Annotated in this window: 104 protein-coding genes (2 of these 104 running past the window's edge); 49 read left to right on the top strand and 55 right to left on the bottom strand. The window is 64.2% G+C overall.

The window, feature by feature from the left end; all coding sequences use genetic code 11:
• Positions 1-448, bottom strand: partial view of a glucose-6-phosphate dehydrogenase gene (gene zwf, locus R5C80_RS03285; RefSeq protein WP_038706735.1) — the start only. It extends 1,022 nt beyond the left edge of the window; only the first 448 of its 1,470 coding nucleotides appear in the window; the start codon lies at positions 446-448; its stop codon lies beyond the left edge, outside the window.
• A 191-nt stretch (positions 449-639) separates the two neighbouring features.
• On the opposite strand from zwf, the gene hexR reads away from it, so the two are divergent.
• Positions 640-1,503: a DNA-binding transcriptional regulator HexR gene (gene hexR / locus R5C80_RS03280; protein WP_172670918.1), complete on the top strand. Its 864-nt coding sequence runs from the start codon at positions 640-642 to the stop codon at positions 1,501-1,503.
• Here the strand turns inward: hexR and R5C80_RS03275 are convergent.
• The 11 genes from R5C80_RS03275 to edd all read right to left on the bottom strand — a co-directional run bounded on the left by R5C80_RS03275 (position 1,496) and on the right by edd (position 14,646).
• On the bottom strand, positions 1,496-2,350 hold the full coding sequence (locus R5C80_RS03275; RefSeq protein ID WP_110604792.1) for a D-hexose-6-phosphate mutarotase: 855 nt from the start codon (positions 2,348-2,350) through the stop codon (positions 1,496-1,498). The genes hexR and R5C80_RS03275 overlap by 8 nt on opposite strands.
• A gap of 119 nt (positions 2,351-2,469) precedes the next feature.
• Entirely contained in the window at positions 2,470-3,843 is a 1,374-nt protein-coding gene (locus tag R5C80_RS03270; RefSeq protein WP_371041597.1) for a carbohydrate porin, read from the bottom strand.
• Positions 3,844-3,856: 13 nt separating this feature from the next.
• Positions 3,857-5,011: an ABC transporter ATP-binding protein gene (locus R5C80_RS03265; RefSeq protein ID WP_094011687.1), complete on the bottom strand. Its 1,155-nt coding sequence runs from the start codon at positions 5,009-5,011 to the stop codon at positions 3,857-3,859.
• Positions 5,012-5,014: 3 nt separating this feature from the next.
• Positions 5,015-5,860 (bottom strand): carbohydrate ABC transporter permease, encoded by an 846-nt coding sequence (locus tag R5C80_RS03260; RefSeq protein ID WP_023630394.1) that lies wholly within the window; start codon positions 5,858-5,860, stop codon positions 5,015-5,017.
• The gene (locus R5C80_RS03255; RefSeq protein WP_023630395.1) at positions 5,853-6,761 is read right to left on the bottom strand and encodes a carbohydrate ABC transporter permease; all 909 of its coding nucleotides are present in this window, start codon (positions 6,759-6,761) and stop codon (positions 5,853-5,855) included. The genes R5C80_RS03260 and R5C80_RS03255 overlap by 8 nt, the downstream gene beginning before the upstream one ends.
• 134 nt (positions 6,762-6,895) lie before the next feature.
• Positions 6,896-8,182: an ABC transporter substrate-binding protein gene (locus tag R5C80_RS03250; RefSeq protein ID WP_094011688.1), complete on the bottom strand. Its 1,287-nt coding sequence runs from the start codon at positions 8,180-8,182 to the stop codon at positions 6,896-6,898.
• Between the two features lie 115 nt (positions 8,183-8,297).
• Complete coding sequence (locus R5C80_RS03245; RefSeq protein ID WP_263160181.1) at positions 8,298-9,515, bottom strand: AGE family epimerase/isomerase; 1,218 nt, start codon at positions 9,513-9,515, stop codon at positions 8,298-8,300.
• Between the two features lie 121 nt (positions 9,516-9,636).
• Complete coding sequence (locus R5C80_RS03240) at positions 9,637-11,091, bottom strand: ATP-binding protein (protein WP_038706740.1); 1,455 nt, start codon at positions 11,089-11,091, stop codon at positions 9,637-9,639.
• Positions 11,075-11,770, bottom strand: a complete 696-nt coding sequence (locus tag R5C80_RS03235; RefSeq protein ID WP_201754994.1) for a response regulator — start codon at positions 11,768-11,770, stop codon at positions 11,075-11,077. Before R5C80_RS03235 ends, R5C80_RS03240 begins: the two co-directional genes overlap by 17 nt.
• Positions 11,771-11,866: 96 nt before the next feature.
• Complete coding sequence (locus R5C80_RS03230; RefSeq protein ID WP_110604794.1) at positions 11,867-12,823, bottom strand: glucokinase; 957 nt, start codon at positions 12,821-12,823, stop codon at positions 11,867-11,869.
• Positions 12,820-14,646 carry a phosphogluconate dehydratase gene (gene edd, locus R5C80_RS03225; protein ID WP_038706742.1) on the bottom strand — a complete coding sequence of 609 codons (1,827 nt, stop codon included), beginning with the start codon at positions 14,644-14,646 and terminating at the stop codon, positions 12,820-12,822. Before edd ends, R5C80_RS03230 begins: the two co-directional genes overlap by 4 nt.
• Positions 14,647-14,912: 266 nt before the next feature.
• Between edd and gap the strand changes: the two genes are divergently transcribed.
• From gap to R5C80_RS03195, 6 genes are all read left to right on the top strand, one after another.
• Complete coding sequence (gene gap / locus R5C80_RS03220) at positions 14,913-15,914, top strand: type I glyceraldehyde-3-phosphate dehydrogenase (protein WP_038706743.1); 1,002 nt, start codon at positions 14,913-14,915, stop codon at positions 15,912-15,914.
• 140 nt (positions 15,915-16,054) lie between these two features.
• Positions 16,055-16,567: an RNA polymerase sigma factor gene (locus tag R5C80_RS03215; protein WP_023632569.1), complete on the top strand. Its 513-nt coding sequence runs from the start codon at positions 16,055-16,057 to the stop codon at positions 16,565-16,567.
• A gap of 93 nt (positions 16,568-16,660) precedes the next feature.
• A complete protein-coding gene (locus R5C80_RS03210; protein WP_104444954.1) occupies positions 16,661-17,623 on the top strand; it encodes a FecR family protein in 963 nt (320 codons plus the stop codon).
• Positions 17,624-17,748: 125 nt separating this feature from the next.
• Complete coding sequence (locus R5C80_RS03205; RefSeq protein ID WP_319049785.1) at positions 17,749-20,337, top strand: TonB-dependent receptor; 2,589 nt, start codon at positions 17,749-17,751, stop codon at positions 20,335-20,337.
• 181 nt (positions 20,338-20,518) lie between these two features.
• The gene (locus tag R5C80_RS03200) at positions 20,519-21,124 is read left to right on the top strand and encodes a biliverdin-producing heme oxygenase (protein ID WP_038706745.1); all 606 of its coding nucleotides are present in this window, start codon (positions 20,519-20,521) and stop codon (positions 21,122-21,124) included.
• A gap of 49 nt (positions 21,125-21,173) precedes the next feature.
• Positions 21,174-21,587 (top strand): YbaN family protein, encoded by a 414-nt coding sequence (locus tag R5C80_RS03195; protein WP_031315060.1) that lies wholly within the window; start codon positions 21,174-21,176, stop codon positions 21,585-21,587.
• Positions 21,588-21,611: 24 nt separating this feature from the next.
• Here the strand turns inward: R5C80_RS03195 and arcD (R5C80_RS03190) are convergent, their stop codons facing one another.
• Positions 21,612-23,039 (bottom strand): arginine-ornithine antiporter, encoded by a 1,428-nt coding sequence (gene arcD / locus R5C80_RS03190; protein WP_023630516.1) that lies wholly within the window; start codon positions 23,037-23,039, stop codon positions 21,612-21,614.
• 425 nt (positions 23,040-23,464) lie between these two features.
• Between arcD (R5C80_RS03190) and arcD (R5C80_RS03185) the strand changes: the two genes are divergently transcribed.
• From arcD (R5C80_RS03185) to R5C80_RS03130, 12 genes are all read left to right on the top strand, one after another.
• The gene (gene arcD / locus R5C80_RS03185) at positions 23,465-24,892 is read left to right on the top strand and encodes an arginine-ornithine antiporter (protein WP_319049784.1); all 1,428 of its coding nucleotides are present in this window, start codon (positions 23,465-23,467) and stop codon (positions 24,890-24,892) included.
• 32 nt (positions 24,893-24,924) lie between these two features.
• Complete coding sequence (gene arcA / locus R5C80_RS03180; RefSeq protein WP_038706746.1) at positions 24,925-26,178, top strand: arginine deiminase; 1,254 nt, start codon at positions 24,925-24,927, stop codon at positions 26,176-26,178.
• Between the two features lie 68 nt (positions 26,179-26,246).
• Positions 26,247-27,257, top strand: a complete 1,011-nt coding sequence (locus tag R5C80_RS03175; RefSeq protein WP_094011694.1) for an ornithine carbamoyltransferase — start codon at positions 26,247-26,249, stop codon at positions 27,255-27,257.
• A 143-nt stretch (positions 27,258-27,400) separates the two neighbouring features.
• Positions 27,401-28,330 (top strand): carbamate kinase, encoded by a 930-nt coding sequence (gene arcC / locus R5C80_RS03170; RefSeq protein WP_023630520.1) that lies wholly within the window; start codon positions 27,401-27,403, stop codon positions 28,328-28,330.
• A gap of 56 nt (positions 28,331-28,386) precedes the next feature.
• The gene (locus R5C80_RS03165) at positions 28,387-28,755 is read left to right on the top strand and encodes a DUF5064 family protein (protein WP_031315061.1); all 369 of its coding nucleotides are present in this window, start codon (positions 28,387-28,389) and stop codon (positions 28,753-28,755) included.
• A 105-nt stretch (positions 28,756-28,860) separates the two neighbouring features.
• Positions 28,861-30,369, top strand: coding sequence for a sigma-54-dependent transcriptional regulator (locus R5C80_RS03160; protein ID WP_263160179.1), 1,509 nt, complete (start codon positions 28,861-28,863; stop codon positions 30,367-30,369).
• Positions 30,370-30,671: 302 nt separating this feature from the next.
• On the top strand, positions 30,672-31,055 hold the full coding sequence (gcvH, locus tag R5C80_RS03155) for a glycine cleavage system protein GcvH (RefSeq protein ID WP_094011696.1): 384 nt from the start codon (positions 30,672-30,674) through the stop codon (positions 31,053-31,055).
• A 9-nt stretch (positions 31,056-31,064) separates the two neighbouring features.
• Positions 31,065-33,920 (top strand): aminomethyl-transferring glycine dehydrogenase, encoded by a 2,856-nt coding sequence (gene gcvP, locus R5C80_RS03150; protein WP_319049783.1) that lies wholly within the window; start codon positions 31,065-31,067, stop codon positions 33,918-33,920.
• Between the two features lie 141 nt (positions 33,921-34,061).
• On the top strand, positions 34,062-35,438 hold the full coding sequence (locus R5C80_RS03145) for an L-serine ammonia-lyase (protein WP_038706749.1): 1,377 nt from the start codon (positions 34,062-34,064) through the stop codon (positions 35,436-35,438).
• A gap of 26 nt (positions 35,439-35,464) precedes the next feature.
• On the top strand, positions 35,465-36,586 hold the full coding sequence (gene gcvT / locus R5C80_RS03140; RefSeq protein ID WP_263160177.1) for a glycine cleavage system aminomethyltransferase GcvT: 1,122 nt from the start codon (positions 35,465-35,467) through the stop codon (positions 36,584-36,586).
• A gap of 348 nt (positions 36,587-36,934) precedes the next feature.
• Positions 36,935-37,147: a cold-shock protein gene (locus R5C80_RS03135; protein WP_046854299.1), complete on the top strand. Its 213-nt coding sequence runs from the start codon at positions 36,935-36,937 to the stop codon at positions 37,145-37,147.
• Between the two features lie 93 nt (positions 37,148-37,240).
• Complete coding sequence (locus R5C80_RS03130) at positions 37,241-37,729, top strand: RDD family protein (RefSeq protein ID WP_046854298.1); 489 nt, start codon at positions 37,241-37,243, stop codon at positions 37,727-37,729.
• Between the two features lie 80 nt (positions 37,730-37,809).
• On the opposite strand, the gene lptG is transcribed toward R5C80_RS03130, so the two are convergent.
• Both lptG and lptF read right to left on the bottom strand, forming a co-directional pair.
• Complete coding sequence (gene lptG / locus R5C80_RS03125) at positions 37,810-38,871, bottom strand: LPS export ABC transporter permease LptG (RefSeq protein ID WP_023632477.1); 1,062 nt, start codon at positions 38,869-38,871, stop codon at positions 37,810-37,812.
• Positions 38,864-39,979, bottom strand: a complete 1,116-nt coding sequence (lptF, locus tag R5C80_RS03120) for an LPS export ABC transporter permease LptF (RefSeq protein WP_023632478.1) — start codon at positions 39,977-39,979, stop codon at positions 38,864-38,866. The genes lptG and lptF overlap by 8 nt, the downstream gene beginning before the upstream one ends.
• A 290-nt stretch (positions 39,980-40,269) precedes the next feature.
• Between lptF and R5C80_RS03115 the strand changes: the two genes are divergently transcribed.
• From R5C80_RS03115 to rlmF, 5 genes are all read left to right on the top strand, one after another.
• Positions 40,270-41,763, top strand: coding sequence for a leucyl aminopeptidase (locus R5C80_RS03115; protein ID WP_038706751.1), 1,494 nt, complete (start codon positions 40,270-40,272; stop codon positions 41,761-41,763).
• A 50-nt stretch (positions 41,764-41,813) separates the two neighbouring features.
• Positions 41,814-42,242, top strand: coding sequence for a DNA polymerase III subunit chi (locus R5C80_RS03110; protein ID WP_023629112.1), 429 nt, complete (start codon positions 41,814-41,816; stop codon positions 42,240-42,242).
• Between the two features lie 5 nt (positions 42,243-42,247).
• On the top strand, positions 42,248-42,619 hold the full coding sequence (locus R5C80_RS03105; RefSeq protein WP_046854295.1) for a hypothetical protein: 372 nt from the start codon (positions 42,248-42,250) through the stop codon (positions 42,617-42,619).
• Between the two features lie 128 nt (positions 42,620-42,747).
• A complete protein-coding gene (locus R5C80_RS03100) occupies positions 42,748-45,594 on the top strand; it encodes a valine--tRNA ligase (RefSeq protein ID WP_023629114.1) in 2,847 nt (948 codons plus the stop codon).
• A gap of 119 nt (positions 45,595-45,713) precedes the next feature.
• A complete protein-coding gene (gene rlmF, locus R5C80_RS03095; protein WP_023629115.1) occupies positions 45,714-46,664 on the top strand; it encodes a 23S rRNA (adenine(1618)-N(6))-methyltransferase RlmF in 951 nt (316 codons plus the stop codon).
• 47 nt (positions 46,665-46,711) lie between these two features.
• Here rlmF and R5C80_RS03090 read toward each other — a convergent pair whose 3' ends face one another.
• Positions 46,712-46,993, bottom strand: a complete 282-nt coding sequence (locus R5C80_RS03090; RefSeq protein WP_008098055.1) for an HU family DNA-binding protein — start codon at positions 46,991-46,993, stop codon at positions 46,712-46,714.
• 390 nt (positions 46,994-47,383) lie between these two features.
• Here R5C80_RS03090 and yejK point away from each other — a divergent pair, with 390 nt between their 5' ends.
• Together yejK and R5C80_RS03080 are read left to right on the top strand one after the other, a co-directional pair.
• Positions 47,384-48,391, top strand: a complete 1,008-nt coding sequence (yejK, locus tag R5C80_RS03085) for a nucleoid-associated protein YejK (protein ID WP_094011701.1) — start codon at positions 47,384-47,386, stop codon at positions 48,389-48,391.
• Positions 48,392-48,735: 344 nt separating this feature from the next.
• Positions 48,736-48,978 (top strand): hypothetical protein, encoded by a 243-nt coding sequence (locus R5C80_RS03080; RefSeq protein ID WP_023629128.1) that lies wholly within the window; start codon positions 48,736-48,738, stop codon positions 48,976-48,978.
• Between the two features lie 115 nt (positions 48,979-49,093).
• On the opposite strand, the gene R5C80_RS03075 is transcribed toward R5C80_RS03080, so the two are convergent.
• The 6 genes from R5C80_RS03075 to R5C80_RS03050 all read right to left on the bottom strand — a co-directional run bounded on the left by R5C80_RS03075 (position 49,094) and on the right by R5C80_RS03050 (position 54,800).
• Positions 49,094-49,390, bottom strand: a complete 297-nt coding sequence (locus R5C80_RS03075) for a GIY-YIG nuclease family protein (protein WP_023629129.1) — start codon at positions 49,388-49,390, stop codon at positions 49,094-49,096.
• A gap of 43 nt (positions 49,391-49,433) precedes the next feature.
• The gene (locus R5C80_RS03070) at positions 49,434-49,904 is read right to left on the bottom strand and encodes a nuclear transport factor 2 family protein (RefSeq protein WP_319049782.1); all 471 of its coding nucleotides are present in this window, start codon (positions 49,902-49,904) and stop codon (positions 49,434-49,436) included.
• A gap of 115 nt (positions 49,905-50,019) precedes the next feature.
• On the bottom strand, positions 50,020-51,300 hold the full coding sequence (locus R5C80_RS03065; protein WP_110604801.1) for a CynX/NimT family MFS transporter: 1,281 nt from the start codon (positions 51,298-51,300) through the stop codon (positions 50,020-50,022).
• Between the two features lie 13 nt (positions 51,301-51,313).
• On the bottom strand, positions 51,314-51,982 hold the full coding sequence (locus tag R5C80_RS03060) for a FadR/GntR family transcriptional regulator (protein WP_319049781.1): 669 nt from the start codon (positions 51,980-51,982) through the stop codon (positions 51,314-51,316).
• A gap of 471 nt (positions 51,983-52,453) precedes the next feature.
• A complete protein-coding gene (locus R5C80_RS03055; protein WP_313047890.1) occupies positions 52,454-53,809 on the bottom strand; it encodes an amino acid permease in 1,356 nt (451 codons plus the stop codon).
• A gap of 49 nt (positions 53,810-53,858) precedes the next feature.
• Positions 53,859-54,800, bottom strand: coding sequence for an AEC family transporter (locus tag R5C80_RS03050; protein ID WP_023631898.1), 942 nt, complete (start codon positions 54,798-54,800; stop codon positions 53,859-53,861).
• Between the two features lie 189 nt (positions 54,801-54,989).
• On the opposite strand from R5C80_RS03050, the gene R5C80_RS03045 reads away from it, so the two are divergent.
• Together R5C80_RS03045 and R5C80_RS03040 are read left to right on the top strand one after the other, a co-directional pair.
• Positions 54,990-56,624, top strand: coding sequence for a phospholipase (locus R5C80_RS03045; RefSeq protein WP_110604805.1), 1,635 nt, complete (start codon positions 54,990-54,992; stop codon positions 56,622-56,624).
• 14 nt (positions 56,625-56,638) lie between these two features.
• On the top strand, positions 56,639-56,827 hold the full coding sequence (locus tag R5C80_RS03040) for a hypothetical protein (RefSeq protein ID WP_023632666.1): 189 nt from the start codon (positions 56,639-56,641) through the stop codon (positions 56,825-56,827).
• A gap of 92 nt (positions 56,828-56,919) precedes the next feature.
• On the opposite strand, the gene R5C80_RS03035 is transcribed toward R5C80_RS03040, so the two are convergent.
• Together R5C80_RS03035 and R5C80_RS03030 are read right to left on the bottom strand one after the other, a co-directional pair.
• A complete protein-coding gene (locus tag R5C80_RS03035; protein WP_094011708.1) occupies positions 56,920-57,480 on the bottom strand; it encodes a response regulator transcription factor in 561 nt (186 codons plus the stop codon).
• On the bottom strand, positions 57,480-58,736 hold the full coding sequence (locus R5C80_RS03030) for an ATP-binding protein (protein ID WP_038706754.1): 1,257 nt from the start codon (positions 58,734-58,736) through the stop codon (positions 57,480-57,482). Before R5C80_RS03030 ends, R5C80_RS03035 begins: the two co-directional genes overlap by 1 nt.
• Before the next feature lie 201 nt (positions 58,737-58,937).
• Between R5C80_RS03030 and R5C80_RS03025 the strand changes: the two genes are divergently transcribed.
• The 9 genes from R5C80_RS03025 (at position 58,938) to R5C80_RS02985 (ending at position 70,579) form a co-directional block, all read left to right on the top strand.
• Positions 58,938-59,660, top strand: coding sequence for an SIMPL domain-containing protein (locus tag R5C80_RS03025; protein WP_102684911.1), 723 nt, complete (start codon positions 58,938-58,940; stop codon positions 59,658-59,660).
• 312 nt (positions 59,661-59,972) lie between these two features.
• Positions 59,973-61,598 carry an ABC transporter substrate-binding protein gene (locus R5C80_RS03020; protein WP_023630505.1) on the top strand — a complete coding sequence of 542 codons (1,626 nt, stop codon included), beginning with the start codon at positions 59,973-59,975 and terminating at the stop codon, positions 61,596-61,598.
• A gap of 212 nt (positions 61,599-61,810) precedes the next feature.
• A complete protein-coding gene (locus tag R5C80_RS03015) occupies positions 61,811-63,403 on the top strand; it encodes an ABC transporter substrate-binding protein (RefSeq protein WP_023630504.1) in 1,593 nt (530 codons plus the stop codon).
• Positions 63,404-63,560: 157 nt separating this feature from the next.
• Positions 63,561-64,940: an OprD family porin gene (locus R5C80_RS03010; protein WP_371041586.1), complete on the top strand. Its 1,380-nt coding sequence runs from the start codon at positions 63,561-63,563 to the stop codon at positions 64,938-64,940.
• 72 nt (positions 64,941-65,012) lie between these two features.
• Complete coding sequence (locus R5C80_RS03005; RefSeq protein ID WP_313047896.1) at positions 65,013-66,608, top strand: ABC transporter substrate-binding protein; 1,596 nt, start codon at positions 65,013-65,015, stop codon at positions 66,606-66,608.
• Between the two features lie 76 nt (positions 66,609-66,684).
• On the top strand, positions 66,685-67,695 hold the full coding sequence (locus R5C80_RS03000; protein ID WP_023630501.1) for an ABC transporter permease subunit: 1,011 nt from the start codon (positions 66,685-66,687) through the stop codon (positions 67,693-67,695).
• A gap of 10 nt (positions 67,696-67,705) precedes the next feature.
• Positions 67,706-68,632, top strand: a complete 927-nt coding sequence (locus R5C80_RS02995) for an ABC transporter permease subunit (protein WP_263160173.1) — start codon at positions 67,706-67,708, stop codon at positions 68,630-68,632.
• Between the two features lie 10 nt (positions 68,633-68,642).
• Complete coding sequence (locus tag R5C80_RS02990; protein ID WP_023632049.1) at positions 68,643-69,611, top strand: ABC transporter ATP-binding protein; 969 nt, start codon at positions 68,643-68,645, stop codon at positions 69,609-69,611.
• Positions 69,611-70,579 (top strand): peptide ABC transporter ATP-binding protein, encoded by a 969-nt coding sequence (locus tag R5C80_RS02985; protein WP_023632048.1) that lies wholly within the window; start codon positions 69,611-69,613, stop codon positions 70,577-70,579. Before R5C80_RS02990 ends, R5C80_RS02985 begins: the two co-directional genes overlap by 1 nt.
• 151 nt (positions 70,580-70,730) lie before the next feature.
• On the opposite strand, the gene R5C80_RS02980 is transcribed toward R5C80_RS02985, so the two are convergent.
• Complete coding sequence (locus R5C80_RS02980; protein WP_038706757.1) at positions 70,731-71,639, bottom strand: hypothetical protein; 909 nt, start codon at positions 71,637-71,639, stop codon at positions 70,731-70,733.
• A 244-nt stretch (positions 71,640-71,883) separates the two neighbouring features.
• Between R5C80_RS02980 and R5C80_RS02975 the strand changes: the two genes are divergently transcribed.
• From R5C80_RS02975 to R5C80_RS02960, 4 genes are all read left to right on the top strand, one after another.
• Positions 71,884-72,693, top strand: a complete 810-nt coding sequence (locus R5C80_RS02975; RefSeq protein ID WP_094011712.1) for a helix-turn-helix domain-containing protein — start codon at positions 71,884-71,886, stop codon at positions 72,691-72,693.
• A gap of 65 nt (positions 72,694-72,758) precedes the next feature.
• On the top strand, positions 72,759-74,165 hold the full coding sequence (locus tag R5C80_RS02970) for an FAD-dependent oxidoreductase (protein WP_313047901.1): 1,407 nt from the start codon (positions 72,759-72,761) through the stop codon (positions 74,163-74,165).
• A 33-nt stretch (positions 74,166-74,198) separates the two neighbouring features.
• Complete coding sequence (locus R5C80_RS02965; protein WP_023629781.1) at positions 74,199-74,540, top strand: cupin domain-containing protein; 342 nt, start codon at positions 74,199-74,201, stop codon at positions 74,538-74,540.
• A gap of 52 nt (positions 74,541-74,592) precedes the next feature.
• Entirely contained in the window at positions 74,593-75,672 is a 1,080-nt protein-coding gene (locus R5C80_RS02960) for a polyamine ABC transporter substrate-binding protein (protein ID WP_313047902.1), read from the top strand.
• Between the two features lie 103 nt (positions 75,673-75,775).
• Here the strand turns inward: R5C80_RS02960 and R5C80_RS02955 are convergent, their stop codons facing one another.
• A complete protein-coding gene (locus R5C80_RS02955) occupies positions 75,776-77,359 on the bottom strand; it encodes a peptide chain release factor 3 (RefSeq protein WP_023629783.1) in 1,584 nt (527 codons plus the stop codon).
• Between the two features lie 481 nt (positions 77,360-77,840).
• On the opposite strand from R5C80_RS02955, the gene R5C80_RS02950 reads away from it, so the two are divergent.
• Genes R5C80_RS02950 through R5C80_RS02935 form a run of 4 tightly spaced genes read left to right on the top strand, consistent with a single transcriptional unit; the run spans position 77,841 to position 81,283 of the window.
• Positions 77,841-78,554, top strand: a complete 714-nt coding sequence (locus R5C80_RS02950) for an ABC transporter permease (RefSeq protein ID WP_110699920.1) — start codon at positions 77,841-77,843, stop codon at positions 78,552-78,554.
• Between the two features lie 13 nt (positions 78,555-78,567).
• Positions 78,568-79,479 (top strand): glycine betaine ABC transporter substrate-binding protein, encoded by a 912-nt coding sequence (locus R5C80_RS02945; RefSeq protein ID WP_313047906.1) that lies wholly within the window; start codon positions 78,568-78,570, stop codon positions 79,477-79,479.
• On the top strand, positions 79,476-80,129 hold the full coding sequence (locus R5C80_RS02940) for an ABC transporter permease (protein WP_023630617.1): 654 nt from the start codon (positions 79,476-79,478) through the stop codon (positions 80,127-80,129). The genes R5C80_RS02945 and R5C80_RS02940 overlap by 4 nt, the downstream gene beginning before the upstream one ends.
• Positions 80,126-81,283: a betaine/proline/choline family ABC transporter ATP-binding protein gene (locus R5C80_RS02935; protein WP_023630616.1), complete on the top strand. Its 1,158-nt coding sequence runs from the start codon at positions 80,126-80,128 to the stop codon at positions 81,281-81,283. The genes R5C80_RS02940 and R5C80_RS02935 overlap by 4 nt, the downstream gene beginning before the upstream one ends.
• A 40-nt stretch (positions 81,284-81,323) precedes the next feature.
• On the opposite strand, the gene R5C80_RS02930 is transcribed toward R5C80_RS02935, so the two are convergent.
• The 3 genes from R5C80_RS02930 to R5C80_RS02920 all read right to left on the bottom strand — a co-directional run bounded on the left by R5C80_RS02930 (position 81,324) and on the right by R5C80_RS02920 (position 85,318).
• Positions 81,324-83,741: a TonB-dependent siderophore receptor gene (locus tag R5C80_RS02930; RefSeq protein ID WP_160290935.1), complete on the bottom strand. Its 2,418-nt coding sequence runs from the start codon at positions 83,739-83,741 to the stop codon at positions 81,324-81,326.
• A gap of 108 nt (positions 83,742-83,849) precedes the next feature.
• Positions 83,850-84,812 carry a FecR family protein gene (locus R5C80_RS02925; RefSeq protein WP_313047909.1) on the bottom strand — a complete coding sequence of 321 codons (963 nt, stop codon included), beginning with the start codon at positions 84,810-84,812 and terminating at the stop codon, positions 83,850-83,852.
• A 17-nt stretch (positions 84,813-84,829) separates the two neighbouring features.
• On the bottom strand, positions 84,830-85,318 hold the full coding sequence (locus R5C80_RS02920) for an RNA polymerase sigma factor (RefSeq protein WP_038706762.1): 489 nt from the start codon (positions 85,316-85,318) through the stop codon (positions 84,830-84,832).
• A 653-nt stretch (positions 85,319-85,971) separates the two neighbouring features.
• On the opposite strand from R5C80_RS02920, the gene R5C80_RS02915 reads away from it, so the two are divergent.
• Complete coding sequence (locus tag R5C80_RS02915; protein WP_025337787.1) at positions 85,972-87,135, top strand: type III PLP-dependent enzyme; 1,164 nt, start codon at positions 85,972-85,974, stop codon at positions 87,133-87,135.
• A gap of 114 nt (positions 87,136-87,249) precedes the next feature.
• On the opposite strand, the gene R5C80_RS02910 is transcribed toward R5C80_RS02915, so the two are convergent.
• Entirely contained in the window at positions 87,250-87,999 is a 750-nt protein-coding gene (locus R5C80_RS02910; RefSeq protein WP_038706763.1) for a tetratricopeptide repeat protein, read from the bottom strand.
• Positions 88,000-88,002: 3 nt separating this feature from the next.
• The gene (locus R5C80_RS02905; protein ID WP_023632550.1) at positions 88,003-88,683 is read right to left on the bottom strand and encodes a Fe2+-dependent dioxygenase; all 681 of its coding nucleotides are present in this window, start codon (positions 88,681-88,683) and stop codon (positions 88,003-88,005) included.
• 231 nt (positions 88,684-88,914) lie between these two features.
• Here R5C80_RS02905 and R5C80_RS02900 point away from each other — a divergent pair, with 231 nt between their 5' ends.
• Positions 88,915-91,194 (top strand): TonB-dependent receptor, encoded by a 2,280-nt coding sequence (locus tag R5C80_RS02900; RefSeq protein WP_104444935.1) that lies wholly within the window; start codon positions 88,915-88,917, stop codon positions 91,192-91,194.
• 103 nt (positions 91,195-91,297) lie between these two features.
• Positions 91,298-93,853, top strand: coding sequence for a sulfite reductase flavoprotein subunit alpha (locus tag R5C80_RS02895; protein ID WP_319049780.1), 2,556 nt, complete (start codon positions 91,298-91,300; stop codon positions 93,851-93,853).
• A 56-nt stretch (positions 93,854-93,909) separates the two neighbouring features.
• Here the strand turns inward: R5C80_RS02895 and R5C80_RS02890 are convergent, their stop codons facing one another.
• The 21 genes from R5C80_RS02890 to trmJ all read right to left on the bottom strand — a co-directional run bounded on the left by R5C80_RS02890 (position 93,910) and on the right by trmJ (position 112,588).
• Positions 93,910-94,701, bottom strand: coding sequence for an amidohydrolase (locus R5C80_RS02890; protein WP_263160164.1), 792 nt, complete (start codon positions 94,699-94,701; stop codon positions 93,910-93,912).
• Complete coding sequence (locus tag R5C80_RS02885; RefSeq protein ID WP_023630728.1) at positions 94,689-95,837, bottom strand: pyridoxal phosphate-dependent aminotransferase; 1,149 nt, start codon at positions 95,835-95,837, stop codon at positions 94,689-94,691. Before R5C80_RS02885 ends, R5C80_RS02890 begins: the two co-directional genes overlap by 13 nt.
• A gap of 200 nt (positions 95,838-96,037) precedes the next feature.
• Positions 96,038-97,501 (bottom strand): ribosome biogenesis GTPase Der, encoded by a 1,464-nt coding sequence (der, locus tag R5C80_RS02880; RefSeq protein ID WP_023630727.1) that lies wholly within the window; start codon positions 97,499-97,501, stop codon positions 96,038-96,040.
• Positions 97,502-97,618: 117 nt separating this feature from the next.
• Positions 97,619-98,788, bottom strand: coding sequence for an outer membrane protein assembly factor BamB (bamB, locus tag R5C80_RS02875; protein ID WP_094011722.1), 1,170 nt, complete (start codon positions 98,786-98,788; stop codon positions 97,619-97,621).
• On the bottom strand, positions 98,763-99,404 hold the full coding sequence (locus R5C80_RS02870) for a tetratricopeptide repeat protein (protein WP_038706767.1): 642 nt from the start codon (positions 99,402-99,404) through the stop codon (positions 98,763-98,765). Before R5C80_RS02870 ends, bamB begins: the two co-directional genes overlap by 26 nt.
• Before the next feature lie 38 nt (positions 99,405-99,442).
• Positions 99,443-100,729 carry a histidine--tRNA ligase gene (gene hisS / locus R5C80_RS02865; protein ID WP_038706768.1) on the bottom strand — a complete coding sequence of 429 codons (1,287 nt, stop codon included), beginning with the start codon at positions 100,727-100,729 and terminating at the stop codon, positions 99,443-99,445.
• A 24-nt stretch (positions 100,730-100,753) separates the two neighbouring features.
• Entirely contained in the window at positions 100,754-101,863 is a 1,110-nt protein-coding gene (gene ispG, locus R5C80_RS02860; protein WP_023630055.1) for a flavodoxin-dependent (E)-4-hydroxy-3-methylbut-2-enyl-diphosphate synthase, read from the bottom strand.
• A gap of 3 nt (positions 101,864-101,866) precedes the next feature.
• Positions 101,867-102,889, bottom strand: a complete 1,023-nt coding sequence (locus R5C80_RS02855; protein ID WP_094011723.1) for a helix-turn-helix domain-containing protein — start codon at positions 102,887-102,889, stop codon at positions 101,867-101,869.
• Complete coding sequence (gene pilW, locus R5C80_RS02850; protein ID WP_110604812.1) at positions 102,886-103,647, bottom strand: type IV pilus biogenesis/stability protein PilW; 762 nt, start codon at positions 103,645-103,647, stop codon at positions 102,886-102,888. Before pilW ends, R5C80_RS02855 begins: the two co-directional genes overlap by 4 nt.
• 14 nt (positions 103,648-103,661) lie before the next feature.
• Positions 103,662-104,804 carry a 23S rRNA (adenine(2503)-C(2))-methyltransferase RlmN gene (gene rlmN, locus R5C80_RS02845; protein ID WP_110604813.1) on the bottom strand — a complete coding sequence of 381 codons (1,143 nt, stop codon included), beginning with the start codon at positions 104,802-104,804 and terminating at the stop codon, positions 103,662-103,664.
• A 28-nt stretch (positions 104,805-104,832) separates the two neighbouring features.
• A complete protein-coding gene (gene ndk, locus R5C80_RS02840) occupies positions 104,833-105,258 on the bottom strand; it encodes a nucleoside-diphosphate kinase (RefSeq protein ID WP_319049779.1) in 426 nt (141 codons plus the stop codon).
• An 89-nt stretch (positions 105,259-105,347) separates the two neighbouring features.
• Positions 105,348-105,548, bottom strand: coding sequence for a Fe-S cluster assembly protein IscX (gene iscX, locus R5C80_RS02835; protein WP_263160163.1), 201 nt, complete (start codon positions 105,546-105,548; stop codon positions 105,348-105,350).
• A 10-nt stretch (positions 105,549-105,558) separates the two neighbouring features.
• Positions 105,559-105,900 (bottom strand): ISC system 2Fe-2S type ferredoxin, encoded by a 342-nt coding sequence (gene fdx, locus R5C80_RS02830; protein WP_094011725.1) that lies wholly within the window; start codon positions 105,898-105,900, stop codon positions 105,559-105,561.
• Positions 105,901-105,903: 3 nt separating this feature from the next.
• Positions 105,904-107,766 (bottom strand): Fe-S protein assembly chaperone HscA, encoded by a 1,863-nt coding sequence (gene hscA / locus R5C80_RS02825; RefSeq protein WP_263160162.1) that lies wholly within the window; start codon positions 107,764-107,766, stop codon positions 105,904-105,906.
• Positions 107,767-107,809: 43 nt separating this feature from the next.
• Entirely contained in the window at positions 107,810-108,331 is a 522-nt protein-coding gene (hscB, locus tag R5C80_RS02820) for a co-chaperone HscB (protein ID WP_263160161.1), read from the bottom strand.
• A gap of 8 nt (positions 108,332-108,339) precedes the next feature.
• Complete coding sequence (iscA, locus tag R5C80_RS02815) at positions 108,340-108,663, bottom strand: iron-sulfur cluster assembly protein IscA (protein ID WP_023630636.1); 324 nt, start codon at positions 108,661-108,663, stop codon at positions 108,340-108,342.
• A gap of 25 nt (positions 108,664-108,688) precedes the next feature.
• Entirely contained in the window at positions 108,689-109,075 is a 387-nt protein-coding gene (gene iscU, locus R5C80_RS02810) for a Fe-S cluster assembly scaffold IscU (protein ID WP_023630637.1), read from the bottom strand.
• 46 nt (positions 109,076-109,121) lie between these two features.
• Positions 109,122-110,336 (bottom strand): IscS subfamily cysteine desulfurase, encoded by a 1,215-nt coding sequence (locus R5C80_RS02805; protein WP_023630638.1) that lies wholly within the window; start codon positions 110,334-110,336, stop codon positions 109,122-109,124.
• Between the two features lie 44 nt (positions 110,337-110,380).
• The gene (gene iscR / locus R5C80_RS02800; RefSeq protein ID WP_023630639.1) at positions 110,381-110,872 is read right to left on the bottom strand and encodes a Fe-S cluster assembly transcriptional regulator IscR; all 492 of its coding nucleotides are present in this window, start codon (positions 110,870-110,872) and stop codon (positions 110,381-110,383) included.
• A gap of 168 nt (positions 110,873-111,040) precedes the next feature.
• The gene (gene cysE / locus R5C80_RS02795) at positions 111,041-111,829 is read right to left on the bottom strand and encodes a serine O-acetyltransferase (protein ID WP_023630640.1); all 789 of its coding nucleotides are present in this window, start codon (positions 111,827-111,829) and stop codon (positions 111,041-111,043) included.
• A gap of 3 nt (positions 111,830-111,832) precedes the next feature.
• Positions 111,833-112,588, bottom strand: a complete 756-nt coding sequence (trmJ, locus tag R5C80_RS02790) for a tRNA (cytosine(32)/uridine(32)-2'-O)-methyltransferase TrmJ (RefSeq protein ID WP_046854249.1) — start codon at positions 112,586-112,588, stop codon at positions 111,833-111,835.
• A 151-nt stretch (positions 112,589-112,739) separates the two neighbouring features.
• On the opposite strand from trmJ, the gene suhB reads away from it, so the two are divergent.
• Positions 112,740-113,558 carry an inositol-phosphate phosphatase gene (gene suhB, locus R5C80_RS02785; RefSeq protein WP_038706773.1) on the top strand — a complete coding sequence of 273 codons (819 nt, stop codon included), beginning with the start codon at positions 112,740-112,742 and terminating at the stop codon, positions 113,556-113,558.
• A gap of 67 nt (positions 113,559-113,625) precedes the next feature.
• Here the strand turns inward: suhB and R5C80_RS02780 are convergent, their stop codons facing one another.
• The 3 genes from R5C80_RS02780 to secD form a co-directional block, all read right to left on the bottom strand.
• Positions 113,626-114,174: a glycine zipper 2TM domain-containing protein gene (locus R5C80_RS02780; RefSeq protein WP_023629277.1), complete on the bottom strand. Its 549-nt coding sequence runs from the start codon at positions 114,172-114,174 to the stop codon at positions 113,626-113,628.
• A gap of 121 nt (positions 114,175-114,295) precedes the next feature.
• Complete coding sequence (gene secF / locus R5C80_RS02775; RefSeq protein ID WP_023629278.1) at positions 114,296-115,204, bottom strand: protein translocase subunit SecF; 909 nt, start codon at positions 115,202-115,204, stop codon at positions 114,296-114,298.
• Between the two features lie 10 nt (positions 115,205-115,214).
• On the bottom strand, positions 115,215-115,343 hold the end of the coding sequence (secD, locus tag R5C80_RS02770; protein WP_263160160.1) for a protein translocase subunit SecD. It continues 1,734 nt past the right edge of the window; 129 of the gene's 1,863 nt are visible here — the last part of the coding sequence; its start codon lies off the right edge, out of view; the stop codon is at positions 115,215-115,217.

Genomic DNA, 115,343 nt, shown 5'->3' with positions numbered 1-115,343 from the left:
CGTGGCCGATGGGCTTTTCCAGCACCACCCGGGTACGCGATGCCAGGCCGGCCTTGTCGAGGTTCTCGCAGATCGCGCCGTAGACCGCCGCCGCCGTGGCGAAGTAGGCGATAAGCGGCTGCCCGCTCGGTGCCTGTTCGGCCAAGGCCTGGTAGCCCTCGGGCTCGACGAAGTCCAGGTGCAGGTAATTCAAGCGCGCGAGGAAGCGCCCCAGGGAAGCGGCATCGATCTCGGCCTCCGGCACGTGGCGGCGCAGATGGGCTTCGATGTTGTTCATGTGTTCCTGCACACTGCCCGGCTCGCGGGCCAGGGCCAGCAGGCGGGTGTCGGGGTGCAGGAGGTCGGCGCGGTCGAGCTGGTAGAGCGCGGGGAACAGCTTGCGCAATGCCAGGTCGCCTAGGGCGCCAAAGAGGGCGAAGGTGCAGGGTTCGACACTGATCGCGGCCATGATGTTGGTTCTTTTATAAATGTTGGACTAGGAATACCGGTTTCAACCCTGCTTTTCAAGGGCTAATGTAGTAAAAACCACAACATCCAATACAGCCATTACAGACAAGTGGTGTGACAATCTTACCGACAGTAGGATACACACCAGCGCAAAAAGCCTGCTTCCCGACCCAAGGACACACCATGGACCGCGTGCGAAACCTCCTGGAACAGATCCAGGGCCGCCTCGACGAGTTGAACAAGGCCGAACGCAAGGTCGCCGAAGTCATCCTGCTCAACCCGCAACAAGCCACCCGCTTCAGCATCGCCGCCCTGGCCCAGGCAGCCAGTGTCAGCGAACCGACGGTCAACCGCTTCTGCCGCTCGTTCGGCGTCAGCGGCTACCCCGAACTCAAGCTGCAACTGGCGCAGAGCCTGGCCAGCGGCGCCGCCTATGTCAGCCGTGCAGTGGAGGCCGACGACGATCCGGCCGCCTACACCCAGAAGATCTTCGGCAGTGCCATTGCCTCGCTCGACAGCGCCTGCCAGGCGCTCGACCCGCAGCAGGTCAGCCGCGCCGTGGACATGATGATCCAGGCCCGGCAGATCCACTTCTTCGGCCTCGGCGCCTCGGCCCCGGTGGCCCTCGATGCGCAGCACAAGTTCTTCCGTTTCAACCTCGCCGTGTCGGCCCACGCCGATGTGCTGATGCAGCGCATGCTGGCTTCGGTGGCCCACACCGGCGACCTGTTCGTGATCATTTCCTACACCGGGCGCACCCGCGAACTGGTCGAAGTGGCGCGCCTGGCGCGGGAAAACGGCGCCTCGGTGCTCGGCCTCACCGCCGCCGGCTCGCCCCTGGCCCAGGCTTGCAGCCTGAGCCTGCATATCCCGCTGCCGGAAGACACCGACATCTACATGCCGATGACCTCGCGGATCATCCAGCTCACCGTGCTCGACGTGCTCGCCACCGGCATGACCTTGCGCCGCGGCGTGGACTTCCAGCCACACCTGCGCAAGATCAAGGAAAGCCTCAATGCCAGCCGCTACCCGATCGAGGACGACGACCTCAACTGAGCCGGTGCGCCTGCAAACGCAGGTGCGCCCGCTCGCCCGGCGCCAGGCTCAGGCCCTCGTCACTGCCGCTGGCCGCCTCCACGCAGACGAAGCCTTGGCACTCCCGCCCGCTCACGCCCATCAAGGGCCGATTGCCAGGGTGCCAGACCACGGTGTCGTCACTGTCGCCGGTATCGATGCACAGTTCGCGCTGCCAAGCCGGGTCCTGCAGCTGCACCCGCGGCGTGCCGGGATAGACCCGCTGGCAACCGCCCTTGAGGGTCAGCGCGCCATCTTCGCGGCAGGCCTGGCGATTGAGGCGGTCGTAGCCGTCGATGTCCTCCAGCCCGGATAGCGCTATCTTCGACACGTCGCTGATCCGCCAGTAGGCCAGCAGCGCATGGCTCAGCTGGCACGGTTCGCTGTCCTGGTGCTCGGTGCTCAGGCTCAGCTCCATGCTCGCCCCGAGCCGGGCATGCAGGTCGACCTGCCAGTCGCACAGGTCCAGGCGCCATTTCAGGGTCACCCCTTCCTCGTCCTCGCGGCTGTCCACCAGCTTCCAGTCCAGCAGGCGCGCCCAGCCATGGGTCGGCCACAGGTCCTCGCTGGGATGGCGGCCATACCAGGGCCAGCACACCGGCACGCCACCACGGATGGCCCCCACCTGCGGCCACTGCTCGGCGCACCACAACCAGGGTTTCTCACCGGCGGGTTGAAAGTGCAGGAGCTGCCCGCCCTGGCGGCTGAACACCGCCTGGCAGCGAGGGTGGTCGATGATCAGCACATCGCGCTGCTGGTAACGCTCCCACTCGAAGGTCGGCCTCGGCCGTTGCGAGGTGAAGAAGCGATGTAGCGGATGTTCAGGCATGGTTTCCAAGCTCTTTTGTTGTTCGAGATAGCGCTGTCTCAGCCTGTGCCCGTTAACCACTGCAGACCAGTGGTTAGCGGGAGGCCGAAATGGATGGCGTAAATTTACAACAATTTTTCTCAGAATGACGACTGAATCTTCAATCCCGCGACCAGCGCGTTGTCCACTTCATCCACACCGCCCGGGCTCTTGATGTACTGCAGGTTCGGGCGCACGGTCAGCCAGTTGGTGACGTGGAAGCCATAGTAGAGCTCGGCGTTGTATTCGGTGCGCTGCAGCGGTGCAAAGCCTGGGTTGTCGTAGTCATTGATGCCGGACTGGGCATTGAGCAGCTCGGCGCGCTTTTTCACATCGTCGTTGACGTGGATACGGGCGATGCCAAAGCCGATATCGTCCTTGGGCCGGGCGTCAAAGGCGCCTTTATAGACCATGCCGACCTGCTGGTAGTTGTCGACCACGTTGGTGGCCTTGTCATGCACGGTGAAGTTGGCGAACAGGCTCAGGCCGCGGTTGACGTCGCCAGCATGGGCGGTGACCTGCTGCTGCGCCACCACCCACCAGCCGTGCTTGCTGGAGTGCGACTTGAACGCCGCGCCGGTCAGCGCCTGCGGGTTGCCGTTGATGTCGTCGTACACGTCGTCGGCCTTGGCAGTGCTGTAGTAGTAGCCCAGGCGGTACTCGCCCGGCAGGCCGTTGACCTTCGGCGACCACACCGCCTCCACCGGCAGGATCGCGCCCTTGGTGCCACTGCCGCTGAGCTTGAAGCCGTTGCCAGTCTCCAGGTTCGACGGGTTCTGCTCGTAGGCACCGACCTGGACGAAGAATTCCGGGGTGATGTTGTACTTGACCCGCAGCGCCCACTGGCTGACCGGCCAGTTGTACCAGATGCCGCCGACCCAGTTGCCCACCTGCGAGCCGCAGAAAGCCAGGTTCTGGAAGTCGCAGGGGAAGCTGTTGAAGTCCTCGCCCTCGCCGAAGCGGCCGAATTTCACGTCCAGCGCGCCGTCGAAGTACTTCTGCTTGACCCACATCTGCGTCAGGCGCCAGGTCTGGCCGCGCCCCCAGACCTCCTGCACCGAGCTGAACTGCCCGGCACGCGGGTCGCTGATGCGGTCGTTGGACAGGTTGCGGCCGCTGCGCTCGGTGATCGCCAGCTTGAACTCGGTGTCCTTCCAGCCGAAGATCTTCTCCAGGTCCAGGTGCGCGCCCAAGGCGAACTGGTCGCTGTAGCGCGCGGTCTTGTCGTCGTTGTAGCCACCGTGCAGGTTGCCGGCCACTTCGCCAACGTAGTCGAGGGTGAAGTCGTAGCCCTTCTCCAGCAGCTCGGTGCGGGTGCCGCCCCAGTCGCCGGTCATCCATTTCGATTCCGACGAGAAAGCCTCGGCGGCCTGGGCCCCGCTGCTGCCGACCACCGCCAGCAAGGCGAGCGATCCCAAGGTCTTGATGCGATTGCGATGTTCCATCCCTTTGCGTCCTCTTTTCTTGTTATGCATTGTTCTAGACGATTCAACGGCCTTTGAAGCGAGTCACGTTGTCCTTGATGGCAGTACCACTGGCGGCGAGGTCGAGGCGCTCGCCGCTGCCGGCGTCGAACAGCAACACCCGCGCCGGGTCGAACTGCAGGTTGAGGCTGTCGCCCACCCGGCACGCCACATCCGGCGCCAGGCGGCAGCAGACCTTGGTCTGGTTGAGGGTGACGAACACCAGCAGATCCGGGCCAGTGGGCTCGGTGACCTGTACTTCGGCGCGGATCGCGGGCATGCCGTTGCCCTCCGCGGCGCCCAGCGAGATTTGTTCAGGGCGCACGCCGAGAATGATCTCGCGCCCCTCCAGCTCGTCCGCCGCCACGCCCAGCGGCAGCTCGCAGCGCGCCTGGCCGCTGTCGAGCAGTGCCAGCACCCGGCCGTCCTGCTTCATCAGGCGCACAGGGATGAAGTTCATCGGCGGCGAGCCGATGAAGCTGGCGACGAACAGGTTGGCCGGGTCGTTGTAGATCTGCTGCGGGGTGCCGAACTGCTGGATGATGCCGTCCTTCATCACCGCCACCTTGTCGCCCAGGGTCATGGCCTCGATCTGGTCATGGGTGACATACACCGTGGTGGTCTTCAGGCGCTGGTGCATCAGCTTGATCTCGGTGCGCATCTCTACCCGCAGCTTGGCGTCGAGATTCGACAGCGGTTCGTCGAACAGGTAGATCTTCGGCCGCCGCGCCAGCGCCCGGCCCATGGCCACGCGCTGCTGCTGGCCGCCGGACAACTGCCCGGGCTTGCGCCCCAGCAGGTGCTCGATCTGCAGCAGCTTGGCGACCCGCGCCACCTCCTCGTCGATGGCGGTCTGGGACATCTTGCGGATCTTCAGGCCAAAGGCGATGTTGTCGCGCACGTTCATGGTCGGGTACAGCGCGTAGGACTGGAACACCATGGCGATGTCGCGATCCTTGGGGCTCATGCCGCTGACATCCTCGTCGTCGATGAGGATCGCCCCGCCGCTGATGCTTTCCAGGCCGGCGATGCAGTTCATCAGCGTCGACTTGCCGCAGCCCGAGGGCCCGACCAGGATCAGGAACTCGCCGTCCTTGATCGCCAGCTGGATATCCTTGAGCGTGTCCGGCAGGCCAGCGCCATAGGTCTTGTGCACATTGCGAAGTTCGAGTGTTGCCATGACTTACCCCTTGACCGCGCCGGCGGTCAGCCCGCGCACGAAATACTTGCCCGCAATCACGTAGACCAGCAGCGTCGGCAGCCCGGCGATCATCGCCGCGGCCATGTCGACGTTGTATTCCTTGGCCCCGGTGCTGGTATTGACCAGGTTGTTCAGGGCCACGGTGATCGGTTGCGAATCGCCGCTGGAGAACACCACGCCGAACAGGAAGTCGTTCCAGATCTGGGTAAACTGCCAGATCAGGCAGACCATGATGATCGGCGTCGACATCGGCAGGATGATCCGCCCGAAGATGGTGAAGAACCCGGCGCCGTCCAGGCGTGCGGCCTTGACCAGCGCCTCGGGGATGCTCACGTAGTAGTTGCGGAAGAACAATGTGGTGAAGGCCAGGCCGTACACCACATGCACCAGCACCAGGCCGCTGGTGGTGCTGGCCAGGCCCAGCTTGCCGAGGGTGAACGAGGCCGGCAGCAGCACGGTCTGGAACGGCAGGAAGCAGCCGAACAGCAGCAGGCCGAAGAACAGCTGCGAGCCACGGAAGCGCCACATCGACAGCACATAGCCGTTGAGCGCGCCGATCGCCGTGGAGATCAGCACCGCCGGCACGGTGATCAGGATCGAGTTGAGGAAGTAGCCGTTGACCGTGGCCCAGGCCTTGGCCCAGCCGATGCCGGTGAACGCCGCCGGCCAGCTCAGCAGGTTGCCGCTGCCGATGTCCTCGGGGGTCTTGAAGCTGGTCAGCAGCATGACCACCAGCGGCACCAGGTACAGCAGCACCGCCAGCAGCAGCACCGCATGGATGGCGATGCGGCTGAGGTTCAGCGCGGGTTTGTCGACAGGACTAGTCATGGCGTTTGCCCCGTAGTTCGGAGTACAGGTAGGGGACGATGATCGCCAGGATCGCGCCCAGCATGAGGATGGCGCTGGCCGAGCCCATGCCCATCTGCCCACGGCTGAAGGTGAACGAGTACATGAACATCGCTGGCAGGTCCGAGGAGTAGCCCGGCCCGCCCGCAGTCATCGCCGCCACCAGGTCGAAGCTCTTGATCGCGATGTGCGCGAGGATCATCAGCGAACTGAAGAACACCGGGCGCAGGCTGGGCAGGACCACGGTCCAGTAGATGCGCGGCAGGCTGGCGCCATCGAGCTGCGCGGCGCGGATGATCGACTGGTCGACGCCGCGCAGGCCAGCGAGGAACATCGCCATGATGAAGCCCGAGGCTTGCCACACGGCAGCGATCACCAGGCAATAGACCACCCGGTCGGGGTCGATCAGCCAGTCCAGGCGAAAGCCTTCCCAGCCCCAGTCACGCAGCAGCTTGTCCAGGCCCATGCCGGGGTTGAGCAGCCACTTCCAGGCGGTACCGGTGACGATCATCGACAGCGCCATGGGGTACAGGTAGATGGTGCGGATGAAGCCTTCGCGGCGGATGCGCTGGTCGAGCAGCACCGCAAGGAACACGCCGATGGCCAGGGTGATACCGATGAACAACCCGCCGAACAGCAGCAGGTTCTTGCTCGCCACCCACCAGCGGTCGTTGTCGAACAGCCGGGCGTACTGCGCCAGGCCCGCCCACTTGTAGGTGGGCAGGAAGGTCGAGGTGGTGAACGAGAGGACGAAGGTCCACAGAATGTAGCCGTAGAAGCCCACCAGGACGATGAACATGCTCGGCGCCAGCACCAGTTTCGGCAGCCAACGCTGCAGCGCGTCCAGGGGTGAGGCCCGCAGGCGGGCGGTTGCTGTAGTCATGATCTGGGTTCCCGATGCGAGATTGCCTGCGCGGGCCTCATCGCTGGCAAGCCAGCTCCCACAGGTACAGGTGTGCTCAGGCTGATCGCTGTACCTGTGGGAGCCGGCTTGCCGGCGATAGGGCCGTCAGATCCTTACTTGGCGGCGTTGACGGCTGCGGCCAGCTTCTTCGCCGCGTCGGCCGGATCGGCCTTGGGATCGTTGATGTAGTTGGTCACCACATCGAAGAATGCCCCTTGTACCGCCAGGGTGGTGGCCATGTTGTGCGCCATGCTCGGTTGCAGGCCGCCGGACTTGGCGTCGGCCAGGAAGTCCTTGGCCGCCGTCTGGGCACAGCTGTCGAAGCCGTACTTGCCCATGTCGGCGAGCATGTCGTTACGCACCGGGATCGAGCCCTTGTTGATGCTGAAGACCTTCTGGAAGTCCTCGCCCAGGACCTTGCGGGCGATGTCCTGCTGGCCTGCAGCGGTACCCTTGTCCTTCTGCTTGAATACCACCAGCGAGTCGATGTTGTAGAGGAAGGCCTTGTCGGTGCCCGGGAAGGCCACGCACTGGTAGTCCTTGCCGGCGGTCTTCTTCGCCAGGGTCCATTCGCTCTTGGCCCAGTCGCCCATGATCTGCATGCCGGCCTTGCCGTTGATGACCTTGGCCGCTTCAAGGTTCCAGTCCTGGCCCTTGCCGTCCGGGTCCATGTAGGTGGCGACCTTCTTGAGCTCGGTGAGCGCCTTGACCATCTCGGGGCCGGTCAGGGCCTTTTCATCCAGCTCGACCAAGGCCTTCTTGTAGCCCTCGACGCCCATCACCGAGAGCACCACGCTCTCGAATACGGTGCTGTCCTGCCAGGGTTGGCCACCATGAGCCAGCGGGATGAAGCCGGCGGCCTTGAGTTTGTCACCGGCGGCGTAGAACTCCTCAAGGGTGGTCGGGGCCTTGTCGATACCGGCCTTCTTGAACACTTCCGGATTGATCCACAGCCAGTTGATGCGGTGGATGTTCACCGGCACGGCCACGTAGTCGCCGTCGTACTTGACGGTGTCGGCGACTTTCTTGTCGAGCAGGCCGTCCCACTTCTCGTCCTTGGCCACGTCCTTGAGCACGTCGGGATCAAGCAACCCGGTGGCGGCCCAATCCTGAATATCCGGGCCCTTGATCTGCGCGACCCCGGGCGGGTTGCCAGCCACGGCGCGGCTCTTGAGCACGGTCATGGCGGTGGCGCCACCGCCGCCAGCCACGGCGCCGTCCTTCCAGGTGAAGCCGTCCTTCTCGACCTGCGCCTTGAGCACGTCGACTGCGGCCTTCTCGCCGCCGGAGGTCCACCAATGGACGACTTCCACGCTGCCTTTGGAGTCGGCGGCCTGGGCACTGAGGGAGAACAGGGAGGCGAAGGAGATCGCGGCGGCGAGACGAAGCGTCGGATGCATGGGATTACCTTTCTTGTTGTTATGCGAGGCAAGACTGTCGCTTGCATGGCATGGAGTGTAGGGAGGTCGCGCCCGGCGCCAGGTAACGAACGGATGCGCGAATGTCATCGTCTGGTTACAAAGCCAGCGCCGTGGCCAGGCTCGGCGCCAGCGGCAGGCGTGGCAGCAGCAAGGCCTGGTAGGCGTGGTAGAGGTCGGGCTTGCCGCCCCAGATGCGCGCACTGGGCAGCAGCGCCGGGTCGAGTTCGTGGTGCCAGCTGCCGTGGGCGCAGTCGATGAAGTGACTGGCGATGAAGTCCCAGAAGCAGCGGTACCAGTGTTCGTACTGGGCTTCACCGGTACGTCGCAACAGCGCCGCGGCAGTGGCACAGGCCTCGGCATGCACCCAGTGCAGGCGCTCGCGCACCACCGGGCGGTTGTGCCAGTCCAGGGTGTAGACCAGCCCCGGCGCGCCATCTGCCTGCCAGGCGTGGCGACAGGCGCTGTCGAACAGGCCCCGGGCGGCGGGCAGCAAGGACTCGGGCGCAGGCAGTTGCGCCGTTTGCAGGGCCGCCTCCAGGTGCAGTACCAGGCGCGCCCATTCGAAGGCGTGGCCGGGCGTGGTCCCGTAAGGACGGAAGCCATCGGCGGGGTTTTCGCGGTTGTAGTCGGGGAGCGCCTGCCACTGCGCATCGAAATGTTCCGTGACGCGCATGCCGTCGGCAGCGGCGCGGGTCAGGATCAAGCGCTCGACGATCCGTTGGGCGCGCAGCAACCACTGCGTGTCGCCGGTCACGTCGGCCAGGGCGAGGAAGGCTTCGACGCCGTGCATGTTGCTGTTGGCGCCCCGGTAGGCCTCCGCGTGCAGCCAGTCGCGGGAGAACGACTCGCGCAGGGCTCCCTCCTCTTCGCACCAGAAGCGCTGCTCGATGACCTGGGTCACCGCCTCCAGCAACGCCGACGCCTGGCTGATGCCCGCCACCACCGCCGAGCTGGCGGCGAGGGCGACGAAGGCGTGCAGGTAGGCGGCCTTGCCGGTGTCGCCATGACCTTCAGGCTGCGCGTACCAACCGTCATGCTCCTTGTCGCGCAACGGGCCTTGCAGGGCCTCGACACCATGCCCGACCAGTTCGCGGCAACCCGGAACGCCCTGGATATGCGCCAGGGCAAAGCTGTGGGTCATGCGCGCGGTGTTCATGGTCTCGGCCAGGGCGCAACGGGGCAGGCGGCCTTCGTCATCGAGGTTGCCGAACCCCTGGGGCAGGCGCGAAGTCCTGGCGAAGGCGAGCAGGCGCAGGGCCTCGGCGTCGAGCCAGGCATGGTGTGTCGGGGAGTCGAGCCAGCTGATGGCCATGGGTGCACCTTCCTTGTTGTTGTCAGCCGATTCTAGCCAGCGGTCCTGGCTGGCATGTCACGAAGCCCGGCTCTATTGTCACCACATCGTTACATCGAAGCGCTTATCGCGTAGCAAGGGCTCATTCGGCTGAACGCGGCAGGTACAAGGTCACCCGCAACCCACCTTCGCGCAGGTTCAACAGGCTCACCTCGCCGCCATGGCTATGGGCGATGTTGCGCGCGATGCCCAGCCCCAGCCCATACCCCTGCTGCTGCCCGGCGAGGCGGAAGTGCGGCTCGAACACTTGCTCCAGGCGCTGTTCCGGCACCCCCGGCCCCTGATCGTCCACCTGCAGCACGAAGCTCTCGGCGGTATCGATGATGCGCAGCTGCGCGCGCTCGCCGTACTTGATGGCGTTGTCGATCAGGTTGCCGATGCAGCGGCGCAAGGCCAGCGATTTTCCGGGGTACGGTGCCAATGCCTGCCCCTCCACGGTGATGCGCCCATCGCCGAGATAAGGCTCGGCCAGCATCTCCAGTACCTGGTTGAGATCGATCGGCTCGATGTTCTCGTGGATATCGGTGTCCTTCACGCATTGCAGCGCGCCCTTGACCAGCAGCTCCAGCTCATCGAGGTCGCGGCTGAACTTGGCCTGCAGCTTCTCGTCCTCGAGCAGCTCCACCCGCAGGCGCAGGCGCGTGATCGGTGTGCGCAGGTCGTGGGAAATGGCGCTGAACAGCTGGGAACGCTCGGTCAGGTAGCGGCTGATCCGTTCACGCATGTTGTTGAACGCCCGCCCCACCTCGACCACCTCGCTGCCGCCGCCTTCGGCCACCGGGGCCACGTCGGCGCCCAGCGACATTTCCCGTGCCGCCCGTGCCAGGCGCTTGAGCGGCCGACTCTGCCAGTGCACCAGCAGGCCGATGAACAGCAGCAACAGCACGGTAGTCAGGGCAATGAAACCGATCTGCTGACGCGGCAGGCGTTCGGCCTCGAGGCTGGTGTAGGGCTCGGGCAGCAGCGAGGCGATGTACAGCCACTCGCCCTCGCCGAGGCGGATCTGGGTCACCAGCACCGGCGGGTTGAGCGGCTCGAGGGTGAGCGAATAGTGCGCCCAGGAGCGGGGCAGCTCATCGAGTTTCAGGCCGCTGTTGAAGATGCGCAGATCGTCGGGGCTGACGAACTCCACGGAGATCTCCATCTGCTGGCCAAGGCGCTCGTGCAGCACCTCCTGAAATACGTCGATCACTGCCTGCTTGCGCGGGGTGATCGGCAACACCGGCATTTCCAGCGGCTTGACGTTGAGCGAGACGAAGAAACGCGTGCCGCCCATGCTGCGCAACTGGTCCAGCACCATGGGCCGGTAGGCCACCGGCAACGAGCGAAAGTAACTGACACTGGCACTCATCGAATGCGCGAGGCTGCTGGCGCTGGCGCGCAGGCCCTGCAGCTGGCTGGCGCGCAGCTGCGCGACCCAGATCACGCTGGACAGGCCCTGGGCCAGCAACACCACCAGCAAGGTAAGCAGCAGCATGCGCCCCAGCAGCGACCGCGGCAGCAGGCGCCAGCGACGCTCGTCAGGCCGGGCAGACATTGGCCGCCAGCAGGTAGCCGCTACCGCGCACGGTACGGATCAGCCGGGGTGGTTTTTCCGTGTCGCGCAGGCGCTGGCGCAGGCGGCTGACCGCCATGTCGACGATACGGTCCAGCGGCATCGGCTCGCGACCACGGGTGGCGTTGCCGATGGTGTCGCGGTCGAGGATCTGCTGCGGGTGATCGAGAAACAGCTTGAGCAGGGCGAAGTCGGCGCCGGAGAGGATCACCTCTTCGCCGTCGCGGTGGAACAGACGGTGGCTGATCGTGTCGAGGCGCCAGTCATCGAAGGCCAGCACCGCACTGGCCGGCGCCGCCTGGCCGAAATCGGCACGACGCAACAAGGCCTTGATCCGCGCCTGCAACTCACGCGGGCTGAAGGGTTTGCCGAGGTAGTCATCGGCGCCCAGCTCCAGGCCGATGACCCGGTCGGCTTCATCGGAACTGGCGGTAAGCATGATGATCGGCACCCGCGCCTGGCGCGGGTGCTGGCGAACCCAGCGACACAGGCTGAAGCCGTCTTCGTCGGGCAGCATCACGTCGAGGATCACCAGGTCGTAGGAGTTGGCGTCCAGGGCGCGGCGAAAGCCCTGGCCGTCAGGTTCGGCGTGCACCTGCAGGCCGCAGCGGGCGAGGTAGGTCTGCAGCAGTTCGCGGATGTCCTGGTCGTCGTCGACCATCAGGATCGATTTGCCGGCAGTGGTCACAATGGTCAGTCCTTTTGTAAACGCAGATCTTGATGCCTGCTGTGGGGGGCCGCAGTGCGGCTCCGTCGGTTAGAGGTCCAGCGCTTGCTGCAAAGCCACTCCGGCCCCCAGCAACCCGGAAAACTCCGCCGTCACCAGCCACACCGGCACCCCGGCGAAATACCCGCTCATGCAGCCCTTGTCGGCGAAGCTCGCGGCAAAGCCGCTGCGCAGGAACAATTCGGCGAAACGGGGAATCACGCCACCGACAATGTAGACGCCACCCCGCGCCCCGAGGGTGAGCACATTGTTGCCCGCCACCCGGCCGAGGAACCGGCAGAACTGCTCGACCACCGCCAGCGCCCGTGGCTCGTTGGCCAGCGCCGCGTCGGTGATCTGCGCCGGGGTCTTGTGCGTCGGCGCAGCACCATCGAGCGCACAAATGGCCTGGTACAGGCGCACCAGCCCACCGCCACTGAGCACGGTCTCGGCACTGACATGGCCGATCTGCCGATGGACTTCCTGGTGGATCGCCGCCTCACGGGCATTGCCCACCGGCAGGTCGACATGCCCGCCCTCCCCCGGCAGTGCCAGCCAATGCTCACCGTGGCGCAGCAGGCTGCCCACGCCCAGGCCGGTGCCGGGGCCGATCACCAGCGCCGGGCGCGATGGATCGGCGAGACCTGCGCAGACTTCACGAAATTCGCCTGCGCGCAGGCGGGTCATGCCCAGCGCCATCGCGGAAAAGTCGTTGATCAACAACAGGCGATCGACCTGCAGCGTCTGGCAGAACGCACTGCGGCTCAGGCGCCAGTGGTTGTTGGTAAAGCGGAACTCGTCGCCGTCCACGGGGCCTGCCACCGCCAGGCACACCGCCGCCAGGCCGCCACGGGCGATACCCTGGTCGGCCAGGTAGGCCTCGATGGCCTGTTCGGGGCTGGTGTAGTCGGCGGTGGCCAGCACCTGGACCGCCTGCAGTTCTTCGTCGCGCCACACGGCGAAACGCGCGTTGGTGCCACCGATGTCGCCGACCAGCAAGGCCTTCATTCGAGGTTCTCCAGAGCCGAGGTGAAGGCGCTCGCGCCTTGCTCGGCGGAACTGAACGCCACACGCATGAAGCCGAACAGCTCACGCCCGCAGCCCAGGTCGTTACCCTTGGGTGGCGCTGGCAGTTCACGGCCGGCCAGTTCCTCGGCCGAGACCATGATCCGCAGCGTGCCTTCGGCACCATCGACGCGCACGATATCACCATCGCGCACCCGCGCCAGCGGGCCACCATCAAAAGCCTCCGGGCAGACGTGGATGGCCGCCGGGATCTTGCCCGAAGCACCGGACATGCGCCCGTCGGTAACCAGCGCCACCTTGAAGCCGCGATCCTGCAGCACGCCGAGGAAAGGCGTCAGCTTGTGCAGCTCGGGCATGCCGTTGCAGCGCGGCCCCTGGAAACGCACCACGGCGACGAAGTCCCGCTCCAGCTCGCCTGCCTTGAACGCATCGGCCAGCGACTGCTGGTCATGGAACACCCGGGCAGGCGCCTCGACCACCCGGTGCTCGGGCGCCACGGCGGAAACCTTCATCACGCCACGGCCAAGGTTGCCTTCCATCACCCGCAACCCGCCCTCGGCGGAGAACGGCCGCGCCACCGGGCGCAGGATGCTTTCGTCGAGGCTGTGCCGCGGCCCCTCGCGCCAGACCAGGCGGCCATCCTCGAGGAACGGCTCCTGGGTGTAGCGGCGCAGGCCGTGCCCGGCCACGGTGTTGACGTCCTCGTGCAGCAGGCCCGCGTCGAGCAGCTCGCGAATGAGGAAGGCCATGCCGCCGGAGGCCTGGAAGTGGTTGATGTCGGCCTTGCCGTTGGGATAGACGTGGGACAGCGTCGGCACCACATCGGACAGGTCGGCCATGTCCTGCCAGGTCAGCTGGATGCCGGCGGCCTGGGCGATGGCCGGGATATGCAGGGTGTGGTTGGTCGAGCCGCCGGTGGCGTGCAGGGCGACGATCGAGTTGACCAGGGCCTTTTCGTCGACGATCTCGCCAATGGGCATGAAGCTGCCACTGGCCTTGGTCATGCGCGTGACCTGGCGCGCAGCCTCGGCGGTAAGGGCATCGCGCAGCGGCGTGTAGGGGTTGACGAACGAGGCGCCCGGAAGGTGCAGGCCCATGACCTCCATCACCAGTTGGTTGGTGTTGGCGGTGCCGTAGAAAGTGCAGGTACCGGGGCCGTGGTAGCTCTTCATTTCCGATTCGAGCAGTTGCTCGCGGGTGGCCTTGCCCTCGGCGTAGCGCTGGCGCACATCGGCCTTTTCCTTGTTGGAAATGCCCGAGACCATCGGCCCGCCCGGCACGAAGACCGTCGGCAGGTGGCCGAAACGCAAGGCGCCCATCATCAGCCCGGGGACGATCTTGTCGCAGATGCCCAGCATCAGCGCGCCATCGAACATGTTGTGCGAGAGGGCGATGGCGGTGGACATGGCGATCACCTCGCGGCTGGCGATGGCCAGCTCCATGCCCGGCTCGCCCTGGGTGACGCCGTCGCACATGGCCGGCACGCCGCCGGCGAACTGGCCGACCGAACCGACTTCACGCAGCGCCTGTTTGATCTGTTCGGGGAAGTGCTGGTACGGCTGGTGCGCCGAGAGCATGTCGTTGTAGGCCGAGACGATGGCCACGTTGGCCGCGTTCATCAGGCGCAGGGTCTGCTTGTCGTCCCCGCCGCAGCCGGCCACGCCATGGGCGAAGTTGGCGCACTGCAACTGGGCGCGCATGGGTCCGTCACTGGCCGCCCCACGGATCAGCTCAAGGTAGCGTTCACGGGTACGGCGGCTGCGGGCGATCAGCCGTTCGGTGACCTCAAGGATGCGCGGATGCATGTACTGGACTCCAGGCTAACTGTGGGGCGGCTTTACTGGGGCATTTTCCCTCCAAACGATTGCGACCTAGTCTCTAGGAAAAGGCGCCAGCACCGCTCGACAAGGGGACAACCCAACCACTCGTTGTATGTTTAAACAAAATACTGCCAGCAAAAAGGCTTGTTTTCTATCTCTCGGTGAATAATCTTGTAATTCCAACAACAAAACCGTTTCAGTGAAGCTGTCCTTTGTGCCACAGGCTTCACCCGACTGCCAGAGGTAATACCATGACCCTACGCATCGCCATCAACGGATTCGGCCGCATCGGACGCAACGTCCTGCGCGCACTGTACACGCAGGGCTACCGCCAGGACCTGCAGGTCGTCGCCATCAACGACCTGGGCGACAGCGCAATGAATGCCCACCTGCTCAAGTACGACAGCGTCCACGGCACCTTCGATGCCACTGTCGAGGCCGACCACGAAAGCCTCACCGTCAATGGCGACCGTATCGCCGTCAGCGCCATCCGCAACCCTGCCGAGCTGCCCTGGAAAACCTTGGCCATCGATGTGGTGTTCGAATGCACCGGGCTGTTCACCGAACGCGCCAAGGCCGCGGCGCACTTGAGCGCCGGGGCCGGCAAGGTGATCGTCAGCGCCCCGGCCAAGGGTGTCGACGCCACCGTGGTCTACGGGGTCAACCACGATGTGCTGCGCGCCTCGCACCAGATCATCTCCAACGCCTCGTGCACCACCAACTGCCTGGCGCCGATTGCCCAGGTGCTGCACCGCGAGTTCGGCATCGAGCAAGGCCTGATGACCACCATTCACGCCTATACCAACGATCAGGTCCTCACCGACGTCTACCACAGCGATCCGTATCGCGCCCGCTCGGCCACCCAATCGATGATCCCGAGCAAGACCGGCGCTGCCGAAGCCGTGGGCCTGGTGCTGCCGGAACTGGCCGGCAAGCTCACCGGAATGGCCGTACGGGTGCCGGTGATCAACGTGTCGCTGGTCGACCTCACCGTCAACCTGCAGCGCGAAACCAGCGCCGAAGAAGTCAACCAGCTGTTCCTCGAGGCCAGCCGTCATTCCCGGGTATTGGGCTACAACGCCCTGCCACTGGTGTCGTGCGACTTCAACCACAACCCGCTGTCGTCGATCTTCGACGCCAACCACACCCGCGCCAACGGGCGGATGCTCAAGGTGCTGGCCTGGTACGACAACGAGTGGGGCTTCTCCAACCGCATGCTGGACAATTGCCTGGCATTGTTCAACGCGCGTTAAGGCAGGGTCAGGTCTTCAGAGTAAAGTCTTGTGGGAGTGGGCTGCAGCCACAAGCTTTACTCATTCGTGACATTTCCATGCTTGACCTTGGTCGGTGATGATAAGCATTATCATTAATCCCAAAACGCCCAGGTTCCCCCGTGAGTCAGTCCCGGTTCAACTCAGTGTTCCTCACCCAGCGTCTCACCCTGCTGCGCACGCTGCAGCGCATGGTGGGCAACCCCAGCACTGCCGAGGACCTGCTGCAGGAAACCTATCTGCGGGTCACCCGCGCCCTGGGCGAGCGCCCGATCGAGCACCTGGAACCCTTCGTGTTCCAGACCGCCCGCAACCTTGCCCTGGACCACCTGCGCACGCGCCGGGTGCAAGCGCGCACCTTGGTGGACGACGTGCCCGAACAGGTCCTGCATAACGTCGCAGCCCCTGCCGCGAGCAGCGAGGATGCCGCCCACGCCGAGCAACTGCTCAAGCACCTGAGCGTCAGCCTCGGCCAGTTGAGCGAACGCCAGCAGCGCATCTTCATCCTCAGCCGCCTGCACGGCGCCAGCTACCTGGAAATCGCCGAGCAGTTGAGCGTCTCGGCCAGCACCGTGCAGAAGGAGCTGAAACTGATCATGGCCATCTGCATGGGCGTGGCCGATCGTCACCAGTGACGTGACCGCTCGCCGCTGGTCAGCGCAAAGCCCTTGCCATGGGCAAGGTCTGCACTGATCATGCGCAAAAAATGCCCAATGCAAGGATCCGTCGTGACCGACCACCCCACCCCTCGCCCGTCACCCGCCGAGCCTGATGCCCGCGCCCGTGCCCGCGAAGAGGCGCTGGACTGGTTGATCCGCCTGCAATGCGCCAGCGAAGACGACACCCGCGCTTTCGAGCACTGGCTGGGCGCCGAGCCGGAAAACGCCGAGGCCTATGTCGAAGCCGAGGCGATGTGGAACGGCGCATCGCTGCGCCAGGTGGCCGGGCAGTTGCAGCAAAGGCGCAAGCGCTCGCTTGCCGGGCGCCTGCGCAGCCACTGGAAACCTTTGGCCACCGCCGCGGTGCTGCTGGTCGGGCTGTTCACGTTCGGCAACCTGCCGGTGCGCCTGCAGGCCGACCATCTGACCGTGGTCGGCGAGCGCCAGCGCCTGGAGCTGGACCACGGCGCCAAGGTGCTGCTCAACACCAATTCGGCCTTTGCCAGCGACGAGCGCGAAGGCCGCAAGGTCGCCCGGCTGTTGCAGGGCGAGGCGTATTTCCAGGTGTCCAACGCCAGCCAGCCGCCGCTGGAAGTCCAGGCCGGCCCACTGCGCGCCAGCGTGCGCGACACCGATTTCGCCGTACGCTACCTCGATGGCGAGGCCCAGGTGCGGGTACAACGCGGCGATGTCGACCTGCAGGCCGCGAGCGACCAACGCATCCGCCTGAGCGCCGGCGACAGCATCAGCGTCGGCCCCAAGGGCTTCGGCCAGCGCCAGCGCCCCGACATGAGCAAGGACCTGGCCTGGATCGAAGGCCGCCTGGTGTTCGAGAACTGCCCGCTGAGCCAGGTGCTCGCGGAGGTCCGCCGCTACTACCCGGGCTGGATCATCAACCGCAACGCGCACCTGGAGCAGGTCGCGGTCACCGGCAACTACCGCCTCGACCAGCCGCTGGAAACGCTGCGTGCCCTGGCCCACATCACCTCGGCGCAACTGCATGAATACCCAGCCGTGGTAATTCTTAACTGACGTTGCAAGTTTTTTTACGCGATCGCCACACCTCGCCCGTCTCGTTATAGCCAATACGATTGATTCTCGTTCGAAAAAGAGAACAAGCACTGTCTATGACTCACGCGCGACAGGGAGCGCTTTCGATGCCCACAGGTCAAACCCGCCCGTCCTCTTCTTCCCGCCGTCGCGGGCAATTGTCCCTGTTGACCTTGGCTTTGCTCGCCAGCGGCGCCTGCAGCCTGCCCGCGCTGGCCGTGGAACCGGCCCAGGCGAGTAGCCCGCGCATGGGCGATTACCGCTTCGCCATCGCCCAGCAACCGCTGGTCGAAGCCATCAATGCCTTCAGCCAGGTCACCGGCTGGCAGGTCGGCTTCAGTGCCGAGCTGGCCGACGGTGTGGCCTCGCCGGGCGTACAGGGATCGCTGGCCCCGGAAGCAGCGCTGCAGCGCCTGCTGCGCGGCACCGGCCTGGGCTACCGCAAGATCAGCAATGGCAACGTGGTGCTGGAACGCCAGGCCGCCGGCAACGCCATCGCCCTGCAGCAGGTGACCGTCAGCGCCACCCGCAGCGCCCAGGACGTCAGCCAGGTGCCGAGCACCGTCAGCGTGAAGACCCGCGAGCAACTGGACCGGCAGAACGTCAACGACATCAAGGAACTGGTGCGCTATGAGCCGGGTGTTTCCGTCGGTGGCGTCGGCCAGCGCAGCGGCCTGAATGGCTACAACATTCGCGGCATCGACGGTGAACGTATCCTGACCCAGGTCGACGGCGTGTCGATCCCCGACAGTTTCTTCTATGGCCCCTACGCCCAGACCCAGCGCAACTATGTCGACCCGGAAATCATCAAGCGCGTCGAGATCCTCCGCGGCCCGGCCTCGGTGCTGTACGGCAGCAACGCCATCGGCGGCGCGGTGAGTTACTACACCCTCGATCCCGAGGACATCATCAAGCCGGGCAAGGATGTCGGCGCCCGTCTGAAGACCGGCTACAGCTCGGCCGACGAAAGCTGGCTGACCTCGGCTACCGTCGCCGGTCGCCAGGGCGATTTCGATGGCCTGCTGCACCTGAGCCAACGTAACGGCCATGAAACCGAATCGTATGGCGAACACGGCGGCACCGGCCTGAACCGCAGCAAGGCCAACCCGGAGGACGTGCGCACCACCAACGTCCTGGCCAAGCTTGGCTGGAACTACGCCGACGATGCCCGCTTCGGCTTCACCTACGAGCACTACAAGGACGACCGCGACCAGAATATCCTCAGCGCCGTCGGAGGCCCCTTCATTCCGGGCCGCGGCGCCTCGAACATGTATCGGATGCGCCAGGGCGACGACACCGTTACCCGCGAGCGCTTTGGCATCAACCATGAGTTCGGCCTTGAAAGCCTGGTCGCCGACCACGTGAAATGGAGCCTGAACTACCAGATCGCCAAGACCGACCAACGCACCGACGAGCTGTATTTCGCCAGTGGCCGCCAGGTGTTCCGCGATCGCCAGACCACCTACAAGGACCGCCAGTGGGTATTCGACGCCCAGCTGGACAAGGCTTTCAGCCTGGGTGCCACCGACCACCTGCTGACCTACGGCACGACCCTCAAGCATGAAAAGATCACCGGTTCACGCAGCGGTACCGGCACCTGCCTCAACGTCGGCGGCAGCTGTACGGCGATCGGCCAGAATAGCCCCGGCGACGGCCAGGTACGGGTCAGCGACTTCCCCGACCCGACGGTCAACACCTACAGCCTGTTCGCCCAGGACGAAATCCGCTGGAACAACTGGACCTTCCTGCCCGGCGCTCGGTACGACTACACCCGTATGGAACCGCAGATGACCAGCGAGTTCCTGCGCGGGGTCCAGGGTAACGGTGCAGCGCCTGGGGCCATCGACGACGCAGACAAGAAATGGCACCGCGTTTCGCCGAAATTCGGCGTGACCTATGCCTTCAACGACAACTACACCTGGTACGGCCAATACGCCGAGGGCTTCCGTACCCCGACCGCCAAGGCCATGTTCGGCCGCTTCGACAACCCGACCCTGGGCTACAGCGTCCAACCCAACCCGGACCTCGAGCCAGAGAAGAGCAAGAGCTACGAAACCGGCCTGCGCGGTAACTTCGAGGCCGGCAACTTCGATATCGCGGTGTTCTACAACAAGTACCGCGACTTCATCAACGAAGACGCCGTGCAGTCGGCCAACCTGGGTTCGACCTTCCAGGCCAACAACATCAAGCACGCCACCATCAAGGGCGCGGAGTTCAAGGGCCGCCTCAACCTCGACCACTTCGGCGCTGCCCAGGGCCTGTACACCCAAGGCTCGCTGGCCTATGCCCGCGGCCGCAACGATGACAACGGTCAGCCACTGAACAGCGTCAACCCGCTGACCGCGGTCCTCGGCCTGGGCTACGAGCAACAGAACTATGGGGGGCTGCTGAGCTGGACTCTGGTCAAGCGCAAGGACCGCGTCGACGACTCCACCTTCTTCGCCCCCGATGGCGCCAGCAAGCAGTTCCGCACGCCTGGCTACGGCGTGCTGGACCTGACCGGCTACTACAAAGTGACCGACGACATCACCGTCAACGCAGGCCTCTACAACCTGACCGACAAGAAGTACTGGCAGTGGGATGACGTACGTGGCTACGACGCGCTTGGCGAAGCGGGAGTGACCCAGCCGGCCAATCTCGATCGCCTGACCATGCCGGGCCGCAACTTTGCCATCAACCTGGTGTGGGACATCTGACGGGTTGAGATCGCCATCGCCGGACAAGCTCGTTCCCCCAGTTCCCGCGTGGGAGCGGGCTTGCCCGGCGCTGCATCGAGCCCTGTGCGAATGATTTCACTTCGCAGGTGAGGTTTTTTTACTGTTCAGCGTCTTCTGTTTCGTCTTGTCACTAGACGCCCCATTTTCCAAGGATGCCCCCATGACCGCCCCTTCCACCGAACGCGCCAACCTGCGCTCCCAGCGCCTGAACCAGGTCACCCATGCCCCGCACACCGAGCTGGACGCCCTGGTCAAGTCGCACAAGCCGTTCGACAGCCGCGAGAGCTTCGCCCGCTTCGTGGTCGCCCAGTACCTGTTCCAGTCCGAGTTGCAGGCGCTGTACACCGACCCGCAACTGATCGCCATCGTCCCCGACCTGGCCGAGCGCTGCCGCGCCGAGCAGGCCCGCCTCGACCTGGCCGACCTCGACACCGAAGTGCCCGCGCCCTTCGCCGGCGCCCTGGGCAAGCCAAGCCTGGGCGAAGCCCTGGGCTGGATCTTCGTCTCCGAAGGCTCCAAACTGGGCGCCGCATTCCTGATCAAGCGCGCCGTGGCCCTGGAACTGTCCGAAACCTTCGGTGCCCGTCACCTGGGCGAACCGGCCGGCGGTCGCGCCGAAGGCTGGAAACAGTTCACCCGCATCCTCGACAGCCTGGACCTGTCGCCCGAGGAAGACGCCGCCGCCGAACGTGGCGCGGTCGCCGCCTTCGAGCGCTTCACCGAGCTGCTCAAGCATGCCTATGCCGCCGACGCGGCGCTGGCCTGACACGCTTTACCCGGCCGTCTGCGGGCGGCCGCACCGTTGCAGTGAGACCATGACCCGAATCGCCCGCTCCAAAGTATCCCGCCTGCTGTATGCGATCCTGGCCTATGTGAGCCTGGGCATTGGCCTGGTCGCCATCGTCATTCCCGGGCTGCCCACCACCGAGTTCATCCTCCTCGCCGCCTGGGCCGCTACCCGCAGCTCGCCGCGGCTGTCCGCGTGGCTTGAGAACCACCGACTGTTCGGCCCGATCCTCTTCAATTGGCGCAACGGCAAGGTGATCCAGCGGCGCGCCAAGATCAGCGCCACTATCAGCATGTTGCTATGCGCAAGCCTCATGCTGATCGTCCTCGAGCACCACTGGCCCGTATTCCTTGCCATCGGCGGCATGGCGCTCGGCAACCTATGGATCTGGTCACGCCCGGAACGGCCTGTTCCGCAAGGCAGCGTCGAACTGCAAAATTGATTCAATCGCGCCTGACATGAGCAGTCAGAGGCTAAGCAAGCCCGAATACAGCGCATACGCCGCCAACCCGGCGCCCACCAGCACCGCCGCGAAAATCAGCTTCTCCCATGCGGTGAACAGCACCTGCCCCTGCTCGCGCTTGGCCCGGGCGAACAGGATCACCCCCGGGGCATAGAGCAACGCCGACAGCAGGATGTACTTGAGCCCACCGGCATACAGCAACCACACCGCATATGACAGCGCGATCACGGCAACCAGCATGTCCTTGCGCCGCAACCCCGCCTGCCCCTGGTAGCTCTCGCCTCGCACGGTCAGCAACACCGCATAGGCCGCCGACCAGAAGTAAGGAACCAGGATCATCGACGACGCCAGGTAGATCAGGCTGGTGTAGGTACCGGCGGAGAACAGTGTGATCAACAAAAAGCCCTGAATCATCACGTTGGTCAGCCACAAGGCGTTGGCCGGCACATGGTTGGCGTTTTCTCGCGCCAGGAACCGCGGCATGGTCTTGTCACGGGCAGTGGCGAAGAGGATCTCGGCACACAACAGCGCCCACGACAGCAGCGCCCCGAGCAACGACACCGCCAGGCCGAGGCTGATCAGTAATGCGCCCCAGGGCCCGACGATGTGCTCCAGCACCGACGCCAACGATGGATTCTGCAACCCGGCAAGTTCCGGCTGGGTCATGACCCCCAGCGACAACACGTTGACCAGCACCAGCAGCGCCAGCACGCCGAGAAAGCCGATCACCGTGGCCTTGCCCACATCAGTGCGACGCAGCGCTCGCCCCGAATAGACACTCGCACCTTCGATGCCGATGAACACGAACACCGTCACCAGCATCATGTTGCGGACCTGCTCGAGGACGCTGCCGAACTGCGGATTGCTCATCCCCCAGATGTCGCGGGTGAAAATATCGGCGCGAAAGGCGACAGCCGCGATGACGATGAATATCAGCAACGGCACGACCTTGGCCACAGTGGTCACCTGGTTGATGAAGGCCGCCTCCTTGATGCCACGCAGCACCAGGAAGTGCACCGCCCACAGCAGCAATGAAGCACAGCCGATGGCCATCGGCGTATTACCTTGGCCGAACACCGGGAAGTAGAAACCGAGGGTGCTGAACAGCAGCACGAAATAGCCAACGTTGCCCAACCAGGCACTGATCCAGTAGCCCCAGGCCGAAGAAAAGCCCATGTAGTCGCCAAAACCGGCCTTGGCATAGGCGTACACCCCGGAGTCCAACTCAGGTTTGTGGTTGGCCAGGGTCTGGAACACAAAGGCCAATGCCAGCATGCCCACCGCGGTGATGCCCCAACCGATCAGCACTGCGCCGACATCGGCGCGCGCCGCCATGTTTTGCGGCAACGAGAAGATCCCACCGCCGATCATCGAACCGACCACCAACGCGATCAGCGCGCCCAGGCGTAGCTTCTGTCCCGGTTCGCTCATGGGGCTCCTCGTGCGCGGGTGCGCGTAAACGTATTTGGCAACATGAATGTTACAAGTTTCTTATTGAATCGAGCCATTAAAGCTATAGCACTCATAACCGGACTGTCTATAGCGCGGGGCAGTGAAAAGTGACAATTGCAAAGTATCTCACTCCCTACCTAAATACGTCGCTATTTACTGTGAAAAATTTGCGAAAAGCCTAAAAGAGACTAACTTCATGGTTCGCAGGCAAAACGGAGCGTTTGCTCCAGAAGGACATGGAGGTGCCAGCGTACAAGGCCTGCAACGAAGCTGTCGGCATCCTCCAGGAGACGCATGAAGGTTTTTTCTTACCTTCATGCTGGCATGAACTGATCTAAGTCAGCGAATGATCCAGGCGTCAGATTTATTCTGAGGTCAACTTTCTCCTGGTACGGAGTCGATAAATGTCTGATTCTCCCGGAAAACTAAAACTGGGTGCGCTTGTTGCACTTGTAGTGGGTTCGATGATCGGCGGCGGGATCTTCTCATTGCCGCAAAACATGGCCGCCAGTGCCGGTGTCGGCGCGGTGCTGATCGGCTGGGCCATTACCGCGGTGGGCATGCTCACCCTCGCCTTCGTATTCCAGACCCTGGCCAACCGCAAACCCGACCTGGACGGCGGCGTGTACGCCTACGCCAAGGCTGGTTTTGGCGATTACATGGGCTTTTCCTCAGCCTGGGGCTACTGGATCAGCGCCTGGCTGGGCAACGTCGGCTATTTCGTGCTGCTGTTCAGCACCCTGGGGTACTTCTTCCCGGTTTTCGGTGAGGGCAACACCCCGGCGGCGGTGATCGGCGCCTCGGTCCTGCTGTGGGCCGTGCATTTCCTGGTATTGCGCGGCATCAAGGAAGCCGCGTTCATCAACCTGGTCACCACCGTGGCCAAGGTCGTGCCGCTGGCCCTGTTCGCCCTGATCTGCCTGTTCGCGTTCAAGCTCGATGTGTTCACCGCGGATATCTGGGCCGTGGGCACACCGGAGTTGGGCAGCGTGATGAACCAGGTGCGCAACATGATGCTGGTCACCGTGTGGGTGTTCATCGGCATCGAGGGCGCGAGCATCTTCTCTTCTCGTGCGGAAAAGCGCTCTGACGTCGGCAAGGCCACGGTCATCGGCTTTATTACCGTGCTGCTGTTCCTGGTGCTGGTCAACGTGCTGTCGCTGGGCGTGCTGACCCAACCCGAGCTGGCCAAGCTGCAGAACCCGTCGATGGCTGCCGTGCTTGAACATGTGGTAGGCCACTGGGGCGCGGTGCTGATCAGCGTCGGCCTGATCATCTCGCTGCTGGGGGCACTGCTGTCATGGGTGCTGCTGTGCGCCGAGATCATGTTCGCCGCCGCCAAGGACCACACCATGCCGGAGTTCCTGCGCCGCGAGAACGCCAACCATGTGCCGGCCAACGCCCTGTGGCTGACCAACGCCATGGTGCAGATCTTCCTGGTCATCACCCTGTTCTCCAACAGCACCTACCTGTCGCTGATCTACCTCGCCACCTCGATGATCCTGGTGCCTTACCTGTGGTCGGCGGCTTATGCCTTCCTGCTCGCCTGGCGCAACGAAACCTACGAACAGGCCCTGGCCGAACGCAAGAAAGACCTGATCATCGGCGGCATCGCCCTGCTCTACGCGATCTGGCTGCTGTACGCCGGTGGCGTCAAGTACCTGCTGCTCTCGGCCCTGCTCTACGCCCCCGGCGCGATCCTGTTCGCCAAGGCCAAGCGCGAGGTCGGCCAGCCGATCTTCACCAGCGTGGAAAAACTGATCTTCGCCGCCGTGGTCGCGGGCGCCCTGTTGGCTGCCTACGGCTTGTATGACGGCTTCCTGACGCTCTGAACCCATGTCTTCGCATTACAGGAGGATTCACCATGTCCACTGAGAAACAGAAATACGGCGTTCATTCCGAAGCCGGCAAGCTGCGCAAAGTGATGGTCTGCAGCCCGGGCCTGGCGCACAAGCGCCTGACCCCGAGCAACTGCGACGAACTGCTGTTCGACGACGTGATCTGGGTCGACCAGGCCAAGCGCGATCACTTCGACTTCGTCACCAAGATGCGTGAGCGCGGCGTCGATGTCCTGGAGATGCACAACCTGCTGACCGATATCGTCCAGCAACCTGAAGCGCTGAAGTGGATTCTCGACCGCAAGATCACCTCCGACACCGTCGGCGTCGGCCTCACCAACGAAGTGCGTAGCTGGCTCGAGGGCCTCGACCCACGCCACCTGGCCGAATTCCTGATCGGCGGCGTGGCAGGCCAGGACCTGCCGGAAAGCGAAGGCGCTAGCGTGGTCAAGATGTACAACGACTACCTGGGCCACTCCAGCTTCATCCTGCCGCCGCTGCCAAACACCCAGTTCACCCGCGACACCACCTGCTGGATCTACGGCGGCGTGACGCTCAACCCGATGTACTGGCCTGCGCGACGCCAGGAAACCCTGCTGACCACCGCCATCTACAAGTTCCACAAGGAGTTCACCAACGCCGACTTCCAGGTCTGGTACGGCGACCCGGACAAGGACCACGGCAACGCCACCCTCGAAGGCGGCGACGTGATGCCGATCGGCAAGGGCGTGGTGCTCATCGGTATGGGCGAGCGCACCTCGCGTCAGGCCATCGGCCAGCTGGCACAGAGCCTCTTCGCCAAAGGCGCGGTGGAAAAAGTCATCGTCGCCGGCCTGCCCAAATCCCGCGCCGCGATGCACCTGGACACCGTGTTCAGCTTCTGCGACCGCGACCTGGTCACGGTCTTCCCGGAGGTGGTGAGAGAGATCGTGCCGTTCATCATTCGCCCGGACGAAAGCAAGCCTTACGGCATGGACGTGCGCCGCGAGAACAAGTCATTCATCGAGGTGGTCGGCGAGCACCTGGGGGTCAAGCTGCGCGTGGTCGAGACCGGTGGCAACAGCTTCGCCGCCGAGCGCGAACAGTGGGATGACGGCAACAACGTGGTGGCCGTGGAGCCCGGCGTGGTCATCGGCTATGACCGCAACACCTACACCAATACCCTGCTGCGCAAGGCCGGGATCGAGGTCATCACCATCAGCGCCGGCGAACTGGGCCGGGGCCGCGGCGGCGGTCACTGCATGACCTGCCCGATCGTGCGCGACCCTATCGACTACTAAACGTCCATTACCCCGGCCGTGCTCACCCAGCGGCGGCCGGGGGATTACCGAACTCAAGGAGAATCATCATGGCGTTCAACATCCACAACCGTAACCTGCTCAGCCTCGAACATCACACCACCCGCGAGCTGCGTTACCTGCTTGACCTGTCCCGCGACCTCAAGCGCGCCAAGTACACCGGCACCGAGCAGCAGCACCTGAAAGGTAACAACATCGCCCTGATCTTCGAGAAGACCTCGACCCGCACCCGCTGCGCCTTCGAAGTCGCCGCCTACGACCAGGGCGCCAACGTCACTTATATCGATCCCAACTCCTCGCAGATCGGCCACAAGGAAAGCATGAAGGACACCGCCCGCGTGCTCGGGCGCATGTACGACGCCATCGAGTATCGCGGCTTCAAGCAGGAGATCGTCGAGGAACTGGCCAAGTTCGCTGGCGTGCCGGTGTTCAACGGCCTCACCGACGAATACCACCCGACCCAGATGATCGCCGACGTGCTGACCATGCGCGAGCACAGCGACAAGCCGCTGCACGACATCAGCTATGCCTACCTGGGCGATGCCCGCAACAACATGGGCAACTCGCTGCTGCTGATCGGCGCCAAGCTCGGCATGGACGTGCGCATCGCCGCGCCCAAGGCCCTGTGGCCGCATGACGACCTGGTCGAACGGTGCAAAAAGTACGCAGAAGAAAGCGGCGCGCGCATCACCCTGACCGAAGACCCGAAAGCCGCGGTCAAGGGCGTCGACTTTGTCCACACCGATGTATGGGTATCAATGGGCGAACCGGTCGAGGCCTGGGGCGAGCGTATCCAGCAACTGCTGCCGTACCAGGTGAACAAGGAGCTGATGAAGTCCACCGGCAACCCGCGCACCAAGTTCATGCACTGCCTGCCGGCGTTCCACAACTCCGAGACCAAGGTCGGCAAGCAGATCGCCGAACAGTACCCGCACCTGGCCAACGGCATCGAAGTGACCGATGACGTGTTCGAGTCGCCGGCGTGCATCGCCTTCGAGCAGGCGGAAAACCGCATGCACACGATCAAGGCGATCCTCGTGTCGACCCTGGCTGATCTCTGACAGCGGCCTTGACTCTGCGGGAGCCGGCTTGCCGGCGATACGGGCAACACGGTGCATGGCACCGGCTTCGCCAGTGATCGCCGGCAAGCCGGCTCCCACAAAGGAACGAGGCGCTTACCCTAAATCCGCAAAGGACATTCCCCATGCGTATCGTTGTTGCATTGGGCGGCAACGCCCTGCTGCGCCGCGGCGAGCCGATGACCGCCGACAACCAGCGCGCCAATATCCGCACCGCCACCGAACAGATCGCCAAGATCCATCCCGGCAACGAACTGGTCATCGCCCACGGCAACGGGCCGCAAGTCGGCCTGCTGTCGCTGCAGGGGCTGTCGTACAAGCCGGATGAAGCCTATCCGCTGGACGTGCTTGGCGCTGAAACCGAAGGCATGATCGGCTACATGATCGAACAGGAACTGGGCAACCTGCTGGACTTCGAGGTGCCGTTCGCCACCCTGCTGACGCAAGTCGAAGTGGACGCCAACGACCCGGCGTTCAAGGATCCGACCAAGTTCATCGGCCCCGTGTACGCCAAGGACGAAGCCGAGCGCCTGGCCAAGGACAAGGGCTGGGTGGTCAAGCCCGACGGCGACAAGTACCGCCGGGTCGTGGCCAGCCCGAAACCCAAGCGCATCTTCGAGATCCGCCCGATCAAATGGCTGCTGGAAAAAAGCAGCATCGTGATCTGCGCCGGCGGCGGCGGCATTCCTACCATGTACGACGAAAACCGCAAGCTCAAGGGTATCGAGGCGGTGATCGACAAGGACCTTTGCTCGGCGCTGCTGGCCGAACAGCTGGATGCCGACCTGCTGATCATCGCTACCGACGTCGACGCTGCGTACATCGATTTCGGCAAGCCGACACAAAAAGCCATCGCCCAGGCGCATCCCGACGAGCTCGAGAAGCTGGGCTTTGCCGCCGGCTCCATGGGGCCCAAGGTGCAGGCTGCCTGCGATTTCGCCCGGCATACCGGCAAGGTCGCGGTAATCAGCTCGCTGGAGAACATCGAGGACATCGTCAAAGGCACCGCCGGTACCCGCGTTTCCACCGCCAAGCCGGGAATCAGCTACCGTTGAACGCAGTTGGCCGGTGCCTGGCACCGGCCGTTTTCAACCTTCCGGAGGACCTCGCCATGGCCCAGTATCAACCCGGTCACGTGCATATCGAGCGCACTGCGCTGAACACCAACGACCACAGCTACGACCTGTGCATCGACTACGAGGCCGTATCGGATCCCAGCGAAGGCCGCGGTATCCAGTTCCGCATGCATGGCCACATCGAGGGCAAGGCCGTCGATGAGAAGTTCTTCCTGGCCAAGGACCAGGTGCTACCCAGCTTTCTGATGCAGTTGAGCCGCAAGGCCCAGTCGTACCTGCCAGCGCCGAAGAAATTCGAGAGCCTCGGTTCGCCGCACAAGCTCTACGACTACATGTTCGAAGACATTCGCCAGAAGCTCGATGTCAAATCGGGTGATTCGATCAAGCCTGAGCATCTGGGCTGAGTGCAATCGCGGGGCTTCGTGGCAGCGGGCTTGCCCCGCGATTGGGTTTAGAGCCCTTCCCAAGGCATACTGGCGCACTCGCTTGGCCACTGCCCCGATCTCCCCATGCGCATCCACGTCAGCTTCATCGACCGCGTCGGCATCACCCAGGAAGTCCTGGCCCTGCTCGGCGCTCGCAACCTCAACCTCGATGCCGTGGAGATGGTCCCGCCGAACGTCTACATCGACGCCCCGACCCTGAGCCCTGCCGTGCTCGAAGAGCTGCACGACGCGCTGTTCGAGGTACGCGGCGTGCAATCGGTGGAAGTGGTCGACATCCTCCCCGGCCAACGCCGGCACCTGCAACTCGACGCCCTGCTCGCCGCCATGAGCGACCCGGTGCTGGCGGTGGACAGCGCGGGCAAGGTACTGCTGGCCAACCCGGCGCTGATCGCCCTGTGCGGGCGTGAGTCCGCCGGGCGTTCGGTGGGCGAGCTGTTCGGCGACCCCGACCTGCTGCAGGCCCTGCTGGACAACAATTTCCACCTGCCCATGCGCGAAATGCAGTTGAACGGCCAGAGCTTGCTGCTCGACGCCACGCCGATCACCCACGCCGGCGGCCTGCTGACGCTGTACCCGCCGAACCGCATGGGCGAGCGGCTGTCGGCCCTGCACCACGACCACGCCGAAGGCTTCGACGCCATGCTCGGCGACTCCCCGGCGATTCGCACCCTCAAGGCCCGCGCCCTGCGCGTGGCGGCCCTCGACGCGCCGCTGCTGGTGCATGGCGAAACCGGCACCGGCAAAGAGCTGGTGGCCCGCGCCTGCCACGCCATCAGCAGCCGCCATGCCGCGCCGTTCCTCGCACTCAACTGCGCGGCACTGCCCGAGAGCCTGGCCGAGAGCGAGCTGTTCGGCTACGCCCCAGGCGCCTTCACCGGCGCGCAGCGCGGCGGCAAGCCCGGGCTGATGGAGCTGGCCAACCAGGGCACGGTGTTCCTCGACGAGATCGGCGAGATGTCGCCGTACCTGCAGGCCAAACTGCTGCGCTTCCTCAGCGACGGCAGCTTCCGCCGCGTCGGCGGCGACCGCGAGGTGAAGGTGGATGTGCGCATCATCAGCGCCACCCACCGCGACCTTGAGCGCATGGTCGCCGAGGGCACCTTCCGTGAAGACCTGTTCTACCGCCTCAACGTGCTCAACCTGCAGGTGCCGCCCCTGCGTGATCGCGGCCAGGACATCCTGTCCCTGGCGCAATACTTCATGCAGCAGGCCTGTACCCAGATCCAGCGCCCGCCCTGCCGCCTGGCGCCCGCTACCCATCCGGCGCTGCTGGGCAACCCCTGGCCGGGCAATGTGCGTCAGTTGCAGAACGTGATCTTCCGCGCCGCGGCCATCTGCGAAAGCAATGTGGTGGATATCGACGACCTGGACATCGCCGGCACCTCGGTGGCCCGCGGGCAGGATGGCGAGGTGGCCAGCCTGGAACAGGCCGTGGGGGATTTCGAGCGGGAGTTGCTGCAACGCCTGTATGCCAGCTATCCCTCGACGCGGCAGTTGGCGGGGCGCTTGCAAACCTCGCATACCGCGATAGCCCAGCGCTTGCGCAAGTACGGTATTCCAAACAAGGCCTGATGCTGCTTCGCCGGGCCAGTCCCGCTCCGGAAGCAGGCCGTATTAAAATCATTCCACTGTACAGAATTCGCTACACACCCATCTGGGTGCCTGTGTACAAGGGTTTGATCCCACAGTGCTTTTGAATCACCCTTCTCCTGTATCGATTTCATTCCACAAAAATGACAAATCGATTGCCTTAACAAACTAACCAATTGATTTATAAGGGTTTTTAAGACTGGCCGCATTATTGCTAAGGGAATTCCAACCTTAAGAGCGCGGAGCCTACCGCGCCCAACGCCCCTGCTTCCCGAGGAATTCCCATGAGCGAGTTGCGTTTCACCGAAGATCACGAATGGCTGCGCGTCGAAGCCGATGGCAGCGTCACCGTGGGCATCACCGCCTACGCCCAGAACGCCTTGGGTGATGTGGTCTATGTGCAACTGCCGGAGCTGCAGCAGTACGACAAGGGCGCCGAAGCCTCCACCGTGGAGTCGGTCAAGGCCGCCAGCGGCGTGTACATGCCACTGGCCGGTGAAGTGGTCGCGGTCAACGAAGGCCTCAACGACAACCCCGAGCTGGTCAACGAAGACCCGCTGGGCGAAGGCTGGTTCTTCCGCTTCAAGCCCGCCGACATGAGCGAAGTGCATGCCCTGCTCGACCAGGATGCCTACGACCGCCTGCTCAAAGCCAACGACGACGCCTGAGGAATCACCATGACCATCAACCTCGGCACCGCAAACGAATTCATCGCCCGCCACATCGGCCCACGCGCCGCTGACGAGCAGGCCATGCTCACGACCCTGGGCTTCGACTCGCTGGACGCGATGACCGCCGCGGTCATCCCCGACAGCATCAAGGGCACCAGCGTGCTCGGCAGCCACGACGGGCAGAGCGAGGCCGATGCCCTTGCCGCATTGAAAGCCATCGCCGGCAAGAACCAGCTGTTCAAGAGCTACATCGGCCAGGGCTACTACAACACCCACACCCCGGCGCCGATCCTGCGCAACCTGCTGGAGAACCCGGCCTGGTACACCGCCTACACCCCATACCAGCCGGAGATTTCCCAGGGCCGCCTGGAAGCGCTGCTGAACTTCCAGACCCTGATCAGCGATCTCACCGGCCTGCCGATCGCCAACGCTTCCCTGCTCGACGAGGCCACCGCCGCCGCAGAAGCCATGACCTTCTGCAAGCGCCTGTCGAAGAACAAGGCCAGCCATGCCTTCTTCGCTTCCGTGCACTGCCACCCGCAGACCCTCGACGTGCTGCGCACCCGCGCCGAACCGCTGGGCATCGAGGTGGTGGTGGGCGACGAGCGCGAACTGGGCGACGTCAGCGCCTTCTTTGGCGCCCTGCTGCAGTACCCGGCCAGCAACGGTGATGTGTTCGACTACCGCGAGGTGGTGCAGCGCTTCCACGGCGCAGGCGCCCTGGTGGCCGTGGCCGCCGACCTGCTGGCCCTGACCCTGCTCACCCCGCCGGGCGAATTCGACGCCGACGTGGCCATCGGCAGTGCCCAGCGCTTCGGCGTGCCGCTGGGCTTCGGTGGCCCGCACGCGGCCTACTTCGCCACCCGCGACGCCTTCAAGCGCGACATGCCGGGCCGTCTGGTGGGCGTGTCGATCGACCGCTTCGGCAAGCCGGCCCTGCGCCTGGCCATGCAGACCCGCGAGCAGCACATCCGCCGCGAGAAGGCCACCAGCAACATCTGCACCGCCCAGGTGCTGCTGGCCAATATCGCCAGCATGTACGCCGTGTACCACGGCCCTGCCGGCCTCAAGCGCATTGCCGAGCGCACCCATGCGCTGACCGCGATCCTCGCTACCGGCCTGACCAAGCTGGGCATCAAGGTGGTCACCGGCGATTTCTTCGACACCCTCACCCTGGCCACCGGTGCCAGCACCAGCGCGCTGCACGACAAGGCCCGCGTCCAGGGCATCAACCTGCGCCAGGTCGACGCCGCCCAGCTGGGCCTGTCGCTGGACGAAACCAGCACCCAGGCCGATGTCGAGGCCCTGTGGCAGCTGTTCGCCGACGGCCAGGCCAGCCCTGACTTCACCGCCCTGGCCAACACCGTCGCCGTGCGCCTGCCGGCCGGCCTGCTGCGCCAGTCGGCCATCCTCGAGCACCCGGTGTTCAACCGCTACCACAGCGAAACCGAGCTGATGCGCTACCTGCGCCGCCTGGCCGACAAGGACCTGGCCCTGGACCGCACCATGATCCCGCTGGGCTCGTGCACCATGAAGCTCAACGCCGCCAGCGAAATGATCCCAGTGACCTGGGCCGAGTTCGGCAACCTGCACCCGTTTGCCCCGGCCGCGCAAAGCCAGGGCTACCTGCAGATGACCAGCGAGCTGGAAGCCATGCTCTGCGCCGCCACCGGCTATGACGCCGTGTCACTGCAGCCCAACGCCGGCTCCCAAGGCGAATACGCCGGCCTGCTGGCGATCCGCGCCTACCACCGCAGCCGTGGCGACAGCCACCGTGACATCTGCCTGATCCCGTCCTCGGCCCACGGCACCAACCCCGCCACCGCGCACATGGCCGGCATGCGCGTGGTGGTGACCGCCTGCGACGCGCGCGGCAACGTCGACATCGACGACCTGCGTGCCAAGGCCATCGAGCACCGCGAGCGCCTGGCGGCGATCATGATCACCTACCCGTCCACCCACGGCGTATTCGAGGAAGCCATCGGCGAGATCTGCGCGATCATCCACGACAACGGCGGCCAGGTGTACATCGACGGCGCCAACATGAACGCCATGGTCGGCCTGTGCGCCCCGGGCAAGTTCGGCGGCGACGTCTCGCACCTGAACCTGCACAAGACCTTCTGCATCCCCCACGGCGGCGGCGGCCCGGGCGTCGGCCCGATCGGCGTCAAGGCGCACCTGGCGCCATTCCTGCCGGGCCATGCCCAGCTGGAAAACACCCAGGGCGCGGTATGCGCCGCACCGTTCGGCAGCGCCAGCATCCTGCCGATCACCTGGATGTACATTCGCATGATGGGTGGCGCGGGCCTCAAGCGCGCCTCGCAGATGGCGATCCTCAACGCCAACTACATCGCCCGTCGCCTGGAAGAGCACTATCCTGTGCTGTACACCGGCGGCAACGGCCTGGTGGCGCACGAGTGCATCCTCGACCTGCGTCCGCTCAAGGACACCAGCGGCATCAGCGTCGACGACGTCGCCAAGCGCCTGATCGACTTCGGCTTCCACGCCCCGACCATGTCCTTCCCGGTGGCCGGCACGCTGATGATCGAACCGACCGAAAGCGAGTCGAAAGAGGAACTGGATCGATTCTGCGACGCCATGATCCAGATCCGCGAAGAGATTCGCGCGGTCGAGAACGGCAGCCTGGACAAGGACGACAACCCGCTGAAGAACGCGCCGCACACCGCGGCGGAACTTGCCGGCGAATGGGCCCACGGCTACAGCCGCGAGCAGGCGGTGTATCCGCTGCCGAGCCTGGTGGAAGGCAAGTACTGGCCACCGGTCGGCCGGGTCGACAACGTGTTCGGCGACCGCAACCTGGTGTGCGCCTGCCCGTCGATCGAGAGTTACCAGGACGTCTGATCGGGTGGGGCCGCTGTGCGCCCCATCGCCGGCAAGCCGGCTCCCACAGGTTCAGCGCTAAGCTGTGGGAGCCGGCTTGCCGGCGATGGGCTGCGTAGCAGCCCCCAATGGGCTTACTGGCCATCATCAGGAGGAAGCAGCATGTCTTTGAGCGTCTTCGACCTGTTCAAGATCGGCATCGGCCCCTCCAGCTCGCACACGGTCGGGCCGATGCGCGCCGCCGCGCGCTTCGCCGAAGGCTTGCGCCGTGATGGCCTGCTGGCCGGCACGGCCACGGTCAAGGCCGAGCTGTACGGCTCCCTCGGCGCCACCGGCAAGGGCCACGGCAGCGACAAGGCCGTGTTGCTTGGCCTGGAAGGCGAGCATCCGGACAGCGTCGATACCGAAGCCATCCCCGCCCGCCTGCAAGCCATTCGTGAAAGCGGTCGGCTCAGCCTGCTCGGTGAACACGACATCGACTTCGTCGAAAAACAGCACCTGGCGATGATCCGCAAACCGCTGGCCTACCACCCCAACGGCATGATCTTCCGCGCCTTCGATGCCGCCGGCCTGCAGATCCGTAGCCGCGAGTACTATTCGGTGGGAGGCGGTTTCGTGGTTGACGAGGATGCGGCCGGCCATGACCGCATCGTCGAGGACAGCACCGTGCTGCCCTACCCTTTCAAGACCGGCAAGGAACTGCTCGGCCACTGCACCGCGCAGCACCTGTCGTTCAGCCAGGTGATGCTGGCCAACGAGGCCGCCTGGCGCCCGGAAGCCGAGACCCGTGCCGGCCTGCTGCGCATCTGGCAGGTGATGCAGGACTGCGTCGAGGCCGGTTGCCGGCACGAAGGCATCCTGCCTGGCGGGCTGAAGGTCAAGCGCCGGGCTCCGGCGTTGTACCGCCAGCTCAGCCGGCATCCGGAAGCCAGCCTGCGTGATGCGCTGTCGGTGCTCGACTGGGTCAACCTCTACGCCCTGGCGGTGAACGAGGAAAACGCCTACGGCGGACGCGTGGTCACGGCACCGACCAATGGCGCGGCCGGCATTGTCCCCGCGGTGCTGCACTACTACATGCGCTTCGTGCCCGGCGCCAACGAGGACGGGGTGGTGCGCTTCCTGCTCACTGCCGCGGCAATCGGCATTCTGTACAAGGAGAACGCATCGATCTCCGGGGCCGAGGTGGGCTGCCAGGGCGAGGTCGGCGTGGCCTGCTCCATGGCCGCAGGCGCCCTGTGCGAGGTGATGGGCGGTACCCCGCAACAGGTGGAGAACGCCGCCGAGATCGGCATGGAACACAACCTGGGCCTGACCTGCGACCCCATCGGCGGGCTGGTCCAGGTGCCCTGCATCGAGCGCAACGCCATGGGCTCGGTGAAGGCGATCAACGCGGTGCGCATGGCCCTGCGCGGCGACGGGCAGCACTACGTTTCCCTCGACAAGGTCATCCGCACCATGCGCCAGACCGGCGCCGACATGAAAAGCAAGTACAAGGAGACCGCCCGCGGCGGTCTGGCCGTCAACATCATCGAATGTTGACCCGAATAAAAACCAAGGAGTCACCGATGTCCGAAACACTGCACAAGACCCCGCTGCACGCCCTGCACCTGGAACTGGGCGCGCGCATGGTGCCGTTCGCCGGCTACGACATGCCCGTGCAATATCCCTTGGGCGTGCTCAAGGAGCACCTGCACACCCGCGAGCAGGCCGGCCTGTTCGACGTTTCGCACATGGGCCAGATCATCCTGCGCGGCAACGACGCCGCCAAGGCCCTGGAAACCCTGGTGCCGGTGGACATCATCGACCTGCCGGTGGGCATGCAGCGCTATGCCATGTTCACCAATGCCGAGGGTGGCATCCTCGACGACCTGATGGTCGCCAACCTCGGTGACGACACCCTGTTCCTGGTGGTCAACGCCGCCTGCAAGGAGCAGGACCTGGCCCACCTGCGCCAGCACATCGGCAGCCGCTGCGAGATCCAGCCGCTGTTCGAGGATCGCGCCCTGCTCGCCCTCCAGGGCCCGGCGGCGGTCAAGGTATTGGAGCGCCTGGCACCTGCGGTGGCGAAGATGACGTTCATGCAGTTCCAGCCCGTTCAACTGCTCGGCGCCGACTGCTATGTCAGCCGCTCGGGCTACACCGGTGAGGACGGCTTCGAGATTTCCGTGCCGGCAGACAAGGCCGAAGCGCTGGCGCGCCGGCTGCTGGCCGAGCCAGAGGTACAGCCAATCGGCCTGGGCGCACGCGACTCACTGCGCCTGGAGGCCGGCCTGTGCCTGTACGGCCACGACATGGACACCACCACCACGCCGATCGAGGCAAGCCTGCTGTGGGCCATCTCCAAGGTGCGCCGCGCCGACGGCGCACGGGCCGGTGGTTTCCCAGGTGCCGACACCGTGTTTGCCCAGCAACAGTCCGGCGTGGCGCGCAAGCGCGTAGGCCTGCTGCCCCAGGAGCGCACCCCGGTGCGTGAAGGCGCGCAGATCGTCGACGCGACAGGCAAGGTGGTCGGCGAGGTGTGCAGCGGCGGCTTCGGCCCGACGCTCGGCGCGCCGGTCACAATGGGCTATGTCGATAACGAACACACCACCCTGGACACTGCACTGTTTGCAATGGTGCGCGGCAAGCAAGTTGCCATGAAAGTCAGCAAAATGCCTTTCGTGGCGCAACGTTACTACCGTGGCTGAATGAGTGGATTGGACGGGTTCGACATATTCGTTTTCGAACCTGTCCAATAACTTCTGAACATAGCGCCAGGCCAGGCGCCACGGCGTTTCCGACAAATCGTTAGGTGATCGGGAAAAGCCTGATTTTCACCCGTCGCAAGGGCTTGTTTTTCGCTCGGCAGTTGGCGTAGAGTCACTGCACTGTGTTTGCATGGGTCGCAACAGTTCGTGACCTGGGCCAGTAGCCGCAATCTGCTACAACCCGTTCGACGTCTCTTACTTTCCTGCAACCCAGCCCAGTAGTCTTTCACTTACAAAAAGTGTGAAAGAAACTGTCATCAATATTTAAGCTTCATAGGAAATAAGACAATGGCTGAGCGTCAGAACGGTACCGTCAAGTGGTTCAATGACGAAAAAGGTTACGGCTTCATCACCCCAGAAAGCGGTCCGGATCTGTTCGTGCACTTCCGCGCCATCCAAGGCAACGGCTTCAAGAGCCTGAAAGAAGGCCAGAAAGTGACCTTCGTGGCCGTCCAGGGCCAGAAAGGCATGCAGGCTGACGAAGTCCAGGCCGAAGGCTGATCTTCCGATAAAAAGCCCCTGTGTTGACGCACAGGGGCTTTTTTGTGCGCGCAATTCCATAGAATGGGCCTTTGCCATCTGGAGCTGTCATGCATGTCCAAGCCATTGCTCAACCCCCAGGGTGATTTCCCGCCGGTCGGCCTGGGCCGTCGCCTGGCCGCGATGTTCTACGACTTCCTGCTGTGCACGGCCCTGCTGATCGTGACTGCCGGCGCCTACAAGATGATCCAGATGGCGATCATCGGCGAGGCGCGCATGCGCGAGCTGACCGAGGCCGGTGCCTTGGACGGCGACCCGCTGCTGTCGACGATCCTGCTGTTCGCCCTGTTTGGCTTCTTCGCCAAGTTCTGGACCCACGGTGGCCAGACCCTGGGCATGCAGGTATGGGGCATGCGCGTGCAGAACGCCGATGGCAGCGCCATCAGCCTCTGGCAGGCATTGCTGCGTTTCGTGGTGTCGATCGCGTCGTGGCTGTGCCTGGGGCTGGGTTTCATCTGGTCGTTGTTCGACAAACGTAAACGCAGCTGGCACGACATCTATTCCGAGACCCAGCTGGTACGCCTGCCCAAGCGCAAGAAGTGAGCTGCGCGGGCATCAGGCCTGCGAAAAGCACCCGCAAAAAAGCCGACCCAAGGGTCGGCTTCTTTATGCAGCTCAGGCCATCAACCCGCCCGGCGCATCAACCACAAGCCCGCCAGGGCACAGATGCCGGCCGGAATCACCACCGCCAGCAGCGGCGGGAAGCCGAACACCTGGCTCGATGGGCCCAGCAGTTCCCCGGCGATGCGGAACACGAAGCCCACCAGCACACCGGTGAACACGCGCTGGCCAAGGGTGACCGAACGCAACGGGCCGAAGATGAACGAAATCGCCATCAGCACCAGCGCCGCGGTGACCACCGGCTGCAGGACCTTGGTCCAGAACGCCAGCCAGTAGCGGGCGTTGTTCAGCCCCTGGTCGGACAGGTAGTGGATGTAGTCCCACAGCCCGGTGATCGACAGCGACTCCGGTGCCAGCACCACGGTGTTGAGCAACTCCGGGGTCACCGACACGTCCCACACCTCTTCGGGGCTCTTGACCACTTCGGTGTGGTCACCGCGGAAGTAGGTGGTGGCCACATCGTTGAGCATCCATTTGCCATCGACGTACTGCGCCCGGCGGGCGAAGCTGGAGGTCTGGATCTTGCGCTCGCTGTCGAAGCGGTAACGGGTCACGCCCAGCAGCAGGCCATTGGGCTGCACCGAGTTGATGTGCACGAACTCCTCGCCCTGGCGGTGCCACATGCCGCGCTTGGAACTCTGCGCCTCGCCACCGCCCTGGGCCAGCGAACGGTCGGCCTGGGCCTTGTTCTCGGTCACCGGGGCCACGTATTCGCCGATCAGCAGGCCGACCAGCATCAGCACCAGCATCGGCTTCATCACCGCCCAGACGATGCGCCCGATGGACACACCGGCAGCGCGCATGATGGTCAGCTCGCTGCTGCTGGCCAGGCTGCCCAGGCCGATCAGGCAGCCGATCAGCGCCGCCATCGGCAGCATGTCGTAGAGCCGGCGCGGCGCGGTGAGCAGCACGAAGCTGCTGGCATCCATGACCGTGTAAGTGTCGCTCAGGTCGCCCATCTCATCGATGAAGGCGAACAACGAGGCCAGGCCGAGGATGATGCCCAGCACGGCGAGAATGGCCAGCAGCACGCTCTGGCCGATGTAGCGGTCCAGTTTAACCACGGGCCACCTCCGCACGGCGAGCGGCACGCTTCAGACGCAGTGGCTCCCAGTACATCAGCGCCAGGCCGATCAGCAAGAACAGGCCATGGACCCACCAGATACCCAGCGAGATAGGCAACTTGCCCTTCTCCAGGGCGCCACGCACGGAAATCAGCATTGTCAGATAGGCCATGTACAGGAGAATCGCCGGCAGCAGCTTGAGGAAGCGGCCCTGACGCGGGTTGACGCGCGACAGCGGCACCGCCAGCAGGGTGACCACGAACACCAGCAGCGGCAGCGACAGGCGCCATTGCAGCTCGGCGCGCTCACGCAGCCCCTGATGCCCGAACAGGTCGGAAGTCGGGATGGCCTCGCGCTCGGTCACCTCTTCGGCGACCTCAGGCTTTGGCAGCAGCACGCCATAGGTGTCGTACTTGATCGCACGGTAGTCGGCCTGGCCGGGATTGCCGTCGTAGCGGTATCCGTTCTGCAGCACCAGGTAGCGGTTGCCGTCGGCCTGCACTTCCTGGTGGCCTTTCTCGGCGACCAGCACCGAAGGCGCGCGGTCCTTGGTCTTGTCCTGGTTGAAGCGCTTCTCGGAGATGAACACGCCCGCCAGGTTGATGCGGTCATCGGACAGCTGCTCGGTGTAGGTCACCCGCGAGCCATCGCGCAGGGTCTGGAAACGGCCCGGCACCAGGGTGTCGAACTCGGTCAGGGTATCCTGCTGGGCGATGATCTTCTGCACCTGGGCAACCCCCAGGGGGGCCAGGCTCAGGCTCAGCCAGGCCACCAGCAGGGCGACCAGTGCCGCCGGCACCATGGTCACGGCAAGCAGGCGCTGCTGGCTCATGCCAGTGGCCGACAGCACGGTCATCTCGCTTTCGAGATACAACCGGCCATAGGCAAGCAGGATACCGAGGAACAGCCCCAGCGGCAGGATCAGTTGCAGGAAGCCCGGCAGGCGGAACCCCATGATCATGAACAGCACGCCCGGGTCGAGCATGCCCTGGGCCGCCTGGGCCAGGTACTTGATGAAGCGCCCGCTCATGATGATCACCAGCAGCACGGCGCTGACGGCGCTCAAGGTCACCAGGACCTCGCGGGACAGATAACGAAAGACGATCAAACCAGACACTCCTGGGTTGTCAGGGGTTCAAAGCCAGACGAACGATTCGGACAGCCAAGACCAATGCCGGTTCGCCAAGGCGAACCTCCATGTAAAAGTGCGCGCATTATCCTGTGATTGACGGCGCCTGTCACTTGGCCGCGCACCTTGGCGCATGACGGGGTTGTCAGCAAGGTCGCGGCAAGCTCAAACTGGCAGCTTTTCCGCTGGCCGGCAAAGGTTGCCGGGGCGGTTTGACGAGCGCTTGCCCAAGACAGCGCCAACTGACAGATCATTCGGGGACCCCAGACATGGAACTGGTTGTAAAAAGCGTAGCCGCTGTATCCGTCAAGACCGCCACCCTGGTCGTGCCGGTGGGTGAAGGCCGCAAGCTCGGCGCCACCACCAAGGCCGTCGACCAGGCCACCGAAGGCGCCATCAGCGCGCTGCTCAAGCGCGGCGACCTGGCCGGCAAGCCGGGCCAGACCCTGCTGCTGCACAGCCTGCCGGGCCTGAAGGCCGAGCGCGTGCTGCTGGTCGGCAGCGGCAAGGACGAAGCCCTCGGCGACCGCGCCTGGCGCAAGCTGGTGGCCAGCGTCGCCGGCGTGCTCAAGGGCCTGGGTGGCGGCGACGCCGTGCTGGCCCTGGACGACATCGCCGTCACCGGCCGCGATGGCCACTACGGCAAGTACCGCCTGCTGGCCGAGACCCTGCTCGACGGCAACTACGTGTTCGACCGCTACAAGAGCCAGAAGGCCGAACCGCGCGCCCTGAAGAAAGTCACCCTGCTCACCGCCAAGGCTGGTCAGGCCGAGGCCGAGCGCGCCGTCAAGCATGCCAGCGCCATCGCCACCGGCATGGCCTTCACCCGCGACCTGGGCAACCTGCCGCCGAACGTCTGCCACCCGAGCTTCCTCGCCGAACAGGCCAAGGACCTGGGCAAGGCGCACAAGGGCCTCAAGGTCGAGGTGCTGGACGAGAAGAAGATCAAGGACCTGGGCATGGGCGCGTTCTACGCCGTGGGCCAGGGCAGCGACCAGCCACCACGGCTGATCGTGCTCAACTACCAGGGCGGCAAGAAGAGCGAAAAACCGTTCGTGCTGGTCGGCAAGGGCATCACCTTCGACACCGGCGGCATCAGCCTCAAGCCCGGCGCCGGCATGGACGAGATGAAGTACGACATGTGCGGCGCCGCCAGTGTGTTCGGCACCCTGCGCGCCGTGCTTGAGCTGCAGCTGCCGATCAACCTGGTGTGCCTGCTGGCCTGCGCCGAAAACATGCCGAGCGGCGGCGCCACCCGTCCGGGCGACATCGTCACCACCATGAGCGGGCAGACCGTCGAGATCCTCAACACCGACGCCGAAGGCCGCCTGGTGCTGTGCGACACCCTCACCTACGCCGAACGCTTCAAGCCACAGGCGGTGATCGACATCGCCACCCTGACCGGCGCCTGCATCGTCGCCCTGGGCAGCCATACCTCCGGCCTGATGGGCAATGACGACGCCCTGGTCGGCCAACTGCTCGACGCCGGCAAGCGCGCCGACGACCGCGCCTGGCAGCTGCCGCTGTTCGATGAGTACCAGGAGCAGCTGGACAGCCCGTTCGCCGACATCGCCAACATCGGTGGCCCGAAGGCCGGCACCATCACCGCCGGCTGCTTCCTGTCGCGCTTCGCCAAGGCCTACCACTGGGCGCACCTGGACATCGCCGGCACTGCCTGGATCAGCGGCGGCAAGGACAAGGGCGCCTCGGGCCGCCCGGTACCGCTGCTCACCCAGTACCTGCTGGACCGCGCCGGCGCCTGATGGCGCGCAGCCGGTGGCGCCCCTGCGCCACCGGCCGGCACTTAACGATCATGAGCAAAGTCGATTTCTACATCCTGCCCAGCGACTCGCTGTCGGTGCGCCTGGATTTCGCCTGCAAGCTGTGCGAAAAGGCCTGGCGCCTCGGCCACCGGGTCTACCTGCACTGCCAGGACGAGGCGCAGCGCAGCGAACTTGACCTGCGCCTGTGGCAGTTCAAGGGCGAGGCCTTCTTGCCCCACGATCATGCCGAACAGCACCCGGACGCGGTTGTCGCGCTGGGTGTCGGCGCCGATGCTGGCCAACACCGTGACCTGCTGATCAACCTGGGTGGCGAGGTTCCGGCCTTTGTCGGCCAGTTCGAACGGGTCGCCGAAATCGTCGTCGAGGAGCCGGCCATCCGCCTGGCCGCTCGCGAGCGATTCCGTTTCTACCGCGAACAGGGCTATGCTCTGCAAGACCACCGCTTACAGCGACTTTGACGACGATGGACAAGCAGCTGAACTCCCTGACCCATTCCGCCCACCTGCTCGACGACCTCGAGTCGATCCGCGAGCTGCTGGGTGACGCCGACCTGCAACCGCCCCTGCTGACCGAAACCGTGGAGCAGATCCCCCTGCTGCTCGACGAGCCGAGCGCCGAAGCGCCCGCCGCCGCAGCGCCGGCACCGACTCCGGCACCCGAAGAGGACGCCCAGACCCGCCGCCAGGACACCCTGCTGCATCTGGACGCCGAACTGCGCGCCGCGGCGCAGTCGATCATGCAGGACGTGATCAACGACTTCACCCCGCACATCGAGACCGAGATCAAGCGCCGCCTCGATGCGCGGCTGGAACGGTTGCTCAAGCGTTCCGAGTAACCCTTCGTCCGCATCGCGGGGCAAGCCCGTTCCCTCAAGCGGGCTTGCCCGCTACACCTGTCTTGAAACGCGCAGCTTGGTTATACTTCCCGGCTTTCCCGAATTAATGCCTAAGGGTCCCGCCGCGCATGGATAAGACCTACCAGCCGCACGCCATCGAAACTTCCTGGTACAACACCTGGGAGTCCGAGAACTATTTCGCCCCACAAGGTGCAGGCGAGTCCTACACCATCATGATCCCGCCGCCGAACGTGACCGGCAGCCTGCACATGGGCCACGGCTTCAACAACGCGATCATGGACGCCCTGATCCGTTTCCGCCGCATGCAAGGGCGCGACACCCTGTGGCAGCCGGGCACCGACCACGCCGGTATCGCTACCCAGATGCTGGTCGAGCGCCAGCTCGAGGCCAAGGGCCAGAACCGCCACGACCTGGGCCGTGAGCAGTTCCTGGAGAAGGTCTGGGAGTGGAAGGACCAGTCGGGCGGCAACATCAGCCGCCAGATCCGCCGCCTGGGCTCGTCGGTGGACTGGAGCCGCGAGCGCTTCACCATGGACGACGGCCTCTCCGAGGCGGTCAAGGAAGCCTTCGTGCGCCTGCACGAAGACGGCCTGATCTACCGCGGCAAGCGCCTGGTCAACTGGGACACCAAGCTGCACACGGCAATCTCCGACCTCGAAGTGGAAAACCACGACGAGAAGGGCCACCTGTGGAACCTGCGCTATCCGCTGGCCGACGGCGCCAAGACCGCCGACGGCAAGGACCACCTGGTGGTCGCCACCACCCGTCCGGAAACCCTGCTCGGTGACGTCGCCGTTGCCGTCAACCCGAACGACGAGCGCTACCAGGCCCTGATCGGCAAGTTCGTCAAACTGCCGCTGGTCGGTCGTCTGATCCCGATCGTCGCCGATGACTATTGCGACCCCGAATTCGGCACCGGCTGCGTGAAGATCACCCCGGCCCACGATTTCAACGACTACGAAGTCGGCAAGCGCCACAACCTGCCGCTGCTGAACATCTTCGACAAGAACGCCACCGTGCTGGCCGCGGTGCAGGCATTCAACCTCGACGGCAGCGTCAACGAGCAGCTCGACACCTCGCTGCCGGCCCAGTACGCCGGCCTCGACCGCTTCGTCGCGCGCAAGCAGATGGTCGCCGACCTGGACGCCCAAGGCCTGCTGGTCAGCATCGACGACCACGCCCTGAAGGTGCCGAAAGGCGACCGCTCCGGCACCGTCATCGAGCCATGGCTGACCGACCAGTGGTACGTCTCCACCAAGCCGCTGGCCGAGCCTGCCATCGCCGCCGTCGAAGACGGCCGCATCCAGTTCGTGCCCAAGCAGTACGAGAACATGTACTTCTCGTGGATGCGCGACATCCAGGACTGGTGCATCAGCCGCCAGCTGTGGTGGGGCCACCGCATCCCGGCCTGGTACGACGAGGCCGGCCAGGTCTATGTCGGCCGCGACGAGGCCGAAGTGCGCGCCAAGCACAACCTGGGCAACGATGTGAAACTGCGCCAGGATGACGACGTGCTCGACACCTGGTTCAGCTCGGGCCTGTGGACCTTCTCCACCCTGGGCTGGCCGGAACAGACCGAGTTCCTGAAGAAGTTCCACTCCACCGACGTGCTGGTCACCGGCTTTGACATCATTTTCTTCTGGGTCGCCCGGATGATCATGCTGACCATGCACCTGATCAAGAACGAGGACGGCACCCCGCAGGTACCGTTCAAGACCGTCTACGTGCACGGCCTGGTGCGTGATGGCCAGGGGCAGAAGATGTCCAAGTCCAAGGGCAACGTCCTCGACCCGCTGGACATCGTCGACGGCATCACCCTCGACGCCCTGCTGGAAAAACGCACCAGCGGCATGATGCAGCCCAAGCTCGCCGAGAAGATCGCCAAGCAGACCAAGGCCGAGTTCCCCGAAGGCATCGCCAGCTACGGCACCGACGCCCTGCGCTTCACCTTCTGCTCGCTGGCTTCCACCGGTCGTGACATCAAGTTCGACATGGGCCGCGTCGAAGGCTACCGCAACTTCTGCAACAAGATCTGGAACGCCGCCCGCTACGTGCTGGACAAGGGCGAGGACTGCGGCCAGAACGGCGAGGCCTACGAGCTGTCGCTGGCCGACCGCTGGATCATCTCGCAGCTGCAGCGTACCGAAGCCGAGGTGACCCGCCAGCTCGAGCAGTTCCGCTTCGACCTGGCCAGCCAGGCGCTGTACGAGTTCATCTGGAACCAGTACTGCGACTGGTACCTGGAGCTGTCCAAGCCGGTGCTGTGGGACGAGAATGCCCCGGTCGAGCGCGCCCGCGGCACCCGCCGCACCCTGGTACGCGTGCTGGAAGTGGCCCTGCGCCTGGCCCACCCGTTCATGCCGTTCATCACCGAAGAGATCTGGCAGCGCATCGCGCCGCTGGCCGGCATCAACGGCAAGACCATCATGCTGCAGCCATGGCCAGAAGCGAACGAAAGCCGCATCGACGCCGCCGCCGAAGGCGACATCGAGTGGCTCAAGGAGCTGATGGTCGGCCTGCGCAACATCCGCGCCGAGATGAACATCGGCCCGGGCAAGCCGCTGCCGCTGTTCCTGAAGAACGCCAATGCCGACGACCAGCGTCGCCTGCAGGAAAACGAAGCGCTGCTCAAGAAGCTGGCCAAGGTCGAGTCGTTCACCGTGCTCGGCGAACAGGACGAAGCACCACTGTCGGCCACCGCCCTGGTGGGTGACCTGCAAGTGCTGGTGCCGATGGCCGGCCTGATCGACAAGGACGCCGAGCTTGCGCGCCTGAGCAAGGAGATCCAGCGCCTGCAGGGTGAAGTGCAGCGCGTCGGCGGCAAGCTGTCCAACGCCGCCTTCGTCGACAAGGCCCCACCTGCGGTGATCGAGAAGGAACGCGCCAAGCTGGCCGAATCGGAGCAGGCCCTGGCCAACTTCACCGAACAGCATGCGCGGATTGCTGCGCTGTAATTCAAACGTGAAGCCATAGGGGGCTGCTTCGCAGCCCATCGCCGGCAAGCCGGCTCCCACAGGTACTGCACTATCCTGTGGGAGCCGGCTTGCCGGCGATGCTTTTTCAGGACCCCACCATGACCCAGAAACCCACCCTGCATCCGCGCAACCGCCACCAGGGCCGCTACGACTTCCCCGCCCTGATCAAGGCACATCCGGACCTGGCCCGCTTCACCATCACCAACCCCTACGGCAAACCCAGCATCGACTTCGCCAACCCTGAAGCCGTGCGGGTGTTCAACCGCGCCCTGCTCAAGGCCCAGTACGGCATCCAGCACTGGGACATCCCCGCCGACTACCTGTGCCCGCCGATCCCCGGCCGCGCCGACTACATCCATGTGCTGGCCGACCTGCTGGGCGAAGACAACGGCGGTGAAATCCCCCGCGGCGCCCAGGTGCACGCCCTGGATATCGGCGTCGGCGCCAACTGCATCTACCCCCTGCTCGGGCACAGCGACTACCGCTGGCGCTTCACCGGCTCCGACATCGACAGCGTGGCCCTGGCCTCGGCCAAGGCCATCGTCCAGGCCAACAAGCTCGACAAGGCCATCGGCCTGCGCCTGCAAGCGGATCGCAAGCACATCCTCAGCGGCCTGCTGCAGGCCGACGAGCGCTTTGACCTGACCCTGTGCAACCCGCCCTTCCACGCCTCGCGCGAGGAGGCCACCCGCGGCAGCCAACGCAAATGGAAGAACCTCGGCAAGCAGGACCCCAAGCGCAAGCTGCCGGTGCTGAACTTCGGGGGGCAGAACAATGAACTGTGGTGCGAAGGTGGCGAGATCCGCTTCGTCGCCCAGTTGGTCGCCGAAAGCGCGCAGTACGCCGCCCAGGTGCTGTGGTTCACCAGCCTGGTGTCCAAGGCCAGCAACCTGCCGGGTATCGAGGCAGCCTTGAAAAAGGCCGGGGTGAAGGACCTGCGCATCGTCGAAATGGGCCAGGGGCAGAAGCAGAGCCGCATGGTTGCCTGGAGTTTCCACGACGAGAGTGCACGCCAGCAATGGCACACCCTGCGCAAATCCCGGGCATGAAAAAACCGCGCCCGGGCAAGCCGGGCGCGGTTTCGTCAAATCAACAATTACTTGTTGATCGAGTCGCTCAGGGCTTTGGCAGGAACGAACTTGACGACTTTCTTGGCAGCGATTTCGATGGCGGCGCCAGTCGAAGGGTTACGGCCAGTACGGGCAGGGCGCTCGGAGACTTTCAGTTTGCCGATGCCTGGCAGGGTGATTTCGGCGCCGTTTTCCAGTTGGTCGGCGACGATCTGGCCCAGTTGCTCCAGAGCGTTACGCGCGGTGGTTTTCGGCGCGTCGATGGCTTCAGCGATATCGGCAATCAGTTGGTCTTTGGTCAGTGCCATGGTGGTGTTCCTTCCTATCAAATTCAGTAGTTGTGCAGCGTGCTTGGTCGGTGGTCGGGCCAGCCCGGGACAATCCAGAGGCCGCGTCGATCGCGTATGTAGATACGCAAATCGGCGTTTGGTTCGACACTGCGCAAGCGATCTGCCAGCAATGCGCCACCCAAGGGGCGCAAGACCGCGCAAAGCTACCACAGGAATCGATAAATATCCGCTGCCGACTGCGTTTTTGTTCAGGTTTTTCGGGGCTTTCAGAAAAATCGCAAATATTTGAACAAAAAACGAACAACCGACATATACGCCAACATCTGGCCACTGCATCACCCTCGCCCTGGGTTAAACTGAGCGCCTTTTGCAGCGCGGCTTTTCACCGCTCCTATCACCGAGAATTACATGCCAATCCGTCATTGCATCGTTCACCTGATCGACAAGAAGCCCGATGGCAGCCCCGCCGTGCTCCATGCTCGCGACAGCGAACTGGCGGCCTCCGACGCCATCGAAAATCTGCTGGCCGACCTCAACGACAGCTACAACGCCAAGCAAGGCAAAGCCTGGGGTTTCTTCCACGGCGAGTCCGGCGCCTACCCGTTCAGTGGCTGGCTCAAGCAATATCAGGACGGGGAGAAAGACTTCGCCAGCTTCAGCCGCGTGGCCGTCGAGCACCTGCAGAAGCTGATGGAAGAATCCAACCTGTCCACCGGCGGCCACGTGCTGTTCGCCCACTACCAGCAAGGCATGACCGAATACCTGGCCATCGCCCTGCTGCATCACAGTGAAGGCGTGGCAGTTAACGCCGAGCTCGACGTGACCCCCTCGCGTCACCTGGACCTGGGCCAGCTGCACCTGGCGGCGCGGGTCAACTTGTCCGAGTGGAAAAACAACCAGAACTCCAAGCAGTACATCTCGTTCATCAAGGGCAAGAACGGCAAGAAAGTCTCGGATTACTTCCGCGATTTCATCGGTTGCCAGGAAGGCGTGGACGGCCCGGGCGAGACCCGCACCCTGCTCAAGGCCTTCAGCGACTTCGTCGAGAAAGAGGACCTGCCGGAAGAATCCGCCCGCGAGAAGACCCAGACCCTGGTCGACTACGCCACCACCCAGACCAAGCTGGGCGAACCGGTAACGCTGGAAGAACTCTCCAGCCTGATCGACGAAGACCGCCCCGAAGCGTTCTTCGACCATATCCGCAACAGCGACTATGGGCTGTCGCCGGAGATCCCGGCCGACAAACGCACCCTCAACCAGTTCCGCCGCTTCACCGGGCGTGCCGAAGGGCTGTCGATCAGCTTCGAGGCGCACCTGCTCGGCTCGAAGGTCGAGTATGACGAAGAAGCCGGGACGCTGGTCATCAAAGGCCTGCCGACCCAACTGATCGACCAGTTGAAGCGACGCAAGGATTGAGATCGTCTGGGGCTGCGGCGCAGCCCCGGCAACCTCGGAAAGATCTTCGATTTATAAGACTTTCCCCATTCCCTGTAGTCCATTTCCCAAAGATACTCCCAAGCCCTTTCAAGCCATTGCGGTGGTCTGGGTTGGCCTCTAGTCTCGGGCGGTCGCTGCATATTCAGCGATCGGCTTTGACAGGCCGCTGAGAACCTTTTGCATGGCTTGCTCTATGGCGGTTGTGCGTGGGGCACCTCGTGTGCGCCGGGTCAGGTTCTCTCACCGGTCTGTCAACCCACGCATAGCTGCCACCCACTTGTTTGACAGCAGTTGGTGGTGGCCCTTCTGAGAGAGCCAAGCCAATGCTGAAGATTGTCCCCGATCCACCCCACAACCCTCATTCCCTCGAAGACACCCTCATCCAGGCCACCGAGTACGCCCTGTGCGCCTTGACCGTGGCCCATCATGCCGTGCAGCTCAAACCCAGGTCGCCGGCCGCCGTGCTGATGATGGCGTCGATGCATGAGATGGAGTCGCTGCGTGTGTTGCTCGAAGCGGCGTTGATCCAGGTACAGGTGCCGGCACAGGCACCGACGCTGCATTAAGCCAGATCGCGGGGCAAGCCCGCTCCCACGCCAGGACTTCGCAGGACTTAGCTACGTGGGAGCGGGCTTGCCACGCGATGGCGCCCGCACAGCATGGCCAAGGCGCCGCAACGTGTCATGGGTCCGTGGCGAGACCAATATAGGAGGCCACCAACGCCTCCTTCGCCGCCTTGCGCAGCTTCTTCACCAACCGCTCCTGGCGCAGCGCCTCGCCTTTGTCCGGCCACTGCTCCACATACACCAGCGCCTGCGCCGGGCTGGTCTTGAAATACCGCGCGCCCTGCCCTTTCTGGTGCTTGATGAAGCGCCGCTGCGGATCGTCGCTGGTACCGCAGTACAGCGAGCCATTGGCGGCACGCACCAGATAGACGTACCAGGGTTTGCAGTCGGGGGAAGGCGCTGTTTCGCTCACGGCTCGGTTCGGTGCAACGGAAGAAGGCCGACAGCTTAACGCCTCAGCACGCCTGCTGGAATGCGCGAAGCCCCTTGAACGCCTGTTGGCGCACCTTGTTCTGCAGCATCGGCGACCAGCCCAGCAGCACGCCCGGCATGCCCAGGGCCTGCCGCGACCAGCGCCACAGGTCGAAGGTATCGTCGTGCTGGCAGATCAGGCCGTCGCGGATCACGAAGCGCGCCTGGATATCGTTGACCACCACCCGCCCGGCCTGGCTGAACAGATAGGTCGCCACCCAGTGCGCGCCGCCACCGCGCTCGTCGCTGCGCACGCTGTCGAAGGTCAGGGTGAAGTCCTTGGCACGGCGGGTGAGCATGCGCCACATGTCCCCGGCATCCTGCCCGCGCAAAGTGCCGAAGACCGGATCGCTGAAAACGATGTCGTCGCTGTAGCAGGCCACCATGGCCTCGGCGTCCAGGCGCTGGAAGGCCTGGTAGAAACGGGTGATCAGGGCGCTGTTGGCATCGCTCATTGGCGGTTATCCGTACTGGGGCTCGAGAAGCGCAAGATAGTCCCCGCCCGGCTTTGGCGCCACAGCCATTTGCGCCATGAATGGTGCCGAAGCCCCAGGCATGTGCCGACAGCTCTCAGACCCGCTCGCTGACCACACCCACATGCAACGCACGCCCGGCACCCAACCCGAACACAATGGCGCCGATCCCCAGTACCGCGAAGATCCAGCCAACCGCGCCCCAGCCCCCGGTCAGGTCATGCACCAGCCCCACCGCGAACGGCCCCATGGAGGCCAGCGTGTAGCCCACGCCCTGGGCCATGCTCGACAGGTTGGCCGCCACATGGGCGTCCTTGGAGCGCAGCACGATCAAGGTCAACGCCAGGGCAAAGGTGCCGCCCTGGCCCAGCCCCAACAGGATCGCCCAGCCCCACAGCCCTTCCAGTGGCGCGTACAGGCAGCCGAACAGCCCGCCCAGGGTCACCAGCATCACCACCACGATAGCCAGGCGCTGATCCTTGCCGCGCGTCGCCAGCCATGGCGCGCTCAGCGAACTGACCAGTTGCACGATCACCGAGCCGGACAGCACCAGCCCCGCCTCGGTCGGGCTCAGCCCACGGCCGATCAGGATCGACGGCAACCAGCCGAACACGATATACGCCAGCGACGACTGCAGGCCCATGTACAGGGTCACCTGCCATGCCAGCGGATCACGCCACAGGCCCTGCACCCGGTAGGCCACCTTGTGCACGCCATGGCCCTGGCGGGACTGCGGCAGCCACACCAGCATCGCCAGCAGCGCCGGCAGCACCCAGAAGCCCAGCCCCAGCGCCCAGCTGTCATCGAAGTGGCGGGTCAAGGGCACCGTGGCACCGGCGGCCATTGCCGCGCCCAGGCACAGCGCCATGGTGTAGACGCCGGTCAGGGTGCCTGCATGTTGTGGGAAATCGCGTTTGACGATGCCGGGCAGCAGCACGCCGATGATGCCGATGCTCGCACCGGCCATCAGGCTGCCGATGAACACGCCGGTGGCGCCCAGGGCACTGCGCACCAGGATGCCCAGCGCGAGGGTCAGCAAGATGCCGAGGATGACCCGTTCGCTACCGAAGCGTCGTGCCAGGATCGGCGCCAGCGGCGCGAACAGCCCCAGGCACAGCACCGGCAAGGTGGTCAGCAGGCCCGCCTGCGATGCGCTGAGCCCCAGCCCTTCGGACACCTGCCCGAGTACGGGCGACATGCTCGACAACGCCGGACGAAGGTTCAGCGCCACCAGTACCAGGCCCAGCAGCAACAGCCAGGGCCGGCGTAGAAGCACAGGCTGTTGCTGGACTTGCTCATCGTCGGCCTCGGCGTCGATCAGCAGTTCTTCGAGGTCCGCCTCGCGGGGCGCGGTGTTGCGGGTCAGTTGTTCGGCCATGGCCTTCTCGTGGTCAGGATTCGATGAGGGTCCGGCTCAGGTGCTTGGCCCGCTCCGGATCACGTTGTTCGAGGGCGTCGAGGATCTGCCCGTGCAGGTCGAATACGGCCTGGCAACGGGGGACGGTCGTCATGTTGTGCTGCAGGGCCGCGCCGACCACACCGGAAAAGTAGCGGTACAGCTCGCTCAAGGCGGGGTTGTGGGCGGCGTCCACCAGGCGCTGGTGGAAGACCAGGTCGCATTCGACATAGGCATCCACATTGCCGTGGTAGTGCTGCGCGCTGTGGTGCAGGGCGTCGCGCAGTGCCTGCAGGTCGGTTTCGGTGCGGCGCAACGCGGCCAGGCCGATGGCTTGTGTTTCCAGGATATGGCGGGTTTCGCGGGCGTGTTCGACGGCGCAGCGCGACATCACCTGTACGGCATGCAGTGGGTCCACGGCGGTGCGCAGGTAGCTGCCGTCGCCCTGGCGGACTTCCACCAGGCCGCTGAAGGCTAGGACGCGCATGGCCTCGCGCACGGTGTTGCGGCTGATGCCCAGGTCGCTGGCCAGCTCCGGTTCGGTGGGCAAGCGCTGGCCTACTGACCAGGTGCCCTGGGCGATGCGCTCGCGGAGTTGGTCTACGGCTTGTTCTACCAGGCTGCGTTTGATGAGCGGGGTCACGGGGGGATTACGTCCAGTCATCGGATGAATTGCTTGACGATAGCGGGTTGGTGGGGGTGGTGCAAGGGACGGGAGGTGTTGTTCTTTAAGTGGCTGTTTTGAGTTTTACATGCACATTCCCGGAAGATGTCGACTTTTAGTCACCTTTCCGCCTTTACGGCGGCTTACTTTTCTCTTGGGAAAAGTAAGCAAAACCGTTCGGCTCCGTTCATACGGCCCCTGCGCTGCGCTCCGGGGTTGCTCCGGGCTTGCTCCGGGAGTACGCGCCGACGGGCCATCCATGGCCTGATCGGCGCTCGACGGGCATGGATGCCCGTCGCCTCCCTACGCAAGCCCTACACTCGGCCTCCTGAAGTCGCAATCGGCGGCGCCTGAGCTACCGTGCGCTTAGAAGCAAGAGCAAGAGCAAGAGCAAGAGCAAGAAATTCGAGTTTCGTGGTTGGCAGTGGCGATGTTATCGCCACTGCGATCCTGAAACCGACATGGAGCAGATCAGGCCTGACGTGCCTTCTTCATCCGGAACGCCACCCACAGCACGGCGATCCACGCCGGGATCAGCATCACCGAGATACGGATTGGCGGGGTTAGGTACATCACCACCAGGATCAGCACAATGAACGCCAGGCACAGGTAGTTGCTCAGCGGGTGCCACAGGCTCTTGTAGAACGGCGTGATGCCGGCCGCCAGCTTGGCCTTGCGGAACTTCAGGTGGGTGATGCTGATGCTCGCCCAGTTGATCACCAGCGCCGATACCGCCAGGGCCATCAGCAGGCCGAAGGCCTCGCCCGGCATCAGGTAGTTGATCAGCACGCACAGGCCGGTGGCAAAGGCCGACACGCCCAGCGCGGTGAGCGGCACGCCACGGCGGCTGACCTTGAGCAGCTGGCGCGGCGCGTCACCTTGCGTGGCCAGGCCGAACAGCATGCGGCTGTTGGCGTACACGCAGCTGTTGTAGACCGACAGCGCGGCGGTCAGCACCACGATGTTGAGGATGGTCGCCACCAGGTCGCTGTCCAGTTCGTGGAAGATCATCACGAACGGGCTGCCGCCCTGCACCACCTTCTGCCAGGGATACAACGACAACAGCACGGCCAGCGCGCCGATGTAGAAGATCAGGATGCGATAGACCACCTGGTTGGTCGCCTTCGGGATGCTCTCACGCGGGTTGGCCGCTTCGGCGGCGGTGATGCCCACCAGCTCCAGGCCGCCAAAGGAGAACATGATAACCGCCAGGGCCATGATCAGCCCGGTGACGCCATTGGGGAAGAAGCCGCCGTACTGCCACAGGTTGGCGACGCTGGCATCCGGCCCGCCGTGGCCGCTGCCCAGCAGCCAGGCGCCGAAGCCGATCATGCTGACGATGGCCGCCACCTTCACCAGGGCGAACCAGAACTCCATTTCGCCATACACCTTCACCTGGGTCAGGTTGATGGCGTTGATCACCACGAAGAAAATCGCCGCAGTGGCCCAGGTCGGGAAGTCCGGCCACCAGTACTGCACATAGATCCCCACGGCCGTGAGCTCGGCCATGCCGACCAGCACGTACACCACCCAGTAGTTCCAGCCCGAGACGAAACCGGCGAACTCGCTCCAGTACTGGTGCGCGAAGTGGCTGAAACTGCCGGCGACCGGCTCCTCGACCACCATTTCGCCCAACTGGCGCATGATCAGGAAGGCCATCAGGCCGGCGATGGCATAGCCCAACAGCACCGACGGGCCGGCCAGCTGGATGGTCTGGGCGATGCCCAGGAACAGCCCGGTGCCAATGGCCCCGCCCAGCGCGATCAGCTGGATATGGCGATTCTTCAGCCCGCGCTGCAAGCGCTCGGGCGTGCTCTGGTCTTGCATGAAGTGTCCTTTAGGTGAGGCAGTGTTATTGGTTTTGCTTGCAACTGGACTAGATCCATCCACCCCATTGCAAGAAGAAAATCCCGACGTTCGTGGTGACGGCGGCCATCAGTGTAGTGATCACGATGATCGACGCCGCCAGTTCATGGTTGCCGTTGGCCTCCCGCGCCATCACATAGCTGGCCGCCGCAGTGGGGCTGGCGATGTAGAGGAACAGGATGCCCAGCTCGGCACCACGGAACCCGCACAGCCAGGCACCCAGGGTGCCCAGCAGCGGCAGCCAGACCATCTTCGCCAGGCTGACATCGACGGCCAGCCTGCCACTGTCGCGCAAGGCCGCCAGCGACAGGGTGCCACCGATGCAGATCAGCGCCAGCGGCAGGGTCATCTGCGCCAGGTAGTCGCCGGAGGTCAGCAGCCAGTTGGGCAGCGGCACCTGGCCGTAGGCCATGGGTGTTGCCACCAGCACGCTGAGGATCAACGGGTTGCTGAGGATGCTCTTGCAGATGCTCCACGGGTCGGACTTCAGGTCCGGGCTGTACACCGCCAGTACCACCGCCGACAGCGAGTTGTACATGAGGATCACCAACCCGGCCAGAACCGCGCCGAGGGATATACCGTAGTCGCCATACAGGCTGGCCGCCAGTGCCAGGCCGATCACGCCGTTGTTGCCGCGAAACGCGCCTTGCGTGTAGATGCCGCGGTCAGCCCGCGGGCAGCGCCAGATCGCCAGGCCCCAGGCCAGACCGAAGCACGCCAGCGTCGCGCCGACAAAGTAGAGCATCACCCCTGGTTTCACCGCCGACGCCAGGTCGGCGTGGTAGATGCCGAGGAACAGCAGCGCCGGCATGCACACGTTGAACACCAGCTTGGAGGCGACCCGGTTGAAGTTGTCGTCGATCAAGCGGATGCGCTTGAGCAGCACGCCCATGAACAGCATGGCGAACACAGGGGCCGTGATGTTCAGTGTCTGGATGAGTAGGGCGAGCATGCAACGTGGTCCCGGGAAATGCCGTTAGGGAGCGCAATCATACGTGAGAGCCGGGGGCTTGCGCCCGCCACAGCTGCCAGATGCCAGCACAAAGGGCTCTTGACCTAGGAAATTTCCTACATATGATATGCACTGCTGTATATACATACAGTAAAAAATGGATTGTCCAGACATTGCAAGGAGCAAATCATGTCAGGAATGCACGCTGCACCTCTGGCCGCGAAGGCCCATGCCACGCTGGTGGTCGCTGACCTCGACCAGCTGTTCGATGAGCACGGTATCGCCCTGCCCGGCCCCGACAGCCATCTGATACTGGTCATGCACGGTCACCACACCCTCAAGTATCACCGCCCTGCGCCACCGTCGGCTGGCGGCAAAGCTGCTCAGCGCGGCCCGGAGCTCTTCTTCGAAGGCGCCGAACACACCGCCATCGGCGACAACGCCCTGCTGCGCTACGAGGTGGGCCAACCGGGCATCCCCGCCCATCAGTCGCCGCTGCCACTGCCCAACGGCCTGAACCTGACCTATGGCCAGGTGATCGCCCTGGGCGGCGATTTCTATGGCTTGCCCGAGCGCCCGATCGCCGATGGCGGCACCGACGCCGAACGGATCGAGCGCTTCATCCAGGCCTTCGACTCCCTGGCGCGCCTGCAGGCGGCCAAGGCGGAAGCCGAACAGATCCTCGCGGTCATGCAGGAAGAAATCCGCGCCGCCAACCAGGCCATCAAGGACGGCCGGCAGCCCCATGAAGCCTATGATGCACTGGGCGACAGCCTGTCGGCACGCTGGAACCGCATCACCGGCGGCGGCAGCTTCGCCTCCGACCTGTTCCCCCTGGGCCGCTACCTGAAACTGGCCGCCAGCAACTGGGACCACTTCGGCCCCTGGGCGCTGCTGGCCTACCAGGCCGGCCACGCCGCCGCCCTGCAGCAGGCGCTGAAAGCCCGCGCCAGCGGCGCCGAACGCGACCTGCAACTGGCCTATGCGATGAACGCCTTCGCCGACCACTTCCTCACCGACCTGTTCTCCGCCGGCCACCTGCGGGTGCCGCGCAAGGCCCTGGCCGACACCGTCACGCCGAGCGACGTCGGCTCGCTGATCTCGCGCTTCATGCACGACGAGGACAGCAAGTACGGCCTGGCCGTGCGCAATGCCGAGGGCGAGCAATGGCGCGCCTACGGCGACAAGCGCTACTTCGACAGCGTCGATGTGGCCAACCGTCGTCAAGTGACGCGCGCCGTGCAGCGCTCGGTCGATGAAGTGTTCCAGGCCTTCGCCGAGGGCCGCGCGCCCCAGGCCAAGGACTTTTCGGCCCTGCGCCTGGCGCCCGACCTGCGCGCCGCCGAACAGGACCTGGTGCCCGGCAACTTCGCCGCGCTGTACTTCCAGGACGGCAAGGCGGTGCTGCGGCGCAAGGACGTCAACGACCTCAACGACCGCAACCGCATCAGCGACTGGTGGGGCTGGAGCACCTACCTGCTGCTCAAGGACTACAAGCCGAACAAGCCCACCGGTTTCATCGACGCCCCCGCCACCGCGCCGGTGATCACCGGCTGGGAGCGCCGTGAGCCCGATGGCCTGAACTGGCAACGGGGCAACGCGGTGCGCTATGCCTTCAGCATCACCGACCAGCTCAACGAGTCGTACATTGGCCCATGGAGCGGCTATGCCGAGCTCACCGACCAGTTCCACCCGAGCGTGCAGGTGCCGGCGGACGGCAAGCAACGCGGGCGCAACCTGTTCCGCCAGTTCCGCGGCGGTTCACCGGAACTGATCGCCAGCCTGGACGCAAAGACAACGCTCTATATCGATCGCAACGCGTGACAAGGAGGTCACCGATGAATATCAAGGTCAAACTGGAATTGGCTTCGGGCCAGTCGATGGAAGGCATGCCGCTGGAATTGCTGCGTGATGGCAAGGTGATTGGCCGGGCGAAAGTGCCGGCAGGGGGACAGATGGCGTTCGAGGCGCCATCGGGAGCAGGACAGCTTGCGGTGCGGGTTGACCGCTCGGGAGGGAAAGCCTGACAAAACGCAGGGGGCCACTACGTGGCCCTTTCGTCGCGGCTTGTCGTGGCGACGAACCGCGACGATGGGGCGCGCAGCGCCCCCAGTGGACTTCAGCGTCGGACTGGACGCTTTTGCAGCTTGCGCTGCAAGGTACGCCGATGCATGCCCAGCGCCCGCGCCGTGGCAGAGATATTGCCCTCGTGCTCGGCTAGCACGCGCTGGATATGCTCCCACTGCAAGCGATCCACCGACATCGGGTTCTCTGGCACCAACGTGTCCAGGTCGGTATGCTCCGATAACAGTGCCGCCAGCACGTCATCGGCGTCGGCCGGTTTGCACAAATAGTTGCAGGCCCCGCGCTTGACCGCCTCGACCGCCGTGGCGATGCTCGAGTAACCGGTCAGGATCACCACGCGCATCTCCGGATCCAGCTCCAGCAGCTTGGGTAGCAAGACCAGCCCCGAGTCGCCCTCCATCTTCAGGTCCAGCGTGGCGTAGTCGGGCAGGTCCTGCTCGGCAAGCTTCAAGCCTTCCTCAGCGGAACCCGCAGTGCTCACACGGAAGCCACGACGCGACATCGCCCGGGCCATCACCCGGGTGAAGGTGGCGTCGTCATCCACCAGCAGCAGGTGCGGCAGCTCTTCGCCTTCGACCTGGTTTTCTTCGCTCATCATGCATCTCCTCGCTTGCCATGGGGCAGGCGCAATTCGGTCAGGGTGCCACCCTGCTCATGACTATAGAGTTTCACCGAACCGCCCGCACGCGTCACGCTGGCCTTGCTCAAGAACAGGCCAAGGCCGAAGCCTTTGCCCTTGGTGGTAATGAAAGGTTTGCCGATAGCCTCGGCGATGGCCGGCGGTACGCCGGGGCCATGGTCGCGGATGCTGATGACGATATCCTGGGCGTCCCAGTCCAGGCGCACCTCCAGGTCGTCCGGGCAGGCATCGGCGGCATTGTTCAACAGGTTCAGCAGGGCCTGGGTCAGGTCTGGTGGCGGCGTCAGCCGCGGCACCACGCCATCGCGCAGGCGCTGGAAGCGGTAGCTGGCTTCCGGGCGCATCAGGTGCCAGCGGTTGAGCGCCTCGTCGAGCCAGGCGGTGACATCCTGCTCGACGATCGCCAGGCGCCGGTTGGCCTCGGCGGCGCGCACCAGCTGCTGCAGGGTCTCCTTGCACAGCTTGACCTGGTCCTGAAGGATCTGCAGGTCTTCCTGCAACAGCGGGTCGGCGTGGTCCTGGCGCATTTCGTTGAGCAGCACGCTCATGGTCGCCAGCGGCGTGCCCAGTTCGTGGGCGGCGCCAGCGGCCTGGGTGGCCACGGCCAGCAACTGCTCGTCGCGCAGGCTTTCCTCGCGGCGCTCGGCACGCAGGTTCTCCTGACGGCGCAACTCCTCGGCCATGCGCGCGGCGAAGAAGGTGATCACCCCTGCGGCCAGGGCGATGCTCAGCCACATGCCGTAGACCTGCATGGTGTCACGCGCCAGCGGCAGCGTTTCCAGCGGGTAGTACTGCACCAGCAACAGGCTGTAGGCCACCAGGGCGATACCTGAAAGCACCAGCGAGTAGAGCCACGGCAAGGTCACCGCGGCGATGGCCAATGGCACCAGGTAATAGGAGACGAAGGGGTTGGTCGAGCCGCCCGAGTAATAAAGCAGGGCACTGTGGATCAGCAGGTCGCAGGCCAGCTGCAGGGCGTACTCGAGCTCGGTGACCGGCAGCGACAGGCGCAGGCGCAGGGCGGTGAACGCGCACAGCAGCGACGACAGGGCCAGCGTGACTGCCAGCGAGAACCACGGCAGCGGCAGCAGCTCGGTCCAGTAGGCCACGCCTACCGAGCCCGCCTGGGCCGCCAGGACGAGGATGCGGATGAAGGTCAGGCGCCACAGGTTCTGGCGTGTGGCAGACAACGGATGTGCGACGGCGAGCATGAGCTCTCCCAATGAGTGCTCCAGGAAAATCGGCTGGAGTATACCGAAGCCGGGCGCTCCACTGCAGCGATGCGGCAAAGCGCCACACTTTGTCATAGATTCATGATGGCACTTTTGAACCCTCTACACTGTCACCGGTCTGATCGGCCATGCGTGGAACGGATCTGCTCATCCACGCCTTACCCTGCCAAGGAGCTCCACATGCACATTACCCGTCGCGGCGCCGCCGCCGTTGCCCTTTCCTGCGGCATGCTCGCCAGCCTGCCGGCCCTGGCGGCCGACGAGCCACGCTACAACCAGGTGTCGCTGCGTGCCGAAGTCAGCAAGGAAGTGGCACGCGACCTGATGGTCGTGACGCTGTACAGCGAAGCGCAGAACACCGACCCGGGCAAGCTGGCCAAAGAGATCACCGAGACCATGAACAAGGCCGTGCAGCAAGCCCGCCAGGTCAAGGACGTGAAGATCAGCCAGGGCAGCCGCAACAGCTACCCGATCTACGACACCAAGGGCCAGAAGATCACCGGCTGGCGCGAGCGCGCCGAACTGCGCCTGGAAAGTGCCGACTTCCCGGCCCTGTCCAAGCTCACCGGTGACCTGCTGCAAGACCTGAAGATGGGCGGCATGGACTTCTCCATTGCCCCGGCCACACGCAAGTCCAATGAAGACGAGCTGCTCAAGGATGCCGTTGCCGCGTTCAAGGCCCGCGCCCAGTTGGCCACCGATGCCCTGGGCGGCAAAGGCTACAAGGTGGTCAGCCTGAACCTCAACAGCAGCGGTTACCCACGCCCCTACCTGCGCAACGCACCGATGGCGATGATGGCCAAGGGCGCCGCCGATGAATCCGCGCCGGCACCGGATATCGAAGCCGGAACCAGCGAAGTTAGCATGAGTGCCGACGGCCTGATCGAAGTCCAGGTGCCCTGACCCACTCGACTGGATGCCCGAGATGGTCAAAACCGTCTCGGACAGCCGTTTCAGACCTTTCCTACGCACCAAACGGGTGCGTCTGCTTGTCATATAAAGTGCGAAATATCCTGAAATTTTCGCCCTTTTCCCCCTCGCAAACGTTCAACATTCGCCAAAGTTATATGGATGCGACATCCATGTACGTCAGTACCACATTTTTGGCGTCAACCATCCTGCTGAGTGTTGCATTGGGAATACCCCCTGCATAAGTATCCGCAGGTCGGCTCACGAGGCCGCCTCAATTCGAAAAATGACAACAATGAGGCCACCATGCTCAAACACGCAGTCATCCCGTTCCTGGTCAGTGCAGGCTTGCTAGCCGGCGCTCCATCCGCCCTCGCCGCGACCAACCTGGTGTTCTGCTCCGAAGGCAGCCCGGCCGGTTTCGACCCTGGCCAGTACACCACCGGGACCGACTTTGACGCCTCCGCCGAAACCATGTTCAACCGCCTGACTCAATTCGAGCGTGGCGGCACCGCAGTGATCCCGGGCCTGGCCACCAAGTGGGAAGTCTCCGACGACGGCAAGACGTACACCTTCCATCTGCGTGACGGCGTGAAGTTCCATACCACCGAGTACTTCAAGCCGACCCGTGCATTCAACGCCGACGACGTGCTCTTCACCTTCAACCGCATGCTCGACAAGAACCACCCCTTCCGCAAGGCCTACCCCACCGAGTTCCCTTACTTCACCGACATGGGCATGGACAAGAACATCGCCAAGGTCGAGAAGGTCGACGAGCACACTGTGAAGTTCACGCTCAACGACGTCGACGCCGCGTTCATCCAGAACCTGGCCATGAGCTTCGCCTCGATCCAGTCCGCCGAATACGCCGACCAGTTGCTCAAGCAGGGCAAGGCTGCCGATATCAACCAGAAGCCCATCGGCACCGGCCCGTTCGTGTTCAGCAAGTACCAGAAGGACGCGCAGATCCGTTACAAGGGCAACAAGGACTACTGGAAGCCCGAGGACGTGAAGATCGACAACCTGATCTTCGCAATCAGCACCGACGCCTCGGTGCGCATGCAGAAACTCAAGAAGAACGAATGCCAGGTCACCCTGTTCCCGCGTCCGGCCGACATCGCACCGCTCAAACAGGATCCGAAGCTGAAGATGCCTGACCAGGCTGGCTTCAACCTCGGCTACATCGCCTACAACGTGATGGACAAGGTCAAGGGCAGCAACGAACCCAACCCACTGTCGCAGCTCAAGGTGCGCGAAGCGCTGGACATGGCGGTGAACAAGCCGCAGATCATCGAGTCAGTCTATCAAGGCGCCGGCCAGCTGGCGGTCAACGCCATGCCGCCGACGCAATGGTCCTACGACACCACGATCAAGGACGCCAAGTACGACCCTGAAAAGGCGAAGCAGCTGCTCAAGGAAGCCGGCATCAAGGAAGGCACCGAGATCACCCTGTGGGCCATGCCGGTGCAGCGTCCGTACAACCCCAACGCCAAGCTGATGGCCGAGATGCTCCAGTCCGACTGGGCGAAGGTCGGCATCAAGGCCAAGATCGTCAGCTACGAGTGGGGCGAGTACATCAAGCGCTCCAAGGGCGGCGAGCAGGGCGCCATGCTGATTGGCTGGAGCGGCGACAATGGTGACCCGGACAACTGGCTGGGCACGCTCTATGGCTGCGATGCCATGGATGGCAACAACTTCTCCAAGTGGTGCTACAAGCCCTACGACGACCTAATCAAGCAAGCCAAGGCCACCCCCGACCAGGCCAAACGCACCGAGCTGTACAAGCAGGCGCAACACATCCTCAAGGAGCAGGTGCCGATCACCCCGATCGCCCACTCCACCGTGTATCAGCCCATGAGCGCGAAAGTGAAGGACTTCAAGATCAGCCCCTTCGGCCTGAACTCCTTCTACGGGGTCAGCGTGGACAAGTAACGGTCGTGACCGCCCCGCCGGCGTTTGCCGGCGGGGCGGTGACATGATCGGGCGATACGCAGGGTTATTCCCTCGCATTCGCCAGAACGCTCCCGCCCTCAAATCAGTAGCGAACCCTGGTTCCCGCATTCTGGCGCGCCTATCGTCAGGACCGGGATGCAGCAGCCGCGTTTTGCCTGTCGCGGCCTGAAAACACGGACAAAGGATCTGCCATGCGCCTTACCACACTGAGTTCCACCCTGCTTGCCCTCGGCTTGCTGAGCCAGGCTCCCGCGAGCCTCGCCAACAACCTGGTGTTCTGCTCCGAAGGCAGCCCGGCAGGTTTCGACACCGCCCAGTACACCGCGGCCACCGACAACGACGCCGCCGAACCGATCTATAACCGCCTGGTCGAGTTCGAGCGCGGCGGCACTGCCGTGCAGCCGGGCCTGGCCACCGACTGGCAGGTGTCCGAGGACGGCCTGAAGTACACCTTCCACCTGCGACCCGCTGTGAAGTTCCATGGCAACAAGGACTTCAAGCCCAGCCGCGACTTCAACGCCGACGACGTGCTGTTCACCTTCAACCGCATGCTCGACAAGGATCACCCCTTCCGCAAGGCCTACCCCACCGAGTTCCCGTACTTCATCAGCATGGGGCTGGACAAGAACATCGCCAAGGTCGAGAAGACCGACCCGCTGACCGTGGTCTTCACCCTCAACCAGGTCGACGCCGCGTTCCTGCAGAACATCGCCATGGCCTTCGCCTCGATCCTCTCCGCCGAGTACGCCGACCACCTGCTGGCCAGCGGCAAGGCCAGCGATATCAACCAGAAGCCGATCGGCACCGGTCCGTTCGTGTTCCAGCGCTACCAGAAGGATTCGCAGATTCGCTTCAAGGGCAACAAGGAATACTGGGCGCCGGACCGGGTGAAGATCGACAACCTGGTGTTCTCGATCAACGTCGACCCCTCGGTGCGCATCCAGAAGCTGCGCCGCAACGAATGCCAGATCACCCTGCACCCGCGCCCGGCCGACCTGCCCGCGCTCAAGGCAGACGGCAAGCTGCAGGTGATGACACAACCCGGTTTCAACCTTGGCTACATCGCCTACAACACCCAGCACCCACCCTTCGACCGGCTGGAGGTGCGCCAGGCCATGGACATGGCAGTGAACAAGCAGGCAATCATCCAGGCGGTCTACCAGGATGCCGGCCAGACCGCCGTCAACGCCATGCCGCCGACCCAATGGTCCTACGACAAATCGATCAAGGACGCCCCGTTCGACCCGGAAAAGGCCAAGCAACTGCTGAAGCAGGCCGGGGTCAAGGAAGGTACCGAGATCACCCTGTGGGCCATGCCGGTACAACGCCCCTACAACCCCAACGCCAAGCTCATGGCCGAAATGCTCCAGTCCGACTGGAGCAAGCTCGGCTTCAAGGTGCGCATCGTCAGCTACGAATGGGGTGAATACCTCAAGCGCATGAAGAACGGCGAGCATGACATCGCCCTGATCGGCTGGACCGGCGACAACGGTGATCCGGACAACTGGCTCGGCACCCTGTTCAGCTGCGACGCCATCGGCAGCAATAACTACTCCTTGTGGTGCGATTCGCAATACGACGCACTGGTGAAAAAAGCCAAGCAGGTCACCGACCGCGACCAGCGCACCAGCCTCTACGAACAAGCCCAGCAACGTCTCAAGCAACAGGTGCCGATTACCCCGGTTGCGCACTCCACGGTCAACCAGCCGCTGAGCATCAGCGTGAAAGACTTCAAGGTCAGCCCCTTCGGACGCAACGTTTTCTCCGGCGTCAGCATCGATTGACCCTGCAACGCCCGGCCGGGAGTGCGACCCACTCCCGCGACGGCGTGCAGCCCGGATTTGCCTGGCAACCCCCAGGCAGACACTGCAGTACCGCGTCACCGTGACAAGCCCGGCCCACAAGGTCGGGTGATAACTAGAAAAATATCAGGGAGCTTTCATGTTGATTCGTACCACCACCACCGCACTGGCCTTGTCCGTCGGCGCCTTCTGCGCCCTCGCCCAGGCCGAACCCGCAAGCCAGGACTTCGTGCCGTTCGCGCTCAAGTCCAGCAGTGAACAGGCCGAGGCCAAAGGCTTCATCGATGGCCAGAGTCTGACCGGCAGCACCCGCAACTGGTATGCCCGCGAACGCGCCACCCGCGCGCCGCTGTGGAAATACACCAAGGGCGACGGCACCCGCCACGACACCCACAGCCGCGACAACTGGGTGCAGGGCACCATCCTCAACTACAGCTCGGGCTTCACCGAAGGTACCGTGGGCTTCGCCGTCGAGGCCGCGGCCTACAATGCCATCGCCCTCGAGCAGGGCCGCGCCGCCGTGGCCGGCCCGAACAACCGCACCCTGACCCACAGCGACGGCGACCCGATCGGCCAGTGGAGCAAGATGGGCCTGGGCAATGTCAAGGCGCGCATCTCCAACACCACGCTGACCGTCGGTCGTCAGTCGGTCGACACGCCGATGATCGCCTACATCGGTAACCGTGCCTTGCCATCTAGCTTCCAGGGCGCGTTCCTGCACAGCGCCGAGTTCGAGAACCTGTCGTTCGACGTGGGTACCTTCGACCGCGTTTCGCCGCGTACCGAGCAGAGCCTGAGCAAGTTCCGCAGCGAATACGGCAACGGCAGGGAAACCGACCGCGCCAGCACCGTCGGCATCAACTACCAGCCGCTCAAGAGCCTGACCACCAGCCTTTACGCCACCAAGGTCGAGGACTTCTGGAACCAGTACTACTTCGGCGCCAACCACGTGCTGGGCGACAGCGCGGTGCTGAGCCTGACCACCGGTCTTAACTACTACAAGACCGTGGACGAAGGCAGCAAGAAGATGGGCGAGATCGACAACGACACCTACAGCCTGTCGTTCGGCCTGACCCACCAGGCCCACACCCTCACCGCCTCCTGGCAGCAGGTCAACGGTAACGAGTACTTCGACTACCTGCACGAGACCAACGGCATCTACCTGGCCAACTCCCTGCTGTCGGACTTCAACGGCCCGAACGAGAAATCCCTGCAGATCAGCTATGTGCTGAACATGGCGCCGTATGGCGTGCCGGGCCTGAAGTTCAACGTCTACAACGCCCGCGGCTGGGATATCGACGGTACCCACTACAAGGGCACCGCCTATGACGTGCGCGGCCAGGACGGCGAGAACCACTACGAGTGGGGCATCGGCACCAGCTACGCGGTGCAGAGCGGCATGCTGAAGGACACCACCATCCGCGCTACCTATACCGCCCACCGTGCCAGCAAGGCGCAGAGCGACGGCAGTCTCGACGAGTTCCGCGTCGTCACCACCATTCCGTTCAACATCCTCTGACCGTTGGCGCCACGGCCCGCCTCCCCACGGGCCGTGGCGGCTACGCTGGAACTAGCACTGCAGGGAGGTTCCATGAAATTGCTACCGCTACGTGCTGCCCTGGCAGCCGTCATCCTGGGCGCCGCATCGAATCTGGCGGCCAAGCCGCTGGTGGTGTGCACCGAAGCCAGCCCGGAAGGCTTCGACATCGTCCAGTACACCACCGCCGTCACCGCCGATGCCACGGCCGAGGCCATCTTCAACCGCCTGGTCGACTTCAAGCCCGGCACCACCGAGATCCAGCCGGCCCTGGCCACCAACTGGGACGTCAGCCCCGACGGCCTGGTCTACACCTTCCACCTGCGCGAAGGCGTCAAGTTCCACACCACCGACTACTTCAAGCCCACCCGCGACTTCAACGCCGATGACGTGCTGTGGAGCTTGAACCGTCAGTTGAAGAAAGACCATCCGTGGCACGACAAGACCAGCGTCGGCTATCCCTACTTCGAGAGCATGGCCTTCAAGGACCTGCTCAAGTCGGTCGAGAAGACCGACGATCACACCGTGGTGATCACCCTGACCCGCCCGGAAGCGCCCTTCCTGCGCGACCTGGCCATGGCCTTCACCTCGATCTACTCCGCCGAGTACGGCGACCAGTTGCTCAAGGCCGGCAAGACCGGCGATCTCAACAGCAAGCCGGTCGGCACCGGCCCGTTCGTGTTCCAGCGTTACAACAAGGACGCCAACGTCCGCTACAAGGCCAACCCGGACTACTTCCGTGGCAAGCCACCTGCCGATGCGCTGATCTTCGCCATCGCCACCGACAGCAACGTGCGCCTGCAGAAACTGCGCGCCAACGAATGCCAGATTGCCCTCTATCCCAAGCCTGACGACGTGCCGGGGATCAAGACCGACCCGAAACTCAAGGTCGCCGAGATCGAAGCATTGGTTACCGGCTACATCTCGATGAACACCCAGCACAAATACCTGAGCGATGTGCGCGTGCGCAAGGCAATCGACATGGCCTTCGACCGCCAGACCCACGTCGACCAGCTGTTCGGCAAGGGCAACGCCCTGGTTGGGGTCAACCCGTATCCACCGACCATGATCGGCTACAACACCGACAACAAGAACCCACCCCATGACCTCGACAAGGCCCGCGCCCTGCTCAAGGAAGCCGGCGTGCCGGAGGGCACGGTGATCACCTTGTTCACCCGCAACGGCGGTGGCCCGACCAACCCCAACCCGCGCCTGTCCGCCGAAATGCTGCAGTCGGATCTGGCCAAGATCGGCATCAAGCTCGACATCCGCGTGATGGAATGGGCCGAGATGCTGCGTCGCGCCAAGAAGGGCGAGGCCGACCTGGTGTCGGCGGGCTGGGCCGGCGACAACGGCGACCCGGACAACTTCCTCACGCCGATGCTCAGCTGTGACGCGGTGAAAAGCGGCGAGAACTATGCGCGCTGGTGCAACCAGAAATTCCAGGACCTGATCACCCGCGCCCGCGAAGTGATCGACAACGACGAACGCGCCAGGCTCTATAACGAGGCCTTGGCGGTGTACGATGAAGACCAACCGTGGATCAGCATGGCCCACCCGAAGATGTTCACCGCCATGCGCGAGAACGTCGAAGGCTATGTGATCAACCCACTGACCAACAACAACTTCGCCACCACCCAGGTGAAGTAGAACAACAACAGCCGCCGGACCTTGTGCAAGAGGCCCCGGCGGCACGCCGTTTCCGGCTGATGAGGTACCCCTGACAATGTTGAGTTTTATTGCCCGACGCCTGGGTCTGCTGATTCCGACCTTCTTCGGTATCACCCTGCTGACCTTCGCGCTCATACGCCTAATCCCCGGCGACCCCGTCGAAGTGATGATGGGCGAACGCCGGGTGGACCCCGAAATGCATGCCCAGGCCATGGAGCGCCTGGGCCTGAACAAGCCACTGCCGGCCCAGTACCTGGACTATGTCGGCAAGCTCGCCCAGGGCGACCTGGGCGAATCCCTGCGCACCCGTGAAAGCGTATGGAACGAATTCCTCACCCTGTTCCCGGCAACCCTGGAGCTGGCCATGGCCGCCCTGCTGTTCGCCGGGGTCATCGGCCTGCTGGCCGGGGTGATCGCCGCGCTCAAGCGCGGCTCGCTGTTCGACCACGGGGTGATGGGCATCTCCCTGGCCGGCTACTCGATGCCGATCTTCTGGTGGGGCCTGATCCTGATCATGTTCTTCTCGGTGAGCCTGGGCTGGACGCCGGTCTCCGGGCGCATCGACCTGCTCTACGACATCGAGCCGAAAACCGGCTTCATGTTAATCGACACCCTGCTCAGCGACGAGGAAGGCGCGTTCAAGGATGCGCTGATGCACCTGATCCTGCCGGCCATAGTGCTGGGCACCATCCCGCTGGCGGTGATCGCCCGCATGACCCGTTCGTCGATGCTCGAAGTGCTGCGCGAGGACTACATCCGTACCGCCCGCGCCAAGGGCCTGTCGCCGTCGCGCGTGGTGTTCATCCACGGCCTGCGCAACGCGCTGATCCCGGTACTCACTGTGTTCGGCCTGCAGGTCGGCACGCTGCTGGCCGGCGCCGTGCTCACCGAAACCATCTTCTCCTGGCCGGGCATCGGTAAATGGCTGATCGAAGCCATCGGTGCCCGTGACTACCCCGTGGTCCAGAACGGCATCCTGTTGATCGCCTGCCTGGTGATCCTGGTCAACTTCGTCGTGGACATCCTCTACGGCCTGGCCAACCCACGCATCCGTCATCAGCGCTGAGGACTACGCCATGACCAGCCCCATTCCAAAATCCGTCACCCCGCCCAGCGCGGTCGACCAAAGCTTGCTCTACCCTTCGCCATACAAAGAATTCTGGCAGGCCTTCTCGCGCAACAAAGGTGCGGTGGCCGGCCTGGCGTTCATGTGCCTGGTGGTGTTCTGCGCCCTGTTCGCCCCCTGGGTGGCGCCGCACAACCCCAGCGAGCAATACCGCGACTTCCTGCTCACGCCGCCAGTGTGGCTCGAAGGCGGTACCTGGCAATTCATCCTCGGCACTGATGAGCTGGGCCGCGATCTGCTCTCGCGGCTAATCCAGGGCGCTCGACTGTCGCTGCTGATCGGCCTGTCGTCGGTGGTGATGTCGCTGATCCCGGGTATCCTGCTGGGCCTGTTTGCCGGCTTCTTCCCGCAGATCCTCGGCCCCTCGATCATGCGTCTGATGGACGTGATGCTGGCCCTGCCCTCGCTGCTGCTGGCCGTGGCCATCGTCGCCATCCTCGGCCCAGGCCTGATCAACACCGTGATCGCCATCGCCATCGTCTCGCTGCCGTCCTACGTGCGCCTGACCCGCGCCGCGGTGATGGGCGAACTGAACCGTGACTACGTCACCGCCGCGCGCCTGGCCGGTGCCGGCCTGCCGCGACTGATGTTCGTCACCGTGCTGCCCAACTGCATGGCGCCGCTGATCGTGCAGGCTACCCTGAGCTTCTCCTCGGCGATCCTCGACGCCGCAGCCCTGGGCTTCCTCGGCCTCGGTGTGCAGCCGCCAACCCCCGAGTGGGGCACCATGCTGGCCTCAGCTCGCGACTACATCGAACGCGCCTGGTGGGTGGTTAGCCTGCCCGGCCTGACCATTTTGCTCAGTGTGCTGGCAATCAACCTGATGGGCGACGGCCTGCGCGATGCGCTGGACCCGAAACTCAAGAACGCCGCCTGAGGAGATCGCCATGTCACTGTTGCAGATCAACAACCTGAACGTGCGCTTCGGCGACGCCAATGCCGTGCCTGTGGTGGACGGCCTCGACCTGAGCGTGGATGCCGGCGAGATCCTCGCCATCGTCGGCGAATCTGGCTCGGGCAAGTCGGTGACCATGATGGCGCTGATGGGGCTGATCGAAGCCCCCGGGCGCATCACCGCGGACGTGCTCGACTTCGCCGGCACCAATATGCTCAAGCTCAGCGGCCGCCAGCGCCGCAAGGTGGTGGGCAAGGACATCGCGATGGTCTTCCAGGACCCGATGACCGCGCTCAACCCCAGCTACACCGTGGGCTACCAGATCGAGGAAGTGCTGCGCCAGCACCTCGGCCTCAAGGGCAAGGCTGCGCGCCAGCGCGCCCTGGAACTGCTGAAGAAGGTCGAGATCCCGGCTGCCGAAAGCCGCCTCGACGCCTACCCGCACCAACTGTCCGGCGGCATGAGCCAGCGCGTGGCCATCGCCATGGCCATCGCCGGCGAGCCGAAACTGCTGATCGCCGATGAACCCACGACCGCGCTGGATGTGACCATCCAGGCGCAGATCATGGAGCTGCTGGTCAACCTGCAGAAAGAGCGCAACATGGCGCTCATTCTGATCACCCACGACCTGGCCGTGGTCGCCGAAACCGCCAAGCGCGTGTGTGTGATGTACGCAGGGCAAGCAGTCGAAGTAGGCCAGGTGCCCGAGCTGTTCGACGTACCCGCCCACCCTTACAGCGAAGCGCTGCTGGCGGCCATTCCCGAACACAGCATCGGCGCCGAACGCCTGGCCACCCTGCCTGGTATCGTCCCCGGCCGCTATGACCGCCCACAAGGCTGCCTGCTGTCGCCGCGCTGCCCCTATGTGCAGGAAAACTGCCGCCGGCAGCGCCCGCCCCTCGATCCCCAGGCCCACAGCCTGGTGCGTTGCTTCTATCCGCTGAACCAGGAGGTGGCGTGATGGCCGTCGTACTTTCCGCTCGTGAGCTGACCCGCCACTACGAAGTCTCCCGCGGCCTGTTCAAGGGCCATGCGCTGGTGCGGGCGCTCAATGGCGTGTCGTTCGAACTGGAGGCCGGCAAGACCCTGGCCGTGGTCGGTGAATCCGGTTGCGGCAAGTCGACCTTGGCGCGGGCCCTGACCCTGATCGAGGAGCCTTCCTCCGGTTCGCTGCAGATCGCCGGCCAGGAGGTAAAGGGCGCCAGCAAGGACCAGCGCAAACAGCTGCGCCGTGACGTGCAGATGGTGTTCCAGAGCCCGTATGCCTCGCTCAACCCACGGCAGAAGATCGGCGACCAGCTGGCCGAACCGCTGCTGATCAATACCTCGCTGAGCAAGGCGGAACGCCGCGAGAAAGTGCAGAAGATGATGGAGCAGGTGGGCCTGCGCCCCGAGCACTACCAGCGTTATCCGCACATGTTCTCTGGCGGTCAACGCCAGCGCATCGCCCTGGCCCGGGCGATGATGCTGCAACCCAAGGTACTGGTGGCCGACGAGCCGACCTCGGCGCTGGACGTGTCAATCCAGGCCCAGGTGTTGAACCTGTTCATGGACCTGCAAAAGGAGTTCAACACCGCCTACGTATTCATCTCCCACAACCTGGCGGTGGTGCGCCATGTGGCGGACCAGGTGCTGGTCATGTACCTCGGTCGGCCAGCGGAGATGGGGCCCAAGCAGGACATCTACGACAAGCCGCTGCACCCATATACACAGGCGCTGTTGTCTGCGACCCCGGCGATCCATCCAGATCCGCTGAAACCGAAGATCCGCATTGCCGGTGAGCTGCCCAATCCGTTGAACCCGCCGGATGGCTGTGCCTTCCACAAACGTTGCCCGTATGCCACCGAACGATGCGCCAAGGAAGTCCCAGCGTTGCGCAAAGTGAGCACGCGGCAGGTGGCCTGCCACTACGCCGAGCAGTTCCTGTAGCGTTATGCGCCAATGAAAACGCCGCCCTTCGGGGGCGGCGTTTTCATTTCTCAGTGCATGAACAGTGCAATCAGGATGATCACCGGAATAGGTACCCCGAGCATCCACAGCAATAATGAGCGCATGATGTTTCTCCTTGTTCCTGTGCGGGTTATCGAATCGGTGCGGAGGCGTGGCGCAAGTTGTAGTCTGCTTGACTGGCTTCGAGCCACTGAACCCGATCACGCTGCCGGCCACCGAAGAGTGCCGCCAGGCTGGCGAAGAAGGCGCCGCAAAGCAGGGCGACGAAGGTCCACAACGCGGTCCAGGCCGCAGCCTTTGTCGCAGCATCCGCAGCTTGCTTGGCTTCGACCTTGGCTTGCTGCAGTTGCGCATAGACCTGATCAACGCGTGCTTCGGCCTCGGGCTGGGTCAGGCGAGTGCGCTGGGCCACCACCTGGGCCAGGTAGGTCCGGTCCTCCGGCGCAAGCGTGCCGCCCTGAGCCAGCGAGCGGGTCAGAATACGCGCTGCCACACCATTTGCAGCGTCGTCACTGACCGCCACCGGGCCTTGAGCACGGAACAGGCTATCGACGAAGTAGCCCATCGGGTCCTTGCCCTGGCTGTCGCTGCCAGCCACGCCCGCAGCGGCAGTTGTAGCCGCTCCGGACACAGCGGTGGCGCCGGCGCCCAGCAAGTTGCCAGCAGTACCGAGCACCAGCATGGCCGCCACGAGCGTGGCAACCGCCCACGCCAGGAAGCCATGTGCAGTGTCCCGGAAATACACTTCATCACCGTGCAGGTTGGCCCATTTCATCCGCAGGCGACCGGCGATGTAACCACCTAGGCCCGAGGCCAGTATCTGTGTGATCAGTAGCCAGATGATGGTGGAAATCCCAAGCGCCTTGGCGCTGGCGCCTTCGTCGGCCCAAGGCGAGGTAGCGGCCAGGCCCAACCCTGTTCCCAGTACCACCAGGATCAGGGACAAGGCCGCCGCCGCTGCTGCGCCAGCGAATATCGCGGCCCAGGAAACACCGGAGCGATTGGGGTCGTTGGTGGGGTAGTCGGCAGGTGTGATCATGATTCGACGCCTTTATCTGAGGGGGAGGTCCTTTCTCGGGTAAGGCAGTGCAGGGGCTGTGCCACTTTGTGTCAAAACATGACTTCTTTATAAATCAGGCGGTTGGCTTGTAGGCAACATCTGAACATCATGCAAAATGCCAGATCGGGTCGGAAACGGCAGGGCCTTCTGCAACCCTGGCTGCGACCTGTGCACACGGGCTGGTTCTTGTCAGACCGGGACGCGGCGAGGCACCATCCACGGCATGTCTATCACCACCGTCCCCGACGGCCCTGAGCAGACCCCGCTCACCGCCGCCACCGTCATGCGCTACCACCTGTGCTGGAAGCATCGCGACCTGGACGGGGTGATGGCCCTGTACCACCCGGATATCCAGTACCACGACTTCTTCCAGAACCGCGTGCTCGGTTTCAGCCAGCTGCGCGACTACGTGCGCGCCAGCCTGCCCCACGAGGCCGGGGAGGACATCGTCCACAGCGACCGCATCCGCGTCGATGGCTGCACCGCGTTCATCCAGTACCAGGTCACCGTACAAGGCGGCGACGGCCTGGTGGCGTTCCAGTCCAGCGAGGCGATCACGGTCAGGGACGGGCTGATCTGGCAGGTCAACGAATACGCCACGCTGGTGCGCGGCGATGCCAAGGGCAGGCCCGCCGGTGGTCCGCGCCCTGCCACCAGCCGGCTTGGCCTGTCGCCACGCCAGCTGTCGACCATGGCCCAGGACCTGGAGCACTACTTCCAGGCCCAACGCCCCTACCTTGACCCTGAACTGGACCTGCAGCAGGTCGCCGACGAAAGCGGCTACAGCCGCAACCAGATTTCCTACCTCCTCAACCAGGTGCTTGGCCAGAGCTTCTACCGCTACGTCAACCAGGCCCGCCTGCAGCACCTGCTGAGCCGGTTGGACAATAGCTGCGCTACGGCGCCCGTCGATGACCTGGCGTTCAACGCCGGTTTCAATTCGCTGTCGGCGTTCTACAAGTGCTTTCGCGAGCACACCGGCCTGTCGCCCAAGGCCTACCTCAAGCAAATTTCCCTGCGTGCACGCACGTAAGACAGCCCTCACCACGCTTCACTAGGATCGTCCACATACCTTGAACGGATGTGGAGCCCGACCCGATGCAACCCCTGCGCACGATCAGCCTGTGGATGGACCAGCTCGACGAGCCGTTGTGCGCGCGCCCGGCCCTGCGCCAGGACCTGGACCTCGACGTGTGCATCATCGGCGCCGGCTATACCGGACTGTGGACCGCCTACTACCTCAAGCGCCAGGCGCCGCAGCTGAACATCGCGGTGATCGAGGCCAACATCGCCGGCTTCGGCGCCTCCGGACGCAATGGCGGCTGGCTGATGGGCAACCTGCTGGGCGAGGACCGCCTGCTGGCCACGCTCTCGCCGCAGCAACGGCGTGAAAGCATCGACCTGCTGCACGGCATCCCCGACGAAGTCCACGACGTGCTGCTGCGCGAAGGCATCGCCTGCGACTACCGCAAAGGCGGCGTGCTCTACTGCGCCGCCCGCTACCCGGAACAGGAACGCAACCTGCGCGCCTGGCTCGACGACCTCTACCGCCAGGGCATGAATGAAGACGACTACCGCTGGCTTCGTCCGGAACAGCTGGATGCCCAGCTGAAGGTAAGCAACCCCTACGGCGCCCTCTACAGCCCGCACGTCGCCACCATTCAACCGGCGAGGCTAGTGCGTGGCCTGGCACGGACGGTCGAGGCCATGGGCGTGCCGATCTACGAGAACACCCCAGCCATAGACTGGCAGACCGGCGAAGTGCGCACCCCGTTGGCACGCATCCGCAGCCAATGGGTGGTGCCGGCCGTGGAAGGCTACGCCGCCAGCCTGCCACCGCTCGGGCGGCACCAGCTGCCGGTACAGAGCCTGCTGGTGGCCACCGAGCCGCTGCCGGAGTCGACCTGGGAGCAGATCGGCCTGGGCCAGGGCCAGGCCTTCAGCGAAAACAGCCGCCAGGTCACCTATGGCCAGCGCAGCGCCGACAACCGCCTGGTGTTCGGTGCCCGCGGCGGCTATCGCTTCGGAGGCCGTCTGCGCGAGGATTTCACCCTGACCACCGACGAGGTGGAGCTGCGCCGCTACCTGTTCGGCGAACTGTTCCCACAGCTCAAGCACGTACGCATCACCCACTCCTGGGGCGGCAACCTCGGCATGGCCCGGCGTTTCCGCCCCCACATGCTCTGCGACCGCCAGCGCGGCATCGCCCTGGCCGGCGGTTATGGCGGCGAGGGTGTCGGCGCCACCAACCTAGGTGGACGCACCCTGGCCGCGCTGATCCTCGGTCAGCACAACGAACTGACCGCGCAGCCCTGGGTGCACGACAACCGCCCGCTGTCGAGCCTGGCCAGCTGGCCACCCGAGCCGTGCCGCTGGCTGGGCTACAACGCGATCATCCAGAGTTTCGTCCACGAGGACCGGACCCTCGCCAACCCCGCCAGCGCGCCCTGGCGGCGACGCCTGGCCAGTGGGCTGGCCGACTTCATGGAAGGCTTCATGCACTGACTTCCCCTCACCACCACACAGGATCCACTGGTCATGAGCATCACCCAGTTCAAGCACACCGACAGCGCCATCCTGGACAGCAGCACCCCGGTCGCCATGCCCCTCGGCGAGCCGGTCGCAGTGACTTCGGTCACCTGCGTCGAACGCAACGACGGCGTCGAGACCGGTATCTGGGAATGCACCCCGGGGCGCTGGCGGCGGCAGATCGTGCAGCAGGAGTTCTGCCATTTCATCAAGGGCCGCTGCACCTTCACCCCCGACGGTGGCGAGCCCCTGGTCATAGAAGCCGGAGACGCACTGATGCTACCGGCCAACAGCCTCGGCACCTGGGATATCCAGGAGACCGTGCGCAAGACCTACGTCCTCATTTTCTGATCCGCTGATCGCCTGCCTTCGATAACAACAGACAAAGCAAGGTAACCCCGACATGCGCACTCTCCTTCTCGCTCCCCTGATGCTGGCCGCCTGCGTGGCCAGTGCCGCCGACTCGGTGAAGATCTATAACTGGTCGAGCTATATCGCCCCGGACACCCTGAAGCACTTCCAGCAAACCACCGGCATCAATCCCACCTACGATGTGTTCGACAGCAATGAGACCCTCGACGGCAAGCTGATGACCGGCAACTCCGGCTACGACGTGGTGTTCCCCTCCAACCACTTCATGGCCCGGCAGATCCAGGGCAAGGCCCTGAAGCAGCTGGACAAGTCGCAACTGCCCAACTGGAAGAACCTCAACCCGGTGCTGCTCAAGGCCCTGGAGGTCAACGACCCGGGCAACCAGTACGGCTTCCCGTACCTGTGGGGCAGCACCGGCATTGGCTACAACATCGACAAGGTCAAGGCGGTGCTCGGCGACAATGCGCCCATCGATTCGTGGGACCTGTTCTTCAAGCCCGAATACCTCGCCAAGCTCAAGAGCTGCGGCGTGGCGGTGCTGGACAACGGCCCCGAGCTGCTGCCGATCGCCCTGCACTACCTGGGCCTGCCCCACCACAGCCAGAACCCGGCGGACTACGACAAGGCCAAGGCGTTGCTGATGCAGGTGCGCCCGTATATCAGCTACTTCCATTCCTCGAAGTACACCGGCGACCTGGCCAATGGCGACGTGTGCCTGGTGGTGGGTTTCTCAGGCGACGTGCTGCAGGCGAAGAACCGTGCCGAGGAGGCCAAGAACGGGGTGAAGGTGGGCTACTCGATCCCGAAGGAAGGCGCGCCGATGTGGTTCGACATGGTGGCCATGCCGGCCGATGCACCTGACGAGAAGGCCGGGTATGCGTACATGAACTACCTGTTGCAGCCGGAAGTGATGGCCAACATCAGCAACTTCGTGCAGTACGCCAATGGCAACCAGCAGGCGGATGCGCTGGTGGACCCGGCGCTGAAGGGCAACACGATGATCTACCCGAGTGACGACGTGATGGGCAAGTTGTATGCGCTGGAAGCAATGCCGGCGAAGATCGACCGCATCAGGACGCGGATCTGGACCAGCATAAAAGCCGGCAACTGACATACGTCAGTTACAAGCTTGAAGCTGCAAGCGACAAGAAAAAGGCGGGCCTTTCCGGGCCCGCCTCTTCTTGACGCTCGCAGCTTGAAGCTTGCAGCTGCTCTTAGTGGTGCTCGCGAGTCGCGCGGAATTTCACATCCGGCCAGCGCTCTTCCATCAGCGCCAGGTTGACCCGGGTCGGGGCCAGGTAGGTCAGGTGACCACCGCCGTCGATGGCCAGGTTCTCCACCGCCTTGTTCTGGAATTCCTCGAGCTTCTTCTTGTCGTCGCAGCTGATCCAGCGCGCCGACCAGACGGTGATCGGCTCATAGGCGCACTCGACCTTGTACTCTTCCTTCAGGCGGCTGGCGACCACGTCGAACTGCAGCACACCGACCGCGCCGAGGATGATGTCGTTGCTGCGCTCGGGGAAGAACACCTGTGTCGCGCCCTCTTCGGCCAGCTGCTGCAGGCCCTGGCGCAGCTGCTTGGATTTCAGCGGGTCCTTCAGGCGCACGCGGCGGAACAGCTCAGGGGCGAAGTGCGGGATGCCGGTGAAGCCCAGCGCCTCGCCTTCGGTGAAGGTGTCGCCGATCTGGATGGTGCCGTGGTTGTGCAGGCCGATGATGTCGCCGGCATAGGCCTCTTCCAGCTGCTCGCGCTCGGAGGAGAAGAAGGTCAGGGCATCGCCGATGCGCACGTCCTTGCCAGTACGCACGTGGCGCATCTTCATGCCCTTCTCGTACTTGCCCGAGCAGATGCGCATGAAGGCGATACGGTCACGGTGTTTCGGGTCCATGTTCGCCTGGATCTTGAACACGAAGCCGGTGAATTTCTCTTCCACCGGTTCCACGGTGCGCTCGTGGGCGACACGGGCCAGTGGGCGCGGCGCCCAGTCGACAACCGCGTCGAGCACATGGTCGACACCGAAGTTGCCCAATGCGGTCCCGAAAAACACCGGGGTCAGCTGGCCGTTGATGAACGCGTCCTGGTCGAACTCGTGGCAGGCGCCCTGCACCAGCTCGAGTTGTTCGAGGAAGCGGTCGTACTCGTCACCCAGGTGAGCGCGGGCTTCATCGGAGTCGAGCTTCTCGATGATCTTCGCCTCGGTGCGCTCGTGGCCATGCCCCGGGGTGTAGACGATGATGTAGTCGCCGGCCAGGTGATACACGCCCTTGAAGTCGCGGTAGCAACCGATCGGCCAGGTGATCGGCGCGGCCTTGATCTTCAGCACCGCCTCGATTTCGTCGAGCAGTTCGATCGGGTCGCGGATGTCACGGTCGAGTTTGTTGATGAAGCTGACGATCGGCGTGTCGCGCAGGCGGCACACATCCATCAGGGCAATAGTGCGCGGCTCGACGCCTTTACCGCCGTCGAGCACCATCAGCGCCGAGTCCACCGCGGTCAGGGTGCGGTAGGTGTCTTCCGAGAAGTCTTCGTGGCCGGGGGTGTCGAGCAGGTTGATCATGTGCTCGCGGTAGGGGAACTGCATCACCGAGGTGGTGATGGAGATGCCGCGCTGTTTCTCCATTTCCATCCAGTCGGAGGTGGCGTGGCGGTCGGACTTGCGCGACTTCACGGTACCGGCGACGGCAATGGCCTTGCCCATCAGCAGGAGCTTCTCGGTGATGGTGGTCTTACCGGCGTCGGGGTGGGAAATGATTGCGAAAGTGCGGCGCTTCGCGACTTCGGCGGCCTGGTTGGTCATGGGAAATCGCCTGACTGGGGATTCAAAAAGGGGCGATATCATACCTGAAGTCGGGGCGCGGGCCAAAACCGAAGATACGAAAGGCGGCCCGAACATGGCATTCGAGGAATCACGACAGCCACGCATACATCGCCTAGCCCAGGGCCATCCAACGTCGCGTCGGCAAACGCCTCGATAGCAGGTACTTCAACGCCTCCACGTAATATCCGCGCTTTTTTTTCGCGTAAAAATTCCTAGAGCCCAGTGATTAACACTGGCCAAATGCCGCCCCAGATGGGAACCTTTACGCCCACGGAGACGTCCACTCCCCTGCAACCCGCTTCGGTTCAGGGCTGGTTTCACCTGCTTCACGAGCCCGACGGGGTTCGGCTCATGGCCTGATGCCGCGCATCGGGCTGCTACTCGCGACCACGCTGCCCGCCGCCAGGAATGGCCGGCCGCACGGGGGTGTGATCGCCGACTATAAAAAAGGAGTCCGCCTGTGGCTGCACGCTACGGAAAAGGGCTGTTGGGATGGGCCGCCGTGCTCGTCATCCTGGCCCTGCTGGTCCACTGGATCGGCATCGACACGATCGCCCGCTACCGCGACGATCTTGGGTTCTACCTGCAAGCGCACCTGGTCCTGGTGCTGGCTTCGATGGCGGCGGCGCTGGCCGTGGGCATCCCCGCCGGCATTGCCTTGAGTCGACCGCACCGGGTCGACAAGGCCGAGCGCTTCATGCAGCTGTTCAACGTTGGCAACACCATTCCTCCCCTGGCCGTCCTGGCCATTGCCCTGAGTATCCTGGGCATCGGCGCAGGTCCTGCGATCTTCGCACTGTTCCTCGCCTCCCTCCTGCCCATCGTGCGCAACACCTACGAGGGCCTGAAAAACGTCCCCGCCTCGCTCAAGGAAGCCGCCACCGGCATCGGCATGACCGCGCGCCAGCAGTTATGGCAGGTCGAGCTACCCAATGCCGTGCCGATCATCGTCGGCGGCGTGCGCGTGGCCCTGGCCTTGAACGTGGGCACCGCGCCCCTGGCGTTCCTGATCGGCGCCAACAGTCTGGGCAGCCTGATCTTCCCCGGCATCGCCCTGAACAACCAGCCGCAGCTGCTGCTCGGCGCCGCCTGCACGGCGCTGCTGGCCCTGGCGCTCGATGCGTTGGTGAGTTTCTCCAGCAAGCGCTGGCTGGAACGTGGCCTGGCCCAATAACAAGAGGCAAAGCATGAAGAAAACCATCGCCTTGTTCCTGGGCGCGGCCCTGCTTTGCGCAGGCGTTGCCCAGGCAGCGGAAAAACCACAGATCCGCATCGGCGCCCGGGTGTTCACCGAACAGACCGTGCTCGCCGAGATCACCGCCCAGTATCTGCGCGCCAACGGCTTCGATGTGCGGGTGACCACCGGCCTGGGCAGCAATATCGCCCGCCAGGCCCAGGAAACCGGCCAGCTCGACCTGATGTGGGAATACACCGGCGTATCGCTGGTCTCGTACAACCATATCGACGAGCGCATGCCCGACGCCGCAGCCACCTATGCGCGAGTGAAAGAACTCGACGCGAAGAAGGGCCTGGTCTGGCTGACTCCGTCGAAGTTCAGCAACACCTACGCCCTGGGCCTGCCAAAGGCAGTCGCCGAGGCCTATCCGCAGATCAACTCGATCAGCGACCTCAACCAGGTGCTGCGTGACGAACCCGACCGCAACCACCTGGTGGCACTGGACACCGAGTTCGCCAACCGCCCGGATGGCCTGGTCGGCCTGCGCGAGCTGTACGAGCTGCCGCTGGACCGGCGCAACATCCGCCAGATGGACGGCGGCCTGGTGTACACCGCCATGCGCAACAATCAGGTATTCGCCGGGCTGGTCTACACCACCGACGGGCGCTTGAGCGCGTTCGACCTCAAGCTGCTGGAAGACGACAAGCACTACTTCCCCGACTACACCGCCGCCCCGGTACTGCGCCAAGCCGTCCTAGACGCCCACCCTCAGCTGGCCACCCTGCTCAAACCGCTGGCTCAACAGCTGGACGACGAGACCATGCGCCAGCTCAACGCCAAGGTCGATGTCGAGCACCAGAGCCCGACGGTGGTAGCCGCCGCATTCCTGCGTGAGCACCCACTCCGCGAGGTACAGCCATGAACCTGCTCGACACCTTCGCCCACCTCGACTGGGCACAGGTCCTGCAACTGACCTGGCAGCACATCATGCTGGTCGGCATCGCGGTAAGCCTGGCGATCCTTGTCGGCGTGCCGCTGGGCATCCTGATGACCCGCTTCCCGGTGTTCGCCGGCCCCCTGCAGGCCAGCGCCACGGTGCTGCTGACCATCCCCTCCATCGCCCTGTTCGGCCTGCTGCTGCCGTTCTACTCGAAATTCGGCCAGGGCCTGGGGCCGCTGCCGGCAATCACCGCGGTGTTCCTTTATTCACTGCTGCCGATCCTGCGCAACACCTACCTGGCCCTGACCAACGTCGAGCCCGGTATTCGTGAAGCCGCCCGCGGTATCGGCATGACCTTCGGCCAGCGCCTGCGCATGGTCGAGCTGCCCATCGCCGTGCCGGTGATCCTCGCCGGTGTGCGCACCGCCGTGGTGATGAACATCGGCGTGATGACCATCGCCGCGACCATCGGTGCCGGCGGCCTGGGCGTGCTCATTCTCACCTCCATCAGCCGCAGCGACATGTCGATGCTGCTGGTCGGCGCGGTGCTGGTCAGCCTGCTGGCGATCATCGCCGACCTGCTCCTGCAAGCCCTGCAACGTGCCCTGACTCCAGAAGGACTGCGCTCATGATCGAACTGAAGAACCTCAGCAAGACCTTCAACGTCAACGGCAAGGACGTCAAAGCCGTCGACTCGGTAAGCCTCACCGTCAACGAAGGCGAAATCTGCGTGTTCCTCGGCCCCTCCGGCTGCGGCAAGAGCACCACGCTGAAGATGATCAACCGCCTGATTACCCCGACCTCCGGGCAAGTGTTCATCAATGGCGAGGACACCACCGGCCTGGACGAGGTGACGCTGCGCCGGCGTATCGGCTACGTGATCCAGCAGATCGGCCTGTTCCCCAACATGACCATCGAGGAGAACATCACCGTGGTGCCGCGCCTGCTCGGCTGGGACAAGCAGAAATGCCATGACCGCGCCCGCGAGCTGATGCACATGATCAAGCTCGAGCCCAAGCAGTACCTGCAACGCTACCCGCGTGAACTGTCCGGCGGCCAGCAACAACGCATCGGCGTGATCCGCGCCCTGGCCGCCGAGGCCCCGGTGCTGCTGATGGACGAACCGTTCGGCGCGGTCGACCCGATCAACCGCGAGATGATCCAGAACGAGTTCTTCGAGATGCAGCGGGCCCTGAACAAGACGGTGATCATGGTCAGCCATGACATCGACGAAGCCATCAAGCTGGGCGACAAGATCGCCATCTTCCGCGCTGGCAAGCTGTTGCAGCTGGATCACCCGGACACCCTGCTGGCGCACCCGGTGGACGATTTCGTCAGCAACTTCGTCGGCCAGGACAGCACGCTCAAGCGCCTGCTGCTGGTGCGCGCCGAGGATGCGGCGGACAACGCGCCGTCGCTGAGTCCGGAAACACCGGTGGGCGACGCGCTGGAGCTGCTGGACGAGCATGACCGCCGTTATGTGGTGGTGACCGATGCGCAAAATCGCGCGCTGGGCTATGTGCGCCGGCGCGACATGCACCGCCAGCAGGGCACGTGCGGGGATTTCCTGCGTCCGTTCAATGCCACGGCGGCGCACGATGAGCACCTGCGCATCCTGCTGTCGCGCATGTACGAGTTCAACCGGGCGTGGTTGCCGGTGCTGGATGCCGAGCAGGTGTTCCTGGGCGAGGTGACGCAGGAGTCGATTGCCGCGTACCTGAGTTCTGGGCGCTCGCGCGGAGCGAAGACCTCGATCGTGTCGCCGGCCGAGGCAGTGACCTCCTGATAGAAAGCCGGGGGGCGCTTTGCGCCCCGGCAATCTTGGATCAGAACCCTACACTGGCCTGCACATAGAACGTGCGCGGCTCACCCACATAGATCCCCGCGTTGTTGTCGCTGGAGCGGGTGAAATACTGCTTGTCGAACAGGTTCTTCACCCCGGCGGCCAGCTTCAGGTTCGACAGCTGCGGCCCGAACGCATAGCCCCCCCGGGCATGCCAGGTGACGTAGCCCGGAATATCGCCATACTGCCCGTCGGCGCTTGGCTCGGTGATGTAGTTGCCGTTGAAACTGCCATTGGCGTTCATCCCGGTGCCCGGCGCGCGCTGCTTCGACTGGGCGTAGGCATCCAGGTTCCAGGTCCAGCGGTTGACCTCGTAGCGCACACCGGCGGTGGCCACCTGGCGCGAGTAGAACGGCAGGTCACGGCCCTTGAAGCTGGGGATCTCACCCTCGTAGGTGGCACGGGTGTAGGTGTACCCGGCATTCAGCGACAGCCCCTGCAGTCGTGGGTCCAGGCCGGACAGGTCGTAGCGCGCCGAGGCCTCGATACCCTGGTGCTTGGTCGCCCCGAGGTTGGTCCAGCCGACATCGTTGCTGATGTACTGCAGCTCATCGTCGAAGTCGATGTAGAAGGCTGTCAGCTCACCGGCCCAGTTGCCATTGTCATAGCGCGTGCCAATTTCGTAGGTCTTCGCCTTCTCCGGCTCCAGGCCATTTGCCGTGCTGTCGCCGGCGCCGCCCTGGCCCAGCTGGAAGTACTGCAGGCTGCCGAACGAGGTCTCGTAGTTGGCGAACAGCTTCCAGGCATCGGACATGTGGTACATCACGCTAAGTGCCGGCAGCGGTTCGTTGCTGGTGATGCTGCGGTTCTTCTCCAGCACCGGGCGGTAGTTGGCGTCCAGCACCGGTCGGTCGCGCCAGTCGGTGTTGATGTGCTCGAAGCGGATACCCGGGGTGATGGTCCAGTTGCCGACGTCGATCTTGTCGTCGATGTAGTAGGCGCTGGCCTCGGTGCCACCGCTGCGGTCCTGGAACACATGGCCGTCGGAGGTCGGTGTCACGGTCGGCACGTTGTCGACCAGCGCCAGGCGGGTGGACTGCTCGCGCATCGCTTCCTTCAGGTAGCGATACCCGACGCTGACTTCCTGGGTGGTCGGGCCGACGAAGAAGATCCGCGACAGGCGTGGCTCGATGGCGAAGGTGTGGTAGTTGCGCGGATACGACGACAGGGTCTTCTGGTCGCGGGCGGCGATGGCGCTGCCACGGAAGCTGTCGGTGTAGTAAGTCAGCACCTCGAACTGGGTGGCATCGTCGATCTGCCGCTGCCACTTGAACGACACGTCCTTGCGCCGGCCGCTGAAGTAGTCGTAGTCGCGCACCGACTGGTACGGGTTGTGATCGTACTGGGCCTGGGTCAGGCCGCCCGGCATGTCGGCACGGCCATCGTAGTAGTGGAAATTGAGCCAGAACTCGTCGACATCGGTCGGTGCCCAGTGGGTCTTGAGCATCACGTCGTCGATATCGTTGTCGTTGTTGCTTTCGCGATAGCCATCGCCATTCACGCCGGTATACAGCAACGCCACGCCCATGCCGTTGTCGGCGGTGCCGCCGACGAAGGCCGATTCGGTGTGCTTCCAGCCGCCATCGCGCGAAGTCTCGAGGGTGGTGGACAGCTCGCCGCTGGCCTTCTCGGGGATCGCCCGGGTGACGAAGTTGATCACCCCACCGACGTTCTGCGGGCCATAGCGCACCGAGCCTGCACCACGAACCACATCGATGCTGTCGAGGTTGCCCGAGGAGATCGGCGCCATCGACAACTGTGGTTGACCGTAGGGGGCGAAGGCTGCCGGGATGCCATCGATCAACACCGTCGAACGCGGCGACAGGCGCGACGTCAGGCCACGCACGCCGACATTCAGCGACAGGTCGCTGCCACCGGTGCCGTTGGAATCCTGCACCTGCACGCCCGGGATACCGCGCAGGGCGTCACGCACGTTCATCGTGCCCTTCTCCACCATCGCTTCACGGCGTACCACGGTGCGCGCGCCCGGGTGATTCTGCACCACGCTCTGCTCGGCGTCGCCCAGCCAGTCCCCGACCACCTTGATATCGGTGGGCGCCAGCTCCAGGCTACCGGTGGTCAGGGTGCCAGCGGCCTGCGCCGGCTTGACCACCACGGTGTCGGCGGACTGCTCAAAGGTCAGCCCGCTGCCTTGCAGCAGTTGCTGCAGGGCCTGCTCCGGCGCCAGGTTGCCGGACACCGCCGGGGCCTGCTTGCCATCCACCAGCTCGGGACTGAAGAACAGTTGCAGGTTGGTCTGCTGGCCCAATTGCTTGAGCGCGCCCGCCAATGGCTGGGCCTGGATCTGGATGTTGTCGGCGTAGCTGTTGCCGGCGGCGGCGCTGACCGCCAGGGCCAGCGCCAGGCGGCGCAGCTGGAGAAGGGAATTATTGTTGTTCACGTCTTCGATGGGTCCTGAGAGTCGGGATAAACGCCAACCGCACGCAAATGGAAATGCTTGGCAGTTGCAGCTGGCGGGGAAGACGAACGAACGGAAAAAAACCTGAATCTATTTCAGAACAATTTCGCTGGAGCCGTCCGCAAGGGTCTTCACCCGCACCGGCAGGATGCTCGGCAAGGCCCGCAACAGGGCGTCCGGGTCGTCAGTGCTGAAGGTGCTCGACAGGCGCAGCGCGGCGGCCTTGCCGGGCGCCACATGCAGTGGCCGGGCACGGTAGCGCGAGACTTCCGCCACGACATCGCTCAGCGGCGCGTTGTCGAATACCAGCTTGCCCTGGCGCCAGGCGGTCACCGCGTTGGCATCGATGGCATAGGGCGCGGCGACCTTGCCCTGGGCATCGATATGCGAACCCTGGCCCGCAGTGAGCAGCGCCAGCGACTCGCCCGCGCCCTGTACCTTCACCGAACCTTGCTCCACCGCCACGCGGGTGCTGTTCGGATCCTGGCGTACATCGAAGCGGGTGCCGGTGACGGTGACATCGCCCTGGGCAGTGCTCACCACGAAGGGACGATCGCTGTCATGGGCGACGATGAACATCGCCTCGCCCGCGCCCAGGCGCACATGGCGCTGCCCCGCAGAGAACATCACCTGCACCTGGGTGGCACTGTTGAGCTCCAGCCGTGAACCGTCCGGCAGTTCGACCTGACGCCGCTCGCCCAGGGCCGTAGTCAACGTGTCCTTATGGTTGAGCTGTTGATACTGCCAACCTGTCCAGCCCAGCCCCAGCGCGACCACCGCCACGCCGGCCGCCAATGCCTGGCGCAGCAGGCGGCGGCGCAGCAACTGACGTACCGGCTCGGGCTGGCACAGCGCTTCGAGGCGTTGACGCGGAATGAAGTCGGCGGCGCGCCACAGTTGCGCCACGCGCTCGTACTCTTGCCGATTTGAGGGGTGCTGCGCCAGCCACGCCTGCAACGCCGCCTGCACGGCATTGTCGTGCGGCGCGTCCTGGGCGCGGGCGAACCAGCTGGCCGCCTGCTCGCCCACGGGATCGGGCGCGTGCTGTTTCATCGAAGGGGTCTCCTGACTCATCTGGCCGACACATCCAGGTGCTCACGCAGATGTCGGAGCGTGCGGATCATATACTTTTCGACCATGTTCTTGGTCAAACCCATGCGCTCGGCAATTTCGGCCTGGGTCAGGCCTTCGAGCTTCTGCCAGATGAACACCCTGCGGCAATTCAGCGGCAGCTCGGCCAGCGCACGCTCGACGCTGTCGGCCAGTTCCAGGGCATGTACATACGCTTCCGGGTCGTCCCCTGCGGCCATGCCCCCTGCGAAGGTCTCAAGCTCCAGGGCCTGGCGCCGGTCCTCGCGGCGAAAGCCGTCGACGGCGATGTTACGGGCGGTCTGGTGCAGATAGGCGCGTGGCTGTTCGACCTGCTCGCGCGGGTTTTCCAGCACCCGGACAAAAGCATCGTGGGTGAGGTCCTCGGCCTGCTGTCGACTGCGCAGTTTGCGCGTCCAGGTGCCGATCAGCTCTTGGTAATGGTCGAGGAAGCCTTTGGGTCCGGACACGGTCGGGGTCGTCAGGGAGGCAGATGAGGTCGCGAATAGTAATGTTTCTCATCAAGGACGGCAATCGACATGTCCCTTGCACGACCAATGGCCACGACGGGCTCTGCGTAACAAAAAATTTATGGCTAATTTTGCGGTAAAAACCGGGCTGAGCATGTGGCCATAAATTTGAACACTCCGTAACCATTCGCCGCTCTGTCTCAAACCCCGACAAACGGTCACCCAGGGTTTCCTCCGCCCTTTCGCAGCGAAACCAGAGCCATCATGCAAAGAATGAAGCTGTCAGCCGATCGCGGCCAGATCGCCACCTATTCCACAATTTTTTACGCTGGTGGCCTTTTCAGGAACCTACCGGGCGCACATCAGTCGGTTATCACAGCGGCAGCTCCGCGACAGGCGACGAGCACCCCGGGATTGCCTGTTGATATTGCCGTTTTCACGTCCTAAAGTGCGCGCCGAACGTCCATGCTGGAAACGATCCATCCGGCTCAAGTACTGACGACGAGACAGCAAGGTCATCCGCCTTTTCCGGCACGACTGACCTTTTTGCTTTCGGCGACATGCCTTGGGAAGTAGGCGAACCAAAGTGGGGATACGGAGGACGTTCAGTTGCTGCCACTTATCTTTTCAGTTTGCCCATGGAGCCCCTGAGCATGTCGATCCAGGTCGAAGACTACTTTGCGCGTGACACCTTCCAGAAAATGAAGGCGTTCGCCGACAAGCAGGAAACCCCGTTCGTTCTCATCGATACCCAGATGATCAGCCAGGCCTATGACGACCTGCGCGCCGGGTTCGAATTCGCCAAGGTCTACTACGCGGTCAAGGCCAACCCTGCGGTCGAGATCATCGACCTGCTGAAGGAAAAGGGCTCGAGCTTCGACATCGCCTCGATCTATGAACTGGACAAGGTGCTCGGCCGCGGCGTCAGCGCGGACCGTATCAGCTACGGCAATACCATCAAGAAGTCCAAGGACATCCGCTACTTCTACGAGAAAGGCGTGCGCCTGTACGCCACCGATTCCGAGGCCGACCTGCGCAACATCGCCAAGGCCGCGCCGGGCTCGAAAGTCTATGTGCGTATTCTTACCGAAGGCTCCACCACCGCCGACTGGCCACTATCGCGCAAGTTCGGCTGCCAGACCGACATGGCCATGGACCTGCTGATCCTCGCCCGCGACCTGGGCCTGGTGCCTTACGGCATCTCCTTCCACGTCGGCTCGCAACAGCGCGATATCAGCGTGTGGGACGCGGCCATCGCCAAGGTCAAGGTGATTTTCGAGCGCCTGAAGGAAGAAGACGGCATCGAGCTGAAGCTGATCAACATGGGCGGCGGCTTCCCGGCCAACTACATCACCCGCACCAACAGCCTCGAGACCTACGCCGAGGAGATCATCCGCTTCCTCAAGGAAGACTTCGGCGACGACCTGCCGGAAATCATCCTCGAGCCTGGCCGTTCGCTGATCGCCAACGCCGGCATCCTGGTCAGTGAAGTGGTGCTGGTGGCACGCAAGTCGCGCACTGCCGTCGAGCGCTGGATCTACACCGACGTGGGCAAGTTCTCCGGCCTGATCGAAACCATGGACGAGGCGATCAAGTTCCCGATCTGGACCGAGAAGAAAGGCGAGGCCGAGGAAGTGGTGATCGCCGGCCCGACCTGCGACAGCGCCGACATCATGTACGAGAACTACAAGTATGGCCTGCCGCTGAACCTGGCCATCGGCGACCGCCTGTACTGGCTGTCCACCGGTGCCTACACCACCAGCTACAGCGCGGTGGAGTTCAACGGTTTCCCGCCGCTGAAGGCTTACTACCTGTAATGCACAACGGGGCCGCAAGGCCCCGTTTTCAATTCTATCGCGGGGCAAGCCCACGCCCGTCGTGAATACCCGTGGAAGCGGGCTTGCCCCACGATATGACCGGAACAGACATACTCAAGTACCACGCTGTTCGATCTCTTCGGCATAACGCGCCGCAAAAGCCATCAAGACCGGCCCCGCCCCCTGCAACGTCGCCAGCGCACTGCGCAGGAAATTCAGGTTGCCCTCGACCCTGGCCCGGTCCAGCCAAGGCCCGGCCTCGGCTATCTGCCCCCGCTCGACCAGCACCAGCGCCAGGCTGAACATCCCGCGGAAATCCCCCGCCTCGGCAGAACGCCGGTACCAGCGCATGGCCCGCACCGGGCTCGCGGCGGTGGCAATGCCCTGCTCCAGATACCGCCCATACAGGTTCATCGACTTGGCATGCCCCAACTGCGCGGCTTTCTCGTAGCACATCAACGCCTGGGACTGGTTGGCCGCCACCCCACGACCGGTGGCCAACAGGTTGGCCAGGTTGTACATCCCCCAGTCCAGCCCGGCGTCGGCCGCCCGGGCATAGTGAATGGCTGCCTGGGCGAGATCCACCTCGCCCCCCCAGCCGTGCTCGAGGCAACGGCCAAGCATGTTGTGGGCCATGGCGCTGCCGCCCTGGGCGGCAATGGCGAACCAACGGCGGGCCACGGTGGCATCCTCTTCGATACCGCGCCCATCGAGCAGGATCTGCCCGAGCAACAGCTGCGCCTCGACCGCCCCCTGCCCTGCCGCCGTGAGGATCGCCTGCGCGGCCTGCCCCGGGCTGTGCTCGAGCATCGCCTTCAGCCCGGCGACATCCACCACTTCCTCACGGCGCAATTGATAAGACACGGCTCAGACCTCGGCCCAGCGGCGCAGCAGGTTGTGGTAGGTGCCCGTCAGTTGCAGCAGCGACGGGTGCTCCGGCACATCGGCGCCGAGATGGCGGATGGCATTGTCCATCTCGAACAGCAAGGTGCGCTGGCTGTCCTCGCGCACCAGGCTCTGGGTCCAGAAGAACGCCGCATAGCGCGCCCCGCGGGTGACCGGGTTGACCTTGTGCAGGCTGGTGCCGGGGTACAGCACCAGGTCGCCGGCGGCCAGCTTGACCTGGCGCACGCCGTAGGTGTCCTGGATCACCAGTTCGCCGCCGTCGTAGCTGTCCGGGTCGCTGAGAAACAGCGTCGAGGACAGGTCGGTACGCACGCGCTCCGGGCTGCCCTTGGGCTGGCGCAGGGCATTGTCGATATGGAAGTCGAAGCTGCCGCCCTCGCGATAGCAGTTGATCAGCGGCGGGTACACCTTGTGCGGCAGCGCCGCGGACATGAACAACGGGTTGCGCCACAGCCGCTCGATCAACGCACTGCCGATTTCCTTGGCCAGCGCATGGCCCTCGGGCAACTGCAGGTTGTGCTTGGCCTTGGCCGACTGGTATCCGGCGGTGATCTTGCCATCGGCCCAGTCGGCCTGCTCCAGGGCCTCGCGAATGCGCAGGATTTCATCGGCCTCGAACAGGCCTGGGATGTGAAGCAGCATGGCGACGGCACCGAGAGCGATAGGGGCGTCAATGATATTGATTACCTTTTACTCACCACAAGCCCCTTTCACCCCCCTTTCACCAGGGCAAGACGCACGAGACCGTTAAAACCGTAAGGCCAAATTGTAAAGAATGTAAATTCCCGGCGAATGGTAACGCTTCTCAATTGTTCCTTACATTCGCTTACATTAACATCCGCGGCCTTCATACCTTGGGGAAGGTCTACAACAATGCGTCACGTGCCATCTGCTGTGAGTTCACCACGTCTGCTCGCCTCCGCCATCGGCATGGCGATCACCGCCACCTCGGCATATGCCGCCGACCCGGCCGCCAGCAACGCCATCACCCTCGACGCCACCAGCGTCAATGGCAAGGCCGAACAGGCAAGCACCGAGTACAGGGTCGACAAGGCCTCGTCGCAGAAGTACACCGCGCCATTGGTGGACACGCCGCGCTCGATCACGGTAATTCCCCAGCAGGTGATCAAGGACACCAACGCCATGTCCCTGCAGGACGCCCTGCGCACTGTGCCCGGGATCACTTTCGGCGCCGGCGAAGGCGGCAACCCGCAGGGCGATCGCCCCTTCATCCGCGGCTTCGACGCCCAGGGCGACACCTACCTGGACGGCGTGCGTGACACCGGCGCCCAGACCCGCGAAATCTTCGCCATCGAGTCTGTCGAAGTGGCCAAGGGGCCGAACTCGGCCATTGGTGGCCGCGGTGCAGCCGGCGGCACCATCAACCTGGTGAGCAAGCGCGCGCACCTGGGCAACTCGCTGGACGGCGCCTGGACCTGGGGCAGCGACCAGACCCAGCGTTACACCTTCGACGGCAACTACCAGTTCAGCGACAGCGTCGCCGGGCGCCTGAACCTGATGACCCACGAGAGCAACGTCGCCGGCCGCGACAAGGTCAACTACGACCGCTGGGGCATCGCCCCGTCGCTGGCGTTCGGCCTGGGCACGCCGACCCGCGTCAATCTCGACTACTACCACCTGGAAAGCGACGACCTGCCGGATTCGGGCATCCCCTACAGCGTGCCACGGGCTGGCAGCACCGCACGCACCTCTGCCCATCCGGACAAACCGGTGGACGGCGGCGACAGCGACAACTTCTACGGCTTGACCGGCCGCGACTTCCGCAAGACCCGTGTCGATATCGCGACCTTCGCCATCGAGCACGACCTGTCCGACACGCTGACCATCAAGAACACCCTGCGCCACGGCAACAGCATGCAGGACTATGTGCTGACCCAGCCTGACGACAGCGCCGGCAACGTCAACAACAACGGCGTCTGGCGTCGCGCCAACACCCGTGTGGGCAACACCGCCACCACCACCAACCAGACCGACCTGTTCGGCGAGTTCTACCTGGGCGGCCTGAAGAACAGCTTCTCCACCGGCGTCGAGTTCACCAAGGAAGAGTCCGACCGCCAGAGCTACACTGTCACCCCCAACAGCAAGCTCACCTGCACCGGGCCGGGCAGCGGCGGCAGCTGCACCTCGCTGGACAACCCGAACCCGGACGATGCCTGGGTCGGCACCGTCGCGCGCAACTACGCCGGCACCAAGACCAGCAGCAAGACCCGCGCACTCTACGTGTTCGACACCCTGGAGCTGACCCCGCAGTGGCTGCTCAACATGGGCCTGCGCTATGACCACTTCGACACCGACTACCGTGGCTACAATGCCGACGGCAGCACCGCGGTGAGCGCCAAGGGCGTGCCCGCCAAGGGCCAGGACACCAGCGAGTTCATCACCGGCCAGCTGGGCCTGGTGTGGAAGCCAGCCGACAACGGCAGCATCTATGTGTCCTATGCCACCTCGGCCACGCCGCCTGGCGCCATGCTCGGCGAAGGTACCGAAGGCAACCCGCTGGGCAACACCACCGACCGCTCCGGCAACCTGCTGGGCAGTGACATGGAGCCGGAAGAAACCACCAACTACGAGCTCGGCACCAAGTGGGACCTGCTCGACCAGCGCCTGTCCCTGGCAGCGGCGCTGTTCCGCACCGAGAAGGAAAACGCCCGGGTCCAGGTCAACACCAACACCTACGAGAACGTCGGTGAAACCCGCGTGCAAGGCATCGAGCTGTCGGCCAGCGGCAAGCTGACCGACAAGTGGCAGGTGTTCGCCGGCTACACCTACATGCAGGCCCGCCAGATCGACGGTGGCCCGCTGGGCAAGGCCAACGACGGCAACCAGCTGCCCAACACGCCGAACAACAGCGCCAGCCTGTGGACCACCTACCAGCTGACGCCCAAGTTGACAGTCGGTGGCGGCGCCTTCTATGTCGACGACGTCTACGGCAGCGTGGCCAACACCACCATGGTCGACAGCTACGTGCGCTACGACGCCATGGCGGCCTACAAGCTGACCAAGAACATCGACCTGCAGTTGAACGTGCAGAACCTCACCAACGAGGTGTACTACGACAAGGCGTTCTCCACCCACTTCGCCAACCAGGCAGCGGGACGAACGGCATTGCTGACCACCAGCGTCCACTTCTAAAAGCCGCACCCCAGGCCCCGTTCAATCGATTGAACGGGGCTTTTGCGTATCAAGGCATAATGCACGCCGCGCAGTTGCTGGCGGCAAGACCAAGGTGATCGATGTGGTGAAGAAGACGCTGTTCCAATTGCACTGGTTGCTTGGCATCACCGCCGGCCTGGTTCTGGCGCTGATGGGCATCACCGGCGCGATCTGGTCATTCCAGGAAGAACTGCTGCGCGCGCTCAACGCCGAGGTGCTCAAGGTCGAGGTACGCCAGGAAGGCGTGCTGCCGCCGGCCGAGCTGGTGCGTCGGGTCGAGGCCGCGCAAGGCGACCAGATCTCCATGCTCTGGGTCGATACCCGCGACGGCAACGCGGCGCGGATCTTCTTCACCCCGGCCCCCGGCGAGCGCCGTGGCGCGCTTCGCTATGCCGACCCGTACACCGGCGAGCTCAAGGGTGAAGTCGCAGGCCTTGGCTTTTTCAACCTCATGCTCAACCTGCACCGGTTCCTGGCCATGGGCGACACCGGCCGGCAGATCACCGGCGCCTGCACCCTGATGCTGATCTTCTTCTGCCTCTCCGGGCTGTACCTGCGCTGGCCGCGCAAGGCCCTGAACTGGCGGACCTGGCTGACCCTCGACTGGGCAAAGAAAGGCCGCGCCTTCAACTGGGACCTGCACGCGGTGTTCGGCACTTGGTGCCTGCTGTTCTACCTGCTGTTCGCCCTGACCGGGCTGTTCTGGTCCTACGAGTGGTACCGCGCGGGCCTCAACCGCCTGCTGGCCGACCAGCCTGCGGCGGGCGAGCAGAAACGCGGCGAAGGCCGTGGCGGTCGTCATGGCCCGCCCAAAGTGGACAAGAACGCCCCGCCTCGGGTGGTGGACTATGACGCCATCTGGGCCAACCTCAAGGCAGCTGCAGGCCCGGACCTGGCCACCTACAACCTGCGCCTGCCACCGGCCGGCAGCCAGCCCGCGACACTGTTCTACCTGCTGCGGGGCGCCGAGCACGAGCGGGCCTTCAACACCCTGACCCTCGACCCGGCCAGCGGTCAGGTCAAGCGTCACGAACGCTATGCCGACAAGTCGTTCAAGGCGCAACTGCTGCAAAGCGTCTATGCCCTGCACGTCGGCGAGTACTTCGGCCTGCCCGGGCGCATCATCGTCACCCTCGCCAGCCTGACCATGCCGCTGTTCTTCGTCACCGGCTGGTTGCTGTACCTCGACCGCCGCCGCAAGAAACGCGAGGTACGCGCCGCCCGTGGCGCGGTGGGTGATCAGGGCAACGCCGGCGACAGCTGGCTGATCGGTTTCGCCAGCCAGAGTGGTTTCGCCGAACAGCTGGCCTGGCAGAGCGCCGGCCAGCTACAAGCTGCCGGCTTGCCGGTGCAGGTCTGTCCGCTGGCCGAGCTGGGCGAAGCCCAATTACGCAATGCCAACCGCGCACTGTTCGTGGTCAGCACTTTCGGCGACGGTGAAGCCCCGGACAGTGCCCGCGGCTTCGAGCGCAAGGTCCTCGGCCAGCCGTGGGCGCTGGAGCACCTGGACTACGCCCTGCTCGCCCTGGGTGACCGCCAGTACCCGCACTTCTGCGGCTTCGCCCGCCGCCTCCAGGCCTGGCTCGGCGAGCGCGGCGCCACCTGCGCCTTCAGCCCGGTGGAAGTGGACAATGCCGACCCTGCCGCGCTTGCGCTGTGGCAACAGGAACTGACGCAACTGACCGGCACTCTTCCGGTCGCTGCCTGGCAACCACCGAGCTTCGGCAACTGGCGCCTGCTGCGCCGTGAACTGCTCAACCCGGGCAGCCAGGGCGCGCCGGTCTACCTGCTGGGCCTGCAGGCGCAAATGCCCGCAACCTGGGAAGCAGGCGACCTGATCGAGATCCTGCCGCGCAATGGCCAGCCCCGTGTCGATGCCTTCCTGGCAGGCCTGGGCCTCGACCCTCGTTGCCCGGTGCAACTCGACGGCCTGCAGGAAAGCCTGGCGCAGGCCCTGGCCAGCCGCCAGCTACCGGTCGGCCGCGAACACCTGGTGGGCCTGCATGCCCAGGCGCTGGTCGATGCCCTGATCCCGCTGGCCGCCCGCGAATACTCGATTGCATCCATCGCCAGCGACGGCGCGCTGGAGCTGATCGTGCGCCAGGAGCGTCACACCGATGGCAGCCTGGGCCTGGGTTCCGGCTGGCTGACCGAGTACCTGCCACTCGATGGCAGCGTCAGCGCACGCCTGCGTCGCAACAGCGGCTTCCACCTGCCCGGCGAATCGGTCCCCCTGGTGCTGATCGGTAACGGCACCGGCCTGGCTGGCCTGCGCAGCCTGCTCAAGGCGCGCATCGCGGCGGGCGAGCAGCGCAACTGGCTGCTGTTCGGTGAGCGAAACCAGGCGCACGACCTGCTGTGCGGTGAGGAACTGCAAGGCTGGGTGGCAAGCGGCGACCTGCAACGGCTGGACCTGGCTTTCTCACGGGACCAGGCAGAGAAGATCTACGTGCAGGACGTGCTGTTGCAGCAGGCCGCCGAGTTCAAGCGCTGGGTCGATGACGGTGCTTGCGTGTATGTCTGCGGCAGTTTGCACGGCATGGCTGCCGGCGTTGATGCAGCGCTGCAGGGCATGCTTGGTGAGGTGCGGGTGCAGCAGCTGATCGAGGATGGGCGCTATCGGCGGGATGTGTACTGACTGAATAAAGCATCAGGGCAAGTCGGGGCGCCGTCCCGACTTGCCCTGCGATGGGGTCAATGCAATTCGAAGGTATCGGCATCCATGTTGGCCGGGAACCGCGCCCGATACGCGGCCAGCTCCGCCGCCCGCAGCACCACGGTGAACACCCCGTCGGCCTCGCCCGCGCTGAGCAGGCTCTCACCCTGGAAGTCCAGCACCTGGCTGTCGCCGGAGTAGGCGAAGCCCTTGCCATCGGTGCCGACCCGGTTCACCGCTGCCACGAAGCACAGGTTCTCGATGCCCCGTGCCGGCAGCAGCCGGTTCCAATGGGTGCGCCGCGCCGCCGGCCAGTTGGCGGTGTACAGCAGCAGGTCGGTGTCCTGGGCATCGCGGCTCCACACCGGGAAACGCAGGTCGTAGCAGATCAGCGGGCGAATCCGCCAGCCCTTGAGTTCGAACTGCACCTGGCGCTCGCCCGGGGTGTAGTGCTTGTGCTCGCCGGCCATGCGGAACAGGTGGCGCTTGTCGTAGTGCAGGATCTCGCCATCGGGCCGCGCCCACAGGAGGCGGTTGCGGTGGCTGCCGTCGGCGGCCTGGATGATCACGCTGCCGGTGATCACCGCGCTGGCTTTCTTCGCCTGGGTCTTGAGCCATTTGTAGGTCGGGCCGTTTTCCGGCTCGGCCAGGCTTTCGGACTCCATCGAAAACCCGGTGGTGAACATTTCCGGCAGGACCACCAGGTCCACCTCACCGGCCTGGGTGATCAGTTCCTCGAAGTGCGCGTAGTTCGCCTCGCGGTCGTGCCAGGCCAGGGTGGTCTGCACCAGGGCGATTTTCAGGTTCGGCAGTTGGCTCAAATCGCGCATAGTCTTTCCGCTGCCTGGCGCAGCGTCTCCTCGCGTTTGGCAAAGCACAGGCGTACCAGGCGTTGCTCGGGGATGGGTTGCTGGTAGAACACCGACACCGGGATGCTGGCCACGCCATGCTCACGGGTCAGCCACAGCGCCATGTCGACATCGTTCAGGTCGGGGCGAATCTGCGAATAGTCCACCAGTTGGAAATAGGTGCCCGGGGTGCGGGTGAAGGTGAAACGCGAGGCCTGCAGTAAATCGCAGAACAGGTCGCGCTTGGCCTGGTAGAAGGCCGGCAGTTCGTCGATGTGCTCAGGGTGCTCGGCCATGAAGTCGGCCAACGCGCACTGCAAGGGCGTGACGCCGCAGAAGTTGACGTACTGGTGCACCTTGCGCAATTCGGCGCTGAGGGCCGGTGGCGCGACCACGTAGCCGGTTTTCCAGCCGGTGACATGGTAGGTCTTGCCGAACGAGCTGATGACGAAGGCTTTGCTGTACAACTGCGCGTGGGCCAGCACGCTGGCGTGGCGCACACCGTCGTAGATCAGGTGCTCGTAGACTTCGTCGCTGACCAGGTAGATATCGCGGTTGCCGATCAACGCGGCCAGCTGGTCCAGGTCGTCGCGGTTGATCAACGCGCCGCTGGGGTTGTGCGGCGAATTGAGGATGACCATGCGCGTGCGCGGGCTCAACGCATCGCTGAACTTCTGCCAGTCGATGCTGAAGCTGCCGTCGCGCAGCGGCACATGCACGCAGCGGCCACCGGCCAGTTCCACCGACGGCTCGTAGCTGTCGTAGCTGGGGTCGAAGACGATCACCTCGTCACCGGGGTGGATCACCGCCTGGATCGCGCAGAAGATCGCCTCGGTGGCGCCGGGGGTGATGGTCACTTCCTGGTCGGCATCCACTGCCACGCCATACAGCCGGGCGATCTTGGCCGCAACCTGCTGGCGCAGGGCTGGCAGGCCAGTCATCGGCGAATACTGGTTATGCCCGGCGGCCACGTGGCGGCCAACGGCATCGAGCAGGGCCTGGGGGCCGTTGAAGTCAGGGAAGCCCTGAGACAGATTGAGCGCACCGGTCTGCATGGCCAGTTGCGACATGGTGGTGAAGATGGTCGTGCCGACGTTCGGCAGTTTGCTGCGGATCATGGAGCCCTCTTTCCTGGGGTTTGTCCGGCACGGGGGTGGATCCGAGCATAGCGGAACGAGCGGTCAGGAAAAAGGTTGAAACAATAGGGGGATTGCGGTGGATCAAAGAGCCCTATCGCCGGCAAGCCGGCTCCCACAGGTATTGTGGCTTGTGCTTACGCTGTGGGAGCCGGCTAGCCGGCGATGAAGCCAGCACGGAATCAGCGCTTGTCGCGGCGCTTCTTCTCGGCCTTCTTGTGGTGCGACATCAGGCGGCGCTTCTTGTTGACCTGGCGATCGGTGAGGGTGTTCTTCTTGCCCTCGAACGGGTTGTCACCACCCTTGTACTCGATACGGATCGGCGTGCCGACCAGCTTGAGCACCCGGCGGTAGGTGTTCTCCAGGTAACGCGAGTAGGAGTTGGGGATCTTGTCGGTCTGGTTGCCGTGGATCACGATCAGCGGCGGGTTGGCGCCACCGAGGTGGGCATAGCGCAGCTTGATGCGGCGGCCGTTGACCAACGGCGGCTGGTGCACGCTGATGGCGTCTTCGAGGATCTGCGTGAGGCGGCTGGTCGGCCAGCGGGTGACCGCCGACTTGAACGCGGCCTGCACCGACTTGTACAGATGGCCCACGCCGGTGCCGTGCAGCGCCGAGATGAAGTGGATGTCGGCGAAGTCGACGAAGAACAGCCGGCGCTCCAGCTCAGTCTTCACGTAGTCGCGCTCGCCCGGCTCCATGCCGTCCCACTTGTTCAGGGCGATGACCACGGCGCGGCCGGCGTCGAGGGCGAAGCCCAGCAGGTTGAGGTCGTGGTCGACCACGCCTTCGCGGGCGTCCATGACGAAGATCACCACGTTGGCGTCCTTGATCGCCTGCAGGGTCTTCACCACCGAGAACTTTTCGACTTCCTCGTGGATCTTGCCGCGCTTGCGCACACCGGCGGTGTCGATGAAGGTGTACTTCTCGCCATCACGCTCGAACGGAATGTAGATACTGTCGCGGGTGGTGCCCGGCTGGTCGTACACCACTACGCGCTCTTCGCCGAGCATGCGGTTGACCAGGGTCGACTTGCCAACGTTGGGGCGGCCGATGATGGCGATCTTGATACCGTCTTTCTCGCTCGGGCCGGGGATGCGCGTGGCTTCTTCGCCTTCGGCGACATCCTCGTCGAGGGCTTCTTCCTCGGGATCACGGGGAATATGGCCGAGCAGAGACTCCATCAGGGCGTTGATGCCGCGGCCCTGGGAGCCCGCCACCGGGATGGCGTTGCCCATGCCCAGCGGCGAGAACTCGGCGCGGGCGATATCGGGATCGATGTTGTCGATCTTGTTGGCGACCAGGATCGCTTCCTTGTTCCGCTTGCGCAGGTGATCGGCGATCATCTGGTCGGCGGCGGTCATGCCGGCCCGGGCATCAACCAGGAACAGCACGTAGTCGGCTTCCTCGATGGCCATCAGCGACTGCTCGGCCATCTTCTCGTCCATGCCCACCTCGTCACCGGTGATACCGCCGGTGTCGATCAGGATGTAGGAACGACCCTGCCAGCTGGCATCACCATACTGGCGGTCACGGGTCAGGCCCGACAGGTCACCGACGATGGCATCGCGGGTCTTGGTCAGGCGGTTGAACATGGTGGATTTGCCGACGTTGGGGCGGCCCACCAGGGCGATTACGGGAACCATGCGGCTCTCCACTCTTGAATTCTTGAAAATGCAAAGGCCGCTGCAAGGCAGCGGCCGGAGTTCGGGCGGCGTTTCCTACGCCGCAACCTGAGCCCGCGAACGGGCCCAAGCATAGCTTCAGCGGATGGTCAGTGCCTCGAGTTTGCCGCTGTTGCCGAAGACATAGATGGTGTCGCCGACCACCAGTGGGCGGGCGCGCAGGCCATCGCTGTCGATACGCTCACGGCCGACGAAACGGCCATCGACCTGGCTGAGCAGGTGCAGGTAACCCTCGAAGTCACCGACGGCCACATAGCTGGAGAAAACTTCCGGCGCCGACAGCTGACGGCGGGCCATGGAGTCGTTGCTCCACAGCGAGCTGGAAGAACGCTCGTCGACGCTCTGCACGGTGCCCGACGCTTCGCTGACATAGACGTTGCCGAAGCCCTGGGCGACACCCACGTAGCTGGAGGCATCGCGCTGCCACAGCACGCGGCCGCTTTCCAGGTCCAGGCCGGCGACGCGGCCCTGGTAGGTGCTGACGTACAGGGTGCCACCGGACAGCAGCAGGCCGCCGTCGATATCTACCACGCGGTCCAGCTCGGAACGGCCCTGCGGCACAGCCACGCGGCTTTCCCACACTGGCACGCCGTTGCTGATGTCGACCGCCACCACCTTGCCGGTGGACAGGCCGGCAACGGCCAGGCGGTTGGTCACCACCGGCGCACCGGTACCGCGCAGGGTCAGTACGGCCGGGCTGTTCTCGTAGATCCAGCGACGGTCACCCGTGGCGGCGTCGAAGCCGACCAGGCGGTCGTCCTGGGTCTGCACCACCACCACGTCACCATTGTTGGCGGGCGGTGCCAGCACTTCGCTGGAGACGCGCGAGCGCCAGCGCTCCTCGCCGGTGCTGGAGTCCAGGGCAATGACCTCGCCCTTCAGGGTACCCAGCATGACCAGGCCATAGCCCACGCCCACGGCGCCGGAAACCGGCAGCTCGAGGTCCTTCTTCCACACCACGTCACCGGTGATGCGGTTCAGCGCGAAGACTTCGCCGTTGACGTCGGAAGCGTAGATGCGGTCGTTCTCGATGGCCGGCACCAGGGTGTTGTAGGTCTCACCCTGGCCGTCACCGATCGAACGGCTCCACTGCTTCTTCAGTACCACTTCCTCGGTGAACTTGGTCAGCTCGGCCGGGGGCAGTTCCTTCTTGCTGTTGCTGCTGCAACCCGCCGCCAGGACGGCGAGGGTGAGCACTGCTGCTTGTTTCCAACCCTTCACTTCAGGCGTCCCCTTTGGCCAGGTCATCCAGCTTCAGTTGCAGGCCACCGATCGCGGCGTCGTCGGACAGCGCGGCCTTGGCTTTTTCGTAGGCGCCGTGCGCGTCGTCGGCGCGGCCCAGCTGCACCAGCAGGTCGCCCTTGAGTTCTTCACGGCTGGCCAGGAAGGCCTTGTCGGTGTCGCCGTCGAGCAGCTTGAGGGCGTCCTCGGCCTTGTCCTGGGCCGCGAGCACGCGGGCCAGGCGCTGGCGCGAAATCTCGCTCAGGGTGGCGTCAGCCGGCTTGTCCATCACGCTCTTGAGTTCGCTCGCCGCGTCGTCCAGCTTGCCGCTCTCGACCGCCACCTTGGCGACGAACAGGCTGCCGTACTGGGCGTAGGCAGTGCCGCCGAACTCGCTCTTGAGCTTGCCGGAAAGCTCCGCCACCTTGCTCGCGTCAGGCTTGCCATCCGGCGTCAGCGAGGTTTCCAGCAGGGCCTGGTACAGCGCCGAAGCGCCTTGGGACTGGTTGGCCTGGTACTTGTGCCAGGTCTGCCAGCCCATCACCACCACACCGGCCAGCAGGGCGCCGGTCAGCAGTGGCTTGCCGTTGCGGTTCCACCAGTCCTTGGCCGCTGCCAGGCCTTCATCATCGGTACTCGACACCCCAATACTCCTATTCGCCTATTCGTTGTCGGACCGCATCACGCCTGGGCGATCGCGGTTTCCAGGTGCGCAGCAAGCGCATCCCAGGCAATGTTCTGTTGTTCGCCCTGGCCACGCAGGGGCTTCACGCCAATCTCTTGCTTGGCCAGCTCGTCGTCGCCGAGGATCAGGGCGAACAGCGCGCCGCTCTTGTCGGCCTTCTTGAACTGGTTCTTGAAGTTGCCGCCACCGGCGTTGACCGCCAGGCGCAGGTTCGGCAGACGATCACGCAGCTGCTCGCTGATCTTCAGCCCGGCAAGCTCGGCCTGCTCCCCAAAGGCGCACAGGTAGACGTCGATGGTACGGCTGATCGACTCAGGCACCTGGCCGAGGGTTTCGATCAGCAGCAGCAGGCGCTCGATACCCATGGCAAAGCCAACGCCAGCGGTCGGCTTGCCGCCCATCTGCTCGACCAAGCCGTCGTAACGCCCGCCGGCGCAGACCGTGCCTTGGGCACCGAGCTTGTCGGTAACCCACTCGAATACGGTCTTGCTGTAGTAGTCCAGGCCGCGTACCAGCTTGGTATTGATCACGAACGGGATGCCAGCAGCGTCAAGACGCGCCTTCACACCCTCGAAATGCACGCGGGACTCTTCGTCCAGGTACTCTTCGAGCTTCGGCGCGCCCACCAGGGCGGCCTGGGTGCCTGCGTTCTTGCTGTCGAGGATACGCAGCGGATTGCTCTTCAGGCGGCGCTGGCTGTCTTCGTCCAGCTGATCAATGCGCTGGGACAGGAACTCCACCAGTGCATCGCGATAACGCCCGCGGGCTTCGCTGGTGCCAAGGCTGTTGAGCTCCAGGGTCACTGCGTCCTGGATACCCAGCAACGCCCAGAGGCGCCAGGTGAGCATGATCAGTTCGGCGTCGATATCCGGGCCGGCCAGGTTGAACACCTCGACACCGATCTGGTGGAACTGCCGGTAGCGTCCCAGTTGCGGGCGCTCGTGGCGGAACATCGGGCCCACGTACCAGAGCTTCTGCACCTGGCCATTACCGATGATGCCGTGTTCGAGCACTGCGCGCACGCAAGCGGCGGTGCCTTCCGGGCGCAAGGTAAGCGAGTCCTTGTTATCCTGGAAGGTGTACATCTCCTTCTCGACGATATCGGTGACTTCACCGATCGAGCGCTTGAACAGCTCGGTGAACTCGACAATCGGCGTGCGGATCTGGCTGTAGCCGTAGCTGTCCAGCAAGCCAGCCACGGTGCCCTCGAAGTAGCGCCACAGCGGCGACTGGTCGGGCAGGATGTCGTTCATGCCACGGATGGCTTGCAGCGATTTGCTCACGAATAGTCCTTACGAATCTGTGTCTCAGCCGCGGGCGATCAGCGCCGCGTCGGCCTCGGCCTTCTCGGCCGCTTTCTGGCGAATGAGCTTTTCCAGCTCGTCGACCAGGTTGTCGTTATTCAGCTTCTGCGATGGCTTGCCGTCGATGTACACCAGGTTCGGCGTGCCGCCGGTCAAGCCCACGTGCGATTCCTTGGCTTCGCCCGGGCCGTTGACCACGCAACCGATCACCGCCACGTCCAGCGGCACCAGCAGGTCCTCCAGGCGCCCTTCCAGTTCGTTCATGGTCTTGACCACATCGAAGTTCTGCCGCGAGCAGCTCGGGCAGGCGATGAAGTTGATGCCACGGGAACGCAGGTGCAGCGACTTGAGGATGTCGTAGCCGACCTTCACTTCCTCGACCGGATCGGCGGCCAGGGAAATGCGGATGGTGTCACCGATGCCTTCGGCCAGCAGCATACCTAGGCCGACGGCGGATTTCACCGTCCCCGAGCGCAGGCCACCGGCTTCGGTGATGCCCAGGTGCAGCGGCTGGATGATCTGCCTGGCCAACAGGCGATAGGCTTCGACGGCCATGAACACGTCGGAGGCCTTGACGCTGACCTTGAAGTCCTGGAAATCCAGGCGGTCGAGGTGCTCGACGTGACGCAGGGCCGATTCGACCAGCGCCGCCGGGGTCGGCTCGCCGTACTTCTTCTGCAGGTCCTTTTCCAGGGAGCCGGCGTTGACGCCGATGCGGATCGGGATACCACGGTCGCGGGCGGCATCGACCACGGCGCGGACACGGTCTTCACGGCCGATGTTGCCCGGGTTGATGCGCAGGCAGTCGACACCCAGCTCGGCCACGCGCAGGGCGATCTTGTAGTCGAAGTGGATATCGGCGACCAGCGGCACGCTGACCAGTTTCTTGATTTTGCCGAACGCCTCGGCGGCGTCCATGTCCGGTACCGAGACACGGACGATGTCCACGCCGGCATCGACCAGGCGCTGGATCTGCGCCACGGTGGCGGCGACATCGTTGGTGTCGGTGTTGGTCATGCTCTGCACCGCGATGGGCGCATCACCACCCACCGGCACATTGCCGACCCAGATCTTGCGGGATTCGCGACGTTTGATCGGAGATTCGCCGTGCATGACTTACTGTCCCAACTTCAGGCGAGCGGTTTCGCCACTGGTGAACGGGGCGACATCGACCGCCTGGCCGTTGTAGCTCACCTGGGCGCCGCGGGCGAAGCCCAGGCGCACCGCGAACGGTGGCTTGCCGGTCAGTTCCAGGCTGTCGCCCTTGCGCTTGATGGCGCTGAACAGCACCTTGCCGTTGCCGTCGGTGACCTGGGTCCAGCAATCGGCGGTGAATTGGATATGAACCTTGGCGCTGCCGGCCGGGGCCGGTGCGGCTTCAGCGGGTGCAGTCGGTGCGACCGCAGCGGCGGCGGCTGGCGCGGTGGCGGCAGGCACGGCGGGGGTGGCTGGCGCGACAACCGGTGCCACAGGCGCGGCGGCAGTCGGCGCGGCGCTGGTGGCTGGCGTGGCAGGCGCAACGGAGACGACTGGCGCCTGGGCCTCAGCGACCGGCGCCTGCTCGGCACTGCTCGGTTCCAGCGGCAGGGCCTGGCCTTCGGCCTGCTGGCCCTCGCTCACGGCCTGGTCTTCCGGTTCGTCCAGCGGGTGAATCTGCGTGGTGCCGTCGGCGCTCTCGACCTCGACGTGCTCCAGGGCGATCTTGGCCAGGTCCTTGCCGCGCAGGCTGCTCTGGTCCTGCCACCAGAAGAAACCACCGCCGACCACGGCGACCAGCAGCAACAGGCTGACCACGCGCAGGATGTTGTGCGACAGGCGCACCGGCTCTTCGATGCGGCCGAGAGCATGCACCTCACTGCCTTTGGCGTGGGTCCCGGTGATCTGGTCGAAGGCCTCGACCAGGGGCGCCTGGTCCATGTCCATCAGCTTGGCATAGGCGCGGATGTAGCCACGGGCGAAGGTATGCCCGGGCAGCTTGTCGAAGGCGCCGTTTTCCAGGTTGTTCAGCGAAGATACCGTGAGGTTGAGCTTGCGAGCGACCTCAGCCTGGCTCCAATCGCGGTTTTCGCGGGCCTGGCGCAAGACGTCACCGGGGTTCTGGCGAGTCGCTGCTGCTACTTCAGTGTGCGCGGCTTTCATCGTTGCTCCGACAGGTATTGCTGATATTCCGGCGTACCGGGATAAAGTCGTTGTAATTGCTGGCCCAAGCGGGCTGCGGTGCCCTGCTCGTCAAGGGCAAGTGCCAGGCGATGGCCCAGCAGCAGGCTGCGGGCATTCTGGTCGCTCAGCTGGCTGAATCGATCGTAGTAATTCCGGGCCGGCACATAATGCCTGTTTTCGTAGGACAACTCAGCCATTTCGAGCAAAGCCTTCGGTTGCCGCTGATTGAGCCGAAGGGCCTTTTCCAGATATTCGCGGGCCTGAGCGCCCTGCCCGCGCTTCAAGGCGGTGAGCCCGAGGTTCTCGTAGACGCGCGAACGCTCAGGATACAGGGTATCGGCGGCAGCCTGGAGGAACATCGCGTGGGCTTCGTCGAAATGGCCCTGAGCATATAGGAAACCGCCGTAGTTGTTGCGGATTCGCGTGTCATCCGGGCGGATGGCCAGGGCTTTTTCGAAATGCTCGCCGGCCAGGGCGGGCTCATCCTCGGCCTGGAATACCAGGGCGAGCGCGGCATGGGCGTCGGCGTCACGGGCATCGAGGGCCAGGGCCTTGGCCAAGGGAACCTTGGCGCGTTCGGTCAAACCTTGTTGCAAATACCCTAGGCCCAACTGCACATAGGCCTGCCGGGCCGCTTCGCGCCCCTGGCGGTTGGCCAGGGGATCACCCGCGCCGCCGGACACGCAGCCGGCCAGCAGCGAAAGCGTCAGGATCGACAGCGCGGTGCGCAGGCTCATGGGGCAGTGGCTCGTCAGGGGCGCACGGCGCTGTCTTGCGGCTCGTCGGCAGCCAGCTGACGTACGGCGATGTAGCGCTCGCTACGCCGGGTCCGGTCGTTGACCTGGCCCACCAGCTGACCGCACGCGGCGTCGATGTCATCACCGCGGGTGGTGCGCGTGGTCACGTTGAAGCCGCCGTGATGCAGCAGGTCCTGGAAGCGGCGGATGGCATTGTTGCTCGGCCGCTCGTAGCCGGAGTGCGGGAACGGGTTGAACGGGATCAGGTTGATCTTGCACGGCACATCACGCAGCAGCTCGATCATCTGCGCGGCGTGCTCGGGCTGGTCGTTGACGTCCTTGAGCAGGGTGTACTCGATGGTCAGCACGCGCTTGCCGCCGAGGGTGGACATATAGCCCATGCACGACTCCAGCAGCATCTTCAGCGGGTACTTCTTGTTGATCGGCACCAGCTTGTTGCGCAGCTCGTCGTTCGGCGCGTGCAGCGACAGGGCCAGGGACACGTCGATGTGCTTGGCCAGCTCGTCGATCATCGGTACCACGCCCGAGGTGGACAGGGTCACGCGACGCTTGGAAATGCCATAGCCCAGATCTTCCATCATGATCTTCATGGCGGCGATGACATTGTCGAAATTCAGCAGGGGTTCGCCCATGCCCATCATGACCACGTTGGTAATCGCGCGGTCGATCTTGGCCGGGACGGTCCCGAAGGATTTGTTGGCAAGCCACACCTGGCCTATCACTTCGGCGGCGGTGAGGTTGCTGTTGAAGCCTTGCTTGCCGGTGGAGCAGAAACTGCAGTCCAGGGCGCAGCCGGCTTGCGACGACACGCAGAGGGTGCCGCGATCGTCGGTGGGGATGTAGACGGTCTCGACGCAGCTGCCAGAGGCAACGCGGACCACCCACTTGCGGGTACCGTCGGCGGAAATATCTTCGCTGACCACTTCCGGGCCCCGAATCTCGGCAACGGCCTCGAGCTTTTCGCGCAAGACCTTGCCGACGTTCGTCATGGCGGCGAAATCATCGACGCCATAATGGTGAATCCATTTCATCACCTGACCGGCACGGAAGCGCTTCTCCCCGATTGAGTCGAAGAACTGTTCCATTTCCGCCAGGGTCAGCCCCAGCAGGTTGATCTTGTCAGTCGATGTCGTCATGGATTCACCCTCACTCGTAAGCCTTCGCTTAGCGAGTGGTTACCTCGGTAGCAGCGAAGAAGTAAGCGATTTCGCGAGCAGCGGCAGCTTCGGAGTCCGAACCGTGAACGGCGTTGGCGTCGATCGACTCGGCGAAGTCAGCACGGATGGTGCCGGCAGCAGCTTCTTTAGGGTTGGTGGCGCCCATCAGCTCACGGTTGGCCAGAATGGCGTTTTCGCCTTCCAGAACCTGCACAACAACAGGGCCCGAAGTCATGAAGGCAACCAGGTCACCGAAGAAGCTGCGCTCTTTGTGCTCAGCGTAGAAGCCTTCGGCTTCGGCTTTGGACAGCTGCTTCATTTTCGAAGCGACGACGCGCAGGCCGGCTTTCTCGAAGCGAGTGGTGATCTCGCCAATGACGTTCTTGGCAACTGCGTCAGGCTTGATGATGGAGAAAGTACGTTGAACAGCCATGGAAAACTCCAGAATATTGAGTGTTGCGAAAAATTAAACCCGCGAATTATACGCGGGTTCCAGGGGATTGCCTAACCTGCAGCGTGCGTTCAGTCGGCTTCGTCGATCCAGGCCGCCTGGATGGCCTCGAGAACCTTCTCACCGCAACGCGACGGATCGTCATCGAATTCAGGCAGCGCCATCACCCAGGCGCGCAGATCGACGAAATTCACGTAATGAGGATCGACCTCAGGCTTGCTTTCCGCAAGCCGGATGGCGATCTCAAGTACATCAACCCATTTCAGACTCATGTACAAAACCTCAGTGCGGCGCTTCTGCGGCGTGGTTGAGCGAGTATTTGGGGATCTCGATGGTGAGGTCCTCTTCGCCGACGACCACCTGGCAACCCAGGCGCGACTGCGCCTCCAGGCCCCAGGCCTTGTCCAGCATGTCTTCCTCCAGCTCATCGGCCTCCTCAAGGGAGTCGAAGCCCTTGCGGATGATGCAATGGCAGGTGGTGCAGGCCTTGACGCCACCGCAGGCGCTTTCCATCTCGATGTGATGGTCGTGGGCCAGCTCCAGGATATTGGTCCCGGACGGCACTTCCACGGTCAGCCCTTCGGGGCAGAACTTCTCATGCGGCAGGAATGTCACCAGCGGCATCGATTACTCCTCGATCTCATTCAGGTTGCGCCCGGCCAGTGCGGCTTTGACCGTCGAATCAAGGCGACGGGCGGCAAATGCATCGGTCACCTGCGACAGACGCTTGGTCTGTTGCTCGATGGCGGCGCCATCGGTGCCGCTCAGCAAATCACGTAGTTCCTGCATCTGGAATTCGATCGCGTCGCGCTCGTCACTGCTGAGCAGGCGTTCGCCATCGGCGTCCAGGGCGCCCTGCACCGCTTCGAGCAGGCGCTCGGCGTCGACCTGGTGCTCGCGCAACTGGCGCGCGTGCTTGTCGGAGCCGGCATGCTCGAACGAATCCTTGAGCATGCGGGCGATCTCGCCGTCGGTCAGGCCATAGGATGGCTTGACCTGGATGCTCGATTCCACGCCCGAGCCCAGCTCGCGGGCCGCGACGCTGAGCAGGCCGTCGGCGTCGACCTGGAAGGTCACGCGGATCTTCGCCGCACCGGCCACCATCGCCGGGATGCCGCGCAGCTCGAAGCGTGCCAGCGAGCGGCAATCGCTGATCAGCTCGCGCTCACCCTGCAGGACGTGGATCATCATGGCCGACTGGCCATCCTTGTAAGTGGTGAACTCCTGGGCGCGGGCCACCGGGATGGTGGTGTTGCGCGGGATCACCTTCTCCATCAGCCCGCCCATGGTCTCGAGGCCGAGCGACAGCGGAATGACGTCCAGCAGCAACAGCTCGCCACCTTCGCGACGATTGCCGGCCAGGGTGTCGGCCTGGATCGCGGCCCCGATGGCCACCACCTGGTCGGGGTCGATCGAGGTCAGCGGGGTACGGCCAAACAGTGCGCCGACCGCCTCGCGCACGCGTGGCACTCGGGTCGAACCGCCGACCATGACCACCGCGCCGACTTCTTCGAGCTCGACGCCGCTGTCACGCACGGCACGGCGGCAGGCCTTGAGGCTGCGGGCGACCAATGGCTCGATCATGGCGTCGAAAGCCGCCCGGCTCAGCTCGCCCTGCCAGGCGCCGTGGCTGACACCGACCACGTCGGCGTCGGTCAGGGCTTCCTTGGCTGCGCAGGCAGCCTGCAGCAGCTGGCGCTGGGTGGCTGGGTCGAGGTCGGAGGACAGCCCCGCCTGCTCGATGATCCAGCCAGCGATGGCGTGGTCGAAGTCATCGCCGCCCAGGGCGGTATCGCCACCGGTGGCCAGCACCTCGAAGACACCGCCGGTCAGGCGCAGGATGGAAATATCGAAGGTACCGCCGCCCAGGTCGTAGATCGCCACCAGGCCTTCGGCATTCTGGTCCAGGCCATAGGCCACGGCCGCCGCGGTAGGCTCGTTGAGCAGGCGCAGGACGTTGAGGCCGGCCAGTTTGGCGGCATCCTTGGTTGCCTGGCGCTGGGCATCGTCGAAGTATGCCGGCACGGTGATCACCGCACCCACCAGTTCGCCGCCGAGGGTTTGCTCGGCGCGATGGCGCAGTACCTTGAGAATATCGGCCGACACTTCCACCGGGCTCTTCGGGCCCTGGACGGTGTCGATGAACGGCATGTGCGACTCGCCACCGACGAAGCGGTACGGCAGTTGCTCGCCCAATTGCTTGACGTCGGCCAGGCCGCGCCCCATCAGGCGCTTGACCGACAGGATGGTGTTCAGCGGGTCGCTGGAGGCGGCATCACGGGCAGCCTGGCCTACTTCGCTGCGGCCTTCGAGATAACGCACGGCCGAGGGCAGGATCACCTGGCCCTGGTCATCGGGCAGCGGCTCGCTGCGCCCGCTGCGCACGGCGGCGACGAGAGAGTTGGTGGTGCCCAGGTCGATGCCCACCGCCAGGCGGCGCTGGTGCGGTTGAGGGCTCTGACCGGGTTCGGCGATCTGCAGTAGGGCCATGCTTATCTGAGTACCTTAGGCGTCATCACGGGTGACGCCGGGGTTAATCGTCGAGGCGCTCTTCGAGTTGGCGCACTTCTTGGGCGAGCTTGTCGAGGAACTGCATGCGGCGCATCAGGCGCTCGGCCTTGTCGCGCTGGGCTGCATCGTCCCAACAGTCGGCGAAGTCATTGTTCAGTGCGTCCTGGGCACCCTTGAGGCGCTTCTTGAACACACCGACACCGTCAAGGTCGGCTTCGTCCTGCAACTCTTCGAGCTCTTCGCGCCACTGCATCTGCTGCAGCAGGAAGTCCGGGTCATGCACCGTGACTTCCTGGGGCACTTCGTGGCCACCGATGGCCAGCAGGTAACGGGCGCGACGCGGCGCGCTGCGCAAGGTCTGGTAGGCGTCGTTCAGCACCGCGGACTTTTCCAGGGCGACACGCTGCTCACGCTCGGAAGCGTCGGCGAAGCGGTCGGGGTGGACCTCACGGGCCAACTCGCGATAGCGAACGGCCAGTTTGTCGAGGTCCAGGCGGAAAGCCGGTTGCAGGTCGAACAGGGCGAAATGGCAAAGAGTACCCACGGCCAGCCTCAAACGTTGAAGCTTTCGCCGCAGCCACACTCACCGCGCACGTTGGGGTTGTTGAACTTGAAACCTTCGTTCAACCCTTCCTTGACGAAGTCCAGCTCGGTGCCGTCGAGGTACACCAGGCTTTTCGGGTCGATGATGACCTTCACGCCGTGGTTCTCGAACACCTGGTCTTCGGCGGCGAGCTCGTCGACGAACTCCAGCACGTAGGCCAGGCCCGAGCAGCCGGTGGTGCGCACGCCCAGGCGAATGCCCTCACCCTTGCCGCGCCCGTCGAGGGAGCGGCGAATGTGGTTGGCGGCGGCTTCTGTCATGCTGATAGCCATCGGAACTCCTTACCTCGCAGTCGACTCAGACCAAGCCTTTCTTCTGCTTGTAGTCGCGAACAGCGGCCTTGATGGCATCTTCGGCGAGCACGGAGCAGTGGATCTTGACCGGCGGCAATGCCAGCTCTTCAGCCAGCTGGGTGTTCTTGATGGTCTCGGCCTCGTCCAGGGTCTTGCCCTTCATCCACTCGGTGGCGAGGGAGCTGGAGGCGATGGCCGAACCGCAACCGTAGGTCTTGAACTTGGCGTCTTCGATGACGCCCTGCTCGTTGACCTTGATCTGCAGGCGCATCACGTCACCGCAGGCCGGGGCGCCGACCATGCCGGTACCTACATCCGGATCGTCGGCGTTCATCTTGCCGACGTTGCGCGGGTTTTCGTAGTGGTCGATGACCTTTTCACTGTATGCCATGGTGCAATTCCTTCCTCATCAGGGAGCCGCTCTTGCCGGCGACTGCTTAGTGGGCGGCCCACTCGATCTTGGAGATGTCGACGCCGTCTTTGTACATGTCCCACAGCGGCGACAATTCGCGCAGCTTGTTCACGGCCTCGCAGACTTTCTGCGCGGCGTAGTCGACTTCTTCCTCGGTGGTGAAGCGACCGAAGGAGAAGCGGATCGAGCTGTGCGCCAGCTCGTCGTTGCGGCCCAGGGCGCGCAGGACGTAGGACGGCTCGAGCGAAGCGGAGGTGCAGGCCGAACCGGACGAAACAGCGATGTCCTTGAGCGACATCAGCAGCGACTCGCCTTCGACGTAGTTGAAGCTCAGGTTCAGGTTGTGCGGCACGCGCTGGGTCTGGCTGCCGTTGACGTACAGCTCTTCGAGGTCCGAGACCTGCTTGAAGAAGCGGTCGCTCAGGGCCTTGATGCGCACGTTTTCAGCGGCCATTTCCTGCTTGGCGATGGCGAAGGCTTCGCCCATGCCGACGATCTGGTGGGTCGGCAGGGTGCCCGAACGCATGCCGCGCTCATGCCCACCACCGTGGATGATGGCTTCCAGGCGCACACGCGGCTTGCGGCTGACGTACAGCGCGCCGATGCCTTTCGGGCCGTAGACCTTGTGCGCCGAGAACGACATCAGGTCGACTTTCAGCTTTTGCACGTCGATCTCGACCTTGCCGGCCGACTGTGCAGCGTCGACGTGGAACAGCACGCCGCGCGAACGGGTCAGTTCACCGATGGCGGCGATGTCGTTGATCGAGCCGACTTCGTTGTTCACGTGCATCAGCGAGACCAAGATGGTGTCGTCGCGCAGGACAGCTTCGACCATCGCCGGGGTGACGATGCCGTCTTCACCTGGCTCGAGGTAGGTAACCTCGAAACCTTCGCGCTCGAGCTGGCGAGCGGTATCCAGGACCGCCTTGTGCTCGATCTTGGAGGTGATGATGTGCTTGCCCTTGGTCTGATAGAAGTGCGCCACGCCTTTGAGAGCGAGGTTGTCGGACTCGGTGGCACCGCTGGTCCAGACGATCTCGCGCGGGTCGGCGTTGATCAGCTCGGCGACCTGGCGGCGGCCGTTCTCGACTGCTTCCTCAGCCTTCCAGCCGAACACGTGGGAGCGCGAGGCCGGGTTACCGAAGTTCCCGTCAACCAGCAGGCACTCGGCCATCTTCTGGGCGACACGGGGATCGACCGGCGTGGTCGCGGAGTAATCGAGGTAGATCGGCAACTTCATTGAGTATCTCCTATCAGGCGGTGGCGTCGCTCGTCGCTGAATTTTCAGTCGACGGCGGACGTCTCAATCTTGTCCAGCTGGGCGGTTCGGCCCGCGACGCGGCGCAGGTCCTGGCGCTGGGCGACTTCCTGCACCTCACGGCGCATGACGAGGTCGGCCAGGCTGATGCCACTGAGGAATTCATGGATCTGCTGGCTCAGATCACACCACAGGTGGTGAGTCAGGCAGGTATCACCGGCGTGGCAATCCCCCAGGCCCTGGCAACGGGTGGCATCGACCGATTCGTTGACCGCGTCGATGACCTGGGCCACCTGGATGGTTTCCATGCCTCGCGACAGCTGGTAACCGCCGCCTGGGCCGCGAACGCTGGATACCAGGCTGCTGCGGCGCAGCTTGGCGAACAGCTGTTCCAGATAAGAGAGGGAAATGCCCTGGCGCTCGGAAATATCGGCCAAAGACACCGGCCCCTGCTGCGCGTGCAACGCCAGGTCAAGCATGGCGGTCACGGCGTATCGGCCTTTGGTAGTCAGTCGCATGGCGTATGGGTACCACGGGAGTTACAGGATGTGTGCGAGTATGCGATTCCCGAGCATTTAAGTCAACTATAAGACCTAGTGCTTTAGTCGGGTATGCATGCGGGAGGCGGCCGCGAGTGTAGCAGACAAGGGGCGCAAGCACACGCCCCTTGTATCGGGCCGGCGCAATCAATGCGACCGAGTGTCGCCCTGCTTCAGCTCGACGCAGGCTTCGGCGAAGTCGTCGTCGGGCAGCGCCGGCAGCTCCTTGGCGCAGTAGTCACTGCCCATCCGGGTCAACGCGCCACACATGCCCTCCAGGCGCTCGTCGACGGCCTGCAGATGGTCGAGCATCTGGCCGATGGCGCGCGCCACCGGGTCCGGCATGTCGCCACTGACGCCATAGGCGTCGAAGCCGATCTTCTCGGCCATGGCCTTGCGCTTGGCCTCGACGGCGTCATCCTCGGTCTTGACGATGATCCGTCCCGGGATGCCCACCGCCGTGGCGCCGGCGGGCACCGCCTTGGTGACCACGGCGTTGGAGCCGATCTTGGCCCCGGCACCAACGGTGAACGGGCCCAGGACCTTGGCCCCGGCACCGACCACGACGCCGTTTTCCAGGGTCGGGTGACGCTTGCCCTTGTTCCAGCTGGTGCCGCCAAGGGTGACACCCTGGTAGAGGGTCACGTCGTCGCCGATCTCGGCGGTTTCGCCAATGACGATGCCCATGCCGTGGTCGATGAAGAAGCGCCGGCCGATGGTCGCGCCCGGGTGGATCTCGATGCCGGTCAGCCAGCGGCCGAAGTTCGACACCAGGCGCGCCAGCCATTTGAAATCGCGCTTCCACAGGGCATTGCCCAGGCGGTGCAGCCAGATGGCGTGCATGCCCGGGTAGCAGGTCAGCACCTCGAAGGCATTGCGCGCCGCCGGGTCACGATGGAAAACACTTTGAATATCTTCACGCAGACGCTCGAACATCGTTCAGTCCTTCCGTTTATGCGGCTCGCCCCGGACGACTTTCTGGGTCTCGGTGAGGATGCCGCGCAAAATGCTCATTTCCGTACGCTCGACCGAGCTGCGCCCATACAGCCGGCGCATGCGCGGCATCAGGTGCTTGGGCTTGGCAGGGTCGAGGAAGCCGATGTCCACCAGGGTCTTTTCCAGGTGGTCATAGAACAGCTCCATTTCGTCCATGGTCGCCAACTCATTGGCGTCCGCCTTCTCGACCTTTGGCGCCGTGTCCTGCACCGCCAACGAGGCCATGCGCACCTCGTAGGCGAGCACCTGGACTGCGGCGGCCAGATTCAGCGAGCTGAAGTCGGGATTGGAGGGAATGTGCACGTGGAAGTGACATCGCTGCAGTTCTTCGTTGGTCAGGCCGGCGTGCTCGCGACCGAACACCAGGGCGATTTCCTCGCCGGCCAGGGCGTGCTCCACCGCCTTGGTGCCGCACTCACGGGGGCCGATCAGCGGCCAGGGGATGCTGCGCTCGCGGGCGCTGGTGCCCATGACCAGGCTGCAGCCGACCAGTGCCTGCTCGAGGCTGTCGACCACCTGGGCGCCGGCCAGCACATCGTCGGCACCCGAGGCGCGCGCCGAGGCATCGGCGGCCGGGAATTCTTTCGGCTGCACCAGCACCAGGCGCGACAAGCCCATGTTCTTCATGGCACGCGCAGCGCCGCCGATGTTGCCGGGGTGGCTGGTATTGACCAGGACAACACGAATATTTTGCAGCAAGGTGTCGCGCTCTCGGATGCAGAAAAAGGAGGGTTCGATCTTACAGAACCGACCAGCGTAACGCCATGAAAGCAAATGTGACACTTCTGTCGTCAAAGATTTCTGCTAGAATGGCCGGCTTTCCTCTTTAACATCTCCAGGTGACCTTCCCATGCAGCCTATGCTGAATATCGCCCTGCGCGCCGCTCGCAGCGCCAGTGAACTGATTTTCCGCTCCATCGAACGCCTGGACAGCATCAAAGTCGACGAAAAGCAGGCCAAGGACTACGTGTCCGAGGTTGATCGCGCCGCCGAGAAGGTCATCGTCGAGGCCCTGCGCAAGGCCTACCCGAACCACTCCATCCAGGGCGAAGAAACTGGCCTGCACGCCGGCACCGGCGAAGAAGGCAAGGACTACCTGTGGATCATCGATCCGCTGGACGGCACCACCAACTTCCTGCGTGGCGTGCCGCACTTCGCTGTCAGCATCGCCTGCAAATACCGTGGCCGCCTCGAGCACGCCGTGATCGTCGACCCGGTTCGCCAGGAAGAATTCACCGCCAGCCGCGGCCGTGGCGCCCAGATCAATGGCCGTCGACTGCGCGTCAGCTCGCGCACCAGCCTGGAAGGCGCCCTGCTGGGTACCGGCTTCCCGTTCCGTGACAACCAGATGGCCGACCTGGACAACTACCTGGGCATGTTCCGCGCCCTGACCGGCCAGACCGCCGGCATCCGCCGCGCCGGCTCCGCCAGCCTGGACCTGGCCTACGTGGCTGCCGGCCGCTTCGACGCCTTCTGGGAGTCGGGCCTGTCCGAGTGGGACATGGCCGCAGGCGTGCTGCTGATCCAGGAAGCGGGCGGCCTGGTCAGCGACTTCAACGGTGGCCACGAATTCCTCGAAAAAGGCCACATCGTCGCGGGCAACATCAAGTGCTTCAAGGCCGTGCTGACTGCCATCCAGCCGCACCTGCCGGAACACATGAAGCGCTAAGCGCCGACAGCGAGCACAAAAAAAGCACCTCTCGAGGTGCTTTTTTCGTTTTGGCACTGACGCAGCTTCACTGCCCCGGCTGATTCTGACTCAGGATCAGCTTGCCGTTCTTGTCCAGCGGGATGGTCGAGCCCGGCTCGTGATCCATCTTCACCTTGCCGACCTGATCACCAATGGAATAGGTCACGTTGTAGCCCACGACCTTGTCACTGATGTCATTGACCGTGTTGCACCGGGTTTGCGTGGTGGTGTAGGTGTCACGCTCCTGCATGCCCTCCTGCACCTTGTTGCCGGCATAGCCACCACCAACCGCGCCGGCCACGGTGGCAATCTTCTTGCCGGTACCGCCGCCGATCTGGTTACCCAGCAGGCCACCGGCGAGCGCACCGACCACCGTGCCGGCGATCTGGTGCTGATCCTTGACCGGCGCCTGACGCGTCACGGTAACATCCTTGCAGACTTCACGCGGCGTCTTCACCTGCTGCTTGATCGGCTGCACGTCGGTGACCTGGGCGTACTCAGGCCCCTTGTTCACCAAGCTGTAGGTCGCCACAGCACCTCCGGCAGTCACACCGACAGCACCCAGAACCGCACCCACCAGCATTGATTTGTTCACGTGAACCTCCTGATCGTACCTGCGGGGATATGGCCCGCCTTCTCCCAGCCTTGGAGCAAAAAAAAAGGCGCGAGTTCAACACTCGCGCCTTTCTTTACGCCAGGCGGCGCAGGACCAAGCCTTACGGGCGTTCGTCCACACCCTCGTTCTTGACTGGCGGAATCAGGTCTTCACTGCTCAGGTTCAGCCAGATCAGCACCACGTTGGCGATGTAGATCGACGAGTAGGTACCCGCCATGACGCCGATGAACAGCGCCAGGGAGAAGCCGAACAGGTTGTCGCCGCCGAAGAACAGCAGCGCGGCGATGGCCAGCAAGGTCGACACCGAGGTGGCGACGGTCCGCAGCAGGGTCTGGGTGGTCGAGATGTTGATGTTCTCGATCAGCGAGGCCTTGCGCAGCACACGGAAGTTCTCGCGCACCCGGTCGAACACGACGATGGTGTCGTTGAGCGAGTAGCCGATGATCGCCAGCACCGCCGCCAGCACCGTCAGGTCGAAGGTGATCTGGAAGAACGACAGGATACCCAGGGTTACCACCACGTCGTGGATCAGCGAAATGATCGCACCCACAGCGAACTTCCACTGGAAGCGGAACGCCAGGTAGATGAGGATGCCGCCCAGGGCCAGGAGCATGCCGAGGCCGCCCTGGTCACGCAGCTCTTCACCCACCTGCGGGCCGACGAACTCGACGCGCTTGACCGTGGCCGGGTTGTCGCCGCCGATCTTCTGCAGCGCCTCGGCCACGCGGTTGCCCAGTTGCGGGTCATCGCCCGGCATGCGCACCAGCAGGTCGGTGGTGGCGCCGAAGCTCTGCACCACGGCATCGTGGAAGCCAGAGCCGACCAGTTCGGTACGCACCTTCTCCAGGTCCGCCGGGCGCTCATAGGTGAGCTCGATCAGCGTGCCGCCAGTGAAGTCCAGGCCGAAGTTCAGGCCCTTGTGCCACCAGCTGAACAGCGCCAGCACGGTAAGGAGCACGGTAATGGCGAACGCGACATTGCGCACGCCCATGAAGTTGATGGTTTTCATCGCAGCTCCCTCAAACCCACAGCTTCTTGATGTCACGCCCGCCGCAGGTCAGGTTGACCAGTGCGCGGGTCACCATGACGGCGGTGAACATCGAGGTGAAAATCCCGAGGGACATGGTGACCGCGAAGCCCTTGACCGG

This window comes from Pseudomonas sp. On1, assembly GCF_033783325.1.
Note: the sequence above shows the minus strand (reverse complement) of the source record. Positions and strands in the feature narration are given on the sequence as shown.

What these genes read in the sequence shown, in the direction of transcription:
- R5C80_RS03240 (WP_038706740.1), bottom strand. Translation starts at nt 11,091, where the DNA reads ATGTCTGCCCGGCCTGACGAGCGTCGCTGGCGCCTGCTGCCGCGGTCG.
- cysE (WP_023630640.1), bottom strand. Translation starts at nt 111,829, where the DNA reads ATGTTCGAGCGTCTGCGTGAAGATATTCAAAGTGTTTTCCATCGTGAC.
- R5C80_RS03030 (WP_038706754.1), bottom strand. Translation starts at nt 58,736, where the DNA reads ATGCTCGCCGTCGCACATCCGTTGTCTGCCACACGCCAGAACCTGTGG.
- R5C80_RS03065 (WP_110604801.1), bottom strand. Translation starts at nt 51,300, where the DNA reads ATGGCCGAACAACTGACCCGCAACACCGCGCCCCGCGAGGCGGACCTC.
- R5C80_RS02925 (WP_313047909.1), bottom strand. Translation starts at nt 84,812, where the DNA reads ATGAAACAGCACGCGCCCGATCCCGTGGGCGAGCAGGCGGCCAGCTGG.
- der (WP_023630727.1), bottom strand. Translation starts at nt 97,501, where the DNA reads ATGGTTCCCGTAATCGCCCTGGTGGGCCGCCCCAACGTCGGCAAATCC.
- R5C80_RS03205 (WP_319049785.1), top strand. Translation starts at nt 17,749, where the DNA reads ATGCCCACAGGTCAAACCCGCCCGTCCTCTTCTTCCCGCCGTCGCGGG.
- arcA (WP_038706746.1), top strand. Translation starts at nt 24,925, where the DNA reads ATGTCCACTGAGAAACAGAAATACGGCGTTCATTCCGAAGCCGGCAAG.
- hscA (WP_263160162.1), bottom strand. Translation starts at nt 107,766, where the DNA reads ATGGCCCTACTGCAGATCGCCGAACCCGGTCAGAGCCCTCAACCGCAC.
- R5C80_RS02960 (WP_313047902.1), top strand. Translation starts at nt 74,593, where the DNA reads ATGCGCACTCTCCTTCTCGCTCCCCTGATGCTGGCCGCCTGCGTGGCC.
- R5C80_RS03035 (WP_094011708.1), bottom strand. Translation starts at nt 57,480, where the DNA reads ATGAGCGAAGAAAACCAGGTCGAAGGCGAAGAGCTGCCGCACCTGCTG.
- fdx (WP_094011725.1), bottom strand. Translation starts at nt 105,900, where the DNA reads ATGCCGCTGGTGACATTCCTGCCGCATGAGAAGTTCTGCCCCGAAGGG.
- suhB (WP_038706773.1), top strand. Translation starts at nt 112,740, where the DNA reads ATGCAGCCTATGCTGAATATCGCCCTGCGCGCCGCTCGCAGCGCCAGT.
- R5C80_RS03070 (WP_319049782.1), bottom strand. Translation starts at nt 49,904, where the DNA reads ATGAGCGATGCCAACAGCGCCCTGATCACCCGTTTCTACCAGGCCTTC.
- R5C80_RS03130 (WP_046854298.1), top strand. Translation starts at nt 37,241, where the DNA reads ATGTCCAAGCCATTGCTCAACCCCCAGGGTGATTTCCCGCCGGTCGGC.
- R5C80_RS03105 (WP_046854295.1), top strand. Translation starts at nt 42,248, where the DNA reads ATGGACAAGCAGCTGAACTCCCTGACCCATTCCGCCCACCTGCTCGAC.
- gap (WP_038706743.1), top strand. Translation starts at nt 14,913, where the DNA reads ATGACCCTACGCATCGCCATCAACGGATTCGGCCGCATCGGACGCAAC.
- R5C80_RS03060 (WP_319049781.1), bottom strand. Translation starts at nt 51,982, where the DNA reads ATGACTGGACGTAATCCCCCCGTGACCCCGCTCATCAAACGCAGCCTG.
- R5C80_RS02975 (WP_094011712.1), top strand. Translation starts at nt 71,884, where the DNA reads ATGTCTATCACCACCGTCCCCGACGGCCCTGAGCAGACCCCGCTCACC.
- R5C80_RS03045 (WP_110604805.1), top strand. Translation starts at nt 54,990, where the DNA reads ATGTCAGGAATGCACGCTGCACCTCTGGCCGCGAAGGCCCATGCCACG.
- R5C80_RS03090 (WP_008098055.1), bottom strand. Translation starts at nt 46,993, where the DNA reads ATGGCACTGACCAAAGACCAACTGATTGCCGATATCGCTGAAGCCATC.
- R5C80_RS03110 (WP_023629112.1), top strand. Translation starts at nt 41,814, where the DNA reads ATGAGCAAAGTCGATTTCTACATCCTGCCCAGCGACTCGCTGTCGGTG.
- R5C80_RS02965 (WP_023629781.1), top strand. Translation starts at nt 74,199, where the DNA reads ATGAGCATCACCCAGTTCAAGCACACCGACAGCGCCATCCTGGACAGC.
- R5C80_RS02945 (WP_313047906.1), top strand. Translation starts at nt 78,568, where the DNA reads ATGAAGAAAACCATCGCCTTGTTCCTGGGCGCGGCCCTGCTTTGCGCA.
- R5C80_RS02940 (WP_023630617.1), top strand. Translation starts at nt 79,476, where the DNA reads ATGAACCTGCTCGACACCTTCGCCCACCTCGACTGGGCACAGGTCCTG.
- R5C80_RS03245 (WP_263160181.1), bottom strand. Translation starts at nt 9,515, where the DNA reads ATGGCCATCAGCTGGCTCGACTCCCCGACACACCATGCCTGGCTCGAC.
- R5C80_RS02890 (WP_263160164.1), bottom strand. Translation starts at nt 94,701, where the DNA reads ATGCGCGATTTGAGCCAACTGCCGAACCTGAAAATCGCCCTGGTGCAG.
- R5C80_RS03255 (WP_023630395.1), bottom strand. Translation starts at nt 6,761, where the DNA reads ATGACTACAGCAACCGCCCGCCTGCGGGCCTCACCCCTGGACGCGCTG.
- R5C80_RS02980 (WP_038706757.1), bottom strand. Translation starts at nt 71,639, where the DNA reads ATGATCACACCTGCCGACTACCCCACCAACGACCCCAATCGCTCCGGT.
- iscA (WP_023630636.1), bottom strand. Translation starts at nt 108,663, where the DNA reads ATGGCTATCAGCATGACAGAAGCCGCCGCCAACCACATTCGCCGCTCC.
- R5C80_RS03135 (WP_046854299.1), top strand. Translation starts at nt 36,935, where the DNA reads ATGGCTGAGCGTCAGAACGGTACCGTCAAGTGGTTCAATGACGAAAAA.
- R5C80_RS03050 (WP_023631898.1), bottom strand. Translation starts at nt 54,800, where the DNA reads ATGCTCGCCCTACTCATCCAGACACTGAACATCACGGCCCCTGTGTTC.
- edd (WP_038706742.1), bottom strand. Translation starts at nt 14,646, where the DNA reads ATGCATCCGCGCATCCTTGAGGTCACCGAACGGCTGATCGCCCGCAGC.
- secF (WP_023629278.1), bottom strand. Translation starts at nt 115,204, where the DNA reads ATGAAAACCATCAACTTCATGGGCGTGCGCAATGTCGCGTTCGCCATT.
- R5C80_RS02805 (WP_023630638.1), bottom strand. Translation starts at nt 110,336, where the DNA reads ATGAAGTTGCCGATCTACCTCGATTACTCCGCGACCACGCCGGTCGAT.
- arcD (WP_023630516.1), bottom strand. Translation starts at nt 23,039, where the DNA reads ATGAGCGAACCGGGACAGAAGCTACGCCTGGGCGCGCTGATCGCGTTG.
- R5C80_RS03040 (WP_023632666.1), top strand. Translation starts at nt 56,639, where the DNA reads ATGAATATCAAGGTCAAACTGGAATTGGCTTCGGGCCAGTCGATGGAA.
- R5C80_RS03100 (WP_023629114.1), top strand. Translation starts at nt 42,748, where the DNA reads ATGGATAAGACCTACCAGCCGCACGCCATCGAAACTTCCTGGTACAAC.
- R5C80_RS03015 (WP_023630504.1), top strand. Translation starts at nt 61,811, where the DNA reads ATGCGCCTTACCACACTGAGTTCCACCCTGCTTGCCCTCGGCTTGCTG.
- iscU (WP_023630637.1), bottom strand. Translation starts at nt 109,075, where the DNA reads ATGGCATACAGTGAAAAGGTCATCGACCACTACGAAAACCCGCGCAAC.
- R5C80_RS03165 (WP_031315061.1), top strand. Translation starts at nt 28,387, where the DNA reads ATGGCCCAGTATCAACCCGGTCACGTGCATATCGAGCGCACTGCGCTG.
- R5C80_RS03000 (WP_023630501.1), top strand. Translation starts at nt 66,685, where the DNA reads ATGTTGAGTTTTATTGCCCGACGCCTGGGTCTGCTGATTCCGACCTTC.
- R5C80_RS03230 (WP_110604794.1), bottom strand. Translation starts at nt 12,823, where the DNA reads ATGAAGGCCTTGCTGGTCGGCGACATCGGTGGCACCAACGCGCGTTTC.
- ndk (WP_319049779.1), bottom strand. Translation starts at nt 105,258, where the DNA reads ATGGCTGTTCAACGTACTTTCTCCATCATCAAGCCTGACGCAGTTGCC.
- R5C80_RS03160 (WP_263160179.1), top strand. Translation starts at nt 28,861, where the DNA reads ATGCGCATCCACGTCAGCTTCATCGACCGCGTCGGCATCACCCAGGAA.
- arcD (WP_319049784.1), top strand. Translation starts at nt 23,465, where the DNA reads ATGTCTGATTCTCCCGGAAAACTAAAACTGGGTGCGCTTGTTGCACTT.
- rlmF (WP_023629115.1), top strand. Translation starts at nt 45,714, where the DNA reads ATGACCCAGAAACCCACCCTGCATCCGCGCAACCGCCACCAGGGCCGC.
- bamB (WP_094011722.1), bottom strand. Translation starts at nt 98,788, where the DNA reads ATGACCTGGCCAAAGGGGACGCCTGAAGTGAAGGGTTGGAAACAAGCA.
- R5C80_RS03260 (WP_023630394.1), bottom strand. Translation starts at nt 5,860, where the DNA reads ATGACTAGTCCTGTCGACAAACCCGCGCTGAACCTCAGCCGCATCGCC.
- R5C80_RS03055 (WP_313047890.1), bottom strand. Translation starts at nt 53,809, where the DNA reads ATGCAAGACCAGAGCACGCCCGAGCGCTTGCAGCGCGGGCTGAAGAAT.
- R5C80_RS03250 (WP_094011688.1), bottom strand. Translation starts at nt 8,182, where the DNA reads ATGCATCCGACGCTTCGTCTCGCCGCCGCGATCTCCTTCGCCTCCCTG.
- yejK (WP_094011701.1), top strand. Translation starts at nt 47,384, where the DNA reads ATGCCAATCCGTCATTGCATCGTTCACCTGATCGACAAGAAGCCCGAT.
- iscR (WP_023630639.1), bottom strand. Translation starts at nt 110,872, where the DNA reads ATGCGACTGACTACCAAAGGCCGATACGCCGTGACCGCCATGCTTGAC.
- R5C80_RS03080 (WP_023629128.1), top strand. Translation starts at nt 48,736, where the DNA reads ATGCTGAAGATTGTCCCCGATCCACCCCACAACCCTCATTCCCTCGAA.
- R5C80_RS03005 (WP_313047896.1), top strand. Translation starts at nt 65,013, where the DNA reads ATGAAATTGCTACCGCTACGTGCTGCCCTGGCAGCCGTCATCCTGGGC.
- R5C80_RS03115 (WP_038706751.1), top strand. Translation starts at nt 40,270, where the DNA reads ATGGAACTGGTTGTAAAAAGCGTAGCCGCTGTATCCGTCAAGACCGCC.
- R5C80_RS02885 (WP_023630728.1), bottom strand. Translation starts at nt 95,837, where the DNA reads ATGATCCGCAGCAAACTGCCGAACGTCGGCACGACCATCTTCACCACC.
- R5C80_RS02855 (WP_094011723.1), bottom strand. Translation starts at nt 102,889, where the DNA reads ATGAAAGCCGCGCACACTGAAGTAGCAGCAGCGACTCGCCAGAACCCC.
- pilW (WP_110604812.1), bottom strand. Translation starts at nt 103,647, where the DNA reads ATGAGCCTGCGCACCGCGCTGTCGATCCTGACGCTTTCGCTGCTGGCC.
- R5C80_RS02915 (WP_025337787.1), top strand. Translation starts at nt 85,972, where the DNA reads ATGTCGATCCAGGTCGAAGACTACTTTGCGCGTGACACCTTCCAGAAA.
- R5C80_RS03270 (WP_371041597.1), bottom strand. Translation starts at nt 3,843, where the DNA reads ATGCATAACAAGAAAAGAGGACGCAAAGGGATGGAACATCGCAATCGC.
- R5C80_RS03175 (WP_094011694.1), top strand. Translation starts at nt 26,247, where the DNA reads ATGGCGTTCAACATCCACAACCGTAACCTGCTCAGCCTCGAACATCAC.
- R5C80_RS03235 (WP_201754994.1), bottom strand. Translation starts at nt 11,770, where the DNA reads ATGGTCGACGACGACCAGGACATCCGCGAACTGCTGCAGACCTACCTC.
- R5C80_RS02990 (WP_023632049.1), top strand. Translation starts at nt 68,643, where the DNA reads ATGTCACTGTTGCAGATCAACAACCTGAACGTGCGCTTCGGCGACGCC.
- gcvH (WP_094011696.1), top strand. Translation starts at nt 30,672, where the DNA reads ATGAGCGAGTTGCGTTTCACCGAAGATCACGAATGGCTGCGCGTCGAA.
- iscX (WP_263160163.1), bottom strand. Translation starts at nt 105,548, where the DNA reads ATGAGTCTGAAATGGGTTGATGTACTTGAGATCGCCATCCGGCTTGCG.
- R5C80_RS02905 (WP_023632550.1), bottom strand. Translation starts at nt 88,683, where the DNA reads ATGCTGCTTCACATCCCAGGCCTGTTCGAGGCCGATGAAATCCTGCGC.
- R5C80_RS03010 (WP_371041586.1), top strand. Translation starts at nt 63,561, where the DNA reads ATGTTGATTCGTACCACCACCACCGCACTGGCCTTGTCCGTCGGCGCC.
- rlmN (WP_110604813.1), bottom strand. Translation starts at nt 104,804, where the DNA reads ATGACGACATCGACTGACAAGATCAACCTGCTGGGGCTGACCCTGGCG.
- R5C80_RS02985 (WP_023632048.1), top strand. Translation starts at nt 69,611, where the DNA reads ATGGCCGTCGTACTTTCCGCTCGTGAGCTGACCCGCCACTACGAAGTC.
- R5C80_RS03025 (WP_102684911.1), top strand. Translation starts at nt 58,938, where the DNA reads ATGCACATTACCCGTCGCGGCGCCGCCGCCGTTGCCCTTTCCTGCGGC.
- R5C80_RS03145 (WP_038706749.1), top strand. Translation starts at nt 34,062, where the DNA reads ATGTCTTTGAGCGTCTTCGACCTGTTCAAGATCGGCATCGGCCCCTCC.
- gcvT (WP_263160177.1), top strand. Translation starts at nt 35,465, where the DNA reads ATGTCCGAAACACTGCACAAGACCCCGCTGCACGCCCTGCACCTGGAA.
- R5C80_RS03265 (WP_094011687.1), bottom strand. Translation starts at nt 5,011, where the DNA reads ATGGCAACACTCGAACTTCGCAATGTGCACAAGACCTATGGCGCTGGC.
- R5C80_RS02900 (WP_104444935.1), top strand. Translation starts at nt 88,915, where the DNA reads ATGCGTCACGTGCCATCTGCTGTGAGTTCACCACGTCTGCTCGCCTCC.
- R5C80_RS02935 (WP_023630616.1), top strand. Translation starts at nt 80,126, where the DNA reads ATGATCGAACTGAAGAACCTCAGCAAGACCTTCAACGTCAACGGCAAG.
- ispG (WP_023630055.1), bottom strand. Translation starts at nt 101,863, where the DNA reads ATGCACGGCGAATCTCCGATCAAACGTCGCGAATCCCGCAAGATCTGG.
- R5C80_RS03275 (WP_110604792.1), bottom strand. Translation starts at nt 2,350, where the DNA reads ATGCCTGAACATCCGCTACATCGCTTCTTCACCTCGCAACGGCCGAGG.
- R5C80_RS03200 (WP_038706745.1), top strand. Translation starts at nt 20,519, where the DNA reads ATGACCGCCCCTTCCACCGAACGCGCCAACCTGCGCTCCCAGCGCCTG.
- arcC (WP_023630520.1), top strand. Translation starts at nt 27,401, where the DNA reads ATGCGTATCGTTGTTGCATTGGGCGGCAACGCCCTGCTGCGCCGCGGC.
- gcvP (WP_319049783.1), top strand. Translation starts at nt 31,065, where the DNA reads ATGACCATCAACCTCGGCACCGCAAACGAATTCATCGCCCGCCACATC.
- R5C80_RS02970 (WP_313047901.1), top strand. Translation starts at nt 72,759, where the DNA reads ATGCAACCCCTGCGCACGATCAGCCTGTGGATGGACCAGCTCGACGAG.
- R5C80_RS02995 (WP_263160173.1), top strand. Translation starts at nt 67,706, where the DNA reads ATGACCAGCCCCATTCCAAAATCCGTCACCCCGCCCAGCGCGGTCGAC.
- R5C80_RS03020 (WP_023630505.1), top strand. Translation starts at nt 59,973, where the DNA reads ATGCTCAAACACGCAGTCATCCCGTTCCTGGTCAGTGCAGGCTTGCTA.
- R5C80_RS02955 (WP_023629783.1), bottom strand. Translation starts at nt 77,359, where the DNA reads ATGACCAACCAGGCCGCCGAAGTCGCGAAGCGCCGCACTTTCGCAATC.
- R5C80_RS03195 (WP_031315060.1), top strand. Translation starts at nt 21,174, where the DNA reads ATGACCCGAATCGCCCGCTCCAAAGTATCCCGCCTGCTGTATGCGATC.